The sequence below is a fragment of the Hathewaya massiliensis genome (assembly GCF_902143515.1).
Lineage (GTDB): Bacteria > Bacillota > Clostridia > Clostridiales > Clostridiaceae > Hathewaya > Hathewaya massiliensis.
In genome coordinates this window covers 807,400-922,742 of record NZ_CABFVD010000001.1, presented here as the reverse complement: position 1 = coordinate 922,742, position 115,343 = coordinate 807,400, and the positions used below count along the sequence as shown (strand labels likewise).

Here is a 115,343-nt window from a genome sequence, read left to right as displayed (position 1 = left end):
TTGTCAATAGGATTTTCAATCCATTAATTAAACACTAGTGAATGAAAACTTTATGCTATACCCTATTTTTTTATGCTTATTTTGCTTAATTATATATTTAATTTACAAATTTTGTAAGCGTCAAAGTTTTAGCACCTTTAATAATTCCAAGAATAGTATTAAAATATCCTAGTAAGGCATATTAGCGTTACTAGGATTAATTTTATTTCTTTTCTTTAATTTTCATATTTTCAGGGATCTTATGAGACCAAGGCATGAGATTCTCTATACTTTCGTTATCTTTTATATCTATTTTTGATAGATTATCAAATAGATAAACCAAGTATCTTTCTACAACTAAATTATTAGCCTTGGCAGTTTCAACAATACTATAAATATTGCTACTTGCAGTTGCACCCTTAGCAGTATTTGCAAAAAGGAAGTTTTTTCTACCTATTACAAAAGGTTTGATAGCTCTTTCAGCAGCATTATTATCAACTTCTAAAGAACCATCTAATAATACATTTTTTAATCCCGGTAAATGCTTTTTAGCATACTCAAGTGCCTTACCTAACGGACTTCTTGGAAGAGCATCTTTTATTTCTCTTTCAACATAATCAATAAAGTTATCTATAATTGGGGCTAGTTTCTCAGCTCTTATTTTAAATCTAATATCACAATAATTTTCATCACTTGAATAAGATTCTCTAAGTTCTTTTTCAAGCTTATAAATTTGCTCACAATAATTAAACCCTATTACTCCTCTAGAATTTTTTAGGGCTTCTTTATCTAAATCTACTATTATATTATGAAAGTATCTTCTTATGTGAGCCAAGCAGTATACTCTTGTAGCTTCGCTAACGGAATTGTATCCATTATATCCATCCGTTTGAAGAAAACCTTTAAAATCTCCTAAGAAATTCTTAGGGCAAGAGCTTGATCTAGTGCTCTGATAATCATATAAGATCACAGGCTTAGAGTTGGTATTACTCATATATAACCACATGTACTTTTTAGCTTTAGAAGCCTTGCCATTATCATTAATTACCTTTAAGGTTGTTTCATCAGCATTAATATAATTACGGCTAAGCAATTCTTTTTTCATATGGTTATATATTGGCTCCAAAGCATCTGCTGCAGACATAGTCCAATTGCATAGAGTCTGCCTTGAAAGAGTAGCACCCATCATATTAAAGTAAGTTTCTTGCCTATATAGTGGCATTGCATGTTGATATTTAAGTATTAGGGTATGTGCAATTAACTCATTTGAGGCCATGCTATTATAAAAAATAGTTTTAGGTGTTTCTGGTGAAACTATTTTACTTTCACCAGTGGCTCTTTCGCATGTTTTACAAGCATAGCTATAAACAACATGCTCCTCAATTATTAATTTAGCAGGAATGTATTTAACAACTTCTTTTCTAGATTTAACTCCGATAGGAGTAAGTTCTTCACCACATTCCTTGCAGTTAAGATCCTCACCTTCTAATTTATGTTCAACAACAACTCTTTCTAAATTAGCTAAATTGTCTTTCTTTCCAGTATAATTGCTTTTCTTGGCTCTTTTATATGTAATTTCCTCTAAAGTAGGTTCTTCTACCTTTGAATCACTATGTTTTTCAGCTTCGTTAAAAAAAGATAATTGGTTAGCATCTACTTGTTCACTGGATGCTCCGAATATCTTTCTATTTCTATTAGATATAACACCCTTTAAAAATGCTATCTCATTTTTAAGTTGTTGGATTTCTTTATCCTTTTCACTTAATTCTTCTTTGTTATTATTAATCTCTTCTTCCATTGATTCAACTTTGCTAATTAATAATTTAGTAGCTTCATCAAGTTCATTGTTTAAAATTTTGTGACTCATAGTTACCCCTTTAGCTTTATTTGATATTTCTATTATACCATAAAACCCTTGAAATTACTAGGTTTCAAGGGTTAAAAGTTGATATTTTTTTAATAATAGTTACTTGCTTTTACAGGTTTAAATTTAGATTTTGTTCTTACTTCATAGCCTTTTAAAAGCCAACGTAATTCATCAACATTAATCTTTAATGCATCATCAGCTGTCGCTGGCCATTTGAAGCGATTAGCTTCTAAACGATGATAATATAGCCAAAAGCCTTCATCAAAGTGAAGAATTTTTAATTTATCCATTTGCTTGTTACAAAAAACAAATAATGCTTTATCAAAAGGATCTAACTTAAATTGATTTTGCACTATCATAACTAATCCATCAATACTTTTTCTTAAATCTGTGTAGCCGCAGGCAAGATAGACTTTTTCTACCTTATCTATATTTAACATCTTAGAATTAACTCCTTAATTATTGCTGTTATTAAAGTAGCTTCGCTAACAGGAATAAGTATATTAGCATTGCCTACATTAATTTTCACTTCTTTTAATGTGGATTTATCTTCTTTAATATTATCAATTTTACTATTCAAAGAAATAGCCTGAAAAATAGTTTCTTTACTTTCATTACTTTCATTTACTTTTTCTACCCTTTTTTTATGGTAATAAAATTGACTCTTATTAAGGTTATTTTCAGCACAGAAATCTTTCACTGTTATTGTATCTTTAACAGAGTTAAATTTATTTAAATATTCCTCCCAGGTATCATTATCTAATTTTCTATACATAAGTAAACCTCCCATTGATAATCTTTTACTTAAGTTTATCAATGAGAGGATATGTTTTCTAGATACTTAATTTTTTACGCTTACCAAATTTTATGTATACAATTCATTTTATAAATCTCTTAAAGAAATAAAAACAAGTCCTTCTTATAACTTGGATAAGTATAGTGATTTTGAAGAAGTGTTTGATGAGATTAGAGAGATACATAACGATTATATCTCAAAGATATATTCTTTAGAGAATAACTATGAAGAAAAGGAAAGATTACTTATACAATGGATTCATAACATGAAAACCTCTGTGGCAGTAATTAATTTGGCTGTGGATAAGCTACCAAATGAAGATGCAGCTAAGGATATAAGGAATGAAAATAGTTTGTTGCAAAAGAATTTAGAAGGGGTATTAAATATATTTAGGTTAGGAGAGTTTTCTAAAGATTACGTTCCAGAAGTACTAAATTTAAAAGAGCTGGTGAAGGAAAGCATAAATTCACAAAAAAGAAATTTTATATATTCTAATATATTTCCTGAGGCAAATATACCTGAGGACTATTTTATTTTGTCAGATAAAAAATGGAGTAAATATGTTATTGGACAGGTTATAAGTAACGCAATAAAGTATTCATTTTCAGGAGGAAAGGTATGCTTTTATGCAGAAGAGGATGATTATGAGATTAATCTTTATATACAGGACTTTGGTGTAGGGATAAAGAAAGAAGAGCTTTCCAGAGTTTTTGAAGCCTTTTTTACAGGAAGAAATGGAAGAAAAGAAGAAAAATCCACAGGTATAGGCCTTTATATGAGCAAAAACATTTGTGATAATTTAAATAATAAAATAGAAATAAATTCAGAGATTTCAAAAGGCACAAGGGTAAGCATTACATATTTAAAGCAAGAGAAACCTTTCATGGATGTAAGGTTAGGTAAGTAAAATAGATTTGAGAATATAAGAACAGGTAATATACTTTAGATAAAGTTTAAAAAGAAATGAGGTATATTTACATGAAAGTTTTAGAATGTAAAAAGGTAGTAAAGGTTTATGACGCTTTTAAAGGTGTACAGGCGGTAAAAGCACTTAATGACATATCCTTTAAGGTAGAGCATGGAGAGTTTTTGGGAGTAATGGGGCCCAGTGGCAGCGGCAAAACAACCTTATTAAATATTTTAGCTGGAATTGATAAGGCCACTGCAGGCGAAGTTTTTATTGACGGAAAAAATATTCTAACCATGAAAAAAGATGATATGGCTATTTTCAGAAGAAACAATATTGGCTTTATATTTCAGGAGTTTAATCTTTTGGATAGTCTAACTGTAAAAGAAAATATAGGATTTCCCTTAACCTTAGACAAGATAAAGCCAAAGGTTATTGAAGACAAGGTTAATGAATTAATGGAATGTTTTGAATTAAAAGATGTTGAAAATAGTTATCCCTATAATATTTCAGGAGGTCAGAAGCAAAGAACAGCAGAAGCTAGAGCATTAATAAAGGAACCAAAAATAATATTAGGAGATGAACCTACAGGAAATTTAGATTCGAAATCATCCATGAATATAATGGAAAACTTTAAAAAGATAAACGAAGAAAAAAAGGCTACTATTGTCATGGTAACGCATGATCCCTTTGCAGCATCCTTTTGCAGGAGAATTATATTTATAAAGGATGGATCTATCAAGCTTGAGATAAACTCTAATGGAAACAGAAAAGAGTTTTTTGATAAGGTAATAGAAGCACAATTGGTTATAGGGGGGGAGGAATAGTGGATTTTTCTTCAATGATTATAAAAAATATCAAGCATAATATTAAGAATTATATGGCATATCTTCTTGGTAATAGTATAATTCAGTGTATATTGTTTATGTTTTTTACTTTAGTTTTTAGTCCTAAGTTTATGGAAAACAAAGAATTCCTGGCCTTAAAGGGAGATTTAAATACTATAGTGATTCTTATGATAGCTTTTTCAGCAGCATTTATAATCTTTACCACAGTTTCATTTACAAAATACAGAGGGAGAGAATTTGGAGTATATTTTACAATGGGATTAACTTCAAAGGAAATAATAAAAATACTTTGCTATGAAAATATTATAATTTCTTTAGCATCATTTCTATTTTCCTCTCTCTCAGGAAGCATATTTTCAAAACTTTTTCATATGGCTATAGGAAAAATACTGAAGATTGACAATATAAGCATTTCTTTAAGCCTTAAGGCTTATGGAGCAGTATTATTAATCTCATTTATAATATTTTTATTTACTACAATGTATCAGATGATATTTTTAAACAGATATTCAGTTATAAATATACTAAAGTCAAAGTCAAAGAAAGATATAGGAAGTACAAACACTATTTTAGGCGTAATAGGAATAATAATATTTATAGGCTCTTTTGTAATTGTTAAGATGATAGCTGACAGGAAAATAAATAGCAGAGGGAGTACATTCTCTTTAGCTCCTGTAGTGGGCACAATAGTGTCGGTTTACTTATTGATAGGATTTTCAATGACAGTAGTAGTAAAGGTTATGAAAAAATTTAAGAAAGCCTACAATAATAATATTTTATTTATTAATTCTCTTTCACACAGGTTTATATCTTATAGAATAGTTTTATATGTGGTTACCTTAATGGTTTCTGGAGGAATAATATTTATTTCTTTTGCTTACAGCATGTATAAATCAACCGAGAAGCAAGTAGATGCACTGTTTCCGTATAATATGAGTTTTATAGTTGATAAAAGTGCCATTAAAGATAGGAATATTAAAGATTTTGTCACTAAGAATTTAGTAGAGGTAAAAAGGTACAGTGAAGTAGAAGGACTAAATATTCCTAATATTAGAGTAAATGATGGCGCTTGCTTATGGCGTAGACCTAATATGCTAGTTATAAGTGAAGATAGCTATAAAGATTTAGGAAATAATGAGTTAAATTTAAAAAAAGGAGAAATCTTTTATTGCCATGCTGAAAAGACAGGCAGCTTTTATGATGGAGGCTTTATGCTGGATTTATCTAAAAAAGTAATGAATAATAATGCAATTTCTCTAGGTGAATATAAAGCTCAACGCAATACTGATGAGTACATATATGTACCTAAAGAGAAAAAAGAGGAGAAAGTAGCTGCTATAGTAAATTCATCTTACAATAAGGATTATTTTAGAGGCGATGTTGTGGTTGTTAATAATGAGGATTACAAAGCCATGAAGCAAAAGCTAGGGGATGAAGCCATTACTTATGATGTGCTTATTGATTTAAAAGAAGAGGGCAAATATGACAGGCTAAGTAATGAATTAGAAGCCAATTTTGGGAAAAAGGTTAGTGATACCTTAATTACTAGGACAAAAATATTTGATGAAGCTATAAAAGAAAATAGTTTTATGCTATTTATAAGCAGTTTTATGGGAATGATGTTTTTAGTAGGAAGTGCAGCAGTTATATATTTTAAAACAATAACTTCTATTGAAGAGGATAGAGAAAGAAGTAAGCAATTAGTGAAAATAGGTTTAAGCAGAAAGGAAATTAAGGCTTTGATTATGAAAGAATTAGGTGCAGTGTTCCTTGTACCACCAATCATATCTTTAGTATGTATAGGGTTCTATTTATCTGCAGTCTTTAATAAGATTAATGATGGTGAATACATGTTGAAAAATAGCTTGTTTGTTTTTGGAGTATACTTTGTTATTCAAATTATATTCTATTTTCTAACCTCAAATAGATATAAAAAACAAGTTGTATTATAAGATGTATTATGGTTTACACTCAATGAATGTAGGACTATATTTATTTCTTATGTTTTATGAAAAAAAATTTTTAAAAGTAGATGAAGAGTATAAAAACACATTTTATTGTTGGAGAAACACTAGGCTATTAAAATGATAAATTTTAAAATAGCACAAACTTTGTATAAGATTCTTACAAGGTTTGTGCTTGACTTATATTTTTATAGTTTAAACTTTTTATTCCATCCAATTTATTTTAGTGGCTTGTGTTAATATCCTTTAAAATTTTCTCTAACTTTTCAATAGACACAATTCGCTCATTACACTTCTCGCTATCTAAACATATACTAAAGCCTATAGACTTATAAGTACCTTCTTTAGCATTAGGGGTCTTACAGGTAGAGGAAACAAAAGCTATTTCATTTTGACTACCTATATGATTGCAAAGGGCACACATATTAGTATTGTTGGAATTGTAATTTTGAATTCTGCATACCATACCTATAGGTTTATCATTCATATTGTAGATTATAAATAATTTTCTAGCTGATTCATCAATCCAACTTAAATACACCTTTTTTGAATCTTCCACTTTTAGATTTTGAAGTTTAAGATTCTTTTCTTTTTTAAACAATTTAATAATTTGTTCCTTTGTAATATTTGGCATTCCATATACATATTCATTTAAATCCTCTAAATACTTATCAATGTGTAGGGGATCAGTTATTTTACTAATATCAAGTATCTCTTTTTCTTCTTCAGATAAATTTGTAAAAATACATAGTATTTTATTATGGATATATGATTTAGTTGCTTCAATAACATTAATATCTATACAATCCCTAAAAGCATTGTTTAAGTCATGTAAGCATTTTTTTATATAATTATACTCATGTTTTTTTATAAAAGCTTTCATAAGCTTTAGCCCTCTTTTCTAAAATTTTATTTTTTACATAGTAATAGATAAAAGATGATTATTATTACTCCAACTGAAAGTAATAATAATCATCTTAATTTTAAATATAATATATACCTACAATTATTGTATTTATGATTATTTTAAATTGAAAATTATAACTTTCATTGAATATTACAATGAAATCATAACATGTTTTAAAATAAGTATTCAATCTAATAAATAATTCTGTATTGATTATGAGCATCGACCTTTTTCTTGAGCTATTATTCTTCTTATACTCTTTTCTGATAGGTAATATTCTTGAGTTAGTACATTAATAGTAGTTCCATTAATGTATTTTTTATAAATTTCACTATTTCTCGCCTTAAGGTTATTCTTTATACCACTTTTTTCTCCCCAGGACTTATGATTTTCATTTTTTCTGGGTATATAAAGATATTGCCCATCTACATATTTTTGTATTATTTCAAGGATTTCCTCTGGTAACACATCTTGTGCTTTTACATACTTCATTTTCTTACTCCTTTACTTTTATCATATTACTTAAAGCAAAGAATACTAAAAGCTATGTGTTACAGAACCTAAAACGTATAATGCATCTCAGCTAATTCAATCGTTTAGGCTCCAAACAAAGCATAGCTGACTTTTGTAGTCTCTGCAAGGAGCAAGTTGATTTACAGCTGAATGTATCATATATATTCATAAAAACACCTCCAATACGTCACCTTTAATTATACCACTTTTTAAGTGAGTGGTATTATTTTTGAAGTATACCATTTACAATAGCCAGTGGTATAGGTATAATAGTACTATATTTTGTAAAGACTAATATTGATAATTGTGTTGAAAGAGAAGAGTATATAGATATTGATTTAAAGCGAGTTAGGGAGGGTGCAAGCCTAGTATTTGATTCTATAGAAAGAAGCTCTGGAGCATAAACTGAAAGCTTTATTGTGTAGTAGGTTTAGGGGATTCTCCCCATATAGAGATAATAAGTGGATTAAGTTTACTTAATCAATTTAGGTGGTAACGCGGAAATAACTTTCGTCCTATGGTTTTGGGACGAAAGTTTTTTATATTTATACAGTTTTAGGAGGTAGGAAAATGAGTTTAGAAAAATTAGCTAATATAATATTTCCTAATGTTGATAAGACACCGAAGTATTATATTGAAAAATATCCAAAGAGAAATTTAAAAGAAGGTGCAAAGGTTACTAGATATGCGCCATCACCAACAGGGTTTCAACATATCGGAGGAGTATTTGCAGCTTTAATAAATGAAAGATTAGCAAGCCAAAGTGAAGGTGTTTTCTATTTAAGAATAGAGGATACAGACCAAAAAAGGGAAGTTCAAGGAGCAATTGAAGATACAATTCAAACAATGCATAACTTTGGAATGGATTTTAATGAAGGTATGACAGGGCAAGAAACTTTTAAGGGGGAATATGGTCCATATAGACAAAGTCAAAGAGCGGAAATATATAAGGCTTTTGCTAAAGATTTGCTTGCTAAGGGATTGGCCTACCCATGTTTCTGTACTCCTGAGGAATTAACAGCTTTAAGGGAAAAGCAAATAGCTGAAAAAATAACTCCAGGATATTATGGTGAATATGCAAAGTATAGAAATTTAACTCCAGAAGAAGCTATAGCTAAAATAGAAGCAGGCGAAGAGTATATTTTAAGATTAAAGTCACTAGGAAATATAGAAAATAGAGTTGAGTTTCATGATTTAATAAAAGGAGATATATCATTTCCAGAAAATAATCAAGATATTGTTATAATAAAAGGTGATGGATTACCAACATACCATTTTGCACATGCTGTAGATGATGCTTTAATGGGAACTACGCATGTTATAAGAGGAGAGGAATGGTTATCATCATTACCTATACATGTTCAACTATTTGAAACATTAGGTTTAGAAAGACCACAATATGCACATATTCCAACAATAATGAAAAATGATAATGGTTCAAAGAGAAAATTATCAAAGAGAAAAGATGCTGAAGCTGCTGTTTCTTATTATAAAGAAGTTGGATATCCGACGGTTTCAGTTATTGAATATTTATTAAATATCATAAACTCAACTTTTGAAGAGTGGAGAGAAGAAAACCCTACAACTGATTATCATGAATTCCCAGTAGATTTAGATAAAATGAGTAAATCAGGAGCTTTATTTGATATAGTAAAATTAAATGATGTAAGTAAAAATGTTATTTGCAAAATGAAAGCTGATGTAGTTTACGATAACTATGTAGCTTGGGCAAAAGAATTCGATGCAGAAATGTATGAATTAGTTACAAGTAATGAAAAAATCTCTAAAGAAATATTTAATATAGATAAAGAAGGACCAAAACCAAGAAAAGACTATGCTAAGTGGGATGAAGTAAAAGAAAAAATATTTTATTTCTTTGATGAATTATTCTACAGAGAAACTACTGAACAAGTTGAATTACCAAAGACATTAACATTAGAGGCAGCAAAAGAAATAATAAAAGTATACATGAATAAATACAATGTTAATGCTACTAGCCAAGAGGAATGGTTTGAAGATTTAAAAGCAATTGGCTTAGAGTTAGGATACTGTGCAAATAGAAAAGACTATAAAGCAAATCCAGACCAATATAAAGGTATGATTTCAGATGTTGCAGGTGCAGTAAGAGCAGCTTTATCACATAGAAGCAATACACCTGATATTTACACTATTATGAGTATATTAGGTCAAGATAAAGTAAAAGAAAGATTTGAAAAGTTCTTAGATATATAAGCTATAAAAGTAAAGGTGTCGAGTTTTTCTCGGCACTTTTTATAATATAAAAAACTCACTTAAAGTGGATATAATATAATGGTATAGTAGATTTGAAAGTTACATATCTAATTGGTATATAAATAAAAATTGATTAAAAGTATTGTATATAAACAATTTTCTTATAGAAAGGAGGGAATATCAATGAAATTTTTAAATAAATATATTAAAAAGTATTGGAAACCTTTTTGTCTTGCAGTGGTTTGTTTAACCATAGAAGCAATTTGCGACCTTATGCAACCAACTATAATGTCTAAGATAGTTGATATAGGGGTTCGGGGTAAAAACATGGACTTTGTATTACATATGGGAGCTATAATGCTTGGGATTACTGCATTGGGGGCTTTGGCTGCTGTAAGCCGTAATATTATATCAAGTAATGTATCACAAAGATTTGGTACAGAACTTAGGGTTGATCTTTTTAAGAAGATACAAAGGCTTTCTTTTGAGGATATAGATAAATATGATAAGGCATCTTTGGTAACTAGGCTAACTAATGATGTAACACAGGTACAAAACTTTGTTAATGGTCTTATGAGGATTTTTGTTAAGGCACCTATTTTATGCATAGGAAGCTTGATTATGGCTATAAGACTTAACTCTAAAATGTCCTTGATTTTTGTGGTGGTTATTCCTATAGTAGGTGTACTAATATTTATGAATATGAAGATTGGATATCCTTTTTTTATAAGGATTCAAAAGGCCATAGATAAAGTAAATGGTGTAATGAAGGAATATTTAGCAGGGGTTAGAGTTGTTAAGGCTTTTAATAGGTTTAATTATGAAACAGAACGTTTTCAAAAATCCAATGAAGAGTTAGCAAGAGTATCCACTAAGGCTATGCAGGTAATGGCTATATTTTCACCAGGTATTACTCTTACTGTTAATTTAGGTATAGTAGCAATTATTTGGATAGGTGGATTTAGAGTAAATAATGGAAGTATGCAAGTAGGGCAGATAATTGCATTTACAAATTATATGACTCAGATATTATTTTCATTAATGATGATATCCTTTGTCTTTACCATGCTTGTTAGAGCAAGAGCCTCTGCTGAGCGTATAGGGGAGATATTTTCAGAGGAGGATAATCTAAATCCTATGGAAAATGGATCTTATAATGATGATGTAAAAGGAAAAATAGATTTTGAAAATGTAAGTTTTTCTTATTCAGGTAACTTCGGGAGACCTGTTCTTAAGGATGTATCTTTTTCTTGCATATCAGGGGAGACTATTGGAATTATAGGCTCTACAGGTTCAGGCAAAAGTACTGTTGTCAATTTAATCACAGGTTTTTATCATGCTAATTCTGGAAATATAAAAATAAATAACATTGATGTTAAAAATATAAATACAAAAAACCTTAGAGATAAAATATCCATAGTTCCTCAAAAAATAGTTCTTTTTTCTGGAACAGTGGCAGATAATATAAGATGGGGTAGTGAAAATGCTACTTATGAAGAAATTGAAAAAGCATCTGAAGCTTCACAGGCACATGAATTTATTAAATCCTTACCTGAAGGATATGATACTGTTCTAGGGCAAGGAGGGGTAAATTTATCTGGTGGACAAAAGCAACGTATTTCTATTGCTAGGGCATTAGTTAAAAAACCAGAAATTCTTATATTAGATGATTGTACCAGTGCAATAGATGTAATCACTGAAGAAAAAATAAAAGAAGGGCTTAAAAAGTATTCTCATAATCTTACATGTATAATAATTGCTCAACGTATTACTTCCGTTATGCATGCTGATAAAATAATAGTATTTGATAATGGAGAAGTAGTTGGCATTGGCAAACATAGAGAACTTATGGAGAAGTGTAATGTTTATAAAGATATATTCCGGTCTCAAGTGGGAAAGGAGGTAAGATAGTATGGCAAATAAAAATCATAAGGAGATTCCAATGGCAATGCAAAGGGGTCCTGGTAGAATGGGAGGCTTTGGGGGACGTAGGTCTATGGGGCCAGTTGTAAAACCCAAGAATTTTAAAGACACTCTTTTAAGACTTTGGAAGTACTTTAAAGAAGAACAAAAGCTACTAATTATAATATTTATTTTTATTATAATTAGTTCTGGAATAGGTTTAGCAGTTCCCTATTTAATAGGGCGTTCAATAGATGCTATGTCATTAAAACAGGGTAAAGTAAATTTTACAATGCTAGGAATAATATCAGTAACCCTAATAGTTGCATACCTGGTTGATGGAATTATAAGCTTTTTTCAAGGGCGGATTATGGCTGGGGTTGCTCAGAGAATTGTTAAGAAGCTAAGAGATACTCTTTTTCAAAAGCTTCAAAGCCTTCCAATATCCTTTTTTGATCTTCGGGCAAATGGAGATATAATGAGTAGGCTTACTAATGATATTGAAAATGTAAGTAGTACGATTTCTCAATCTACAACTCAATTAATGTCAGGGATAATTGCTATAATAGGTTCTTTAATAATGATGCTTTCCTTAAGTTTACCTCTTACATTAGCTAGTATTGTAACTATACCTTTAGTATTTTTACTTACTAGGATTATAGCTAAAAAAACAAAGGTATTATTTAAGTCCCAACAAGAAGAGCTTGGCAGGCTAAATGGTCATATTGAAGAGACTATCTCGGGAATTTTTGTAGTTAAAGCCTTTAATCATGAAGATAAAGTTATTGAACAATTTAATGAGGTTAATAATAGACTTTGTAAAGTTGGGATAAAGGCTCAGATCTATTCAGGATTTCTTATGCCCCTTATGAATGTAATTAATAATATTGGATTTGCTGTAGTTGCAATTGTTGGTGGTACTCTTGCAGTAAAGGATATGATTACTATAGGCATAATAGCAAGTTTCTTAAGTTATTCTAGGCAATTTTCAAGACCACTTAATGACCTTGCAAATATTTTTAATACTTTGCAGTCTGCTGTAGCTGGAGCAGAAAGAGTCTTTGAAATTCTTGACGAGCCTGAAGAGGCGGAGAATAGTTTGAAAGCATTAGAATTAACTAATCCTAGAGGGGATGTAGCTTTTGAAAATGTATCTTTTGGTTATCGTGAGGATGTTCAAATACTTAAAAATATAAATTTTCACGCTAAAGCTGGCACAAATGTTGCCTTAGTTGGACCTACTGGAGCGGGGAAGACCACCATTGTAAATTTATTAGCAAGATTTTATGATGTATCTAGTGGAAGAATTTTAATAGATGGTATTGATATAAGAGAATATACAAGGGATAGTTTAAGGAAATGTTTTGGAATTGTACTTCAGGATACCTATCTTTTTTCTGGCACTATAAGGGAGAATATAAGATATGGTAGATTAGATGCCACGGACAAAGAAGTAGAGGAAGCAGCAATCATGGCAAATGCGGATATTTTTATTAGAAGAATGCCAGAAGGTTATGAAACAGTTCTTTCAGAAAGCGGCAATAATTTAAGTCAGGGGCAAAAACAACTTTTAGCTATAGCGAGGGCTATATTATCCAATCCATCCATATTGATTTTAGATGAAGCCACAAGTAGTGTGGATACCCGTACTGAACTTAACATACAAGAAGCAATGCTAAACCTAATGAAAGGGAGAACAAGTTTTATTATTGCTCATAGACTTAGCACTATTCGTGATGCAGATATAATAATGGTAATAGATAAGGGTGAAATAATTGAAAAAGGAAGTCATAGCAGTCTTATTGATAAAAAAGGAGTATATTGTAATATGTACTCCAATCAGTTAAAGCAATCTTATGATTTAGAAAATTAGAAGAAGTAAAGTTTATTTAGAAAAAGAAGTTAATAGAATCTTAAAAAGGATATTTGGAGATTATGTAACCATAAGAAAAGCTTTAATAGAATATAGATTCCTTGAAAGGAAAGATGGTTATAACAATTATTGGGCAAAAGAATAGTCATAATAAACAATATAGTAAGACAAAAGCATGGTGATGTATTTTATAAATTACTATGCTTTTTTATTTGTATTTAAAATTTAAAAGTGATTGTACTATGAATAATTTACTGAAATTAATTTTAGAGAAAACATATTTTTAACAGATTATATATGAAAACAAAAAAACTATTTGTATATTAACATGAAAATTAAATAATTATTAATTATATATAATATAATTTACAGCAATGTATTATTATGCTAGTATTTTAATAAAAGAAATTTGTTCTACAAATAAAAGATATTGTTAATTGTATTTTTAAAAATACTTAATAAAGAAATTTATCTATATTTGGATAAGTATTTAATTTGTATAGGAGGTAAAAATGAAAAAATTAATTTGCTTAATATTAGTAACAATAGTTTTATTCTTAGGAGGATGTGGAAAAGAGGAAGTTAAACAGAGCAATCTTGGTAAAGAGGAAAATCCTTTTAATATACAAGAAAATGAGAAGGTTGATTATAGCTTTGGCCATGGAGTTATAAATCCGGATCCAGAAAAAAGGGTTTTAACTTATAATGATAAGGATATTTCACTTATATATGAATTAAGCAATGAACAAAAGGAATGTTCTTTAGGAATTATGATTTTCCTTAATGGGGTTCTTCACCCATATAAGGCTGAAGGGGATAAAGAAACCACTGATATGAAGGTTTTTAAACTTGGAAAAAATGAAACGAAGCAAATTCCATTATCATTTAAACCAGTAGTAGGAAAGAAGGGAGACAAGCTTCCTGTTAATTTTGTGGTAATGCTAAATCCTGAAATCCAAAAATATAATAAAAATTTTAAGAATTTTGCACATAATCAAAATATTACTCAATTAATACCTTGGAAAATAGAATTTTTATCTGATACAAATAATAACTTGGAAGTTTCAGATATAAAAGATAATAAAGTAAAGATGGATAATGAGTTTAAGAGTAAGTTTATACAAAAAGATAGGAATGGGCAAGAAAGAAATAGGCTAGATAATATGAGTTTTTTATCTATTCTAGTAGAGGGTAAGAAATATAATAAGAGTACATTGGAAATTGAAAAAAGTTTAGATAAATTAAGTGTACAACTTTATGGAGGGAAGCCAGGAAAATATAGATTAATGGTATTTTTAGATAATGAGCCTATTCGTGTTAATGGAAAAAATCAACTTTTTGATGTAGATTTAGAAAAAGATAATATAACAAGTGTACCCTTAAGCCTTAATAAAGAACTTATTAAGGGAAAAAGTAACCTCTATGTTATGGCTGTACCAATAGGTGAACAAAATATTGAATACAGAGATTTATTAAAAACAGACAGTTTAGTAATCTATTAAATATAATGATGTAGGTGATGTAATGAAGAAAAAGTTAAGTATACTAGTAATCATTTTAAGTGTTTCGCTAATTATAATTATGGCTAAAATTTATTCTAATAAAAGTCATATTACAAATGTTCAAAACAATGCTAAGTCCAATGAAGAACGTAAAAATAATAGTGAGGATATAAACAGTTTCCAAGATTATATAAAAGTAAATTCAATTATTATAGATTATATTAATTTTAATAGAGGAATTAATAGTACAGAGGGTTATGTAGCATACAGCAAAGGAAAAGAAAGAACTCCTTATATTATGATATACGATTTTAAAACTAATAAAGTAATAAAAGAAATAAAGATAAATAAGGTGGAAGGTCAAAGATTTTATGCTACGGAAGATGGTATATGTAGAATAATTACAGGTGCTGACAATAAGAGTAAGGTATATGATAATAAGTTAAACTTTATTAAAAATGTAGATTTATCAAAAATAACAAATATAGACGGCTTTAGAGAAGGTATTATATCAAATGACTTTAAAACCATAGGGTTTATTGAAAATGATATTAAATATAGCTATTTATATACAAGCGATGCTGATTATTCTAACAAAAATTGTATTTTAAAGATTAAAAATAGTGTAGATAAGCCGTACGATTTAGGGGGTATTACTGATTTAGGTTTTAATGATTCAAAGGATAAAATTGTGTTTTTAGGGTATACATATCCACAAACAGGTTATGATGTTGAAAGTGTACAATGTTTTGGATCAATAGATTTAAATACAAAAAAAATAATAAAGTATACTGGAAATAAAGTTGAAATTCAATTATCAACGAAAAATATGTTAGTATCCGATATGGATGTAGAATATAAAAAACTATCTAGTGGAAAAGTTAACATAGTAGATTTTAAGGGAAAAAAGACAGAGTATACACTAAAGGACAATAATGAAAGCGAAAATGCTTTTATATCTAGGGGTGGTAAATATATAGTTACCTTTTATCAAGTAGATAAAAGTAAGACTAAAGACTATCCTGTTATTATCAGAGTTTATGATGTTGAAACTAAAAAAATGATTAAAGAAATAAACACTACATTTAATGGAAATTATATAAATAATAGTTTAAATAATAAGGATTCAATTGCTATAAATGAAAACTTAAAAAAGATTTATATAAATTATTGGGATGAGAAGAAACAAAGTATTTACGACTATAGTTTTAACTAGAAAGCTTAGTGGAGGAGCAATTCATGAATTTAAGCATAAATAATCTTCAAAAAAGTTTTAAAAGCAAAAAAGCATTAAATAATTTTACGAGTTATTTAAGTAGCGGTGTTTATGGGCTTTTAGGTCCCAATGGCTCTGGTAAAACCACGTTTATAAGTATTTTGGTGGGAATATTAAAAGAAGATTCAGGTTCTATTTTATATGATGGAAAAAATGTAAAAGAATTAGGACTAAATTATATTGAGAAGATAGGATATTTGCCACAGTATCCTATCTTTTATAAAAACTTTAAGGCATATGAATTTTTAGAGTATATGTGTGAATTAAAGGATGTACCTGTAAATAAAAGAAAAGAAAGAATAGAATCATTACTAAAAACTGTAAATCTATGGGAAGATAAAAACAACAAGATTAGCTCATTTTCAGGAGGGATGAGACAACGTTTGGGGATTGCCCAAGCTATGTTAAATAATCCTGAAATATTGATTCTTGATGAACCTACAGCAGGATTGGATCCTAAGGAAAGAATTAGATTTAGAAATCTTATTTCTAAATTTTCAAAGGATCGAATAGTTATATTATCTACACATATAGTATCTGATGTTGAATATATAGCAAAAGAAGTGATTTTACTAAAAGATGGACATATGATTAAGCAAAAAACTCCTATGGGATTAATTAAAGAGTTAGAAAATCATGTTTGGCTAGTTACTATAGATGAAGATAGAATGGAAGAATATATAGAAAGGTACAGTATATCCAATGTAGTAAGAGAAAATGATTTATATAAATTAAGGATTATTAGCTCTGATAAGCCTTCAAAAAATGCAGAAAGCACAAAACCAAATCTAGAAGATGTTTTTATGTATTATTTTGAAGGGGGCGGGGAGTTTTGAATTTAATAAAGTATGAACTAAAAAAGATTATATTTAAAAAGTATATAGTTATAGCTTTAATTCTTTTTATAATATCAAATATCATTAAAATAAATGTGGACTATAGGAAAATTAATATGCCTAATGATAACTTTAATAAGGCATACTGGAAGGTACACGAAAAAGTACAAGGAGAGTTAAATAATGAGAAAATAAGTTTTGTTATAAATAATTATAAGAAAGCCTTAAAAATTGTGGAAAGTGGTAATTTTGAAACTAAGAAGGAAGATCCAAATACTTATACAGGATATATTTATGGGGATATGAATTTGTTTAAAAAAGTATATGATTCTATGGACTATTGCTATAATTATAATAAAAATATGGAGGATTATATAAAATTTGCTGAAGGAAATATAGAGTTTTTTAAAGAAAAATCTAATACATATGAGGCTTTAAAAAATAAAAATATAAAAGCCACTTATTCTAATAGGAAAATAAGCAGTTTTTATGATACGGATGGCTTTTATAATTATTTTACCTATGATTTTTCTTCATTATTAATTTTAATGCTCATTATATTGGGGATTTCTCCGGTGTTTTCAAAGGAAAAAGAGTGTGAAATGGATCTTTTAATTAAAACTAGCAAGAAGGGCAAATTTAAAATTATTAATGCAAAAGTAGTAGCAAGTTTTATATATGTTATTCTAATTAATTTAATATTTTTTTTAACAGATATAATAACTTTTTCTGCTACTTTTAAGTTATTTGGGTTTTCAAATAAGTTATACAGTATAAAAGAGTTTATTTTCACACCATTAAATATAAGTATATTAAACTACTTTATATTATATATGATTTTAAAAATCGTAGGTTTTCTTACTATAACTATGCTGATATTAGTTCTTTCCAGTTTATCTTCCAAGTCATATCTAACTTTCATTTTTTCAGCTACTAGTATTATAGTGCTTATATTCTCTAGTTATAATTATAATAATACATTTTTAAATAGTTTAAATCCAATTTTTATGCTAGTAAATAGAAATTTGTTTTTAAACTATGAGGTTATAAGAATATTTAATCATCCTATATTAACAGGAATGGCTTATACAGTTGTAAATATAGCTTTAATATTAATATCTATATTAGTAGTAAATAATATTTATAGTAATAATATATGGATAAATGTAAACTTTTCAAGACTTAATAGGAAAGAGGTAATAGAAAGTGAGATTATTTAAGTTTGAAATAAATAAATTATTAATAAAACAAAAGGCACTTCCTATTATAATTTTTTTTCTTTTAATTAAGATAATGTTTTTGTATTTAAGTCCCTTAAAAAAAGATTTAATGATTGAAAGAAATAAACAAAATTATATCTATTATATTAATATATTAAGTGGTAACCTAACAGAAAAAAAAGAGAGCTATATAAAAGAAGAAGAAAAAAGAATAGAGGATGCAAAAAATTCTATAAATATTTTAAACTCTAATTTAGAGAAGTCAAAAATTAATGAAGAAGAGTATATAGCAAAAAGCAAAGAATATACAAAAGTTTTAGATAGAGAAAAAGCTTTTAAGATAATATTAAGTGAACTTAAGTATGTAGGAAACCATAAAGAAAATAGGTGCTTTTTATATAAAACAGGATGGAATGAACTTATAGCTAAAGAAAATATAGATATAATTGCTATAGTACTGCTCCTAACTATGGTTGTTCCTTTTTTTGCTAATGAATATGAGAAAGAGATGAATCTTATAATAATTCCATCCAAAAAGGGTAGTAGAGAAGCAGTAATAATTAAAATAATAATTTCTATACTAATGGTTATAGCAATAAGTTCTTTGTTTGCATTTACGGAATATACTTTCTATAACATAAAGTACGGGCTACAAGGAGCAAATTATCCATTGCAAAGTCTTGAGTTTTTTCAAAATTCCACTAGAGATATATCCATATTAGAGACTTTTATTTTAATTAATATAATAAAGACTATAGGGTATATTTTATTAGTTTTAATTTCTATATTATTGTCTATTGAAGTAAAAAACAGTTTGCCAGCTATTTTTTTTAGTGCTTGCACTGTATGTATACCGTATTTTATTTTTAAAACTGGGGAATTAAAATATAAATTGCCTGGTCCTTTAGGGGAAATTATAGCTACTGGATTTTTTATGGGAGATATTATGAGTGAGAATAAATTAATTTTTAAAAGCCTAACCTTGATACAATGCATGACCATATTGGGAGGAGCTATATTATTGATAATTATAATATTTGTACTAATTTTAAGAGCTTATTCAAATTTAAAAGTTATTAATAAAAGGCATAATAGAGGTGCAAGTATATGAAAAAATGGACTTGTATAGTTTGTATGATATTTACCTTTGTTTTGGTTGGATTTTTAAAGCTAAATAGCTTTCAATTGCAAGGAGAAATAATGCAAATTTATAATGGGGTATTAGAAACGTTTTATGTAGACTGTGGGCAATACGTTTTATCAAGGAAGGATACTCCACAAGTTATTTCAAAGAAAGATAATAAAGCTAGTAGATTAATAAGGAATCCATTTTTAAAATTTGATACAAATCATAACAATAATAATATTAGGTATTCTAGTGCGTATTTTGATAAGGGAAATATCTATGTTTTAGAGGAGAACAATTCAAGCCTTAGTATAAAAGAAGTAAATTTAAAATCACTTTCTGAAAGTGTAGTATATAAAGAAGGTATATCCAATGATATAAAAGGGTTTTTAGACTTAAATAATGCTCAAGAAAAACCTTTAGATATTGAACAACAAGGTTTAAATAATATAAAAGAATTTTTTATTATTGATAATAATATATTTTTAGTTAAAGAAAATAAAATCACAGTATATAATATAAAAAACAAAAAATCAAAAGAAATTTTAAAAGATGAAGAGATAATGGACAACAATATTTCTTGTGATGGTAAGGATATTTATTTTATAAATAAAGATTATTATATTATAAAGTATTCATTAAAAGATAAAAATTTTAAAAAGATATCAGAACAAAGAGCTAAGAAGTTATTGCTAACAAGTGATGGGATACTTTATACATCTTTAAATAAAAATCATTTGTATTATATAGATAGAAAAGGTGGAAATAAAAAAGAAATTACTAACAAAGGTGTTTTTACATTCAATTATGATAAGGAATATATTTATTATAGTAATAGCGAGGATAATAAGGCATTATATAGGGTTAAATATGATGGAAGTGATAATAAAAAGCTTACTAAGAATCCAGCATATTTCATATATACATTTTCTAATTATAATGAAATCTACTTTATGTCTGATGAGGATGATAAATCCACTGGGGAATATGTTAGTTTTTATTCTATAGATAAAGATGGACGTGATTTTAAAAAACTTAATTATGATTAATAACAATAAAATAGTGAATTTATACAAAGAAAGTTCTTAGCTTTAGGGGCATCTTTAAATATAGAGTAATTATTAACTATATTTAAGGACTTTCTCTTTTATCCGATGAGCTTATATACTCTAATACTCCCATCGCGCACTCTGTGGAAATTATTCTTACCAAATCGAAGATTGGACTATCTGCTTTTCTTCAAGGTGAGAAAAGGTGGCTACAGCTTTTGATAACAATTTTCCATAAAGGATAACGACTTCTAAGTAGTAAAACTCCTAAGAATTTTGTTAATAAGCTTAAGAGGAAGTAAAAACTTCCTCTTAAGCCAAGAATTCTGTTTATGCCATAATTAATAAAAATATAAGATTAATTACATATTGCCCATAAGCATAAATTATAATATAGTATAGAATGAACACTATATTATAACAAAATAAATTAAATTTATTTTGTTATAAGTGTTAATAATCTTTAAAAATTTACTATAATATATAGAGAGAGTAAAGTTCCATAATGAAAAGAGAAAATATTAATTTAATAATATAGAATGGGAGATTAGTTATGGTGAAAACACAAAAAAAAGCACATAAAAATCTTGTTAAGGGAACAGGTATTTCTTTTTTTATTTTACTTCTTGTATATTTAGGAATGTCAGTTTATTTTAGAAATCATTTTTATTTTGGTACTGTAATTAACAATACCAATGTTTCTGGAAAAACTGTTGATGAGGTGAATAAAAAAATAGGAGCTGATATTACTTCTTATGTTTTAGAACTAGAAGGAAGAAGTAATATAAAAGAAAAAATTGCTGCATCTGATATTGACCTCAAGTACAATCCAAAAGGCAAGATTAAGGAATTAAAAGATAGTCAAAATCCATTTAAATGGGTATTTGGGCCATTTAATAAAAAAAATTATACTGTATCTGAAATAGTTTCTTATAATGAAGAGAAACTAAAAAAGAGCATGGATAAATTAGCTTACTTTAACAACAAAAATGTAGTTCAGCCAAAAGATGCGACCTTAAAATATAAAAGCAATGGCTATGAAATTGTAAATGAGATTTATGGAAGCAAAGTAAATAAGGATAAGTTGTACAGCAAGGTTAAAAATGCAATTATAAGTAGAGAAAAAACAGTAAATTTAGAATCTAGTGATTGTTATGAAAATCCTAAGTATACCTCAAAGTCAAAGGAAGTTATGGAGGCTAAGAAAGTACTTGATAAATATGTATCCTCAAAAATTACTTATGATGCTGAAGGTAAGGTAAAAGTCTTAGATGGATCTACCATAAATAATTGGCTTGAAGTTGACAAGGATTTAAAGGTAAAAATTAATGAAGAGAAAGTTAGGAACTATGTAGTTACGACACTAGGACCAACCTACAACACTATTGGAAGAAGCAGAAATTTTAACACATCTACAGGGAAAACTGTAAGGGTTAATGGTGGTAATTATGGTTGGATAATCAATAGGGCTGAAGAAGTTAAGGACATAATATCAAGCATACAAAATGGACAAACTATATCTAAGCAGCCTAAATATATACAAACAGCAGTTTCTCATGATGATAACAATATTGGTAATACCTATGTTGAAATTAATTTAACAAAGCAACATATGTGGTTTTATAAAAATGGAGCTCTTGTAGTTGAAGGGGATATTGTTACTGGTAATGTAAGCAATAATAATGATACACCAGAAGGAACTTATATATTAAATTATAAAGAAAGAAATGCCACATTAAAGGGAGAAAACTATAGTACAAAGGTTAGCTTTTGGATGCCTTTTAATGGTGGTATCGGTATTCATGATGCAACTTGGAGAAAGAAATTTGGTGAAAATATCTATAGAAATGATGGTTCCCATGGTTGTGTAAATTCACCACCTTATTTGGCAGAAGCAATATTTAATAATATTAAACCTGGAACTCCTATTGTTTGCTATTTTGAGTAATCTAACAATAGGGTATTGGGAATAACCTGAAAAAATTCCTCACAAAACAATGTATTATTTGTGAGGAATTTTTATTAATTAATTTTTAATTGAAAATGATAATAATTCTCTTTTATTTTTTTATAAAGTTGGTGTATAATATAATCATAAAATAAATTTGTGATAATTATAGAAATAAACATTGGAGGGATTATAGAATGAATAAAATATCAAACGTTATAGATCAAAGCTACAAACTTCTTATTAATGGACAATGGGTAGAGGGTTCAGAAGGTAAAAAATTGAATAGTTATAATCCTAGTAATGGAGAAAAATTAACTGAGTTTATAGATGCTAGCAATGAGGATGTAGATGCAGCTGTAGAAGCAGCTTCAGAAGCATTTAAGACATGGAAGAATATTTCAGTTCAAGAACGTAGTAATTTGTTACTTAAGATTGCTGACTTAATAGATGAAAATAGAGAACGTTTAGCTATGGCGGAAACATTGGATAATGGAAAACCTTTAAGAGAGACATTAAATATAGATGTACCTTTAAGTGCAGATCATTTCCGTTATTTTGCAGGAGTTATTCGCTCAGAAGAGGGAACTTCTAAGATGTTTGATGAAAACACATTATCAATTGTATTAAAAGAACCAATTGGAGTTGTTGGACAAGTTGTACCATGGAACTTCCCATTACTAATGGCAGCATGGAAACTAGCACCAGCTCTTGCAGCAGGAAATACAATTGTTATTCACCCATCATCTTCAACTTCTATCAGCTTATTAGAATTTGGAAAGCTTTTAAATAAAGTTTTACCTGCTGGTGTAGTTAACATTATTACTGGTAAGGGATCTAAATCTGGAGATTACATGTTAAAACATGAAGGATTTAGTAAGTTAGCATTTACTGGTTCAACTGAAATAGGATATGAAGTTGCAAGAGAAGCTGCAAATAGATTGATACCAGCTACTTTAGAGCTTGGTGGTAAATCTGCTAACATAGTATTTAATGACGCACCATGGGATAGAGCTATTGAAGGTGCGCAACTTGGAATTTTATTTAATCAAGGACAAGTATGTTGTGCAGGATCAAGATTATTTGTACAAGAAGGAATTTATGATAAATTTGTTGCTGAATTAAAAGAAGCTTTTGAAAAGGTTAAAGTTGGACTTCCTTGGGAAGAGGGAGTACAAATGGGTTCACAAATTAATGAGAGACAAATGGAGAAAATACTTGAATATGTATCAATCGGTGAGGCTGATGGTGCTAAATTAGTAACTGGTGGTAAGAGATTAGAAACAGGAGATTTAAAAGCAGGAGCTTTCGTAGCACCTACAATTTTAGCAGATGCAACTAATGATATGCGTATTGCACAAGAAGAAATTTTTGGACCTGTTGTAACAGTTATTAAGTTTAAGGATGAGGAAGAGGTTATTAAATTAGCTAATGACTCTGAGTATGGTCTTGGTGGGGCTGTATGGTCTAGAGATATAAATACTGCTCTTCGTGTAGCTTCTAAAATTGAAACAGGACGTATGTGGATTAACACATATAATCAATTACCAGCTGGAGCACCATTTGGTGGTTATAAGAAATCTGGTATTGGACGTGAAACTTATAAGAGCATATTAGATGCTTACTCACAAACAAAAAATATATTTATTAGTATAAAAGAACAAACAGAAGGATTATACTAGAAGATAATATATTATAATAAGGTGCTATGGCATAAGGCGTAGGAACCTTAACTAATGCAAAAAGTAGTATTGATTAATATAAAAATTGTGTAAAAATATAAACCATGTATAAATGGAAGATGAAATACCATTTTATACATGGTTTTAACTATGCTAATTTTTCTTTTTGGTATATAATTATGGTAATAATTGATTTATCCGATAACTACATTTTTAATACTTCATATTTTAAAATTATGAGTAGAAAGTAGTTATATTATTTATATAAATTTTATTTATAACTTAGATTGGGAGTGATAATCATGGAATTAAATGAACCAGTAATTGAGATTAAAGATTTAAAAATGAATTTTGGGTCAAAAGAAGTATTAAAAGGTGTTAACTTAAAAGTTCATAAAGGGGAGATAATAGGATATATTGGGCCTAATGGAGCAGGTAAGAGTACAACTGTTAAAATTATGCTAGGCATTTTTGGTGGATATGAAGGAAGTATAAAGATATTTGGTGAGGATATTTTAAAAGATGATGGAACATATAAGAAACGAATAGGATATGTCCCTGAAATTGCAGAGCTTTATGATAGCTTAACTGCTAAAGAGTATCTAAATTTTGTAGGGCAGTTATATGGTATGGAGCCTAGTGATGTAGAGTGTAAGTCAAAAAAACTTATGGATATATTAGGAATAGGACATGCCTATGGTTCAAGAATTTCTTCTTATTCTAAGGGAATGAAGCAAAAGGTACTTATAATCTCAAGTTTACTTCATAACCCTGATATATTATTTTTAGACGAGCCTTTAAGTGGTTTAGATGCTAATAGTGTTATGATAATTAAAGAGATTTTATCTATGCTTTCAGCAAAGGGAAAAACTATATTTTATTCTTCTCATATAATGGATGTTGTTGAAAAAATAAGTAGTAGGATAGTTCTTTTAAATAATGGTAATGTAGTTGCAGATGGAAGTTTTAATGACCTTAAAGATAAATGTAGTGAAGGAACCTTAGAAGAAATATTTAATCAATTAACAGGGTTTAAGGAGCATAAAAGTCTTGCTGAAAATTTCACCTCTATTATTGAGGGGGTGGAGTAACAATGAAAGAACCTAGGAGTTTAAAGTTTTTAGATAAATTTAAAAAGATTTATAGTAGGTTTGGTGTGGATTATGAAGTTATGAGGCTTATTTTAAAGGTTAAGTTAACTATGGATGGAAGAAAAGTTGCAACCATATTTAATAATAGCAAAAATGATAAAAAGGATAAAAATCAATTTTATAGATCTCTAATGATGTATGGATTTATGGGTTTTTTCTTAATGTTTTTTATGCTTTTAGATACTAATATTATGTGGCAGATGTCTATTTATTTTTCTACATTTATGTTTATAATTTTGACTATATTTATATCAGATTTTTCTACAGTTCTATTGGATGTTAAGGATAAGATTTTAATAGGAACAAAAGGTGTGGATTCTCGAACTTTAAACGCAGCTAAACTAACTCATATACTTATATATATGATTTCGTTAACTCTAGCTTTAGGTGGTTTTTCTGTCTTAGCATCTTTTAAATATGGTATAGGATTTTTTCTTATTTTTTTTATAGAACTTATAATTATAGATTTATTTATGATAATAATAACTACTCTTTTATATTTATTAATTTTAAAGTTTTTTGATGGTGAAAAGCTTAAAGATGTTATAAATATAGTGCAAATAATTTTGACCATATTTATGACAATTGTTTATCAGTTACCAGGTAGATTTGGAAACTTTTTAGATATTAAAGGAAGCTTTAATATTAAACCATGGCATTATGCTTTCCCACCCATATGGTTTGCGGCACCATTAAAGAGTATAAAAGATAGGGAAATAAATTCAACTTTATTAATTTTAATAGTGTTATCAATAATCATTCCTTTAATTTCTATGATTGTTTATTATAAACTTATACCTAGCTTTGAAAGGTATTTAGAAAAATTAAATAATAATAGCTATGCAAATGAAGGAGAAAAAGAGCCTAGATACATTAAAATAGGGGAGATCCTTTGTAAGGACAAACAGGAGAGAAGTTTTTTTAATTTTACTTGTGGATTAATAAAACATGAAAGAGAATTTAAATTAAAGGTTTATCCTGCTTTGGCTATGGCTTTTATATTTCCATTTCTATTTATGTTTATTGGAATTGAACACAATGAGTTTAAAAGTTTTGCTAATTGGAAAAATTTTATGGAAAACTCAACTAGATTTTTAAATATATATTTTTGTGGAGTTATGTTAAGCACAGTTATACCTACAATGAAGTTTTCTGAAAGATATAAAGGAGCTTGGATTTATAGGGTTTCACCTTTAAAAGATACGTCACCTATATTTAAAGGCTGCTTTAAAGGAATTTTATATAAACTTGTATTACCTATAATTTTACTTGAAAGTGTAGTATATGTTTTTATATTTAACATTAAGGTTTTACCACATCTTATAATAGCATTCTTAGCAATTGTTTTTTTATGTATGATAACATTTATAGTTATGGATAAGGCACTACCTTTTTCTAAAGAATTTAAAGCTTCAGAATCAGGTGGAGATATAGGATCATTTTTTTTATGTATGTTTCTAGGGGTATTTTTGGCTGGAGGACACTTTGCTGCGATTAAGTTATCAAGTTATGGAATTTATTTATATGCAGTAGTCTTAATTTCCTCCATTTTATTTACATGGAAAACTGCTTTTAAAGTTTCATGGAAGTCCATTATGAAATAATTCACATATGCTAGTCTTTCTTTTTGATATATAATATACTAGGAATTAGTTCATTGTATTGGGGGAAATTATGAAAACAAGAAGAATTGTAATAGGACTAGTTATAATAGCATTTTGTTTAGGAATAAATAAGTTTATAAAGGTTAAATTTACTTATAAAAATAACCTGGGAAATATAGTTCAAGCTAAAAGTAATGTAGGTAAAGAAATAAAAAGTTATTCTAAAGAGGATAAACAACATATAGAATATATACGTAAAGAACCTAAAGATGTGAATATACCAATTCTAATGTATCATTCAATTTCTAGTGGGAATAGTGTAAATAATCTTTTAGTACCACCAGAGCAATTTGAAGAACAAATTCAGTGGCTTAAGGAAAATGGATTTACACCACTTTTTATGGATGAGGTTATAGAGTCCTTTAAAACTGGAAAGGTGCCAAAACGTCCGGTTGCCATAACCTTTGATGATGGATATGTAGATAATTATACTGATGCATATAGGATATTAAAAAAATATAATATGAAGGGAACTTTCTTCGTTATAGGGGATTGTATTGGTCAGGCTAATATTTATCTAACAATGGACATGCTTAAGGAAATGAAAGAGAATGGTATGGCAATAGAAAGTCATACATTAAACCATTTAGTATTAAAAGGACTCTCAAAGGAAGAAAAGATAAAATCTATTAAGGGTGGACAGGAATTTCTTAAAAAACATTTTGGTATAGAAAGTAAGTATCTTTGCTATCCTGTTGGAAGATATGATGAGGAAACCATTGAGATTGCAAAAGAATTAGGTATAGAAGCGGCAGTTACCACTACAAAAGGGTTTGCAAATGTAGATAATGGATTATATTCTTTAAAAAGAGTAAGAATGGCTCCTATGGACATGAGAACTTTTAAGGAAATATTTAAGAGTTATATGAAATAGGTCTTACAAGGTTATAAAATAAAAATTAATTTACTAAAATAAACCATGCATAAAAGAGATTTAATTTCTCATTTAAGCATGGTTTTTCTGTTATTTTAATCTATTATTAATTATACAATGGTGTTTTTTAGAAATTACACAATAATTACTTAATATGAGTTATAAATTACTTAATATCACTTAAAGGTTTAACTTCATAACCTTTATTTTTCCATTCAGTAATTACGTCATCTAATATTTCTGCATTAGTTTTTGAAACAGCATGTAGAAGTACGATGCCTCCATTGTGGGTTTTATCTAATATTTTCTTTTTAGCAAAGCTATGAGAAGGTTGTTTTTTAGGATCCCAATCTGCATAAGCAAAACTCCAGAAAATAGTCTTATATCCATAATCCTTTGTGTATGCTAGGGATCTTTCACTATATTTTCCCATAGGTGGTCTAAAGTATTTAGGCATTTTTTTACCTGTTAATTTTTCAAAGGCTTCTTCTACATCTGAAAGTTCTTTATTAAACTTATCCTTATCATGTAAGGAAGCCATAGAAGGATGATGATTACTATGGTTACATACCAAGTGACCTTCATTAACCATTCTTTTTATTAAATCAGGATTTGAATCAATATATGGTTTTACAACAAAAAATGCAGCTTTTACATTATGCTTTTTTAACACATCTAAAATTGGTGCAGTATAACCATTTTCATAGCCTTCATCAAAGGTTAGATATATAACTTTTTTTGAAGTATCCCCTAAAAAGTGAGTATCATACTTTGAAATAAAATCTGCAGTTTCAGGTTGAGTTAATGGAGGTTTCCCATTTTCAACATGTTTAAAATACCAGTCATATTCTTTTGTGCTTAGGTTGGAAGAATTAACTGGACGTGTAGAAGAACTCTTATCTTCCATAGTTAAAGTAGCTTTTGATTTATATTTTTTAGTATAAGTTAGTGTAGGAACTGTTATAACGCTAACTATAAGTAAACATGATAAAACTTTTTTTGAAAAATTGGACATATTATAATGTACTCCTTTCATTATATAATAAGTATTTTAAGTTTAGATAGTTTTTAGCTAAATCCTATATTTGGATTTCTAAATAACCTTGCAGTTAGATTTCTTATAGTGAGATATATTTATCTTTTATAATGTATAAAGAACAATACTAAAACATAGTATTTGTCATAAGTTAATACTTATCCATGTTTTGAAAAACTTTTATTTAGAATTTTTTAGAAAGGTTAGTTATGGTGAATGTAAAATTTTATTAATTATACTTATAATTATTTAAGCAAATATAGTTATGTAAAATTTAGAATTTGTGATAAGATATTAGTAATAAATAATAGTCTAAAAATTCAGAAAAACTAAATTTTATTATATTATAAGGAGGAATACAGGGATGATAACAGAGAAAAAAGGTCTATCAAAGGATGCATATGGTGGAATTAAAGGGGAAGATTATGTTCCTTATATATCTGTAGATAGTGCTCTCCCCGAACTTACAGCTGTTTCAGTTATTTTAGGCTGCGTCCTAGCAATAGTTTTTGGTGTAGCTAATACCTATTTAGGACTTAAGGTTGGAATGACTATAGCAGCTGGAATACCTGCTGCCATACTATCTACTTCTATATTAAAATCTCTTTTTAAAAGAAACAATATTTTAGAAACTAATATTATACAAGCTATGGCTTCTATGGGAGAATCCTTAGCTGGAGGACTTATTTTTATAATACCTGCTGTTATAGTTTTAGGTAATAAATTGACTATAACTATGACAATACTTGTTTCATTATTTGGTGGGGCACTTGGAATATTATTTGTTTTACCTTTAAGAAAATATTTAACTGTAGAAGAACACGGTAAACTAGTTTACCCAGAAGGAATGGCAGCTGCAGAAGTTCTTGTTAACAGTAGTGCAGGTGGAGAAGGTTTTAAAAATATGATGACAGGACTACTGGGTGGAGGATTGTATAAGTTCTTATCTGGAGCTTTAGGTTTATGGGTAGAATCACCAGTGTGGACTATAAAGTCGTTTCATGGAACTGTTTTTGGTATTGATGCTATGGCATCTTTAATTGGTGTAGGATATATTGTTGGAATAAAAATAGCTATGTATATGTTTTCAGGAGCTATAGTTGCAAACTATGTTTTAGTTCCACTTATAAAATACTTTGGAGCAGGAAACACCATGGCATTATATCCAGCTGCAGATTTAATATCTAAGATGAGTGCACCACAAATATCCTCTTCTTATGTTAAATATATAGGAGCTGGAGCTGTTGCAGCTGGAGGATTTATAAGTATAGCAAAGGCATTGCCTGTAATATTTAGTTCTTTTAAATCAGCTTTAGGGGGATTAAAATCAAAGACTAATAAATCTACAGGAAGAACAGATAAAGATCTTCCAATTACATGGGTTATAGGAGCTGCTATTTTAGTATTTGTACTAAGTATTGTACTACCAATGATAAATACTGGAGTAGTAGGATCATTATTAGCAATAGTATTTTCTTTTTTCTTTGCTGTAGTTTCAGCTAGAATAGTTGGACTTATAGGAAGCTCAAACAATCCTATATCAGGTATGACTATAGCATCTCTACTATTTATAGCAGCAGCATTAAAAGCTATGGGGAAAGTGGACAACACAGCAATGCTTGCAGCTATATTAGCAGGATCTATTGTTTGCGTGGCAGTTGCTGTTGCAGGTGGTAGTGCACAGGCATCTAAAACATCTTATGTATTAGGGGGTACACCTAAAAATCTACAGATAGCTATGTATATAGCTATAGTAGCTTCTTGTGCAGTTATAGGGGGAGTTATTCTTATGCTTGATAAAGCTTATGGCTTAGGCTCACCACAAGTACCAGCACCTCAGGCTAATTTAATGGCTATGATAGTTAAGGGTGTTATGAGTGGACAACTACCTTGGACATTAGTTATAACAGGTATGATGCTTGCTATAATGTGTGAACTTATGAATATACCTGTACTTCCGTTTGCTCTAGGACTTTATCTTCCAATAAATCTTAGTGCTGGAGTTTTAGTAGGGGCTATTATAAGAGTTGTAATAGAAAAGAAATTCAAGAAAGATCCTAAAAAGTTAGAAACATCTGTAGAAAAAGGTGTACTTACAGCTTCTGGTATGGTTGCTGGAGATGCCTTAATGGGAATATTAATTGCTATATTCGCTTATGCTGGATTAACAGATAAAATAGCAATTGGAACTAAAATTTCTGAATCCATTGCAACAAGTCCTTGGACTGCTGCTATAGTAATGGTATTAGGATGTATTGCATTTTTTAAGTATACTTCTAAGGTTGAAGGCTAATATTAATAATATATTAAGGGATACTTTCAACATTTTCACTTTGAAATTTTTTAGTTGAAAGCCATATTAAGAGTATATTAAGTCTTAGGATAATGCTTAAAGGAGGAACTATGAAAAAAAGGGAACAGAAGGAGCATAATTTTCTTTTATGTATACCTTCCATAAAACACAGAGAATATGAAGTTAAAAACAACAAAGTATATTTAATCTTTAATCATAACAGTCCACTACAAAAGGTAACTAGATGGTTTGCAAAAACACCTAATAAAAGTGATCTAGAACTAGATGATATAGGAAGCTTTATTTGGCTTAATATAGACGATACAAGGACTGTATATGAATTAGGGAAAAAACTTAAAGAGGAATTTGGGGAAAAGTCTGAACCTCTTTATGAAAGGTTAACTTTGTATTTAAGATATCTATATAAAAGGGGATGGATTTCCATTAGAAAACCTGAAGAATCAGATATAGCAAAGACTTCATAATTAATGAAACCATGCATAGAAGGGGAGTTTGTTTCTCCTTTATGCATGGTTTTTGTATTATAAAAGACTTTAAATAAAAAAATATAGATTTAAATTAAAGTCTTTTTATAAATGAGACGAAGTTAATAATATAATAACGTAAGGAGGGAGAATTGTATGAGTATTAATAATATTAATAGAATGTATGGATATTCCAATGATATTAAAGATAGTAATATAATAAATGATAATTTAAAAGGTAGAAGTAATATATATAAAGATATGAAAGAGGAAAAAGCAGTTTCCAGTAAAGATAAAATAGAAATTTCTAAAGAAAGTAAAAAAGTTGGCTCATCAAGATTAATGGGGAGCGGATTAATTGATAAAGGAACAGCAGCACATACTACAATCTATGTTGATAAGGCAACAATTAATCAAATTTTAAGTTATACTACTAACAATCCAGAATGCCAGTGGGAGGAAATGGGGTCTGATGAAGACAAAGAATGGGTTGTTGTAAATGGTCAACGTTTTGAGCGTCCTCGTACTAAAGAAGAAAAAGAAGCTATTAGGAAACTTAGACGTACCTTAGCAGATATACTTTTAGAAGAAGAAAAGAAACAAGATTAAATTAGAAAAAATACTGATAAGCCACAAAGGGGTAAATTAAATTTTAATAATAAAAACAAATTTGAATTTACTGGAGATAAGGATTTCTTATCTAATGAGAAGATAAAAAATCTACAAAATAACGAAAAGGTAATGAATATGTTATCAAATGTTTCATCTATGATGGGTGGACAAGGAATACAGTTTAGTTTAAGGGGTTTATAGAATATACAAAACAAGAGTAATAAGTAAGTTTTACAAGAATAATTTTTTTAATATAATAATTAAACCATATGAAGCATAGGATATTATGTAAGCATTATCTATTTACTAGGATAGTGCTTTTTATTTTCAATGAATTTAGCTAAGGGCTATCCTATTCTTAAGGAGATGATTATATGAAAAAAACAAATTCTTTAAAAGGAAAATTAATATTAATTATTTCTCTTATAACTATAATACCTCTTGTTTTAAATAGCCTTTTAGAGGTTAATAGCTTTAGAAAAAGTATATTATTACAAACAGAAGAAGAACAAAAAAATACAGTAAGTATGAAATCAGAAAATATAAATGAGTGGTTAAGTAATAAGATTAATACCTTAGAAGCCATATATAAAAATCATCCGGAATTTTTAAAAAATGATAAAGATATAACAATGAAGAGTTTAGACAAAATAAAAAATATGTATCATGACATAAAAGCATTTTCTTATATAGATAAGGAAGGCAATTTATGGGATACTAATGGAGCTAATGTAAATATAAGTGAGCAAGAACACTTCAAGGAAGCATCAAAAGGGAAATCTATAGTTGTCAGTGATGTATTTGTTGATAAAATAGACGGTGGTAAAATAGTAGTATTTGATAAACCAGTTTTAAATGAAAGTGGAGAGTTTAGTGGTATAGTTCAAGTAGTTGCAAATGCTTCATACTTAGATAAGTTAATAACAGAAATAAAAATAGAAGATACAGGATACGGATATTTAATGAATGAAAGTGGTCTTTGTTTAATACACAAGGAGAAGGACTATATAGGTAAGAATATTAAGAGTATAAACAATACTGCTTTTAACATTATTAAAACTTCTAAGGAGGAGAATAAGAGTAATTTTGTATCTTATAAAAGTGATATAAATAATATTGAATATTTAAGTGCTTATAACAAAATTAAAGATACAAATTGGATATTAGTTACCCTAGCACCAAAAAAAGAAGCCATGAAAGGACTAAATAGATCAATTAGCATCTCTATATCAATAATAATAACTTCAATTATAATAGTTGTATTAATATCCTTTATGTTGATTAGAGCAATATCTAAATTACTTGATAATACAAGTGAAATAATTATAAAAACAAGTCAATTTAATCTAAAAGATGAAGCTAAATTTGATAAATATTTAAGTAGGGAAGATGAGATAGGTTATATTTTTAAGGCATTAGATAATATGCGTAAGTCTTTAAGAAATATGGTATATAGTATAAAGGATAATTCCATTAAAATAAATAACAATACAGATGGTCTTTCAAAAGTTATGAATGAAACATCTAAATCTTTAGAGGAAATATCCAAGGCTTCAGAAAACCTTGCTTTTTCCTCCACTGATTTAGCTAAGAGTGTAGAACAAGGGGTTAATAAATTGGATGACCTGGCATTGGAAATAAATGATGTAAACTCTTTATCTGATAAGGTTAAGGAGTATATGATTCATACTGAGGATAAGAATAATGATGGTATTAAACATATAAAGGTTCTTGAAGATTCCGTTAAATCAAATAATGAAAGTGCTAATAGGTTATTTATGCAGATAGAGGATTTAAGTAAAAAATCTAACAATATAAATATGATTACAGATACCATAAAAGGAATTACAGAACAGATAAATTTACTTTCTTTAAATGCAGCAATAGAGGCTGCTAGGGCTGGTGACAATGGTAAGGGGTTTGCCGTAGTTGCTGAAGAAATAAGAAAGTTAGCTAATGAGACAAATATTTCTACTAAAAAAATAGAGAATATGGTTAGAGATATGGAAAATGCAGTTTTTCTAATAAGAAAGGAGATAAACACCACAAATGCTTTTATGGATAATATGAATAAGGCAACTTTTGATACTAAAGTTATATTTAATATTATAAGTGAAACTGTACTAAGTATAACAGAGCAAATAAATATTTTAATAGGAAAAATTAATAATATCGATGATAATAAGAATCATGTTTTGGAGTATATGGAAAATATGAGTGCCATTTCTGAGGAGTCTGCATCTACTACGGAAGAAGTTTCCGCATCTGTACAACAACAGACATCTAACATGGGGTATGTGGTTAATAATACTAATCAGTTAAAAGAAGTTACTATAGAGTTAAAAGAATTAATATCTAAGTTTGAAATATAAATTTGCTATAAGTGAAAGTGGCTATTGCAATATGAACAAAACCATGCATAAAAGGAGATTTAATTTTCCATTTATGCATGGTTTTCATATTATTTAGTTCTATTATGCATTTGCCATAGATTCTTTATATTTAAATTAAACTTGTTCAGATACCTTAAATTTAGATACTGTAGCTATTAATTTTTCAGAACCTTCTTTTGCATGCATAGCTTTTTCTAGTACATCATTTGCACTTTGTAATATGGTTGAGGTTTTTTGTGCTATGGTAGTTGAACCCTCTGCGCCTTCATTAGAAGCTATAGCAATACTGTTGATGGCTTCCATCATATTGTGTATTGAAGCTAAAAGTTCTTCAGTTACAGCACTTAAGTTTTCAGCTATTTCACTGTAATAATCAGCATCAGAACTATACATTTCCCCTATATTAACTAGGGCATCATAGTCTTTTAAAACTTTACTATCAATAAATTGTAGTACATCATTTGAACTAGTAGATAAGTTTTCAACTGAAAATATAACTTTCTTTGTTATATCTTGAATTTTATTTGCTGTACTACTGGATTCCTCTGCTAATTTTCTAACCTCTTCTGCAACCACTGCAAAGCCGCGCCCAGCTTCTCCTGCTCTTGCAGCCTCGATAGCTGCATTTAATGCTAATAAGTTTGTCTGACTTGTTATTTGTAGAATTGCTTCTGAAAGTACATTTATTTCATGAACTTCATTGGACTTTTCAATGGCATCTGTTAATTTAGATTGATTTTGCTTATAAACATTAATTGCCTCATTTCTTGCTTCCTCGCCGTGTTTCTTTAATTCATTAGCTTTTTCACTAATTTCTAGAGATTTGCTTGCTGTTTCTTGTATTCTTTCAGATATATTATTTATTCCATTTTCTATTTCCTGTGAGGTAGCAGTCATTTCTTCAGTGGAAGCAGCAGTTTCCTCCATGCCTGCAGATAGTTCTTCAGTAGTTGAAGATACATCTTCTATATCAGCATTTAAACTATTCATAGCTATGTTAGACTCACTTATAGTAGCAACAGTTTCCTTAGATTCTTCTAATACAGTTATTAAAGCATTCCTAATGGAAATATTCATTAAAGAAAGTGCATTAGCAACTTGACCTAATTCATCTTTTCTACTTAGGTTTTTCTCAGAAACTTCTCTTGAAAAGTCTCCAGAAGCTAAATTGTTTAAATATTTAACTATTGATTTCAGTGGTTTATCTATGTTATTTGAAATAAATAAAGTGGTTAAAGCACCAATTAATAGAGAGATTATAGAAAGACCTATAAAAATTGAAGTTGTTCTTTTGTATTGCATATTAGTATTATTTTTCATTTTTTCAGCATCTTTTACGTTATAGTCAGATAGGCTTACTAAATTAGCTTGTAAATTTTCAAAGGAAGTAACCGCATCTTGTAATTTTGCTAAAGCTTCATCATGCTTACCAGACATAGCTAGAGGAAGAATTACATCTATAATTTTATTATAATCATCAAAATTAGTTTTGAATTTTTGTAGTATATCTTTTTCATCATCATCTAACTGTTTTTTTTCATATATACTTGTATTATTTAACAAGGATTTCTTAGTATCATTAAAAGCTTGAAAGTTATCTTTTTGAAGTTTAGGATTATCTTTAAAAACCATAATCCTTAATACATACATTGCCATTTTTCTTGAAAGAGCTCTATTTTCATTCAATAGTTGTACGCATTTTAAGTTTTCTTCATATAGTTCATTCATGCTGGCATTTGCATTTCTTATAGAAATAAACCCCTCCACACCAATTAGAAGTAGAAATATTGTTGTAATAATCCAAACTAGAGTTATTTTTGTCTTAACCTTTAAGTTATTAATCATATTTTATGTTACTAGAAATAAAACCTTCTAATTCAGAAGAAATTTTTATTTTTGTAACAGTTCACCTCCTATTAAAATGTTTATAATTTATAATCGTAAAATCTACTATAATATTAATGGGTATAAGAAAATAAAGTAGAAAATTAAGATATATTAGCAGATGTGGACAAATATTGTAAGAAGATATTTGCCTACCACGTATTTGAATTTTCAGAAAAATATAAAAATTCGTTGAAGATTTTAAGTAAAGGTATTATAATATTTAATAAAGATACCTAAAAAAGGTATGAATATAAAAATAGGGGGGAATTATAATGGATAAAAACAAAAAGAAAAAGAAGCGAAGTTTCCCAACAGCATTTACGGTATTATTTATTGTATTAATTATTGCTGCTATACTTACTTATATAGTTCCAGCAGGGGCTTATTCAAAGTTAAGTTATGACAGTGAGAAAAAGGTTTTCGTTGTAACTAAATCAGATGAATCAACAAATGAAATGCCAAGTACACAAGAAACTTTAGATAAGCTTAAAATCAAAGTAAACGTAGAAAAGTTTACAGATGGAAGTATTAATAAACCTGTAGCTATACCAGATACCTATGAAAAGCTAGAACAAAAACCACAAGGATTTTATGATGTGATCCAAGCACCTATTAAAGGGGTTTATGATACTATTGATATTATAATGTTTGTATTTATTATAGGTGGAGTTATTGGAGTATTAAATAGTAGTGGAGCTTTTGATGCTGGAATTGCAAGTCTTTCAAGGGCTACAAAGGGTAAGGAATATTTACTTATAGTTATCATTACCTTATTAATTGCCTTAGGTGGAACTACTTTTGGTCTTGCAGAAGAGACTATTGCACTATATCCAATACTTGTGCCAGTATTTGTGGTGGCGGGATATGATGCTCTAGTTTGTATTGCAGCACTTTATATGGGATCTTCTATAGGAACCATGTTCTCTACAGTAAATCCATTTTCAGCAGTTATAGCATCTAATACTTCAGGAATTTCTTTTACCTCAGGACTTATATTTAGAGTTGTAGGGCTTATTATAGCAGTAATTATAACTGTTGCTTATATTGTAAAATACGGCAAGAAAGTAAAGAAGGATCCAACTAAGTCTTTGATATATGAGCAAAAAGAAGAAATCGAAGAAAAGTTCTTAAAGAACTACGACTCAAAGAACGTACCTGAATTTACTTTAAGTCGTAAACTTATGTTAATAGTATTTACCCTAACCTTTGGAGTTATGATCTGGGGTGTATCCAGCCAAGGTTGGTGGTTTACTGAAATGACAGCTTTGTTCCTTGTAGTAGCAATTATTTTAGGTGTACTTTCAGGCATGGGTGAAAAAATGTTTGTGGAGAAGTTTGTAGCAGGTGCAGCTGATTTAGTAGGAGTTGCATTGGTAATTGGGGTTGCAAGAGCTATCAATCTTGTAATGGAAAGTGGTATGATTTCTGATACAATTTTATATCATGCATCAAGTGCAGTAACAGGCATGAATTCAAGTGTATTTATAATATTTATGTTAATTATATTTATAGGACTTGGATTCTTTATACCATCATCTTCTGGACTTGCAGTACTTTCAATGCCTATTATGGCACCACTTGCAGATAGTGTAGGATTACCAAGAGAATCTATAGTAAGTGCTTATTTATTTGGACAAGGCTTAATAGCATTTATAACTCCAACTGGACTTATACTTGCAACCTTAGCCATGGTAGATGTAACTTATGATAAGTGGCTTAAATTTATAATGCCTCTTATGGGATATATAGCAGCTTTTTCAGCTGTAATGCTTTTAATACAATCTTTTCTTAGTTAAACCTAAGTAATTATATTTAAATAACTTTCTTTAAAGTAGCAGTTTTAGTGCAAGACTTTAAGGAAAGTTATTTTTATTAGTAGAAGTTTTATGTAGATAAATATTATAATAATATTGTAATAAACATATTAGTATTAGCTTATAATATTAAGACATTTTTATGGAATTTAAAGTATGCTAAATGGAGGATATTTTAAAAATGTGGTAAGATAATTGTATAGACAAAACGAGAAAGGAATTAAACTATGGGTAAATCATTAGTATTAGCAGAAAAACCATCTGTTGCTAGAGAACTTGCAAGAGTTTTAAAATGCAATAAAAAAGGAAATGGATGTTTAGAAGGAAATAAATATATAGTAACTTGGGCTTTGGGACATTTAGTTACCTTAGCTGACCCTGAAGCTTATGATGATAGATATAAATCATGGAAAATGGAAGACTTACCTATGCTCCCTGAGAAATTAAAGCTTGTTGTGATTAAGAACAGTGGAAAGCAGTTTTATGCAGTTAAGGAGCAAATGAATAGAAAAGATGTGGATGAGATTATAATAGCCACAGATGCTGGCCGTGAGGGGGAGCTTGTAGCTAGATGGATTATAGAAAAAGCACATATTAGAAAGCCCCTAAAGCGTCTTTGGATATCCTCTCAAACAGACAAAGCTATTATGGAAGGCTTTAAGAATTTAAAGCCAGGAAATCACTATGATAACCTTTATAAAGCTGCTGTAGCTAGGTCAGAGGCAGATTGGTATGTGGGGATAAATGCTACAAGAGCACTTACCTGTAAACACAATGCTCAACTTTCAGCAGGACGTGTTCAATCTCCAACTTTAGCTATGATAGTTCAAAGGGAGGAGGAGATAAAAAACTTCCAACCTAAGAATTATTATAATATCAAGGCTAACTCTAGAGGATTTAGTCTTAAGTGGAGAGGAAAAGATAAAAATAGCAATATATTCAAGGAAGAAAATGCTAAAAAGATTCTAGAAGATGTAAAAGGTAAAGAGTGTAGAGTTCAGGATGTAAAAGAAAATTATAAAAAGAGTTTTCCACCTCTTCTATATGATTTAACTGAACTTCAAAGAGATGCAAATAGAATATTTAACTATTCAGCAAAGCAAACACTTTCTATTATGCAAAGACTTTATGAAAATCATAAGATTTTAACTTATCCTAGAACAGACTCAAGATATATAAGCTCAGATATTGTGGATACACTTCCGGAACGTTTAAAGACCATAGCAATACCACAATATAAGAATATTGCAAATGAAATTTTAAGGAGCACCATAAGAGCAAACAAAGGCTTTGTAGATAATAGCAAGGTTTCAGATCACCATGCTATAATCCCAACTGAAGAGAGGGTTAATTTATCTAGATTAAGCTCTGAAGAGAGAAGCATATATGAACTAGTAGTAAAAAGGTTTTTAGCTGTTATGCTACCACCTTATGAGTATATGCAAACTACAATTTTAGCTAGTATAAATGGAGAAGAATTTGTGGCTAAGGGTAATGTAGTTAAAGCTCTAGGATGGAAAAAAATATATAGCAGAGATGAGGATTTAAATGAAGAAGATGGTGAAGATTTAAAGGAGCATGCAAATCTTCCTGAACTTAAAAAAGATGATATTATAAACATATCTTCTGTAGACTTAGAAAAGCTTAAAACAAAGGCACCACCAAGGTTTAATGAGGGAACCCTATTGTCAGCCATGGAGAATCCTCAAAAGTATGTTTCCTTAGATAAGATTTATGCAAAAACACTAGGAGAAACAGGGGGAATAGGTACTGTAGCTACTAGAGCAGATATAATAGAGAAGCTTTTTAATATGTTTTATATAGAGAAGAATGGTAAAGACATAGTTCCAACTTCAAAGGGGAAACAACTTATAGAACTTGTACCAATTGATTTAAAATCGCCACTTTTAACAGCTAAGTGGGAAAAGGAACTAGAGAGCATAAGTAAGGGAGAAAAGCCACCTAAATCTTTTATACAGGGTATGAAAAATTATACAATGGATATAATAAAAGAAGTAAAGGAAAGTGAAGACAAGTTTGTGCATGATAACCTTATAAGAAAGAAATGTCCTGATTGTGGAAAATATATGCTTGAGGTTAAGGGAAAACATGGACTTATGAATGTATGTCAGGATAGAGCATGTGGCCATAGGGAAACCGTAAGTAAGTTTACCAACGTAAGATGTCCTCAGTGCCATAAGAGATTAGAGCTAAGAGGAGAAGGAGAAGGACAGATATATGTATGCAATACATGCTCCTTTAGAGAAAAGCTATCTTCTTACAATAAAAAATATAGAAATAGTAATGAGAAGGTCAATAAAAGAGAGGTTTCTAAGTACTTAAACAAGATGAAAAAGGAAAGCGAAGAGCCTATAAATTCAGCTTTAGCTGATGCCCTATCTAAGTTAAAATTTTAAGAAAAGTGACAAATATTTATAAATATTTATTGCATATTAAAATCTATAGTGATATAATACACTTAATAGATTATGTCTATGAAATCAAGATTTAACACGGTCAATAACATTCCTCTTTTTAGGAACGGTATGTGAATCAGTTTAAATCTTAATATTATTTATTAAACAGGAGGAATGTTAAAATGGCAGATAAGACTTTAGCATGTAAAGATTGTGGAAAAGATTTCGTATTCACAGAAGGCGAGCAAGCTTTCTACAAAGAAAAAGGTTTCGAAAATGAGCCTCAAAGATGTGTAGATTGTAGAAAAGCTAGAAAACAACAAAGAAACAACAACAGAGGATTCAGAAAATAGTTTAATGTTGTAATCTCAAACCCTATGAGAACTTTCTTGTAGGGTTTTTTTATGCCACTACATTATTTTAAAAATAATAGGGCATAATACAAAAGAAATTATATTAATTGAAAGAGGGAAATAGTTTGGAAAAAAATAAATTTTACAATTTGGGTCTTAAGGATGAAGTTCTTAAGGCTATAGATAACATGGGCTTTACAGAACCATCTAAGATTCAAGAGGAAGTTATCCCTGTATTATTAAGAGGGGAAGACGTTATAGGGCAAGCTCAAACAGGAACAGGAAAAACTCTTGCTTTTGGAGCACCAATTTTAAGTAGTTTAGTGAAAACTAAAGGACAAATAAAGAGTATAATCTTAGCTCCAACGAGAGAGCTTGCAATTCAAGTAAAAGAGGAGCTAGGTCGTATAGCTAAGTTTACAGATATTAACCTTCTTGCAGTATATGGAGGAGACAGTATTGAAAGACAAATTAGAAGTATAAGAAAAGGTGTAGATGTAGTTGTAGGAACCCCTGGAAGAGTCTTAGACCTTATAAGAAGAAAGGTTATAGATTTAAGTGGAGTTAACTTTCTTGTCCTTGATGAAGCAGATGAAATGCTTAATATGGGATTTATAGACGATATAGAAGAGATAATAAAAAATTGTAGTAGTGAAAGACAAACTTTATTATTCTCAGCTACTATGCCAAAAGCTATAAAAGATTTATCTAAAAATTATATGAAAAAAGATGCAAAACATATAGCAATAGTTCAAAAGAGTATGACTGTATCAACAGTTGAACAGTACTATTACGAAGTAAAAGCTAAACACAGATTTGAAGCATTTTGTAGAATACTTGATGTAGATAATCCAGATGCAGCTATAATATTCTGTAGAACTAAAAGAGGTGTTGATGAGTTAGTTGAAGGTATGCAAAACAGAAACTACAGTGTAGAAGGTATGCATGGAGATATGACACAAACTCATAGATTAAATACCTTAAGAAAGTTTAAAGAAGGAAAACTTCAATTTTTAGTTGCAACAGATGTAGCAGCAAGAGGGATTGACGTTGAGAATGTAACACACGTTATAAACTACGACCTTCCACAAGATACTGAGTCTTATGTTCACAGAATAGGAAGAACAGGAAGAGCAAGAAGAGAAGGAACTGCTTATACTATAATCACAGGAAGAGAGCTTAGCATTATAAAGCAAATAGAAAGAGCTACTAAGGGTAAAATCCAAAGAAAAGAACTTCCTAAGATTGAAGACATTTTTACTGCTAAATCTCAATCTATATTAGACAGGGTAAAAGCAGAGTTAGATAAAAAGGAATACAAAAAATTTCTTCCAGTAGTTTCAAAGCTACAAGAAGAAATTACCCCAGAAGAGCTTGCAGCAGCCTTAATGAGTTTAACTTATAGTAAGGAAGTAAGTTTCGACTATAAAGAAGACAATATAGAGACTAAGTCTAATCATGTAAGGTTATTTATAACCTTAGGTCGTATGGATAAATTAACTCCTAAGAAGCTTCTAGAATTTTTAGATGAAACCTCAGGTGTGGGAAAAGAGCATATAGGAACTATAGATATTTTAGATAAATTTTCTTTTGTAAATGTAGAAGAAGATGTAGTTACTACATTAGTTAAAAAATGCTCAGGTGCAAAATTCTTAGGCAGAAAAGTTAAGATGGAAGTATCCACTAAGTCTAAAAGAAAATAATAATGGCATACAAAAAAGCAGTCTAAGAATATAGGTTGCTTTTTTTATTTTTGCTATGAAAGGTGTATAGTAAAGACATATAAAGCAAGGTATGTATTTATAAACAGACTCCTAAGTTTCACAGAAACTTTCATTTCTACTGAAACTTAGAAATAGTTATGAATATTTTAATTACAATTTAATTTAATAAGTTCTTCTTTGAAGAGTTTACAATATTTCAAGCAATTAGGATATCCTTTTTTTTGGCTTTCTGGAATATTGCTAAAATGATTAATCATCTTTTCAACAAAATTTAAATAAGAAAAACCATCAGTACAATTTGGATTTAAAAAATTATTATCTTTTATTCCTAGACTAAAAGAGTTAAATGCTCGTATCATTTCATATCTTTCAGGTGGTGATAATGAATTTAATACATTATGGAAAGCTTCCAATCCCTTTCGATATTGTATTTCTTTTTCATCCATTTTAGTAACTTGTATATTATCGTAGTATTTATTTTCCATTTTATCATCAATATTTTTTAAATTAGCATTTTCTTTTGATTGAACACTTTCTACTGAAGAATTATAAATTTTAGACTTAACTGATAAATCATTTTTATACTCAGAAGATATATTTATCATAGAATCACTCCCATTATTAAATGTAATTATAAATACTATTTCGGTTATTGTTAAGAAAAGTTTATATGTTTTTCTTCATATTTACAAAAAAGATATAGTATTATATAATTTAAAATATATGTTTAAAATAAAATTTAATTAAAGGGGAATTTACTATGAAAAAGATATTTAAAAAAGGGATTTTCACTTTACTTGTACTTAGTATAATTTTATGTGGAATGGGCTTAGAGAAAACCGCACTAGCATATGGAAACTTTCAAATAATGGGATGCTCTGAATTTAAAGGTAAAAATTATCAAAAGAACGCAGGTGGTAGGACTATAACATTAAATGGATCAACCATTGAAGTATATACTGCGGATTATGGAAGTTCTAGTGTTGTAAACGTATATCTAGATGACATGCATATTGGACGTGCTTATGATGGTAGCTCACCTAGAATGTATTTTGCAGATATTCATAAAGAGGGAACTACACTTTTTAGAGCTTTTGGAATAAGAAACATGAGCACAGGAACTCATACTATTAAATTGATTGCAGATACGCCTTCTGGAGGTAATTATACTGATATAGTAAGAGTTAATGTTCAATAATTAAGATAAGCAAGATAGAAATCATATAAACTTTTAAAAAGCATTTTTATATTGGAAAGGTCCAATATAAAAATGCTTTTATTATATAAAAAACAATTAACATATTGTATTATAAATCTAGGATATGATATATTTTAGGGTGTGTCTTTTAATAGAAAAGAAGTTTTACTATAACATAGATTAGATTTTGAGGAGAGAATTATATGAGTATTTTAAATGTTGAAAATGTAAGTCATGGCTTTGGTGGGAGACAAATTTTAGAAGATGTTTCTTTTAGGTTATTAAGAGGGGAACACGTAGGTTTAGTTGGGGCTAATGGAGAAGGTAAGAGTACTTTTATAAATATTATCACTGGTAAATTAATGCCTGATGCAGGGAAGGTGCAGTGGTGTAATCACATAACATACGGATACTTAGATCAGCATAGTAATTTAAGCAATGGTAAGACCATAAGAGAGGGTTTAAGGGAAGCATTTCAAGGCATGTTTGACTTAGAAGCAGAGATGATGTCTATGTACGAGAAAATGGCAGAAGCTTCAGAGGAAGAAGTAAACAAAATGATGGAAGATGTGGGCGAAATACAAACTATACTAGAGGAAAGTGGATTTTATTCTATAGATGCTAAAATACAAGAAGTTGCTGCAGGGCTTGGGCTTATGGATATAGGACTTGAAAGAAAAGTAGATGAACTAAGTGGCGGACAAAGAACAAAGGTACTTTTAACTAAGCTTTTACTACAAAAACCTATGATATTAATACTAGACGAGCCTACTAACTATTTAGATGTAGAACATATAGAATGGCTTAAAAGGTTTTTACAAGAATATGAGAATGCATTTATATTAGTTTCTCATGATGAGTCCTTTATGAATTCCGTTGTAAATGTAATTTATCATGTAGAGAATTGTGAAATAACAAGATACAAGGGAACTTATGAATATTTCCTTCAGATGAAAGACATTAAAAATAAACAGGAAAAACAAGCCTATGAAAGACAACAAAAAGAAATAGAGAAGATGGAAGACTTTATAGCTAGAAACAAGGCTAGGTTCTCTACTAAGGGAAGAGCAAAGTCTAGAGAAAAACAATTAGAAAAAATGGAAATCTTAGAAAAACCAAAAGAAAGAATTAAACCAACATTCAAGTTTAAAGAATCTAGAGCCTCTGGAAAACTTATATTTAAAACAAAGGGTATTGTTTTAGGATATGATGAACCCTTAACAAAACCTGTAGATATAAGCTTAGAAAGAGGGCAAAAAGTTGCTATAAGAGGGGTAAATGGTTTAGGTAAAACTACCTTGCTTAAAACCTTACTTGGAATTATTAAGCCAATATCAGGGGAAGTACAACTTGGTGATTATCTATATACAGGGTATTTTGAACAAGAAAGCAGTAGAGAAAATAAGAATACAGCCTTAGAAGAGGTATGGAATGAGTTCCCTAATCTAGGAAATGGCGAAGTGAGAGCAGCACTTGCAAAATGTGGACTTACTACAGAACATATAGAAAGTAAAATGATGGTCTTAAGTGGGGGAGAGAATGCTAAAGTTAGACTTTGTAAGCTTATGCTTAAAGAAGCAAACTTTTTAGTTCTAGACGAGCCTACTAACCACCTAGATGTAGATGCAAAAGAAGAGCTTAAAAAGGCATTAAAAGAGTTTAAAGGAACGGTTTTAATTGTGTGCCACGAACCAGAATTTTATGAAGGTTGGGTTACAGATGTTTGGAATGTAGAAGGATGGACAACTAAAATATGCTAGGTTAATTCAGCTTAAAGAACTACCATGTACTAGAATGGTACATGGAGGGGCGATAATTCCTTATATCCCATTACCATTACATATATTTTTCATATTTATATTGTTCATTTGGGCTTATCAAAACTTTGGATTAGGATATAATATAAGTAAGAAGAATATATCTACAAAACACAAATAGTTAATTTAGATTATATTAGTTATCATATATTAAGGAGGGAGTGGGGTATTTGGATAAAGCTATTTTTATAAAAGAGCTAAGCAAAATTGGAGGGATTGTTGCAGTATGCAAATTTGGAAGTCACGGAACAGAATTTTGGATTAAAGATAGAAGTGATATTGACTTAGCTATTATAGTTTCTCCTAATATAAACTTTACAGATACATTAAATATGGAAGATAAAATAGAGGCTTTAAGTAAAGAACTTTACAAATATGATAATATACATTTAACTTTTATTTTGTTTAAAGAATTTCACACTAAGTTTGCAAGGTTTGCGGTGGATAGTGAAGAGCAATTTATAGTTGATGAAGATAGATGGTATGATTTTCAACATTATGTCTTAAAATATGCAAGGCAAAATAGAAACTTTGAAAGAATGCTTAAAATTGATGAGCAGTACACATATTTTGGGGGGATAATAGATGAGTCCTTATTATAAGTATAAGAAAGAAAAGTTTTTAGACAAGTATAAAAGTGCTTATGATAATTTAGAAGATTTAAAACAAGCTATAGAGCAGTATAGAAATACAAATAGTAGAATCATAAAAAGGGCTATGTTTGCTTTTTTTCAAGATTTTTCGGAGTATATAATAGACATGTGTGAAAGTTATATTATAATAAATGGTGGTAAGATAAGTAGCGGTATTACGGGATTAACCCTTATTGAAAAGGCATCAGAAATGGGTTTTTTTGATCAAGACTTAAAAAGCTATTTGTATACGGCGGTTAAGCTTAGAAATAGATATACACATGATTACTACAAAAGAGATGCTTCGGAAAAAGAAATTGAAGAGTTTTGCTTTAAAAAGCTTATTAATTTAGATATATTTTTAGAAAGTAGTAAAGATAAAGTTATACTAAAATATAAGATTAACTAAAGGAAAAACATTAAAAATGTTTTGTTCAATAACATAATGAACAAAACATTTTTTATAATAATTACCATATTACTTTTGTAGAGTTTAATAGATTGTTTTACACACTCTATTAAAAATTATTTGCTTCATTTACTTCTCTAAGTTCACTAATTAATTCATCCATTAAGGTTTTAACAGGGACTATCTTATCTATTTTATAGGCATTAGAACCACAAAATATAAGCCCATTATCGATATCACCTTCTACAGCATTAATTAAGGCTTCTGTTATACAATAAGGTGTTGTAGCTGGATTGCAGTGAGAAAGACATTTAAAGCATTTCTTAACCTTTATAGGACCTTTTTCAGATAACTTTACAAAGGGATTTAAAATTGCCCTTCCAGGCATACCTACGGGGCTTTTTACTATGCTTATATCTTCTTTTTTAGCATTAACATATGCCATTTTGTATTTTATATCTGCGTCACATTCGTCAGTTGCAACAAATCTAGTGCCTATTTGTACTCCGGAAGCACCAAGGGATAATACTTTTCCAATATCCTTTCCATCATAAATTCCTCCGCCTACTATAAGGGGAATTTCTTTTTTATATTTTTCTTCAAAGGGTTTTATAGTGTTTAAAACTTCCTTTATCTCATCATAAAAGCCTTCCTTTTCTTTTTCTATTTCATCTGTCTTAAAGCCTAAATGTCCTCCAGCTTCTGGTCCTTCTAAGACTAAGGCATCAGGTACAATGTTGTATCTTTTATCCCACATTCTAAGAATTACAGAGGCAGCTTTTTTAGAAGAAATTATAGGAATCATTTTTACATCAGAACCTTTACAAAGTTCTGGTAAATTTGTAGGAAGACCAGCTCCTGAAACAATTAATTTAGCACCAGCCTCTATAGAGCCTTTAACCAATTCTGCATAGTCTTTAGCGGCGCACATTATATTAACACCAATAATTCCGTCTTCAGATTTTTTTAAAGCTGTTTTTATGTGATATTTTAATGCTCTTAAATTTGCAGCAAGAGTATTTTCTCTAAAATCTTTTTCCTTAAAACCTATTTGTGCAGCGGATATTATGCCAATACCACCACAGGATGCAACGGCAGAGGCTAAATTACATAGTGAAACACCTATTCCCATACCACCTTGCATTATAGGTAGTTTTGCTTCTAAGTTTCCTATTTTTAATGACTTAAAATTCATTTACATTACCTCACTTAATAAAAAAATAGTTTGATAATCAAAGTATTTTCACTATAATATTATACCATACTAATCTAAAATAAATCCAGTAGCAAGCAACAAAATCAGAGATTTAGCACCTAAATTCCAGTGAAATTTTTATTTTTACTGGAATTATATTTTTTTACAATTACTTAAAGGGCTGGTAAGCCCGCAGACCGATAGGTCGCAAAAATAGATATACTTACCCCTACCCCACGANTACAGAGATTTAGCACCTAAATTCCAGTGAAATTTTTATTTTTACTGGAATTATATTTTTTTACAATTACTTAAAGGGCTGGTAAGCCCGCAGACCGATAGGTCGCAAAAATAGATATACTTACCCCTACCCCACGAAATCTTAATAAATAATTTCCAATTTTATTTTAAAGTTAAGTTTTTACAAATAGTGGATTGATCCAGTCATCTTCTATAGTAAATCTCTCATCTCTTATATCCTCAACAATATCTATTTGAAGCATTCGTTTTTTTCTGAAGGATCTTATACACCTAAAAAAGTACAATTGCATCAAATTAAATGCTAGTATTAAAAACATTACCACTGTTTCTACGCCCGTAGGGCTATGAAGAAAACAATGATCTAAATGCCACTCAGTTTTTAACTGATGAAAAACATTGTTTTCAATGTCCCATCTTTTATGCATTATTTTCCATAGAGTTTCTACTGACGTAAATTTGTCTGTTGTTATAATCCATGCCTCTTTAAATTGTACCTTATCTCCAGTATGAACTTCTTCTATAAATTTTATAAATCTTACTTTTACTTCTGAATCAGCCATTTCAAAATTACCTTCATCCCAAGCTTTTATCTGTACATACTTTTTGCTTCCCTTATGAACTATCCATTCTTTATTTGCCTCACGGCATTTAAATAAAGCTAATGCATCTTTTACAATGTGCAGTCGGTCATCTTTAACTCGTACTACTGCATTCATTCCTAATGAAAGTACTTCTTTTATCCAAGTAGATTTACAATATAAAGCATCAGCTACTATAATATCTGCAAAATGATGATACTCTTTATAAAGCCTTCTAATTAGTCTTTTACCTCCTGTGATTTCACCTTCATCTTTATCCGATCCGTCTTGTTTTGGTTCAAGCATTTCTTGACCTAAAATAAGATGATGGTCAGAACCTACAGTTGCACAAATCACTGATCTGTGGAAATAATGAGTTAAGCCATTTTTATCAACTCTTGTAAGACATTTATCACAGCATTTTTTAGTACTTTCAAATAGTTCTACACCGTCTATAGCAACTACTTTTAAGCTATCTATTGTACCATTTCTAAATACCTTATTTTTTACAGTAGTTTTTATTATATGTTTAAGGATTTCTTTTAATCCATCTAAATCAAAATCACTTAAACAACGCCTAACGGCATCAATACGTGGCATTTTAGTTTTTTTAGGTAGTACTTTTTTAAATTTATCTTTTTTAAGCCAATGTTCTAATCTGTTGAAACTCCTTATCTGAAGCATAAATCCAAATAATACCACAAAGGTAATTGTTGAAACTTTTACTGGAGATTTTACTTTTTTATCTTTTAGGGTATTGATTTTTTCTCCAAGATGGTATACCTTAGAAAAGTAAGTGAGCATTTGTTTTAAATAACTTTTGTTCATTTTATCAGCATCCTTTTTATCTGTTGTTTTCGCAAAACTTATTATAAAAGGGATGCTTTTATTATGCAAATTTTTTCTATATAATTTCCAGTAAAAATCGGAATTAACACATTTATTAATACTCACTCATAAAACATTATAAATCAACGGACTATCGTCCTAAAAATTTTTTAAGTGCTAAACTTCTGCAACAAAATACTTACTACTGGATTTCATTTAACTAAAGGGAACTTGCAGCAGCCTTATCTATAATTAATGTTACATTTTTATGAAGCTGAAGTATGGAGGCTTGAACTAGTGGATCGATTTTGCCATTAACAGTTTTATTTATAGCATCTGCTTTTGAAATTCCGCTAGCAAGTAAGATAATTTTTTTAGAGTTCATTATAGTTTTAATACCCATGCTTATAGCTTTAGTAGGAACTTCTTCTCGTGAGTTAAAAAATCTAGAGTTGGAATCTATGGTTTTACTATCTAAATTAACTAGGTGAGTATTTGGTTCAAAAATATTAGAAGGTTCATTAAATCCTATATGACCATTAACACCAATACCTAAAACTTGTATATCAATACCACCACAATTTTTAATATTTTCTTCGTATTCAATACATTCTTTTTCGATATCAGAAACTTGTCCACTTAATATATTAGTGTTTTCTAATTTTATATTTATATGTTTAAATAAGTTATTTAACATATAATAATGATAGCTTTGAGTATTCTCTTTGCTTAATCCGTAATATTCGTCTAAATTAAAAGTTTTTACTTTAGAAAAATCTAAATTAGAATCTTCATATTGTTTGATTATAGATTTATACATACCTAAAGGAGTATCTCCAGTGGCAAGACCTAGTACGCTTTCGGGTTTTGATATTACTTGATTTATTATAATATTAGATGCTTTTTCGCTCATTTCTTCATAATTATCAACGATCATTATTTCCATTTAAAACCCTCCGTTTTTCTTAAATGCTAAATTTCCTTTTATAAAAGTATATTTTACATTTATATCTTTATTTGAATTCTTCTATGTCCACAACAAGTATATCTCAATCTGATTTTTTCAACAAGCAATATAAAAGCTTTACCATGAATAGGTTATCTCTTACTAAAAATTTTTTTATCATGCAGCCTATGGGATATGCTAGCTAATTTATAATTTTAAATTAAATTCAGCAAGAAAGTTCTAATAGAATCATTCTTGCTGAATTTTTAATTTATCTACTATTTTTTAGATTACATATTTAAATACACATAAAAAGTGGCTTAAGGTTCCAAGCATAATAAAAATATGAAATATCTCATGGAAACCTAAAGATTTAAATTCTAAGAATTTAGGCTTTGTAGCATATATAACTCCACCTAAAGTATATAAGACTCCACCTAGAACCAACCAGAACACACCAACACTAGAAATTTTAGTGTATAGAGGGTATATGACAAAGGCAGAGATCCAACCCATAGAAATATATATTGAAGTTGAAAGCCAACGTGGACATTTAAACCAAATCATTTTGAATAATATGCCACATACTGCTATAAACATTATTATAGAAAAAAGTACCCAACCAGTAACTCCTCTTAGGGCAATAAGGCAAAATGGAGTGTAAGATCCAGCTATTAATATGAAAATCATAGAGTGATCTAGTCTTCTTAGGAATTTAATAACTCTCTCTGAAGCAACAACCATGTGGTATGTAGCAGAAGCTGAGTATAAAAGCATCATACTAATTCCAAAGATGATTACAGCTGCAATGCCTATAGGCTCAGGATTATATATAGAAGTTTTAATTATCATTGCAATTAATGCAATGAAAGACAAAATAGCTCCAATTAAATGAGTTATACCATTAATAGGTTCTCTAATATGTGAATTATTCATACAAACAACCTCCATGTGTTATGATATAGTTTTTAAAACTATGTGTAATATAATATTACCATATTTCTCTTAATATATGCAATGTTTTATTCTTTGGTTTTTAAAATTATTTATATTAAATTATTTTAGACATATCCCTTTATTTTTTTTATAAATTATGATATTGATATTATAGTATATAGTTTTAAAATCTACGTAGGATGGTGTTCACATGAAAAATGATGAAATAAGAGAATATATAGAGAGGTTAAATCTTAAGGAAAATATAAGTTTAGAAGACATACCTGAAATAGATTTATATATGGATCAAGTAATTCAATTATTTGAAAAAAAATTTAGTGATACTTTAAGAAATGAAGAAGATAAGGTTTTAACTAAGACAATGATAAATAATTATTCAAAGGGAAAATTATTTATGCCGGTGAATAATAAAAAGTATACTAAAGATCACTTAATACTTATAAGCCTTATATATCAACTTAAGGGGGTACTTTCCATAAAGGATATAAAAATTTCCTTAGATCCTATGGTTACCAAGATAAATCAGGGAGATAACTGTGATTTAAGAGGAATTTATTCTAAGTATTTAAAGCTTTATGATAAAAATGTAGATGATTTTTATGAGTATGTAGAAAAAAACATAGAAGATATAGGATCTATAAAAAAAGAGAAGGATGATAAGGGAGACATGGATAACAAGGAGGAGTATATAAGTGATTTTTTACTTTTAACTTCTTTAGTGACCATGAGTAATTTGTATAAAAGAGCAGCGGAAAGTATTTTGGATAATATTGCAAAAGATAATAAATAGGTCTTTTAAGAGAATATAAAATGGCTGCACGGTATAGTTGCTATACTAAAATATATTTTTTAAGTTTTAAAAATTAAAGTATTAAGGTGTTATATAATAGCTTTGTATGCCCTTCTAAAAATAAAAGAGGGCATACTTTTATGCAAATATATAATTATAAGAATTATATATTTTAGGTATTATTTCATCTAATTTTAAGCCTGAGAGAAGATGATTCATAACTAGTTCCTTTGATTTATCATAATACCTAAATATATTTTCTGCCATTTCTTCATTTTTATACACTTTCCAGTAACGGCACATTAAGCATTTTTCTTCAGAACACTCCATAAATGCTTTAACATCATAAAGGGGAATTCCAAGAAACACTCCTAATTCATGGGGGCAGTGAATAGTGTTATATCTAACTTTTAAAGTTTTTAAGAATTCCTCTAAGTTTACATTTTTGCTATACCCTATTTTGTGTAGAAATTCTTGATTCTCTTCTTTTAATAAAACTCTTTTAAGATTTGCTCTATTATATACAAGCACTGTTTTGCAGTGAGGGTATTCCTTTAAAACAATATATTCTAAGCCTAAAGTATTTAAATAATCTTCTTTATTTTCTTCCCAAATTTCAAATATATCTTTCATTTCCTTTTTTAAAGTAATAGTTGATGATGGCTTGATTCCAGTAATAACTGGTGATAAAAGGTAAGTTAAAAAACAATACATATAATTTTGCCCATCTAGATTATTTAATAGAGTAATAAAATCTTTTTTCATTATATATCCAACCTTTCGTTTAAATATTTCATCTAATTGTGGCAAAGAAGCCATTTTTTATTTTCTTACTAGAAATCAATATGTACTGGTCGGTTTTATTTTTAATTAAATATATAAATTTATATAAAACCAATGATTGCAAGGGTTGTAATCTAATATAGTTTAAAAACCCCATATAAGTATAACGATAATCATTTTCAATAATGAAATATATTATATTAATATTCGAACAAAGTCAATAGATGAAAACATAAGGATGTATTTATAACTAAGAAAAACCATGTATAAATAGGAGAATAATAAAGTGTACCCTTTGTAAGGGACATTTTAATCACCTTTTATACATGGCTTTATTTATTTTGGGGAAGAGATACTTAACTTATTTTAGTCATATTTCTAGATTTTTTTGTAGGCATAAAAAAACCTAATAGGGAGGCTAAAATACTTGGTACAAGCCATCCTATACCTAATTCATATAAAGGTATGGCTTTTGCAAAGTTACTTATATAAGGTAATATAAGATCTAGATTATCTAAAACCTGTATTAAGCTTACTATAAAACCAGCGGTAATTCCAAAATAATAAACAAATTTTTTAGAGCCTATTATTTTATCTAAAAATGATAAAAATATAAGAATAATTGTTACAGGATATAGCACTAGAAGAACAGGTATAGTTAATTTAAGTATAGTGCTTAAGCCCAAATTAGAAATTATAAAACTAAATATACATACAATTGCTATAGTGTTTTTATACTTGAACCTAGGCGAAATTTTTTTAAAATACTCTGCAAAAGCAGCTACAAGTCCAATAGAAGTTGTAAGACATGCAAAGGTTACCACACCACCTAATAAAATTATTCCCCATTTGCCGAACAAGTGTATTACTATATTTGCAAGAAGTTGTCCACCATCTTTAGCTTGTCCAAGGGGTGCACTAGTTGCTCCTAAATATCCTAATGAAAAATAAACTATCATTAAGCCTATACATGCTATCACTCCACAAATTAATGTGTATTTTATAATTCCTTTGGAATCTGTGATTCCACATTGCTTTATAGCATTTAAAACTATAGTACAGATAACTATAGCACCTAAGACATCTAAGGTTAAATAACCATTTATAAATCCTTTAAAGAAAGCATGATTAGCATAGTCCTGCACTGGTGTAGAAGGTACACCTATAGGGGTTATAAAAGATTTTACTACTATTACGCCTATAAGAAACAATAAAATAGGGGTAAGAAACTTTCCAATAAAATCTACTAATTTTGAAGGATTTAGAGCTAGAAAATAAGTTAAAAGAAAAAATATAGAGGTAAATGCAATGCTTATTATCCACTTATGTGTAAATGAAGGAGGGATTAGTGGAAGAGCACTGATTTCATAAGAAACTGCACCGGTTCTAGGGATAACGCAAAGTGGTCCTATGGTAAGATAGATAATAATAGAAATTAATCTAGCAAATTTAGGATTCACTTTATTAGCTAGATCGTCAAAACTCCCACCGGAACGAGTAATTGCTATAATGGTGACTAAGGATAAACCTACGTCAGCCACTATAAATCCAGTTACAGCTGACCATACATTACTTCCTGCTTCCTGACCTAAAAGTGGAGGAAAAATTACATTTCCAGCACCAAAAAAAACGGCAAAAAGCATTAAACCAATAGATAAAACTTCAGAAAACTTTAATGTTTTTTTCATGATTTTCTCCTTATAAAATATTAGTTACTATATTTATAACTATGCTAATCTTATTTTAAATAAGAACTTTCCTAAAAGCAACAATAAGTTACTGAAATATTCAAAAAATAATAAATATTGAATATCTTATAAGAAGAATAACTTAAAGTGCTTTATTAATAATTATAATATAAAAGCAATGATTTTCATCATTGCTTTTAGAACAATATATATTTAACATAAACATAGTTCTTGGGTTTAGGGGGGATATTAGGGCGGATAGTCATCGGATAAAATAGAGAAAAAATTCTCATGTAAAACACTTAAATTTAGAAAATTATATGTGCTATTAAAGCTATAATTGGAAGTGTTATTAGGGTACGTTCTAAAAATATTATTAAAAGATCTTTAATAGATACAGGAATTTTAGAACCTAATAATAGTCCTCCAACCTCGGACATATAAATAAGTTGAGTTACAGAAACAGCAGCTATTACAAAACGAGTTAAATCACTTTTAATAGTAGCGCCTATAACTGTAGGTAAAAACATATCTGCAAAGCCAACTACAAGTGTACTAGAAGCTTGTGTTGCTTCAGGAATTTGAAGTAAGTTTAATAAAGGGATAAACGGAAGTCCAAGCCACTGGAATATAGGAGTATATTCAGCTAATATTAGAGCTAAAGTTCCGATAGCTAAAACTATAGGGGATACACCTACCCACATATCTAGTACATTTTTAATACCTTCTGTTAGTATAGAAGATAATTTATTAGCTTCTGCTCTTTCAACGGCTTTGGTAACTCCCCAAGTTAAAGAAGTATACCCTTCTGGAATAAGTTCATTATTTTTATCGCATTTCTCTCCATTATAATATGTATCTTCTTTTCTAGAAAGAGGTGGTATTCTAGGGATTATAATGGCTGCTGCTATTCCAGATATGATTATGGTTAAGTAAAACACACCAAACATATGAGCTAAGTTTACTTGTGATATAACTACTAAGCTAAAGGTTATTGATACAAAAGAGAAGGTTGTACCAATTACTGCAGCCTCACGTTTTGTATAGAATCCTTCTTCATATTGTTTACTAGTTAAAAGAACACCTATAGTTCCATCCCCAAGCCAAGAAGCAATACAGTCAACTGAAGATCTACCTGGTAAATTAAAAATTGGGCGCATGACCTTAGTAAGTAATGAACCTGCAAATTCCAACAACCCAAAGTTTAAAAGTATTGGGAGAAATAATCCTGCAAATAAAAATACAGAAAATAGTACAGGGAGCAAGTCATATAAAAGTAAGGCACCTGTATTTTCAGACCATATAAATTCAGGACCTACTTTAAAAAATACACATATTGCAAATATAGCACTTAAAATTCTAGCCACGAACCAAACTGGTGAAACATTAAAAAGTGAGGTTAAAAAATTATTTTCAGTAATAAACTTTGGTTTCAATATCTTAGCTATCAATGTGAAGCCTAGTGAAGCACATATAAGTATGGTCATAATCAATGGTAAATAGTTAGATAAATAATTATGCAACATTTTAGATAGTAGTGCAACGGGGATTATTAAGTCACCATTAACTTTAATAGGGATCATAAAAAATATAATACCGAATAATGAAGGAATGAAAAACTTGAAAAAACCTATGTTATTAGGGGATTTATTTTCAATATTTAACATTTTAGTTCACCTGCCTTTTATTTGTTGTTTAATCTTATAGTATATTATTGTAACTGTTTTTCAGAAAAAATCAATATAAATATGCAAAAAATATAAATAAATATGCAAAAAATATTATTTACACTGTTAAAAATGGAAAACCCCTTTAAAATCTTAAGATCTTAAAGGGGTTTACTCTATACAAATTTTACAGCTGTACCTGTAGCTAAGATAACAAAGGCAGTTCCTTGACTCATATTAGTAACTGAATAAGTTACATTTAGTACACCATCTGCTCCCATAGCCATAGCTTCTTTCACTAACTTATCTTTAGCCCTATTTTTGCCGTCTTCAATCATTTCAGTATATGATCCTAATTCTCCACCAACTATGTTTTTAAGACCGGCCATTAAATCTTTTCCAAAATGTTTTGAATATACACAAGCACCCTCACATACTCCAAGTATTTCATAATTTTTACCTGGAATACTTGGTAAATTAACTAATAACATATAAAGCCCTCCTCAATTAGGTTAGTTACGTAAAGTATAACTTTATTTTATTAAGTTTGTAAAATTCTTTTTTAGCTTATTTTCATTAATTTTTCTTATACTTTTACCACATGGTAAATCTATCTAATTATTGTGCAGTATTAAAAAAATTTTTTCATACTATAATATATTTTTATAACTACTTCATTTAAAATCCAGTTTTTGTGTTAATATTATATATTATAAGGAAGTTAATCTTATTATAAGAAAGTGAATCTTAGAAAGGATAATTAAAATGGCTTTAACTAACTTGGGTAATATAAAAGAATATTGTGATATTTTTACATATAAAAAAGGCGAAGAATATTATGATGAGGATTATGTCTTAGACCTTGATGTAGAGGCTGTTGAGCATAGCATGAACCGTATAAACACTAGGGTTGTTTCTTCTGATGGATATAATGAATATAGTGTAAGTTTTTATGTTAATGAAAAAGGTGAAATACTAGAAGAGTATAATTGCACATGCCCTCATTTTGAAAAAAAGGGTGTAATTTGCAAGCACATAGTTGCTGCATATTTAAAGGCTATAAATGAATATAATTTTGCTAAAGAAGATAATTTAAATCTTCTTCTAGATATATATAAGAAACCTCTAAGTATACATAAAAGCCGAAAAGAAGTTTTAAATTTAGAAATAACTATGAAAAATTCCTCTCATAGAGAGGCACAAAATTCTCTTTCTTTAAGGGTTGGCTTAGAGAAATATTATGTGGTGAAAAATATTAAGGATTTTCTTAAAGCATATTATTTTAATCAGAATTTAGGGTTTGGGAAGAACTTCACCCTGGATTTTGAAAGACATGAATTTTCAAAGGAAGATAAGTGGATATTAGACTTTTTAGTAGAGGTCTTAGAAGTGGAAGAATCCATATCATCTAGCTATAATTTATTTTCTGTAAATAAAAGTCTTTTTAGTGGGAAAAATCTTTATCTTTTAGATCCTCAATTTAAAAGGTTTTTAAGTTTATTAAGGGATAAAACTATTTTATTAGAGCTTCCCATGGGAAGTTATGAAAATGTAGGCTTTAAAGAAGATGAAGATATAGAATTTTCTCTTCAAAAAGAAGAGGGGGAAATACATCTCTATCATAAGAATAATCTTGTGCCATTTCCTCTTACTAGAGACATGGAGTATTTCTTTTACAAGGGGAATATATGTACATTAAAGGATGAAAAGAAAAAGCTCTATATACCTTTATATAAGGTTATGATAGAAAATAAGGGGTGTAGACTAGAGATAAATGAGGGGCAGAAAAGTGATTTTGCTTCTTTTATATTACCAAAGGTAAAAATACTAGGAAAACTAGAAGTAAAGGATGATATTAGAGAAGAATTTTATGTAGAGGATTTAAGAGTAAAGTTATATTTGGATAAGGAAAGTGATTGTATAATCCTAAGAGTAAAATTTAACTATGGAGAAATAGAAATAGATCCTTTTTCAAAAGAAGAAGTTAGAGATGAAAAAGGCATATTAATGCGTAATATAAAAGAAGAATCGGAAGTTATAGAAAAGATATATTCTCTTAATTTTAAGGAGGATGTTGGAAGATTTATTCTAGATAATGAAGATGAAATTGTAGAGTTTTTAGTTAATGGCATTGAGGCTTTACCTGATATGTGGGACGTTTATTATTCAGATAGCTTTAAAAGTACTAAAATATACAATTCAACTCAATATAAATGTAGTTTAAGATTAAATAAAGAAGATATGTTAGAGTTTTCTTTTGAAATAAAAGGAGTAGATAAAAAGGAGCTTATACAGATATTTATGGCTTTAAGAGAAAAGAAAAAATATTATAAGCTAGATAAGGGTGATATTGTATTACTTAATGAAAATATGTTAAAGAGTGTATCGGATATATTAGAGTATTTGGATGTACCACCTGAAGATTATAGTAAGGACCTTATTAAGTTACCTAGATTTGATGCCTTTTATATAGAACAAAAGTTAAATGATTCAGCTGCTTATGTAAATAAAAATAAGGAGTTTATAGAGCTGGTATCCAATTTAAAAGAGGTTAGAGATATAGATTATAAAATACCAAATAATATGGAAAATATACTTAGATCCTATCAAGTTATTGGATTTAAATGGTTTAAGACCTTATCAAGTTATGGCTTTGGTGGAATTTTAGCAGATGAAATGGGACTTGGAAAGACCCTTCAAACCATTGCATTTTTAACTTCTGAAAAGGAGAGTGGTACAGCTTTGATAGTTTGTCCAACCTCTCTTGTATATAACTGGTATGAGGAAATAAAAAGGTTTTCAAAGGAGCTTAAGGTTTTAATATTAGATGGAAGTAAAAAAGAGAGAGAAGATAAAATTAAGGAGCTAAAAAATTATAATATAGTCTTAACTTCCTATGGATTAGTTAGAAGAGATATAGAGAATTATAAGGACTTTGCATTTTCTTATTGTATTTTAGATGAGGCTCAATATATAAAAAATCTATCTTCACAAAATGCTATAACAGTAAAAGAAATAAAAGCAAAGGGAAGGTTTGCACTAACAGGAACCCCAATAGAGAATAATTTATCAGAGTTATGGTCTATTTTTGATTTTATAATGCCATCTTATCTTTTAACTCATAATAAATTTTATGCAAAATATGAAGTGCCTATAGCTAAGGATGGAAATGAAGAGGCTCAAAAGGAGCTTAAAAATAAAATTAAGCCATTTATAATGAGAAGATTAAAAAAGGATGTTATAAAAGAACTTCCTCCTAAGATATATAATAATGTTCTAATTTCTATGAATGAGGAACAGAAGAAGTTGTATACCTCATATGTGGAAGCTTTAAAAAGTGAGATAGAAGAAGAAGTTAAATTAAAAGGTATTGAAGAGAGTAGGTTTAAAATCTTAGGGGCACTAACTAGGCTTAGACAGATATGCTGCGATCCTTCTGTTTTTTTAGAAAATTATAAGGGCGAGAGTAGTAAAATTCAATACTTAGGAGAACTTTTAGAGGAAAGTACTAAGGAAGGGCATCGTGTTTTATTATTTTCTCAATTTACCTCTGTATTAAAAAATATATCAAAAGGCTTAAAAGAGTTAAATATAGAGTATTTTTATTTAGATGGAACAATAAAGTCAGAGGAGAGAATGGAGCTTGTCAAAAGGTTTAATAAAGGAGAGGCAGAAGTATTCTTAATCTCTTTAAAAGCAGGAGGAGCAGGACTAAACCTTACTGGAGCCGATATAGTTATACATTTTGATCCATGGTGGAACCCTGCAGTTGAAGAACAAGCAACGGATAGAGCTCATAGAATAGGACAAAAAAACACAGTTCAAGTAATTAAATTAATTTCAAAGGGAACAATAGAAGAAAAAATTCAAAAACTTCAAGAAAAGAAAAAAGCCATAGTAAATGAAATTATGGAGGATAATAATCTTTCAGAGAATCTATTAAGTACAATGACATCAAGAGAGTTATTAGAATTATTTATTTAGAAAATGCAAATATAGTTCTAAGCTTTATAGGGAGTTTTTACACCTATTGAAGTTTAGAACTTTTTATTTAGGGGCTGAATCATCTTAGATACAATCTTTGAAGGAGATGATTGTATTAGAGCAGAAAGTTATTGGATAAAAATTCTTTATTAATTCCGAGTAAAATGGTTGACTTTTTAAAATAAAAAATGTATATTATATATAAGATAATGATTATCAGTGGAAAACTATAATCATTATAAAATTAGCCAATATAAAATTACCAAATAAAATTAACCAATAAAGTGTTGAATTAAGTGCAATTAGTTTTAAGAAAAATTTAGGTCATTATTTATCCCAACATAAAGAGACTCTAGCTTTAGCTAGGGTTATCTTTTGAAAATAATCCCGACTAATTTACTCGGAATTAAAGGGCGAATTTATTTTCCAGTAAGGAGAGAATATTATGGAAAAGTTATTAGAAATAAAAAATCTTTATGCAAATATAGAAGATAAACAGATTTTAAAAGGTCTAAATTTAAATATAAATAAAGGTGAAATACATGTTATTATGGGACCCAATGGTGCTGGAAAGTCAACTCTTGCAAATGTTTTAATGGGGCATCCTAAGTATCATGTTGAAAGTGGAGAAATATTATTAGAAGATGAAGAAATAAAAGAGCTTAAGCCTAATGAAAGAGCTAAAAAAGGATTGTTTTTATCTTTTCAATATCCAGAAGAAGTTCCTGGTATAACTGTTGAAAATTTTTTAAGAACAGCTAAGGGAGCAGTAACAGGAAAGTTTATAAGGGTTATGCAATTTAAAAAAGAGTTACAAGAAAAGATGAAACTATTAAAAATGAAAGAAGAGTATGCAGATAGATATTTAAACCTTGGATTCTCTGGAGGAGAAAAAAAGAAGAACGAAATACTTCAAATGGCTATATTAGAGCCAAAACTTGCAATATTAGATGAAACAGATTCAGGTCTTGATGTGGATGCTGTTAGAGATGTAGCTGAAGGAGTTAAGTTATTTAAGAAAGAAGAAAACTCAATATTAATAATTACACACCACAATAAAATTCTTGAATATTTAGAACCGGATTATGTCCATGTATTAATGGATGGAAAAATAGTTAAGACAGGAGATTATTCTTTAGCAAAAGACATAGAGTCTAATGGGTATGAGGGGATCAAGGAAGAAGTTCAATATTCCAGAGGTGAGTAAAATGGTGAATAAAGGAATGGATTTATTAAATCTAAAAGTAGATAAAGTAGATAAAGAAGATAAAAGAAAAAGGACTTATGTAGAAGACCTTGAAAGAGGTATATACGATATAAAAAATCAAGAGAGATATAGTTATAAGTCAGAAAAAGGTCTAACAGAAGATATTATAAGAGAAATTTCTAAAGAAAAAGATGAACCACAGTGGATGAGAGATTTTAGATTAAAATCTTTAAAAATATATAATGAAATTGATGTTCCAACTTGGGGTCCTGATATTACAGATTTAGATATAGATAATATAGTAACCTATGTAAGACCAGATACTGATATGAAGGGTTCTTGGGATGAAGTGCCAGAGGATATTAAACAAACCTTTGACCTTTTAGGAATTCCAAAGGCAGAGAGAGAGTCTCTAGCTGGGGTAGGAGCACAGTATGATTCAGAGGTTGTATACCATAGTGTAAGAGAAGACCTTACAAAGCAAGGTGTAATATATACAGATATAGAGACAGCTATGAGAGAGCATGAGGACTTAGTTAAAGAATACTTTATGAAGTGTGTTCCTCCAAGCGATCATAAATTTGCAGCTCTACATGGAGCAGTTTGGTCTGGCGGGTCCTTTGTATATGTTCCAGAAGGAGTAGAGGTTGATATTCCAATTCAGTCTTATTTTAGACTAAATGCTAAAGGAGCAGGACAATTTGAGCATACCCTAATAATATTGGAAAAAGGGGCAAAACTCCATTTTATTGAAGGGTGTTCAGCACCTAAGTATTCAGTTAATAATCTTCATGCAGGCTGTGTTGAATTGTTTGTTAAAGAGGGTGCAAACCTTCGTTACAGTACCATAGAAAATTGGTCAAAGAATATGTATAACTTAAATACAAAAAGGGCCATAGTTGAAAAAAATGGTTCTATAGAATGGGTTTCTGGTTCTTTTGGATCTAAGGTATCTATGTTATATCCTATGAGTGTTCTAAAAGGAGAAGGGGCTAGGGCAGAATTTACAGGCATTACTTTTGCAGGTAAAGGGCAGCACTTAGATACAGGAACAAAGGTTGTTCATGCAGCACCTCATACATCTTCAACTATAAACTCAAAGTCTATTTCTAAGGATGGCGGAGTTGCATTATATAGAGGATTAGTTAAAATCACTCCCAATGCTCATCACTCAAAATCTACAGTTTCCTGCGAATCACTTATGTTAGATAATATATCAAAATCAGATACCATACCAGTAATTGATATAGCAAATGATGAAGTAGATTTAGGGCATGAAGCTAAAATAGGAAGAATAAGCGATGAGGCTATATTCTATCTTATGAGTAGAGGAATTAGTGAAGAAGAGGCTAAGGCAATGATAGTTAGAGGCTTTGTGGAGCCAATTTCAAAAGAATTACCTCTTGAATATGCAGTTGAGATGAATAATTTAATTAATCTAGAACTTGAAGGAACCATAGGATAGAGAGGTGAGTAAAGGTGAAAGAAATTTTATTAAATAACTCTCCAGTTTTAACTTGGAGATGGCTTAAAGTTAATAATGTACCTTTGGAAAATTATAATTTCCCGGAAATAAAATATAATATAGATATAGTAAAAGAAAATTCATTTATAAAAAATAGAAGCGCTTATAATGAGGAAGAAATAGAAAAACTATTAAATAAGAGTTTTAATTTAAAATACAAAGATGTATATCATGGAAGAAACGATTTAGCCTATGGAGTAAGTGAAGAATTTGTAGGAAATGCAGAGAAAAATTTCAACTCTGGAATAGTAGTTCATATAAAAAAAGGTGAGAAAATAAAAGAACCCATAGTCCTAGATTATAAGATAAGAGATAGTGAGAATAAACTAATAGATAACAATATAATTGTAGCAGAAGAAAATAGTGAAATAACTATTGTAATTCAATATGGTACAGAGACAGAAAAAGAAGCTTTTCATAATGGACTTACAAAGATTTACGCAAAAAAAGGGGCAGTGGTAAATCTTATAAAAGTTCAGATGATGAACAAGGATTCTGAGAATTTTGATTCAAATGTGTCATATGTAGATTATGGGGCAAAGGTAAACTATGTGAATGTGGAATTAGGAGCAAAAAAGAGCTTTAGTAATATTGTAACGAATTTAGATGAGGATACAGCTGAAAGTAATTTAAAATCTATCTACCTTGTAGATGGTGATAGGTATACAGATTTAAATTATATTATGAACCATAGAGGAAGAAGAACCAACAGTGATATGGAGATAAGAGGAGTATTAAAGGACGAGGGAAATAAAATGTTTAAGGGCACTTTAGACTTTAAAAAAGGTGCATCAAGGTCTAAGGGGTCAGAAGAAGAATATGCTATTTTGTTAGATCCTAGGGTAAAATCCGATGCAATTCCCTTACTCCTATGCGAGGAAGATGATGTAGAAGGACAACACGCTGCAAGTGCAGGGAAAATAGATGGAGATAAGTTATTCTATTTAATGAGCAGAGGATTAAGTGAAAAGGAATCTAAAAAGCTTATAGTAGAAGCTTCCTTTAAACCTATACTAGATTTAATACCTGTAGAGATTATACGTGAAAATATTGAAAATGAAATTCATAAAAAGTTAGTAGAAGCATAGGTTTGGTGATTAAAATGGATAAAAATATAATGGAAATTAGAAATGACTTTCCTATATTAAAAGAAAAGGTAAACGGTAAGCAATTAGTATATTTAGATAATGCTGCAACTACACATAAACCTTTAAAGGTTGTAAAGGCTATAGAAGAGTACTATAACAAATTAAATGCCAATGTTCATAGAGGTGCTCATTATTTAAGTGTAGTTTCTACAGAAGCTTATGATAAGGCTAGGGAAACTATTAGGAAATTTATTAATGCAGAACATTTTGAAGAGATAATATTTACTAAAAATACTACAGAGTCCTTGAATCTTTTAGCTTATTCCTATGGAATGAATTTTCTAAATAAGGATGATGAGATTTTAATATCAATCTCAGAACATCATAGCAATTTAATTCCTTGGCAAAGAGTAGCTAAAGCTAGAGGGGCTAAATTAAAGTATATATATCTAAATTCAGAGGGTAGGATAAACTTAGAAGAAGTTAAGTCTAAGATAAATCATAAGACTAAAATTGTAAGTATAGCTCAAATGTCCAATGCACTAGGAAGTATCCATCCTATAAAAGAAATCTCAAAAATTGCCCATGATAATGGTGCTATTGTTGTTGTAGATGGAGCTCAAAGTGTTCCACATATGAAAGTGGATGTTAGAGATTTAGATGCAGATTTTCTAGTGTTTTCAGGACACAAGTTAATGGCACCTATGGGTATTGGAGTTTTATATGGAAAGAGAGAATTTTTAAATAAAATGCCACCATTTTTATATGGAGGAGACATGATAGAATATGTGGAAGAACAGGAGTCTACCTTTGCAGAACTTCCCTATAAATTTGAGGCTGGAACACAAAATGTAGAGGGTGCCATAGGTCTTATGGCAGCTATAGAATATATAGAAGAAGTAGGGTTTGAATATATTAATAAGAGAGAAGAAGACCTTACAAGTTATGCCCTTGAAAAGTTAAAACATATACCTTATGTAAATATAGTAGGTCCTTTAGACATGAAAAATAGGGGAGCAGTAATATCTTTTAATATAGAAGGGGTTCATCCACATGATATAGCTACTATAATGGATTCTTATGGAGTAGCTCTAAGGGCAGGGCATCATTGTGCTCAACCTCTTATGAAATATTTGAATTTAAATTCTACAGCTAGAGTAAGTTTTTATTTTTACAATACAAAAGAAGAAGTAGACATATTTATAGATAGTTTAAAGAATGTTAGGAAGTGGTTAGGATATGGATCTTAGTACAATATATACAGAACTTATAATGGAACACAATGCTAGTGGACATAATAAGAGACACTTAGATCATATGGATTGTAGTGAAAGAGGACATAATCCAAGTTGTGGTGATGATATAACACTGGAGTTAAAATTTAAAGAAGATATTATTGAAGATGCAGCTTTCAATGGTGTAGGTTGTGCAATATCTCAAGCCTCAACTTCTATGATGATAGATTTAATTAAGGGAAGAGACAAAAAAGAAGCATTGGAATTAGTAGAGACCTTTGTAGGGATGATTAAAAGAGAAATTACTGATGATAAAGAGTTAGAAAAACTAGAAGATGCTATGGTTTTAAAGAATATCTCAAATATGCCAGCTAGGGTTAAATGTGCCGTACTTGCTTGGCACACTTTAAAACAATGTATAGATAAAGCTTAACAAGCTTAGAACTATTTATACAATTTCAAAATAAAACTTATAGCTTTTATTCAGAGGTGGCTGGCCGTTCTTAGCTTCTACTTAAAAAAGAGAGGAGTGTGGGACGGCTTAATTATAGTATAAAGACTATATGCAATAAGATTTACCTTGGTTAATAAGGCAAAATATAATATAATAAGGTAATAATTATTAATGCAAGTGATGATTGACTAACTACAACCTAGGAGGAAAATTTAATGAAACATCTAATAATTTTTGCACATCCAAACCCAAAAAGTTTTTCTAAAGGAATTGTTGATACCCTTGTAGAAGCTTCTAAAGAAAAAAATTATGAAGTAGAGGTTAGAGATTTATACAAAATAAAATTTCAACCAATTCTTCTACCTTCAGATTTTGAATCTTTTGCTAAGGGTATAACACCAAAAGATATAGAAGAAGAGCAGAAGTTTATAAAAGAAGCAGATTTTATAAGTCTAGTATATCCTATATGGTGGGGAAGTGAACCAGCTATTTTAAAAGGATACTTAGATAGAGTATTATCCTATGGATTTGCATATGTAAATAAAGAAAATGGACCAATAGGACTTCTACAGGGTAAAAAAGTTGCTATATTTACCCCTATGGGCAACTCTAATGAAGCATATAAGAAAAATGGAATGGATGAAGCTATGAAAACTATAAAGGATGCTGGAACCTTTGAATTTTGTGGCATAAAAACTGTAAGTCATATGCTTTTTGGGGAAGTGCCAGCTTCAGATGAAGATATACTAAAGAGTTATTTAAGAGATATTAGAACTAATATTTCAGGATTACTATAATAAAATTCCCATTTATTGAACATAGGTAAAATTAAACCTATTATTTAATTTAGATAGAAGCAAATTAAATTATTTGTTGCATAATGCAGAGTATATCTAATAATACAAAAACCATGTATAAATGGGAGACAAAGTACCCTTTCATACATGGTTTTACTTATAGTGAATTAATAAACATTACTTTTGCAATAGCCTCTTTTTGAAGACAATATAAAGTTTACTTGTCTTCAAAAATTTTATATTTAAAATCAAAGGGAGTAGGTTTAGATTTATCTTCATCATTAGGCAAAAGAATAGTACTTTCATATTGATATAAACCTAGGCCTTCTTTATAAGTTTTTATTTCTTTATAGGTATCATTAGGGTAGTTAGGCATATCTTCAACAATATGTTGTATCTTAATAAGGGATTTTCCATTCATATCTTTTGATACATCTAATATTACACTTTTGCATTTATGATTTTCACCATTAATAGTCACTTCTTCCTCCCAGGAGTTACCAGACTTTATAGGAGTTTTAAGAGCAATATGAGAATCGATTATGGACTGAGAAAATTCTCTATTAGGATTTTGGGTAGTTACTTTTACATAATCTTTATATATTTCATAGGCATATTCTAAATTTTTACTAGGTTTATTACTTGAATCTTCAAGGTTAATAATCTGACCTTTTAAAATTATAGTTTTTTTATTCTGTTCATTTATTATTTTACTGACAGTTAGGTTTTCACCATATTCAGCCACTCCAGAGTAATTAAGAACTTTGCCTTCAACTAAAGGAAAGAAATTTTCTATGTTAACAGTAGGTTCCTTAGAAAGGTCCTTATTTGTATTTGAATCAGCTTTACCCTCTAATTTAGTGATATTTGATTTAGGGTTTTCTAAAGATATAAAAACTATAGAACTTAGTATTATAATTATGATTGAAAATACTATGGGAAATTTTAATGTAGTATTTTTCATTTCAAAACCTCTTTCATATTATTATGTTTATCATTAGCTATATAAAGATTATATTTTATATGGATAATGTTTTTGTTACAAATTAGTTAAAATATTAAAGGCTAAAATTATGGTAGTTCCAATATGTTCTTCACTTTCTATATGAAGTTCTGCATTATGAAGGGTTAAAATTTCCTTGCAAATAGCAAGACCAATACCACTTCCAGAATATTTAGAGTTCCCTTTATAGAATTTTTCTGTAACCTTAGGAAGGTCTTTTTCTGAAATTCCTATACCTTCATCCTTAATAGAAATTAAAGCCTTTGAGTTTTCTATAATTTTTAATGAAATGTATATGTTTTTGCCTTCTTCTGTAAATTTTATAGCATTATGTAATAAATTTATGAAAACTTGTTTTAATCGATTTTTATCTCCTAATACTATGATATCCTCTTTACATAAGTTTAATTTTAAGGATAGGTCTTTTTCTTCAATGGTATTTTTAAAATAATAAGATATATCTTTTATTAGTTCTTTTAAATTTACACTTTCCATATTCATTTTTATTTTTCCAGATTCTAATTTTGAAAAATCTAATAGATCTTCCACTAAGATTGTAAGTCTATCTGTTTCATTAGAAATTATAGACATACCTTCCTTTATGTCATTTAAATCTTCTACATCACCGGTTAGAATTAGTTCACTCCAACCTTTTATAGCAGTTAAAGGAGTTCTTAATTCATGGGATATTGAAGATATAAATTCATTTTTTAGTTTGTTACTTTTCATTATTTCTTTAGACATATAATTAAGAGTTTCACCAAGTATGCCTATTTCATCTTTATTTTTTATAACAATATCTTGAGAAAAATCACCGTTAGCCATCTTTTTTGAAGCGTTAATTAAAGTTTCTATTGGATCTAGTATTTTATTTGCTAATATAGAGCTTAAAAAAAATGTTATTATTATAACTAAACTAATAATTATTATTGAAAGTTGAATAATATTGTTTAAAGTCCTTTTTACCTTATCAATACAGGTAGAATATCTAAGATATCCCCATACCTTACTATCTTTATCATAAAGTGGCATAGTCATAGCAATTATAGTTTCATTTCCTTCATATTTAACTATGTCAGGGGAAGCCTTAGAAGCTAATATAAGATCCTTATATTTAAATGTATTAGCTTTATTATTAAAGCCATTGGAATCTATTAGTAAGTTAAAGTCATTGTCAATTAATTCTACATAAAAAGCTTCGTTTTTAGACTCACTTTCAAGAATATAACTGATTCTTTCCTCCATACTTTCCCTTACTAAGTATTTATTATATAAAGTAGCGGAAAGGGTTAATTTACTTTGAAGTTCTCTTTTCACCCCTTCATTATAGTAGTTATTTAAGAACAATATAAAAATAAACTCTAATATCATTACAAGAGAGATTATTATAATCACATTTTGAAGGTAAATCCTATTTTTTAAGCTAATCATTTTTTACACTCCAAATGTATCCAAAGCCCCATGCAGTTTTTAAGAACTGAGGATCTGAGGAATCAGTTTCTATTTTTTGTCTAATTCTTCTTATATTCACGTCTACAGTTTTAGTATCTCCAACATAGGTTTTTCCCCAAACATAGTCTAATATACTATCTCTATCAAGAGCCTTATTAGGGTTATTCATAAGATATTCCATAATTGAAAACTCTGTAGGTGTTAAAGGAATATCTACCCCATTTTTTTGAAAGATCTTCTTGTCATTATCCAGTATAAAGGGAGGATTTTTTATTACATTTGAAGAAGGCTCTTGCCTATGTAACCTTCTAAGTAGAGCTTCTATTCTAGCGGATAATTCTGAAGGACTAAAAGGCTTTACCATATAGTCATCAGCGCCAGTTTTAAGTCCAATAATTTTGTCTGATTCTTGCCCCTTTGCAGTAAGCATTATTATTCCAAGATTAGGAAATCTTTCGCGTAGTATTTTGCAAACCTCTATTCCATCTATATCTGGTAACATAATATCAAGTAAGGCTATTTTAAATGAAGAGTCTACAACTTCAATAGCTTCAGTGCCTTTACCTACATCTATAACTTCATAACCTAAGTTTTTTAATTTTATTTTAATAAAACTTCTAATAGACAACTCATCTTCTAGAACTAAAATTTTATCAGCCATTTTATCTTCCTCACTTAAATTTATTATTCTAAAGGTCTAAATATATTCTTAATAGCATCTAAGTTTATAGAATCTTCTTTTAACTTATTTGCATTTATTACACCTATATAAATTTTATCATTATCTTCTTTTAAGATAGCATATTTAGTATGAGAATTAAATTTTTCTTTAGAAAACCAACTTGCTTTTGAATAAACTTTAATAGAGAAGAGGAGATTATTACTATCTTTATAATCATCCATAAAGAAGTCTACTCTATTTAATACACCTTCTTCTTTAACATTTTGAAGTATATTAAACTTCATACCAAAGGATAGTGGTATAGAAATTTTATATTTATATTCAGCATTAGTATACTCTCTATAGGAGAGCTTAAGATTTTTATTACCATTCCATTGATACCAATAATTAAAATTTGAAGGAGTGTAGACTTTTAAATTATTTTCAAAAGGTCTTAAAATATCTATCTCCAATATGCCGTCATTATTTATGTCTTTAACTGTATTTTTAAAAACTTCATTTACATTTAGATTTTTTTCAAGTGTATGAAACTCTTGAAAGGTTTTAATATCTTTAATTGACTTTTTTTCTTCATTTTGAAGAACTTCATTTAGTTTACCATTTTCAAGTGTAAATAAGTCAGTATAAAAGTATTTGTTATCTAAATTTATGTTTACAAATATTCCATTAACATCTTTAGAAGCTTTACCAACATTTAAGTGTGTACTAACAAGAGGTTTTTCAAAGTCAAAAGAATCAATGACCTCAGCTTTAAGGTTTTTAAAGGTATATACCTTTAATGAAGGGAAAGACTTATCTTTAATTGTTGATGTTTCTTCTAAAGAAATTAGTTCATCTAGATTGTCATTATTAATATCATATGATTTTAAGTTTGTATAAGGTATACTACCTAGAGTTTCATAAAAGCCTCTGTGATAAGAATATATAAATAAAGTATTATTACTTTTTTCAGAAGGTGTAACACCTACTAAAATTTCAGGTTTGCCATCACCTGTTAAGTCTTTATATTCAACAATATCAATATTTTTACATGAAAAGGTTATGTTGTTTATAGTTTCCCATGTTTCATTATTTTGTTTTAATATCATAATTCCATAGTTATTATAAAAGTTATCATCTTTTTTATAAAGTACAATCAATTCATTTTTACCATCTTTATCTAGGTCTATCTCTCTTATAGCTTTTTTTTCACTATCTCTTAGAGCTATTGTTAGGGTTTTACCTTCTTTTAGTAGTAGAGATATGACAGTATCTAGCTTTTGTTTACTTATATACGAAGAAGGTTTACTTATTAAATTAGTAGGTAATTCTATAAAAGAGCATCCACTTAATATTATAGAAAGTATTAACAATGTTAATGATAATATTCGCTTATTCATACTTCACCTCACCCTTATTTTAAATTATAATTTTGCTGAAATATTTATTTTACATAGCCTTATATAAATATTATATCAAAAAATTAAGATAATCAAAATAAAGAGCATAGTAAACAGTAATAATTATTAAACTAAAATAGGTATTGATATTGAAAATAAAACTATACTATGATAAAATTTAGTTATGATAGGAATTGATTTTACAATAACCACTATAAATTGAATTACAGAATTATAATCCCAATAGTTGAATTAAATGGTGAGAAAGACATGTATTTTTATTCATTGTCCGATGTTGATACATTTAAATCATAATAAATATTTTAAATGCATCAAATAATATACACTCAATTGTATTTAAATATAAGGGGGCATGGTTATGGAAAATCTTAAAAGAACTGCTCTATATGAAGAGCATAAAAGTCTTAAGGGTAAAATAGTTGACTTTGCTGGATGGGAGTTACCGGTACAATATGAGGGAATAATTCCAGAGCATGAAGCAGTTAGAAATGCTGCAGGTATTTTTGATGTGTCTCATATGGGAGAAGTTGAAGTAAAAGGAAAGGATGCTTTTGACTATATTCAAAAGTTAATCACCAATGACCTAGGGATTATAGATGATAACGGCATTATTTACACTATGTTATGTTATGAACATGGTGGGGTTGTAGATGATTTATTAGTATATAGGTATTCAAAAGATCATTATCTATTAGTAGTTAATGCTAGTAATGCAGATAAAGATTACAAATGGATGGTAGACAATAAAGGTAATTTTGATGTAGACATAATAAACAATTCTGATAAAATTTCTGAGATTGCAATTCAAGGGCCAAAGGCTGAAAGTATTCTTCAAAAGATATGTGATAAAGACTTATCTAAAATTAAATTCTTTAGATTTGATGCAGAAGTTAAGGTTGCTGGAGCTAAATGTTTAGTTTCAAGAACGGGTTATACAGGAGAAGATGGATTCGAAGTTTACACTGAAAATGAGAACATAGTTAAAATATGGAGAGGGCTTTTAGAGGCAGGTAAAGAAGAGGGAATAAAACCTGTAGGACTAGGAGCAAGGGATACATTAAGATTCGAAGCTGGTTTACCACTATATGGTAATGAGATATCAAAAGATATTTCACCATTGGAAGCAGGACTTGGATTTGCGGTAAAGGTTGATAAAGAAGCAGATTTTATAGGAAAGTCAGCCCTAAAGAAACAAAAAGAAGAAGGGGTAAAGAGAAAAGTAGTTGGTTTTGAGCTCTTAGATAAGGGAATAGCAAGACATGGCTATGAGGTTCTAAAAGATGGGGAAGTCATAGGGGTTGTAACTACTGGATACGCATCTCCAACCTTAGGGAAAACCATTGGATTTGCTTTAATAGATGTAACTCATGCAACTCTAGGTACAGAACTTCAAATAAAGGTTAGAAATAGAGTTTTAAGAGCTATTACAATTAAGAAGAAATTTTTAAAGAATAAATAGATGATATTAATCAATATAATATAAATGCTTAATTAATAAATATAAATTATTTGAAAATAAGGGGGAAAAATTATGAAAGTATTAGAAAATTTAATGTACACTAAGGATCACGAATGGGTAAAAGTAGATGGAGACAAAGCTTATATAGGTATTACAGATTATGCACAAGATGCATTGGGAGATATAGTTTATGTAGAACTACCAGAAGTTGATGATGAACTTACAAAGGATGAAACTTTTGGAACAATAGAATCTGTTAAAGCAGCATCAGATTCATTTGCACCAGTAAGTGGAACAGTAATAGAAGTAAATGAAGAATTAGAAGATACACCAGATGCTTTAAATGCAGATCCATATGAAAACTGGATACTATGTGTAAAGCTTTCTGAAAAGTCAGAATTAGAAGAATTGATGAATGCAGAGGATTACAAAAAATTTGTTAGCGAGGAGGCATAGATATGTTTCCATATATACCATTAACAAAACAAGATGAAGAGAAAATGCTAAAGACCATAGGGGTTTCCTCAGTAGCAGAATTATTTAGTGATGTTCCAGAGGACGTAAAATTAAATAGAAGATTAGATTTAGAAGCTCCAAAGTCAGAGTTAGAGGTCTCTTCATTAATAAAAGAAATCTCTAACCAAAACATAGGAAGTGATGAATTAGTTTCTTTCCTAGGAGCAGGTTCATATGATAGATATATTCCCTCTGTAATAAAACACATTTTATCAAGAGCAGAGTTTTATACTTCATATACACCATACCAACCTGAAATAAGTCAAGGAACTCTTCAAGCTATATTTGAATTTCAAAGCATGATAACAAGATTAACCGGCATGGAAGTTTCAAATGCTTCAATGTATGATGGACAAACAGCATGTGCAGAAGCAGCAATGCTAGCTTGTGCATCAACAAAGAAAAAAAATATAGTGGTTTCTAAGACAGTTCATCCTGAAACAAGAAAGCTTCTTAAAACTTACGGAAGATTTAACGGATTTAATGTAGAAGAAGTTGACATGTTAGATGGAGTAACAGATATTGAGAAACTTAAATCCAAGGTCAATAAAGAGACTGCTGGGGTTATAGTTCAAAATCCTAACTTCTTTGGAATTATAGAACCTGTGGAAGAAGTTGAAAAGATTACTCATGAGACTAAGGCGCTTTTAATTATGAGTGTGGAACCTATTTCCTTAGGAGTACTAAAGACACCGGCAGAATATGGTGCAGATATAGCAGTAGGTGATGCTCAAGGTCTAGGAGGAGCACTAAACTTTGGAGGGCCATACCTTGGCTTTATGAACGTAACTAAAAAGTTAACAAGAAAGATGCCAGGCAGAATAGTTGGACAAACACAGGATGTAGATGGGAAAAGAGCTTTTGTTCTAACACTTCAAGCTAGAGAACAGCATATAAGAAGGGAAAAAGCAACTTCAAATATATGTTCAGACCAAGGATTAATGGCAGTTGGAGCAGCTGTTTATTGTAGCATTTTGGGAAAAGAAGGAATAAAAGAAGTGGCTATGCAAAGTCTTAAGAAAGCTCACTATGCACATAATGAACTTATAAAGAGCGGGAAATATAAACCTTTATTCAATCAACCTTTCTTTAATGAATTTGCATTAGTTGGTAATAAAAATGCAGAGGATTTAAATAAAGAACTTTTAAACAAAGGAATTTTAGGTGGATTTAACTTAGAGAAAGAATATCCAGAACTTAAAAACTCCTTCTTATTGTGTGTAACTGAGAAGAGAACTAGGGAAGAAATAGATAATCTAGTTAAAAGTATGGAGGTGATATAAATGAATAGCTATGATAAAGTAATATTTGAACTTTCAAGTAAAGGAAGAAAGGCTTATTCACTACCTTCATGTGATATAGACTTAGACATTAAGGACTTACTACCAGAGAACTCTTGTAGACAAGAAGATGCTGACTTACCGGAGTTAAGTGAGTTAGATGTTGTAAGACACTATACTTTATTGTCAAGAAAGAATTATGGTGTTGATATTGGATTTTATCCATTGGGATCTTGTACAATGAAATATAATCCTAAGATAAATGAAGATATGGCTTCATTACCGAAGTTTGCAACAGTACACCCTTATCAACCAAAGGAAACAACTCAAGGGTCTTTAAGATTAATGCATGAGCTTTCTGAAATGTTATCAGAAATAACTGGTATGGATGCAGTTACATTACAACCAGCTGCCGGTGCTCATGGAGAGTTAACAGGACTTATGTTAATTAAGGCTTATCATGATAGTAGAGGTGAGTCTAATAGAAATAAGATTATAGTTCCAGATTCAGCCCACGGTACAAATCCAGCCAGTGCTTCTGTTGCAGGTTTTGAGGTAGTTGAGATAAAATCAAATAAAGATGGTTCTGTTAATATAGATAGTTTAAAAGAAGCCCTAGATAAGGATGTTGCAGGATTAATGCTTACAAACCCAAGTACACTAGGTTTATTTGAAGAACACATAAAAGAAATTGCTGATCTTGTTCATGAGGCTGGTGGATTGGTTTATTACGATGGAGCTAATATGAATGCCATTATGGGTATAACAAGACCAGGAGATATGGGATTTGATGTAGTTCATTTAAATTTACACAAGACCTTCACAACTCCACACGGAGGAGGGGGACCTGGAAGTGGACCTGTAGGTGTAAAAAAAGAGTTAATTAAATTTTTACCTGTTCCTATAGTAGAAAAGTGTGAAAATGGTTATACTTTAAACTATGATAAACCTGAATCCATAGGTAAAGTAAAAGGTTTTTACGGCAACTTCGGAATGCTTGTAAGAGCATTCACATACATTAAAACTATGGGTGCTGAAGGTATAAAGAGAGTTAGTGAAGTAGCTGTTTTAAATGCTAACTATATGAAAGAAAGATTAAAAGAAAACTACTATCTACCAATAGACAAAGTTTGTAAACATGAATTTGTCTTAGGTGGACTCGGCAAAGATTCAGAAATAAGTACTTTAGATATTGCAAAGAGACTTTTAGATTATGGATATCATCCACCAACAATCTATTTCCCATTAATAATAGATAATGCAATGATGATAGAACCAACGGAAACTGAAAGTCTAGATACTATGGAAGAATTTATAGATATACTAATTAAGATTAGTGAGGAAGCTAAAAATACACCAGAAATATTGAAAGAGGCACCACATAATACACCGGTTAGAAGGTTAGATGAAGCTACTGCTGCAAGGAATCCAATATTAACTTGGAGTGAGTAGGTTAATTTAGGTATTTGAGGGTAGCTTTCTAAACCGTGATTATATAGTAGTATTTTATAATCACGGTTTGCTTTTATACAACTGATACCAGTTTTTACTATTATATTTTAAAAGTCGAAATAAAATCACTAGGCTTATAAATAAGAAAGGGGTTTTTAAAATGTTACTTGAAAATGTAAAAAATTTTGATAAAGAAATCTATGACTCAATTCAAGCTGAGATTAGAAGACAGGAGGAAGGCATAGAATTAATAGCTTCTGAAAACTTTACAAGTAAAGCTGTTATGGAAGCTATGGGATCTCCATTAACAAATAAATATGCTGAAGGATATCCAGCTAAGAGATACTATGGCGGTTGTGAATGTGTAGACGTTGCAGAAAATCTAGCTAGAGAAAGATTAAAAGAGTTATTTGGAGCAGAGCATGCTAATGTTCAACCCCACTCTGGGTCTCAAGCTAATATGGCAGTTTATTTTAGTATTTTAGAGCCTGGAGACAAGGTTTTAGGAATGGATCTATCTCATGGTGGGCACTTAACCCATGGAAGTCCAGTTAATTTTTCTGGAAAGCTTTATAATTTTATAGCTTATGGTGTTGATGAAAATGGATATATAGATTATGAGGCTTTTGAGGAAATAGCAATGAAAGAAAGGCCAAAGCTAATAGTTGCAGGTGCTAGTGCTTATAGTAGAATTATTGATTTTAAAAGAATTAGGGAGATTTGTGATAAAGTAGAAGCTTACTTTATGGTAGATATGGCTCATATTGCAGGACTTGTTGCAGCAGGAGTTCATCCAAGTCCGGTACCATATGCTGATTTTGTAACATCTACAACTCATAAAACTTTAAGAGGGCCTAGGGGAGGAATAATTCTTTGCAAAGAAAAATTTGCTAAAGCAATAGATAAATCTATTTTCCCAGGAATCCAAGGTGGACCATTAATGCATACAATAGCAGCAAAAGCTATTTGTTTTAAAGAAGCTATGTCTGAAGATTTTAAAGTTTATATGAAAAAAGTTGTTGAAAATGCAAAAGAACTTTCAAATGCCCTTATAGAAAGAGGATTTAAAATTGTATCAGGCGGCACAGATAACCATCTAATATTGATAGATTTAAGGAATAAGAACATAACTGGAAAAGAAATGGAGGCACTTTTAGGGAAAGTTGGGATAACTGTAAATAAGAATACAGTACCAGGTGAAACTGAGAGTCCATTTGTTACAAGCGGTATAAGAGTAGGAACTCCAGCTGTAACAACTAGAGGATTTGGAAAAGAAGAAATGGTTGAAATAGCAGAGATACTTGACTATGTAATTAAAAATAAAGAAGGGGATTTAGAACCTGCAAAAGAAAAAGTTCATAACATATGTAAAAGAATTCCTTTATACAAATAATAAAAAAGTATAAAAATTAAAAAATAATTATATATGATAAAAGTTTCCTAAATAATTATATATGTTAAGTTAACCCTTGTAAAAGTTTACGGGGGTTGACTAACTGCTAAAAAGTGAGTATATTCATAATGTTTATGGTATTTACTCACTTTATTAAATTTTATTATATTAAAATAATTTGCAATAAATATGGTATAATTTTATGGGACTAATTTAATTATATAAAAGGTGAAGTTATGATAAACATATACAATAAAGGCAGAGAATTAAGTAACTCCAAAAAAATAATTTTAATTTCAATTTGTGTTGCGCTAGCATCTCAAATGCATCTTTATTTTCTTCTTCCTAATTTTAGGGTTTCTGTTGCTATAATTTTATTTCCTTTATTTTTATATTACTTTAATGATGTTAGTACTGTTAAAACAGCGTTCTCAACTTCCTTTGCAGTTTACATATGGAGGCTTATAATATACTTTTTTACTAAAGGTGATGTTTCAAGCGTTGCTTTAGCATATTTCCCGGAAATTTTCTTTTATCTTTTCTATGGTATCTTTTTTTGGATTTTTAATAAAAAAAATAAGACTTTTGATTTAAATCAATTATTTTTAAATCTAGTTCTAACGGATTATTTAGCAAATATAGTTGAAGTTATATTTAGACAACCTTCTACTTTGTTAAATTTTAAAGTACATATAGGATTGGTAGCCGTAGCTTTATTAAGATCTTTTCTTATTTGGTTTATTTTAAAAGTTATTAAGCTGTATACAATGCTTTTAGTAAAGGAACAACATGAAGAAAGATATAGGAAATTGTTAATTTTAAGTTCTCAACTAAAGTCAGAAGTTTTTTGGATGGAAAAAAACATGCATCATATAGAGAGAACTATGACTGAGGCATATAAACTTTTCGAAAATATTAATTTAGAGAAAGAAAGAGAGACTTGGGCTGATTCAGCACTAACCATTGCTAAAGATATTCATGAAATAAAAAAGGAATATGCGCTAGTAGTTAGGGGTGTTAGGGAAATAACCTTTGATAAGTTTAAAAATGAAGGTATGTACTTTAAAGATATGATATACATATTAGAGAAAAGTATGAATGATGAAATAAGCAGAAGAGGAAAAGACATAAAATTAGAAATATCATATGAAGATAATTTTTACACAAAAAAACATTATTATCTCATGTCGGTTTTTAGAAATTTAATAACTAATTCAGTGGATGCTTATGGAAAAGATTTAAAGGAAAATAAAATAATTTTTAAACAAGAAATTAAGGATAACAAACATTTGTTTACTATTAAAGACAATGCATGTGGTATCAATGAGGAGGACTTAGAGTTTATATTCTCCCCAGGATATTCTACTAAAATAAACTATAATACTGGTGAAGTTAATAGAGGTATAGGTTTGAGCTTAGTTAAAGAAATAATCGAAGATGTTTTGGGTGGTAAAATATATGTTTATTCTAAGAAGGGAGAAGGAACTGAGTTTCAGATTTATTTAGACAAGGAGGATTTTGAAGATAAAAATGAAGATTTTCATAGTTGAAGATGATATAAATGTGGTAAGAATTTTAAAAATAATTATTGAGAATAAAGAATTAGGTGAAGTTGTAGGAAGTAGTTTAAATGGGATAGATGGATTAAAGCAGATTTCTATATTAAAGCCTGATATAGTAATTGTGGACTTGCTTATGCCAGGCAAAGATGGCATTACTCTTGTATCAGAGGCTAAAAAGATACTTCCGAACATTCAATTTATTATGTTGTCTCAAGTTACTAACAAAGAGATGGTAACAAAAGCTTATGAAAGTGGTATAGAATTTTATATAAATAAGCCTGTAAATGCCATAGAGGTTGAGAGGGTATTAAGAAATTTAATACAGTCAATTGAAATGAACAGAACTTTAAGTAAAATTCAAAGTATGTTTAATAGTAATGATACTGTAGTAGAATCTAATCCTATGCCTAAGGAAAAAGAACATATAGGCAAACTTAAATTGTTAATGCAGAGAGTAGGTATAATGGGGGAAATAGGAAGCGATGATATTATTAATATAGTTGATTTTTTAATTTCTAATAATAAGAGTATGTCAGATTATACAATGAAAGAACTATGCTCTATGTTTTCGGATAACCCTAAGTCTGTGGAACAAAGAATAAGAAGAACTGCTAATGTAGGAATGATAAATCTTGCTAATCTAGGTTTAGAAGACTATATGAATGAGATATTTGTTGAATACTCTAATGGTTTATATAATTTTCAACAGATAAAAAAAGAAATGGATTATATAAGAGGCAAAAGCAAGATAAGGGGTAAAATAAGTATTAAGAAATTTATGAATGGCTTAGTTTTTTATTGTGAAAAGTAACAAAATGAAACAAATTAAAGTTTTCAAAAAATTTTTTCAAAATAAAATGAAACTTCATGTAATTTAGTGAAGTACATATTTTATACTCTATTTAATTAAAAAAATTGTGATTATGCATTAATCACAATTTTTTTATAAGAAACATCAATAATAAAAATTAAATTTTTAATCTTTAATGTTTTTAGGAAAATTCTATAAAGTTATAATGGATTAATTAATATTATTGTATTTAGATGTGTTGCAGCACAGCTAAATACTACTATTTGAATTTTTCCACATATATCATATCATATCAAAGTAAAGAAGTAAAGATAAAGTTAAATGTGAATTGTCGGAAAATTTGAATAAGTAACGGGCGCTGAGATAGAAGTTTCCTAAGGCAATAAAGAGATGAATAAACTGGAGGGATAGTAATATGTTTACTATTATTAAAGGTATAGGTTTATTAATCTTTACACTTGCTTTGTTTTCTGTATTTAGCTTGAAAATGCCTAAAGGGCAGAAAGCTATGTCAGGACTTGCTAATGCAGCTGTAGCAACTTTCCTTGTAGAAGCAATTCATAAGTATATTAGTGGTAATTTACTTCATGTTGATTTTCTAGGAACCGTTGGTGCAACTTCAGGGGGACTTGGAGGAGTAGCAGCAGTAATATTAGTGTCTATAAATATGGGTGTTAGCCCTGTATATGCAGTAGCTGCAGGTGTAGCTTTAGGTAATTATGGTATATTACCAGGATTTATTGCAGGTTATGTGGTAGGACTAATAGGACCAATTTTAGAGAAAAAGTTACCAGAAGGGTTAGATGTTATATTAGGAGCATTACTTTTAGCACCACTTGCTAGACTTATTGCTGTAGGAGTAAATCCTATTGTAAATGCAACTTTAATAAATATTGGACAAATGATTTCAGTTGCAGCTGAACAATCTCCTTTTGTTATGGGATTCCTACTTGGAGGAATAATGAAGATGATTTGTACTTCACCTTTAAGTTCAATGGCATTAACAGCAATGCTTGGACTTCAAGGACTTGCTATGGGTATATCGGCTATTGCATGTGTAGGTGGGTCTTTCACTAATGGTTTGATATTTCACAAACTAAAGCTTGGTGAAAGGAGTAATACTATAGCTGTTATGCTAGAACCTTTAACTCAAGCAGATATAGTAACTACCAATGCAATTCCAATATACTGTTCAAACTTCTTTGGAGGAGGACTTGCTGGTCTTGCAGCAGCTTATTTTAAGATTATAAACAATGCACCAGGAACAGCATCACCAATACCAGGTTTATTAGCACCTTTTGGGTTTAATAGTCCTAAAAATGTTATTATGGCTTTAATTTTTGCTATTATAGGTGGTTCCATAGCTGGTCTTGTTGGTGGTACTATATTTAAAGGTTTAAGAAATAAAGGAAAATTAGAAAATAAAACTAATGAGAATGTTGCTTAATATTTAACTAATTAAAGTTCCTATTATAAATAGGGACTTTTAATTTTGGTATTAGTTAGACATGGAAATGGTTTTTTGTTATGATAGAATAGATTAAATTTATATATTAAAGGAGAACATTTATGGAAAAAAAAGTTTTAGCAAGAGTTAATGGTGCAGAGATAACTGATATGGATATAAACTTATTAATAAGAAGCTTGGACCCTCAAGTTGCTATGCAATTTTATTCACCAGAAGGACAAGAGAGATTATTAGAAGAGTTGATAAACCAAGAGTTATTTTATACTGAAGCAGTAGAAAATAAGTTTTCTGAAGAAGAAGAATTTAAAGCAGAATTAGAGAAAATGAAAAAATCAGCTTTAAAACAATATGCTCTAAGAAAAGTTTTAGCAGAAGCTGTAGTTACACCAGAAGAGGTAGAGAACTTCTATAACTCTCATAAAGATGACTACAATAAACCAGAAGAAGTTAGAGCAAGCCACATCCTAGTACAAACTGAAGAAGAAGCTAAAGATATTATAAATAAAATAAATGCAGGTACATCTTTTGAAGATGCAGCAAAAGAACATTCAAGTTGTCCATCTAGTAGTGCAGGAGGAGATTTAGGTGCATTTACAAGAGGAAGAATGGTTCCTGAATTTGAAGAAGCTGCGTTTAAAATGGAAATCGGAGAAATAAGTGAACCTGTTCAAACTCAATTTGGATATCACATAATAAAGGTAACAGAAAAAACTCCATCAGGAGTTATGAGTTTTGAAGAAGTTAAACCACAAGTAGAAAGCACAGTATTATCTATAAAACAACAAGATAAGTATTTAGAAAAAGCTAAAGAACTTAAAGGTAAATATACAGTTGAAATAATTAAATAGTAGTATTATAATCATATAAAAATAGCACTTAATTTTAAATTAGGTGCTATTTTTATATAATAAACAAAGTATAAGCTTTAGGAGCACTCTTTATTCCTACGAAGTTTATAAATCCTTATCTAGGAACTTAGTTACTCTTTTCTATGCTTTTGAAGAGAAAGGAAGTATTAGAGCGAATAGTTATTGGATAAATTATATTTACAGGAGAGTTTTATGAAAAAATACTTATTATTGAAGATGAAAAAAAGTTAGCTGACATAATGAAGTTGTATCTTGAAAGAGAAAATTATGAAGTATGTGAAGCTTTTGACGGAGAAGAAGCACTAGATTTAATTCAGGATAAAACATATGACTTAATTATATTAGATGTTATGATGCCCAAGATTGATGGCTGGTCATTGCTCAGAAAAATAAAAAAAACTCATAAAAACACTCCCGTAATAATGACTACAGCTAGAGGTGAAGAAGAGGATAGAATTTTTGGCTTAGAACTTGGGGCAGATGATTATATGGTAAAACCTTTAAGTATGAAAGAACTTATTTTAAGGGTAAAACTTAGGATGAGACATTATATTGCTAGTGGAGACGAAGACAAAATATCTCTAGGTAATCTTCATATAGATAAGAAGAAAAGAGAGGTAATTGAAAACAAAAACATAATAAGTTTAACTCCTAAGGAATTTGATTTACTAATTTTTCTTATTGAAAATGCAAATATAGTATTTAAAAGAGATAATTTATTGAATAAAGTATGGGAATATGATTTTGAAGGTGATACAAGAACCGTAGATACTCATGTTAAAAACTTAAGAGAAAAACTAGGATTTTGTATAGAAAATTTAAAAACTATTTGGGGAGTAGGATATAAATTTGAAATAGAGAAAGAAGATAATTATGAAAAAGATTAAATTTAAATTATTAAGATATTTTTTGTTTATTATAGTTTTAACTGTTTTAATAGGGTTTTTATTAAGTAGTGCCTTCTTAAGTAAATATTATATTATGAATCAGTATAAAGAATTAAAGGATGCTTCTGAAGAAGTTTATACTATGCTTAAAAGTGGAGAAGAACAAAATATAGCATATAGGTCTTTTATAATCACAAAGGATGGAGAAATTATATATTTAAATAAAAAAGCACATAAAAACTTAATGGAAGGTGGAAATTTTAAAGGAAAAATACCTTATATATTAAATTATAAACAAGGAGAGTTTAAAGATAAAAATAATAATGCCGTACTTTTTTATAATAAGACATCGGAATTAGGAAATATAGTAGTTTTAAAGGATAAAGCTCCTGTTAATGATTATATTAAAATTTTAAATTTAGTTTTAGCTATAGTCTTATTTATGGGGGTACTTATAAGTTTTCCTATAGCCTATTATTTAGGTAAAAAATTCACAAAGCCTATAGTTGTTTTAAAAGATTATGCAGAAGAGGTTAGTAATGAAAATTTTGATTCTTTAAAAGTTAATAAAGATGTTGAATTAGAAGATAATGAAATAGGTGAACTTTGGAAGAGCTTAAATAAGATGATGAAAAAGTTAGAGTATAAAAATAGGATGCAAAAAGAATTTATAGCAAATGTATCCCATGATTTTAAAACACCATTAAGCATAATTCGAAATTATAGTGAAGGTATAGAGGATGGGATTTTTAGTAATGAGGATACAAAAAAATATTCTAGATATATTATTGGGGAAGTAGATAGGTTAAATCTACTGGTTAAAGATGTACTTCAGCTTTCTAAATATCAAGCTGGCGAGGTAGAAATAAGTAAGGAAAATATAAATTTAAAGGACTTGCTGAGTGAAGTTTTTAAAAGGTGTAAGCCAATTATAGAAAAAGAAGGACTAAGATTTATATTGAATGTTGAAGTATGGAATAAAGAAGTATATATAAAAGGAGATAAGAGTGCTTTAACTAGGGTTTTAGAAAACTTCATAACTAATAGTATAAAGTTTTCTAACGAGGGAGGAGCAATAGTTTTGGGAGCTTCTTTTATAAAAGACACCTTAAATGATAAGGTTAAAGTTTATGTAAAAGATAAAGGTATAGGAATAAATGAAGAAATGCTAAAGGATATATGGAATAGATATTATAAGCATTCTAAAAAAGGAGGTATGGGATTAGGATTACCTATTAGTGCTGAAATTTTAAAATTGCATGGATTCGAATATGGAGTAGAGAGTAAAGTGAATGAAGGATCAGAATTTTATTTTATAGCATGTAGTGAAGTTTTCACAAATTCATCACAATTATAACAAAACTTCATCAAAAATTTTATTTAATATATAACTACAATATAAATAAAGGCTATGTTAGAGAAAAACAAAAATGAAGAAATTCTAAAAACTTGTCCATATATGATTATGTAAATATCATATGGACAAAAGTATCTAACAAAGCTTAAATAAAAATAAATTTGGAGGGATATATTATGATGAATAAGAAAATAAAATTATTAGTTGGTGCTTTAGCTATAACAGTTATGACAGGAATAGGGGCAAATGTTTATGCAGATACCAATTCAAAAGATTCTAATAAAACTAACAATGCAGTAGTTAATAATGTTAATAAGAATAAAGAAAATGGTAATGGATTTAGAAAAGTTATAGGGAAACGCGGTTTTGATTTTGCAAAGGATATTTTAATTAAAGAGTATAAGGTAAGTGAGGCTGAGATTACTAAAACTTTAAATGAAGGCAAAAATTTAAAAGATTTAATGAAGGGAAAAAATATATCTGAAGAAGATTTTAGAAAAAAAGTATTAGCTGCTAAAGAGAAAGCTATAGATGAAGCAGTAAAGGCTGGGAAACTAGACAGTGAAAAAGCTAAGGAGATAAAAGAAAGGATGAAGGAAAACTTCAATAATGGAGGCAATAAAGGAGAAAACAAAGGAAAAGGACACTTTAAAGGTAATGGTGAACATAGGGGAACAGGAAAAGGAAATAAATCCTGTACTATGTAATTTATTAATACAATTATCTAATAGATACGAGGTAAATAATTACTGAGGTAAATATTATAGGGTTACTTCCCTTGAATAAAGTGTATGTAGGGTATATAATTTCTTTATATAATATACTTCACAAGGGTAAAAGTGTAATCACAATCAAAGGGGGAAGTAACCAATGTTAAAAACTATAAAGAAAAATTTAGATGCTATAGAAGCAATGAACTTTTTCTGGCAAGCAGCTAGTGAGAAAGAGAATGTAGCAGAACAGTTTTTTCACGATGTAGGTCAAATGCCAGCTATGACTTGTATATATGATGAAGAGTTTAATGAAGAATCTGTTAGAAGAACTTTAAGTGCAATAAAAAATAGAGAACCACTTACAGGAAATAAGAAGGAAAAAAGATTTTGGAACTATAACATGTGGATAATGGAAGACATGGAATACAAAGATGCCATGATAAAACCTGTTAAGAAATTAAACTTAGACTGTTTAGTTGAAAAGTTACAAAACTGTGAGGGTGCAGAAAAATATGAAGAATTAGAAGTTATTTTCTCACCAATGCATATGGATGAATATGTTATAAAAGAAAACAGACTATTAATAAACTTTTTTATGGTTAAACCAAGCCTAATAGATGATAGTGTAACAATACAAGATAAAGAAATAAACCAGTATGTAGAAGAAAAATTAAAAGAACTTTTAAGTAAATAAATATTAATAGCTATTGTATAAAAATAAAAGCTCTAGGGTTGTCCTAGAGCTTTTAACTAATTTTCTTCACTTTTAGTTTCTTCTATTTCGCTATCTATATTTTCAGTATTACAAAATTCTTCATCGCAAGGAGAGTACTCTTCTTCTTTTGGTTGTTCAGCTCCACACTTTGAACAAAATTTAGTGTCTTCTGAAATTTCAATTCCACAAGTCGCACAGGTTCTTACATTTCTAAGTTCAGAAATTTTTTCTTTCATTTCTGAAATATTATTATGGTGTCCTTTTATGTTCTCACAAACAGGTACTAAATCAGGATCTATATAAACATTATTATCAAATTTTTCAAATATAGATTTACCGATTTCCCTATATAATTCTTCTATCTTTCCTTCTTCTGAAGATATGGACATATTTAATTTTGAAACTTGAACTAATTCATTAGATTTTTTAGCTACTGTGTTTGCACCTTCTTTTGTAGCTTTTAATACAGTTTCAGCAGCATCTTTAGCAGATACTGAAATTTTAGAAAAAGCATCTTTTAATTCCTCTTTTTTAAATAGTGCCATGATATCTCACTCCTCTAAAAATTTATATTAAATTTATATTATTAACATATTATAGCATAAACAATTAGGGAATTTATATAACTATCTTTAAATAATTAAAATTTATTTTAAAATAATTAAATTTTGTTTTAAATTTAAGTTTCCTTAGACATTTTTCTTTATATAGTGGTTATGTAATCACATATAATCAAGTTTTAGAAGTTCATTATTCACTAACATAGATAATTAAAAAAACAAAACTTTGTTAAAGAAATACTACAAAATTATTTATACTGTATTATAATTAATATGTATGTATAATTTAAATATGTGAAAAATATATTTTATGAAGTAATAATTATATTGAGCAGTATATTCTTGAATTTATGGTGGTGTAGAAGTTGGAAGAAAGAGATAAGAGTATAGGATTTTTTGATTCTGGGCTAGGGGGACTTAGTGTCCTTATGGAAGCTTTAAAAATAATGCCCAAAGAAAATTATATATATTTTGGAGACTCTAAAAATGCGCCGTATGGAACAAAGTCTGTTGAGGAAGTAAAAGAATTAACTTTTAAAGCTGTTGAATTTCTTAGAAGCAAGGAAGTAAAGGCCATAGTTATAGCTTGTAATACAGCTACTAGTTCTGCTATTTCTGATTTAAGAAAGGTATACATAGATATGCCTATAGTTGGCATAGAACCAGCAGTAAAACCAGCAGTAAAACTAGAGAGAAATGGTAAGATAATTATAATGGCAACTCCTATAACCCTGGCTCAAAAGAAATTTAAAGATTTATATGAGCAATATAAATCGGATACAGATATAGTTCCTCTACCTTGTCCTGAATTAGTTCAGTTTATTGAAAAAGGAGAAACTGAAAGCGAGGGAGTCTTAAAATATATAAGAGAAAAACTAGGTAAGTACGATAAAACAGAAATTGGAGCAGTAGTATTAGGTTGTACCCACTTTCCTTTTGTGGAGAATACAATAAAGAAAGTCCTTGGGGAAGAGGTTCCTGTAATTCATGGAGGTTATGGTACAGCAATGCAATTACAAAGAGTTCTACACTCTAAAGGGATTGAAAGAGTTTCAGAAAAGGGTGGCAAGGTGGAGATTTATAATTCTATAGAAGGAAACCTACCTATAGAACTAAGTAGAAAGCTTTTAAATTTAAAGTAACCAAAGTTAAAAGTGAATAAGTTAACACATCTTTATGCTTTTGAATAAATTACAGTAGACTAACTTTTAGAAATAAGGTGATTAAGCATGAAGGTGTTTTTATTTGGAAAAGATTTTAAGCCTAAAAAGGAAGAAACATTTGATAAAATTGAATTAAGAGAAAAATACAGAATAGAAGAGTTAATAATAAACAATCCAGGTAATAGTAATGAAATATATATAATTCATAATATGAAGATAATCAATAATGATTATAGAATAAACACTGAATTAAAAAAAGTTATATTTTTTTCTAGCAAGGATTTAAAAGAAAAACCTTATATAAGAGAAAAAAAGTTAAATGTTTATTTTAACTCTAAGGAGAATAACAAAGATATAATGGAATTAAAAGAATTGGATCTCCTAACATCTAAACATGATAATGCAGTAGAGATTTTAAAGGATGATTTTGTCATAATACTTCCAGGTGGAAGTTTTGGGATTACTTTTTTCAAACCATTAGAGGAAGTGAATTGTATAATAAAATTTGAAGTGCATTCAATAAAGGATAGCTAATTTAGCTATCCTTTATTTTAATCTCACTAAAACTATGGAGTAAAGATGATTCCTTATAGAGTTTATACTCTCTTTTAAAATGGTATATTTTGTGTTTTAGGTTGTTGTGTTATAATTATATTTGGGTATAATTATAATTATGAAATAAAGTTTAAAACAAGTGTTTAAAATTTTATTAAATAAAAGATATATTAATTAAAACATATATAAAATATAGTGTGAAAAACTTTACACTAACGAAATTTATTAGGGAGTGGATAATATGAAAAATCCTATAGTAACAATAAAGATGGAAAATGGAAAAACAATGAAAGTTGAATTATATCCAGAGGTAGCACCAAATACAGTTAAAAACTTCGTAAGCTTAGTTCAAAAAGGTTTTTATAATGGGTTAATATTTCACAGGGTTATCCCAGGATTTATGATTCAAGGTGGTTGTCCAGAAAAGACAGGTATGGGTGGCCCAGGACACTCTATAAAAGGTGAATTTACATCTAATGGATTTAAAAATGACCTTAAACATACAGAAGGCGTGATTTCTATGGCAAGAACTATGGATCCTAATTCTGCAGGAAGTCAATTCTTCATTATGGTAGCTAATTCACCTCATCTAGATAATAATTATGCAGCTTTTGGTAAGGTTACAGAAGGACTAGAAGTAGCTAAAGAAATAGTTTCAGTAAAGAGAGATAGAAGTGATAGACCATATGAGGATCAAGTAATGCAAGAAGTTACTGTGGAGACTTTTGGTGAGGAGTATGGAGAACCAGAAAAAATTTCTTAAAGGAGAAATGATTTATATGAATATGGAGAAAGAGATTATTGTCTTTGGCTTTAATGAAGCTCAAAAGGATAAGCTTTCTAAGATATGTAGTGATTATGATGCTATTATTAAAATAGTGGAGAAGGATAATGTAGGAAATAAAATAGATGATATTATAAATGGAAATATAGCAAGTGCTCCAGTTAATGAGGAAGAATTCAATGCTTTTAAAGATGAAAAGCTTATATTGTTCCACAACTTTGGAGATGAAGAGTTAAATAAAATAATAAAGGATATAAGAATTAATAAGGAGCTTAGCTGTATATTAGCAGTAGTTACTCCAACTTCTATAGAGTGGGAGTTTAAGTATCTATTAGAGCACCTTGTAGAAGAAAGAGAATGGTTTAAGAAAAACAACAAGTAGTTAACATATATTCGAGGTGATAATATATGCAAAACAGAGTAGGAAGTAAGATATTATCTATAAGAGAAAAAAATAAACTAAGTCAAAAGCAACTTGCAAAGAAATTGGGAGTTTCAGAGAGCTTTATAAAAGATGTAGAACTAGGTAAAAAAATATTAAATGAAGCCTTAATAAATAAACTAACTAAACTCTTCAAAGAGGATATGCAAGAAGACTACATTAATGTTGAAGCAGGATTTGAAGATAATGAGCCTATAAAAGAATCTCCTACAGAAGCTTTAAAAAAGGTCAATGAAGTTTGGTCAGATGCTTTTAGTTCAGTTATAAAGAAGGTGCCTATCTATGATTATTCTATGAAAAAACCTTTAGGGTCTATTGATATGCCAGTAATGTCTAATAAAATAGAAGGTTTTAGCGTAGATAAGGTAATGTTCTTAAAGATAGAAGAAGATGAAATGCTTAGTATGAGGATTCATAGTGGTGACTTAGCATTTTCCTTTGTAACTTCAGAGATACAAAACAACGGAATTTATCTAGTGGAGTATGGAAATGAAAGAGCGGTTAGACAAATTAGAAATCTAGACCATGAAAAACTTTTATTAATAAGTCACAGAGGAAAATTGACGACAGATTCTGTTAACAAAAAAGAAGTAAAGGTTTTAGCTAAATTAATATGGCTTAAAGTTCAATTATAAAAAAGAGAGAAGTACTAAGTAAAAGAGTACTTCTCTCTTTTTGTATGCTCTAGAATTAGTGTAATCTCAAAGATTAAATCCTAATCTGAGTTAAAAATGTACGCCATTTTTAAAATCAGTAAACTTGAGGGCAATGTAGACATAGTATAAATATAATATTAATTTTAAGGGTGATTTATATAGAAAATTCAGGTGCATTTTTAAATTTGCTAAATAGAATTCCAGAAGGAATAAGAAATAAACTTCTTCAATATGAAAAGGAGGGTATTAGTAATTTAGAGTTAGTTGTTTTAATAAATGGAGATAACAAAGTTGTAGCAGATAAAATTCAAAAACTTAATGGAACTTTTAAATACTTAGGTTATGGTTTTGGGATTATAAATATTTCTATTAAAAATTTAGATGATATAAGCAAGATAAATGAAATTATATATGTAGAACTACCTAAAACTTTATATACTAGTTTTTCTATAAGTAATAAGGCTTCTTGTGTAGATGAAGTTTGGAATTCTTATAATCTTTCAGGAAAAGGTGTTTTGGTTGGCTTTATAGATTCAGGCATAGACTATACCCACCCTGCCTTTAGAGATTTAGAGGGAAAGACTAGAATAAAATATATATATGATGTTAATGGAAGTAAAGTTTGGAATGAAGCTGATATCAACAGGGCATTAGAAAGTAGCAATCCTTATAGTATTGTTACTCAAAGAGATGATATTGGGCACGGAACCCATGTAGCTGGCATTGCTTGTGGAGGAGGGAAAATTGATAAAAGGTATTATGGACCTGCGTATGAGAGCTCTATTGCTATGGTTAAAATGACTAGGGAAGGAAAGGTGAATTACTCTAAGAGTACTCAGCTTATGGAGGGCATAAAATTTTTAATTGATAGGAGTAAAGAGCTTAATATGCCTCTTGTATTAAATTTAAGCTTTAGCACTAATGATGGAGCACATGACGGGAATAGTCTTTTAGAACTTTATATAAGAACCATAAATAGTTTAGAGAGAATAAGTTTTGTAATTGCGGCTGGAAATGAGGGAGATGCGGGACATCATGTTGGAGGGGATTTAGGAAATAATAAAATACAGTTTAATATTGATGCAGAAGAGCCCCTGATAAAGTTACAGTTATATAAAGATTTTACTAATGATATAAGTATAGAAATTAAAAACCCTGCAGGACTTAGTAGTGGGATTATAGATATAAGTAAGGGTGATTATTTTACGGGAAGATTAGGAGAGGACAACTATTATATATATAATTCAGGACCTACTTCCTTTAATATTAATGGAGAAATATTAATTATACTAGAAAATAATAGGAGATTTGTAACTTCAGGCACTTGGGAAATGAATTTAAATAATCTAAGTGATATTAAGGGAAATTATGATATTTGGCTTCCGATTTCTGAGGGCTTAGGGAGGAATACTAAGTTTTTAAACCCAGACCCTTATAATACTTTAGGTATACCAGGTACTGTTTCTAATGCAATTACTGTTGGAAGTTATAATAGTGTAACTAATAATATATCTACATTTTCGGGTAGGGGAAAGAGAAATGGCTTAAACCCAGTAAAACCTGATATAGTTGCCCCAGGAGAAAACATAGAGTCTTCTATACCAGGGGGAAGATTCGATAGTCTTTCAGGAACTTCCATGGCAACACCAGAGGTGACAGGAAGTGTTGCTTTGCTTACTGAATGGGGACTTGTAAAAGGTAATGATTCTAGTTTATATGGTGAAAGATTAAAATATTATGTTTTAAAAGGTGCTAAAAGAGATAGAAAGGATATTAATTATCCTAATTCACTATGGGGGTATGGAAATCTATGTCTTTATAATGCCTTTCAAATTTGGATTGGAGAGGGGAATTTAAGAATGAAAAGGGAAGTATTAAATAGGCAATCTTGTGGAAAAGAATATATAGATGAAAATTTTAATAGTTATATTGTGGAATATGATGGGGATATAGTAAAAGCATTAGCTAATAAGGATTATGGCTGTGCTTTTATTTTAGATGAAAATTATGCTGTAGTTTCTGTAAAAAGTGGAGAGGAGGGAAGGTTACAAAGGGAGGTACCTGAAATAATATATATGGAGAGGAATACCATATACACCTTAAATGATATTTCACCTTTAGAAAGCGCAAATATATCTAAATTTCATGAAAACCCTTTTTTAAACCTAACAGGTAGGGGGGTATTAATAGGTATGGTTGATACAGGAATAGATTATTTAAATTCTGATTTTATATATGAGGATGGCACATCTAAGATATTTAGCATATGGGATCAAACCATAAACACTGAAGGTGGGGAGAGAAATTTTGGTACCGAGTATAAAAGGGAGAAGATTAATGAGGCTATTAATGCTAAAAAGGCAGGTAAGGATCCCTATGCAATTGTTCCAAGTAAAGATGATATAGGTCATGGTACCAATATGGCAAGCTTAATTGCAGGTAGAACTAGTTTTATTGGAGCAGCACCGGATAGTGAAATTGTATGTGTAAAGTTAAAAAGAGCTAAAAAAATCACCTTAGAAAATCAAGGAATTTCTTCACAATTAAACTTTCAGGTGTATAGTAGTACAGATTTAATTTTAGGAATACGTTATCTTATATCAGTAGCTAAATCTCTTAATCAGCCTATGGTAATTTATATTCCATTAGGCACTAATATGGGTGCTCATGATGGGAGTTCTATTTTGGAGAGATATATAGATGAAATTTCTAAAACAAGAGGAGTTGTTGTAGTAACTTCTACAGGAAATGAAGGGGATAATAGTACCCATGCATCTGGTCAAATAAAGTATACAGGAGAAACTAGAACAGTAGAATTAAAAGTAGATGATGAGGAAAAGAATTTAACCTTTGAAGTATGGGTTAACAAACCAGATAAAGTTTCCCTAGGATTAGTATCTCCAAGTGGAGAGGTTATTGAGAAGATTCCTGCGAAACTTAAGGAAACTGAGGAGATTCAATTTGTATTTGAAGGAAGCCGTGTAAGTGTAACATACTATTTTCCAGAAGAGGCTACAGGGGATGAGCTTATTTTAGTTAATATACAAAATATTAGAGGAGGAATATGGTTAATTAGACTTACAGGGGATTCTATAGTTGATGGTACTTATAATATATGGCTTCCACAAAAGTCTTTAATAAAGCAAGAGACAAGGTTTATAAAGCCAGATAGTGATATTACTTTAACTATACCAAGTACAAGTAAAAATATAATAGCTACTTCTGTGTATAATCAAAATAACAATACCATGGTAGCTTTTTCAGGAAGAGGTTTTACAAGAGATGGCAGGATAAAGCCTGATTTAGCTACAGGAGGAGTTAGCGTTGCTACCTTAGGGAAAGGAAATAACTTAACAACAGTTACAGGAGGAAGCGTTGCTAGTGCTGTATTGGCAGGTGCAGTTGCTCTTTTACTACAATGGGGTATTGTAGATGGACGAGATAAAACTATGTATTCTACTAAAATAAGAACTTATTTAATAAGAGGTACAAGCAAAAGACCAGGTGATATATATCCAAATAAAGAATGGGGATATGGAAAGTTAGATTTAGAAGGAGTATTTCAAAATATGAGAAGCTTGGATATGGAATATAGTAAAGAAAATAGTGAAAGTATGTTTATAAATATACCACAGGAATTGTATAATCGTATATTAAATAATATAGAAACTATTTAATACTATATTAAACTAGAATTATTTTAATGATGGTTATTATAATATAGAAAAATCTATTTAGTAAATTTTAAATACTGAACTATTATTTATCTTATTCATATAATATTAATGAAATCATTTTTTTAAAGGAGATAAATATATGCCTTCAGGAAGATTAAAGGTAGGGGTTTTAAAGGGAAGTAGCTTTTCACCGGTTCAAGAAGCTAAAGTTACTATAAGAAAAGTACCAGAGCCGGGAGAAGTAACAAAAGAAATGGTGGTTAATACTAATATATCTGGACAAACTCCAGAAGTAGAACTGCCAGCACCACCCCTAGAATATTCTATGAATCCATCTACAAAGTTACCTTATAGTTTGTATAATGTTCAAATTGAAAGAGAGGGATATAATCCTCTTTTAGTTGAAGGTGTTCAGGTGTTTCCAGAAGAACTTGCTATTCAAAATAGCAACCTTACACAAAAGGGTACTGGAGTTACAAGGCAGGAAGAAGTAATAACCATAGGTCCTAATAGGTTGGTGGGAAATTATCCCCCTAAAATACCAGAAAATCCAGAAAAGCCACTTCCACCACCACCAAGTGGTTTTGTAGTATTACCAGAACCAGTTATACCTGAGTTTGTAGTTGTACATCAAGGAGTTCCAGATGATCCAACGGCACCTAATTACACAGTGAGATTTAATGATTATATAAAGAATGTAGCTTCTTGTGAAATATTTTCTACATGGTCAGAAAATACAATTAGAGCCAATGTATATTGTATTTTATCTTTTACTCTTAATAGAATTTACACTGAGTGGTATAGAGGAAAAGGCAAAAATTTTGATGTTACTAGTTCTACAGCTTATGATCATGCTTTTATGTATGGAAGAAATATATATGATAATATAAGTCGGGTAGTAGATCAGATATTTTCAACCTACGTAAAGAGGTTTGGTGCAAAGCAACCATTACTTACGCAATATTGTGATGGAGTAAAAGTTAAGTGCCCTGGTTGGCTTACTCAATGGGGAAGTAAATATTTAGGAGATGAAGGAAAGGCCCCTTATGACATTTTAACTAGTTTCTATGGAAGTGATATTGAGCTTACAACAGCTAAGAAGGTTTCAGGAATACCTACGTCTTATCCAGGATATACATTAGGTATAGGAAGTTCAGGTATTCCAGTGAGAACAGTTCAAACTTACTTAAATAGGATATCAGATAATTTCCCAGCTATACCAAAGGTTAGGGTGGATGGAGTTTATGGAGAATCTACAGCAAACTCTGTAAAAGCATTTCAAAGTATATTTGGGTTACCACAAACGGGTACAGTAGGATATGATACTTGGTATAAGATATCAGATATTTATGTGGCAGTAACGAAAATAGCAGAACTTAGGGATTGTAAAGGAGATAAAAAAATATTTATGCCGCATAGACCTTACTCCAATGTAAATGATTTCCCAAAAGTGGAGTATTTCGATGATATAGAATAGTAGTAAGTTATAGATAATAAGTAATAAGTAAGGAGCTATCCCTTAGTTGGGATAGCTCCTTATATTAATAGTATTTTTTGCAGTTTTTATTTTCTTGTACGTCAACTAAAGCTTCTCCAAATCTTTGGAAATGAACGACCTCTCTTTGTCTTAAAAACCTAAGGACTTCTTTTACCTCTACATCATCAGTTAGATGTATTAAATGCTCATATGTTGCCCTAGCCTTTTCTTCTGCTGCCATATCTTCATGAAGGTCTGTAACTGGATCTGCATGAGCTTGTATATATGCAGCAGTCCAAGGTACTCCATTGGCATCTGATGGATATAAAGCTTTTCCGTGTTGAGCATAATGAGCTCCGAGTCCAGCTGCTTCTAACTCACGTGGAGTGGCATCCTTAGTTAATTGGTATATCATGGTAGCTATCATCTCAACGTGTGCTAATTCTTCTGTACCTATGTCTGTTAAAAGGGCTTTTGCCTTTCCAGTTGGCATAGTGTATCTTTGATTTAAGTATCTAATAGCCGCACTTAGTTCCCCATCAGGTCCACCATATTGAGTTACAAGGTATTTTGCCATTCTTAAATCTTTACATTTTATATTAATGGGATGTTGAATCTTTTTTTCGTAAAGCCACATAAATAATTCCTCCTAGTATATTATTCAGTATAGTAATTTATCTTTATTCCCAAGGCCAAGGTTCATCAATCCATTGCCAAGGATATTTACTAGGTGCAAAACCAAAGTTTACTAAAGGTCCATGTTTTCTTTCGTATGCATTTCTTACTTTCATTAATTCTACAGAATACATATTATATTGCATTAAAGCTTTTTCATTTTTAGGAAAGTTATCTAAATATAAATTAAGATCTACAAGAACAAAAGAGAGTTCTTGTATTTTTCTCATCATATCTTTCTTGCTCATATGATCATCCATCATACATTTATCCATCATACACTTATCCATATAGTTTCCTCCTTTTATTTATAAGGGTCATAAAGATTAGTAAAGAGAGTTCCTCTTTTTAGAGCCTCACATGGTGAATATAATTTTGCATAAGGTTGCTTAATTACATAAGCTTGTGCCAGTCTGTATTTTCCACAATGCATAGGACTACACATGTGGTCTTCTTCTTTTTTAGGCATACATTCTTTGTAATACTGAAATTGTAATTTATCCATTACTATACCTCCTTATTGGTTCATAGTAGTATATTATGAATAGCATAAAAAATGGTGAATATAATATTATTTAAGATTAATTAAATCCATAATAAGATAAAAAATTTTACTTTACATTTATGGATTAAAAGGGTAAAAAATAATAAAACTATATAGTTAAGATAAAAAATAAAAGTACGATAATATAAAGTAATAGAAAATTGGAGGTGTTACAATGAAGGGCACAGTAGTGGCAACTTGGATGAATACTTGCAAGAGGCTTTATGGGGAAGAATTGATTTCTGATGCCATGGAGAAAGGTGGTTGGACTAGGGATAAAATCTTTTCTCCAATAGAAAATGTTGATGATTCAAAGGTTAAAATAGTAGTAAATTATATAGCGAAAGAAAAGGGTATGAATACTGGTGAGCTTTGGAGAATTATTGGTGTTGACAATGTAAATTCCTTTTACTCAGACTTCCCAGCATTTTTTCAACATGAGAATTTATACTCATTTTTAAAGTCTATGTTTAATGTTCATGTAGTAATGACTAAAAAATTTAAAGGAGCTAAACCACCTTTACTTAATATAACTCCTATATCAAAGAGAGAAGCATATTTTAGTTATAGCTCATCAAGGGGAATGTTTGACTATTTTATGGGACTTTTAGAAGGTACAGCAAAACATTTTAAAGAAGATATCAAGACAGAAGAGGTAGAGAGAACATCTGATTTTTTAAAATTAAAAATAACCTTTAATAAGGATATATACTACAGAAAAAAATATACAATAAATAAAATCCTTTCACTAGGAGGGCTTATAAAAAATACTGGAATAAAAGCTGGTATACCTACGTTTATCTTCACTTTTTTGAGTAGTTTTCTTTTAAAAGTAGGAATAGTAAGTAGTATTATAATTTCTTTAACTAGTTTAATTTTAACTGTTCTAACAGGCTATTTAGTAAATAGACCTATTAATGATATTAAGGAAGTAATAGAAAAATTAAAGACTAATAACTATGTAGATGATTCGGAAATCTCTACAGGGGATGTTTATGAAGAAATATATAGTGAGCTTAAGGAATATAAAGGTGTTGTACAAGCTGATTTTGTTGGATTTAAAGGAATTACAGATGAGATGAATACCTTTGCAGATGGACTTCAAGGTATATCCAATTCTATGAATCATACCTCTGGAGAAATTTCAGGAGTAGTAGAACAGATGGCAGATTGTGCTGTAACACAAGCTGAAAGTACTGAAAATACAGCTTTAGTTCTAAATGGAAACATTAATAACCTTAAGAACATCGTAGATAATGAAAAAAGTAATAAGGCTGAATTAGAAGGGGCTTTAAATAAAATAAACACAAGCTATAATAGTTTAGAAAGTGTAAGTATAAAAATAAATGATACCTTAGGAGACTTCCAGGTACTCAGAAATCAAGGTATTAATTTAGAGGGTAAGGCAAAAGATATAACTAGTATTGTGTCTATAGTATCTCAAATATCTGAACAGACTAATCTTTTAGCATTAAATGCATCTATAGAAGCTGCAAGGGCAGGAGAACAAGGAAGAGGATTTGCTGTGGTAGCAGAAGAGGTTAGAAAACTAGCAGAACAAACAAAAACTGCAGTTGAAGAAATAAATTCAAACTTAGTTCAATTTGTTGAAGATATAAATGGATTAGTAGATAAAATAGGTGATCAATTCAATGTACTTAAAAAAGAAACAGAGGGCTTACAAATTGTGAAAGATAGTAGTTATGAGGCAACTATATCTATTGGAGAGGTTGCAGAAACTATGATAAACACAATAAATGAGTTAGATAAAGAGGCAGAATCCATAGCCACTATCTATGAAAGTATAGAGTCACTAGCAGCTATTGCAGAGGAGAACTCAGCTTCCTCAGAAGAGGTAAGTGCTAATGTCACTAGTTATACAAACGAAATTAAAAAATTAACAAATAACGTAGTAGAATTTAAAAAGATTACGGAAGATTTTAAGAAAGACTTAAGTAAATATAAAATTTAGCTTAATTTGACCTTAAATACCTATACAAAAGAAACCCTATAAAGTACAATAATTATAGGGTTTCTTTTATTATAAAATTTAGACAAATGAATATATGGAAATAAGGAATATATTATAACTTTTAGTTTTTAATAAAAAAATTTGGATAAAGGGTTAGATGTAGATGAAGGCAGCGTTAAAAGAAATGAAAACTATTGTGAGAAGTGAATGGAATAGTGTAATAAAAAGAATGGCTATATTAGTAAGTGTACCAATTATAAATATAATATATTTAATATTAAACAGAGAGCAAGAAAATACCTTAATAATTAAGATGAAAATAGATGATATTATTCAGTTTAATAAAATTTTTATAATTCCATATGTAGCTTGGTATGTGTACGTTGTATTATTCTTATTTTTATTATGTATATGGGATAAAAAAAGGTATTTTAGGGCAGTATTAAGTTTAAATGTAGGTATGCTAATAAGCTATGTAATCTTTTTTTTATTGCCAACCCATGTTCCAAGGCCTGAAGTGGTTGGGACAGATATTTTAAGCAAGATGGTGTTGTGGATATATTCTAATGATAATCCCTATAATTGTTTTCCCAGCATACATGTTATTAATACCATAATAATTAATTTTTTTGTATGTGCATCAGAGCAGTTTGGAAAGTGGACTAAAATCATTTGTACTTTAATAGGTATAAGTATAATAATGTCAACTTTATATATAAAACAACATTATTTTGCTGATGTTATATCAGGAGCTGTATTAGCCTTTGGAATATGTTATATATTTTCAAAAACTAATTTTCATAAACATATATAACTAGAATATTTATGTAAAAAGGAAATTTTATTTCAATATATTTTTAATTAGAACATATTATTTAAAGTGGTTTATCAGAAAGTTTTCATGTGAATTAATAAGACTTTCTAAGTTTCATAGGGATAGAAACTTAGAAAGTCTTATATATTTTTGTAAATAGCTATTTGTTTTTGTGACTTAAATTTAAACTCCTCTTAAATCAAATTCAGGTACAAAATCCTCTGTATTTGTTCCAGAATCTTGAATAAAAGCATTTTTAATTCCTAAGGATGAACAATAGTCAATTAAAGAGTCATAGAGCTTAGGGTTTAATACTTTATTTATCTCTTTAAATTGAGAAGCCTTATACATAGGTGTGTATTGATTCATAAGACTAATATAAACATTATGTCCAAAATTTTGGAAGATAAAATCTATTATCTTTTTAGAATCAAATAAAAGCCCAGGTAACATTAAATGCCTTATTATCATACCTTTTTTAATCATTCCATTTTCATCAAACTGAACAGATCCTACTTGACAATACATAAGTTTTATAGCTTCTGATGCTATTTTAAAATAATTAGGAGCATTAGAATATTTAATAGCATACTTATCATTGTAGTATTTAAGATCAGGTAAATAAACATCTATATATCCATCCAGTGCCTTTAAAGTATTTAAACTTTCATATCCATTTGAGTTGTACAAAATAGGTATATGTAAACCTCTTTCTTTCGCTATTTTAAGTGCTTCCTTAATTTGTAGCGCATAATGAGTAGGGGTAACAAGATTTATATTGTGAGCGCCTCTTTCTTGTTGTTCTAAGAAAATACCACTTAATCTCTGTATGGAGACTTCTTTACCTTTACCATTTTGGCTTATATGGTGATTTTGACAAAACACACATTTTAAATTGCAATTAGAAAAAAACACTGTTCCAGAACCATTTACGCCTGATACAGGAGGCTCTTCCCAAGGATGGAGCGAAACCCTTGCTAGCTTAATTTCATTACCTGCATTACATACACCAAGAGAAGTTTTATTTCTATTTACATTACAATCTCTAGGGCACATATGACATTGCTCTAAATATATCTTATTATTCATAAAATGTCCTTCTTTCGACTTAAGTTAAAATATCTTAGAATAATTTTATCAAGAGCATGGAGTTCTTGTCAAAGTTTAAGATTTATTTTTAATGTAAAACCATATACATCTAACCATAAATATAACACTAACAGCTCCAAATCCAGGATATAGGACCTTAATCAAGTTTTTAAATCCTATTTGAGACATGGGAACTGCAATTGCCATTACTATAAAAACAGCCTTTTTATAACTTGTTTTATACTTTTGCTCCATGGTTTTAGCTACACTATATATGTCAGAAACCTCTGTTGAAAACATTTCACACCATATAACACAAAGAAGCATGCCTTGAATTATTTTGCCAAAAGGTGCTGCTATGTGAAGTAATGGAATGTCATATTTAAAAATAGAAGGAATGTTAAGTCCTAGCATAATATTTATAATAATTGAAAGCACTGTAAGAACAATAGAACCTAAAATAATTCCTTTTATCATAGCACTTTTAGACTTTACTTCACGACTTAAAGGCACTAAAACTCCACTACAACAAAGTATGTTAAATCCTGCATATAGTAATGAGGATATAAACCATTGATAGGGCAATATTTCTACCTTATGTGGTTTCATACTTACTATCTTATCTATAGTTATATACTCACCGAAAAAGCTTAGGTATAAGAAAAATACAAATAACAATACAAATATTAGAGACGGCACTATAAAAGAATTTATCACAACCAATCCATTAGTATCTTTCATTAATGTGTACAATGATATTACGCACATAAGTAAAATACCTACGTATTTTGGAATATTAAAATATTGATGAAGCAATGCACCACTTCCAGCTAAAATAATAGCAGAGCTACTAATTAAGAAAAAGCCTGTAACTAAATCTGTGGCTTTTCCAAAATAGCCTGGGCTTACAGTAGTTATTAATTGGTCATAGGAATTTAAATTATACTTAATACTTATACTAGATATTATAGAACACATAATAATATAGATTATAAGACAAACAAAAATGCCTATAAAACTTTTAGCACCGTATGTAGTAAAAAATTGTGTTATTTCTTGACCAGAAGCTAAACCAGCACCTACTACGGTACCAATAAATACTGCTGAAATTTGTAATACTTTTTTAAAGGTTTCTTTCAAGTGAATCCCTCCAGAAAATTAGTAGAACATAACTAGTTCTATATATACATATTATGTGTTTTATAAAATAATGAATTTATTAATTAAATTTTGTTTTATGGAAAAAATATAGTTACAACTAATTAAAGAGATAGAAGTTGGAGGCAAAATTAAATTTATAAAATAAAAGATGATAAATAACAAAAGAAAGGGAGGTTAATGCCACAGCTTGCAAAGAGCTATAGGTTTCAGAAAGAACCTGCTGAAGCTAGTAACTCTGTTAAGAGGTATATGGTTATTCATATTTTTAGTGGCATAGATAAATGTGAGAAAAAAAAGAATAATATTATGCATTATTTTAATATTTATGAGTTTATTCTTTATAAGTTGTAGTAAATCTAAGAAAGAAGAAAATTCAGATGAAAATAAGTTCCAAATGAAATCTGCTGTAAATATAGTTGAAAATTATATGGGGTATCTTTCTAATGAAGATTATAAAAATGCTAAAAAATTATATACAAAAGAGTTAGAAGAAAAAAGCAAGGATATGGGGGAAAATAAGCTTAAGATTAAAGGATATAATATGGAAAATATAAGTGAAGTGGGGAGAAGTGCATTAATAGAGATGAAAGTAACAAGATCAAGTGAAACTTCTTCAGAAGCTTTTTTAGATAATTATGCTATAAAAGTTATAAAAGAAAAGTCAGAATATAAAATATCTGAAATCAAATATAACCCAGAAAAAGAGGGGTTTAATGAAAAAAAGCAAATAAGGCAAAGAAGCAAGAAAAACGTAAAAACTGATCTTGTTACAGAGATGGGGAGTTTACCAAACTATTTTTTCCCTAAGGATGATGGAGGTAACATATACAAAGTGCCAGTTACTAAAGATGAATTTGGCCCAATACAATTCTCTTATAGTGGTGATAAAATAGCTGTAAGCACTAAAGGAGAAAATCCTTATATAGGAGTTATAGCTATAGATGACACTCTAGCAGTTCAAGGAAGTGGAGCAGGAGGTGGAGGTGGTGGTGATAAAAGTGAAGGTCAACAAGGGGACCAAGAAGGTAAGTCAACGGGAATGAAAGAAAAACCTGTAGGAAAAGAGATAGTCTCCTTAGATATACTAAAAGGTAGTAGTATAGAGTTTTTAGTCTTTTCCCAAGATGAGGAACTTTTACTTTGTCAGTATAAAAGCAGTGGAGGAAAAATATTTAGAATATATAAAGCAGGATCTGGTGAAATGGTGCCTATAGATTTTAAAAGTATTTTCCCAGTAGATAAAGTTGATTTAGTATATGATTCTTTTAATAAGGATATATTGAACTTTGAAGTTAAAAAAAGAGATGGTATAAATAGTTCAGATACATCTATTTTAGGAAAGTACAAATTAGACTTAAAGGAGTTTAATATAACTAAGTTATAAGACATTAGTGCAATTTAAAACATAAATATAAAAATTTTATAGGTTTGATATAATTAAGTTGTAGGGATTTATATTTAGTGGAGAAAAATTTCTCTAGGATTAAATTTTATTTTAATCCTAGAGAATACTCCACTATATTACTTTTTTGATTATGTAGAGATGAAAATTTAGAATTAGAAAAGTCCTAAGTACTTCACTATATTATCTTTTGACTTATAAAGATTTGAAGTTTTTTTATAATAAGCATAAAATATAGTTATATTTAACTGAAAGGAAGAAGAAAATGCAAAAATTTTGGCAGGATAAAAGATATCACAGTTTGAACTATTTTTTAAGAGAAAAATTTGGAGAAAAGGTCTTTAAAATATCCTTAGATGCTGGATTTTCTTGTCCCAATAGAGATGGAAAGATTAGTTCAGGGGGATGTATTTTTTGTAGTTCTAGGGGGTCAGGAGATTTCGCTGGGGATAGGAGATTTTCTATAGATAAGCAATTTGAAGATATAAAAAATATGATGAAGAAAAAATGGAATACAGGGAAATATATATCATATTTTCAGGCATATACCAATACTTATGCACCTATAGAGGTTTTAGATAAAAAGTATAAAGAAGCTACAGATAAAGAAGGGGTAGTGGCCTTAGCTATAGCTACAAGACCAGATTGCCTTGGAGAAGATGTATTAGAGCTTTTAGAGTCTTATAATAAAAAGGTTTATACTTGGGTAGAACTAGGACTTCAGACCTCAAAAGAAAGCACAGCTAAATTAATAAATAGAGGATATGAATTAGAGGTTTTTGAAAAGGCAGTTAGAGAACTAAGGAAAAGAAATATTGATGTAGTGGTACATATTATCTTTGGGCTTCCTGGGGAAGATAGGGAGGATATGTTAGATACCATAAAATATATTTCTCATATGGATATACAAGGGGTAAAGATTCATCTTCTTCATTTAATGGAGAATACTCCTCTAGTAAAGTTTTATGACAGTGGGCAGTTAAAGTTTATGGAAATGGAAGAGTATGTAGATTTAATTTGTGAAGCTATATCTCTGTTACCGCATTCTACGGTGGTTCATAGACTTACAGGAGATGCTCCACGAAACTTACTTATAGGTCCTATGTGGAGTCTTAAAAAATGGGAAGTTTTAAATGCTATAGATAAAAAGTTAGAAACTGAGGATATATATCAAGGGAAAAATTATAAGGAGCTTTAAAAGAGGTGAAGTGTTATGAAAATAGATTTAATGATATCTGCAGACCACATAGATAGGAAAAAGATAAAAGGGAAAACTGTGGTAATAATTGATGTTCTAAGGGCAACTTCTGTAATTGTAACAGCTATAAATAACGGATGTTCAAAAGTTGTGCCTGTACTTTCTATGGAAGAAGCCTTTGAATATGCTAAGGAAAATCTAGATCAATGTATATTGGGTGGAGAGAGAAATGCACTTAAAATAGAAGGATTTAATTGTTCTAATTCTCCATTAGAGTACACAAAGGAAGTTATAAGTGGCAAGACTTTAGTTATGACTACAAGCAATGGGACGAGGGCTATAAAGGCTAGTGAAGATGCTAAAAATATATTAATTGGTTCTATGATAAATGGGGAAGCAGTGGCAGAGAAAGTCTTAGATTTTGGAGAAGATTTAGTTATAGTAAATTCAGGAACCAATGGGGAGTTCTCTATGGATGACTTTATTTGTGCAGGATATCTTATATATAAGATTAGAGAAAATGAAGAGGAATTAGAGCTTACTGATATAGCTCGTACTGCCTTAATGTCTTATGATAATCATAAGGATATAATTAGTTTTATAAAAGATGCAGTTCATTATAAAAGATTAAAGTCATTAGGTTTAGAAGAAGATTTAGAATACTGCTTCAAAAAGGATACTGTGCATATTGTGCCTCAGTATAAAAATTGTGAGATTAAATAAATTTTATACTTAATTAAGCTTAACATAAAAATTAATTTTTATGTTATACTGGCAAAAATCTTATTATAAACATTAGAGGGATTATAAGCTTAAATTTAACAGGCTTATAATCCCTCTCTAACTAATTCTTTATAATTATAAAGTTATATTTATAGGTTCTTCATAGCTTTTTATAATTATTAAATTATATTAATAAGTTCTTCATAGTTATATATATACTTGTGAGCTATGGATTTAATCTCTTCTTCTTGCAGTTTTGAAAAATCATCATAAACACCAACAACTCTCATCCCCGCAGACTTAGCACCCTTTATAGCTGGGAGTATGTCCTCAAAAACCACGCAATTTTTAGGGGCCACATCTAACCTTTCAGCAGCTAAAAGATATACATCAGGAAAGTTCTTTCCGCGGGTGACTTCACTTGTAGTTGTGATGCTATGAAAATATTCTTCAATGCCATGAGCTTTTAAGCAAGCATTTATTAGAGGCTTGCAGTTACTTGTAGCTAGAGCTATTTTTATGTTTGCTGCTTTTAATATTTTTAAAAAGTTTTTTACTCCTGCTTTTAATGGTACATTAGTGGAGTACTCTTTTATTGCCATTTCAAACCATTGGTTTTGAATTTCTTCTTCTGTATAGGGCAGATTAAATCTTTGTTTAAAGTAAGAAGAGGTTTCTTCAAAGCTAAGATGTTCAATATGGCATCTTAGGTCTTTGGGCAGAGGTTTATTGTGAGCTTTTAAATAATCTATATCGATTTTTTCCCATATCCACATAGAATCTACTAAAGTTCCGTCTAAATCAAATATAACACCCTTTATTTCTCTTAACATATAATTTCCCCCTATTTTAAGTTTTTTTATTTCATAAACAGGTTTATAAGCTTAGGAGGAAATGCGTATTCCTTTAAAGCTCATAAATTCTTATATAGGGGCATATTCCCCCTTTTTTTCTCTAAGTCTTAAAAAGATGAGAGTATTAGAGTGAGTCATAGTATAAAATAGTATGTGGCATAAGAACAAAGAGTTCCTATGATCATTCCCATTATAACATCAGTAGGATAATGTACTCCAATATACATTCTTGAAATACCCACAGCTAAAGATAATAAAATAAAAATATAATCTAAATGTGGAAGGCATAGAGATAGCATGATTCCTATGGAAAAGGCCATAGTAGTATGTCCAGAAGGAAAGGAATATGCATCTATGTGAATTTTTTTTATGTTTAAGTTTTTTAATATCAAAAAAGGTCTTTCTCTATTTATGGTCTTTTTTATTATTATAGCTACAATGCTAGATATAACAAGAGAAATACTACATTTTAAACCTATGTTTCTAGTAGTTTTATTAGGGATACATAGTAATGCAGCGCAAAATATATATGAAAAAGGAATTGAGCCTAAGTAAGTTATTTTTGGCATTAAAAAATCTAATTCATTACATTTAATATAATCATTAAAAAACCTAAGTACACGTTCATCTCTCTTCTTTAATGAGTTTAATATGGAATTCAAAAGCACTCCTCCTTTCAAAAACCTTCTTTTAAAAAATCTTACTATTATATTTTAACATAATAGTTTTAAATACAAGATATATTGTAATTAACTTTTAGTAAAATTTAATCATAATATATTAAGCATTTTTTTCATTATATAATAAAGAGAGTTCCTTGAGAAGAGAGAGTTACTTAAACAAAGAAAGTTCTAGCCTTGAGAGGGAGTTTTACTCCTACTAAAGCTAGAAGTTTTTATCTAGAATGTAGCTATCTTTTCATCGGCTTTTAAGGGGATAGAGTATTGGAGCAAATAGTCATAGGTTGAAAACTAAAAGTCTCTGTGAAAAATACTGGTTTTATTCTTATCATAGAAGTCTTCAGTTTTCTCTATGCCTAATTGTTTAAGAATTTCTTTCATATATTCATTATCTATAGCAACTGTTACATGGGAGTTTTCGGCGTATCTAGTTACATTCTCCTTACCATTTTCCTTTTCAATTAAAGACTTAGGGCCACCAATACATCCACCAACACATCCCATACCTTCTATAAAATTAGCCTTTAAATTACCTTCTTGAGCTTTAGATAATATGTCTTTACATTCTCTAACTCCATTGCCTTGGATTGCAACTAATAGCTCGTGTTTTTCAGGAAAAAGCCTTTTTATAGCATCAGATATTGCAATTGAAACTCCACCTGTTCTTGCATAAAGTCTTCCACCCTTAGAAGCGTATTCAGAAGTAAAATCCTCAGGCAATTTAGAAGGAAAAATATTTAAAGCTTCAAAGATTTCTTTTAATTCCTCGAAGGTAAGAACAAAATCAATATCACCTAACAAATCTTTTTCCTTTGCTTCAGCTTTTTTAGCTATGCAAGGGCCTATAAACACTACCTTACATTCAGGATTTAACTTTTTAATAATTCTTCCTGAAGCTATCATAGGAGATATAGAAGGAGATACGTGTTTAACTAAATCAGCATAAACTCTTTTTAGCATACCCACCCACATTGGGCAACAACAAGAAGTTATCATCAAATCATCTTTTGACTTAACATGTTCGTTAAATTCAAAGGCTTCTTTTAAGGTTAACATATCTGCAAAAAAAGCAACTTCAACCATATCTAAAAAGCCAAGTTTTTTAAAGGCTGATCTTAATTGATTCATAGTGACTTCTTCTCCAAATTGACCACATATTGCAGGGGCAACAGTTGCGATTACTGGTTTATCCGATTTTAAAAGATTAAATAGAGGGAGAAATTGAACTCTGTCCACAATGTTACCATCTATACAGGCATCTACACAAAAGCCACAATCTGTGCATTTAAATGGATCTATATAAGTTGAAGTCCCTTCTTTGTTAAGTAATATAGCATCGAAGGGACAGCTTTTTTCACAGGCAGTTTTGCCGGTCTTATCAGCACAAGACATGGAACAATCCTTTATTTTAAAAACTAATTTTTCTTTAGAATTATAATTAGAAATAGCTTTTTTTATATCATCTATAAAAGTATCTGAATAATTTATTTTAACTCCACAAAGAGAAGAAATTAAACCTGCTAATTCCTCTTTATTGGAGTCAGTTCCTTTTAACATATTAGATATATCTTTCTTTAAAGTTCCCTTATTAAATGAGTTAATTAAGGATTTAAATAATTCATCATGATTTTTTTGCATATTAGTACCTCACATATATTATAATATTATAATTATGTTCTAAATATGGTGTATTTAATCATTTTATTATGAAACAGAGGTTTAGATTTAGGGGAAATGCTTATACAGAGACATAGTAGGTCTTTCCTAATAGGTTAAAGAAGATGAGAGTATTAGAGAAGATAGTTATGGGTAAAATTGGAAAAAATAAAAAGAACCACAAATAAATGTGATTCTTTTATGGTCGGGGTGACAGGGATTGAACCTGCGACCTCATGGTCCCAAACCACGCGCGCTCCCATCTGCGCCACACCCCGAAAGACAAGTACAATTATACTAAATCAATTGCAGCTTGTCAACTAGAGGAATTAACTTTTCTTCTCTTCATATCCACGAGTAGGAACTGTAGATACAACAAACCCTACAAATATAGACACTAAGGCAGGAGTCACTACATTTATATACTCGATGTAACGTGTTTTGTAAAGGATTATAGCTGTAATGGACGTGATGGCCACAGTTACTACAAATAAGAAGATTATGAATTTAGCAAAGGAACTCATAAGCTTTTCATATATTTTATGTCTATTAGGACCGCTTATTATGGCTCTAAATATAAAATATGAGATTAAAATTAATATTAAGTCTAGGGTTGCTGAAATAAAAAAGTTTCTCATTAGAACACCACCATTCAAAATTAATATAAATAATTATTTATATTTTTCCCAAAAGGGTGGCTTTTATTATATTAATAAGAAATTTTGATAAAACTATTTTAAATACAACTCTCCAACTGTATTAATATCACCAGCGCCTACTGTTAAGATTAGATCCCCTTCTTTACAATTTTCCTTTAGGAAAGTTACCATTTTATCAAAATCAGGAATATAAGCTGCATTTACTCCCTTTTCTGCTATTTTTTTTGCTAAGTCTTTAGAATTAACAAGTCCCGTATCTTTTTCTCTTGCAGCATATATGTCAGCTATTAAAAGAGAATCTACACCATTAAAACAATCAGAGAACTCTTTAAATAAATTATAAGTTCTAGTATAAGTATGTGGCTGGAATAGACAGTAAATTTTATTATGAGGATATCTTAAAGCGGTTTTTATTGCAGATAAAATTTCTGTAGGATGATGAGCATAATCATCTATTACAGTTACTCCATCTTTAACACCTTTAACTTCAAACCTTCTATGAGTTCCTTTATAATTATATAGACCATCTTTTATAGCATCATAAGAGATGTCTAAACTCAAGGCTGCTGCAATAGTAGATAAGGAATTTAAAATATTATGTTCACCAGGAACACTTAATTTTACTGAGAACAAATCCTCTCCATTTTTACATACGGTGTAAGAGGTGGTTCCATCATCATAAAAAGCAATATCCTTTGCTCTTATATCTCCATTTTTTATACCAAAAGATACTAAATTACAATCTGCGCTGTCTATGATGCTCATAAGGTTAGCATCATCTGCATTGGCTACTAAGTATCCATCTTTCGGAATAATTTTTATGAATTTTGCAAATGCATCTTTAATATGATTTATATCTCTGTAATAATCTAAATGATCAGCATCTACGTTTAATATTATACCTATATATGGATAGAATTTAAGAAAAGATTCCTTATATTCACAGGCTTCAGTTATAAGGTAGTCACTTTCTCCAACTAGAATATTTCCCCCTATAGCATCTAGTTCACCACCAACTAGAATTGTAGGGTCTACTTCTGCACTTAAAGCTATATGAGACATCATAGAAGTTGTTGTAGTTTTACCATGAGTTCCTGAAACAGCTATGTTGTACTTATGACCCTGCATTATTTTCCCTAAGAATTCTGCCCTATCATACATTGTAAGACCAAGTTCCTTAGCCTTTAGTAATTCTGGATTATCAGAGGCAATTGCTGCTGTATACACTACAATATCTTTACCCTCTACATTTTCGCTTTTATGTTCTGCATATATTAAGGCACCTAGATGTTCTAATTTACTTGTTATATGACTTTGCTTTCTATCAGAACCAGAAACTTTGAAACCATTTTTAAGCATGATTTCTGCAAGGCCGCTCATACTTATTCCACCAATACCTATAAAGTGTATTTTTTTATTTTTATCATTTATAAAATCTAAAGACACATTATCACTCCCTAATATTTTTAAGTTTCCTATATATTTTACAATAAACAACATTGAATTTCAGCTTAAAGTTTAAGTCTTTGCATAAGATACAATGCAAGATTATAAGCTAGAAACACCCTCATCAGCCCCTTAAAATTTAAGCACCTATATAAGAAAGCTTCTCTTAATTATACACCACTAATTACCAGAAATTGCAATTTGCTCATGTATATAATAATACCTTAAAATGAATAAATTAATATATATATTAATTTTAAAATTAAATTATTACACTATAATTATATACAAATGTCATGAAAATCAACACAAAAAATATGCAATATGAAAAAAATAATTAAAACTTAAGTTATTTTATGGTTAAAAAACTTTAAATGATGTAAAATATAAGATAAAACATGAATGATTTTATAATATTACGAGAAATAATTCGTTGAAAAATTAAAGGTGATGTATATGGAAAATAAATTTACTAGAAATCAAAGGGTTGCTGCAATTACAAAAGTTTTAGTTGAAAATCCCAATAGAATAATAAATTTAAATACTTTTACCAGTTCTTTAAATGCTGCTAAATCTACTATAAGTGAAGATGTGGTTATAGTTAGAGAATCTCTAAGCAAATTATCTATGGGAAGGATAGAAACTGTTGCTGGTGCATCAGGAGGAATAAAATATATACCAGATATAAATAACAAAGATAAGAATGATTTTATAGAGGAACTCTGTAATATTTTAATGGATGAGGACAGGGTAATTCCAGGAAACTTTATTTATATGACGGATTTACTTTATGACCCTAGAATCATAACTAAAGCAGGTTCTATTTTAGCTTGTAAGTTTAATAATTTAGAAGTAGATTGTGTAATAACTGTAGAAACTAAGGGAATTCCACTTGCCTATGAAGTAGCTAAATGTCTAGGGGTTAAACTTGTAATAGTAAGACATGATACTAAAGTTACAGAAGGAACTACTGTTAGTATTAATTATGTATCTGGTTCTACTAAAAGAATTCAAACCATGACGTTATCAAGAAAAGCTATAGGTAAAGGGAATAAGTGTATTTTTATAGATGACTTTATGAAGGGTGGAGGAACTGCTATCGGAATAGTAAACCTTCTTAAGGAATTTGAATGTGATCTTTTAGGTATGGGATTTTTAATAGAAGATATGCATACAGAAGAAAAGTTAATTAAAGATTATGTGTCTTTGATTCAATTTAAGGGTATAGGTGAAGATTCTAAGGCAATTTTAATCCCTTCTGAAAAACTATAGAATACTATTTTTAAACTTCTAATGTTAAAAGTTGAAAAATATTTAGAATTTTTTAAACAATTAAGAAGGAAAAATGTAGTTTATAGAGAATAATTATATAAAGTAACTGTTTTGGAGGTGGACCTATGCAAATCACAGATGTTAGAATTAGAAAAATTTCTGCTGATAGTAAGATGAAGGCTATTGTATCAGTGACCTTCGATGGAGAATTTGTTGTACATGATATTAAGGTTATAGAGGGAAAAAATGGCCTTTTTATAGCTATGCCAAGCAGGAAAACACCTAATGGAGAGTTTAAAGATATAACTCATCCAATAAATACCGATACAAGACAAAAGATTCAAGATGCTATATTATCTGAATATGAAAAGGTTAAAAACCAAGTTGGAACAGAGGAAACTGATTGTGAATGTAGTTCTGAATGTTCGCAGAATGAAGAATAAATTTAAAAGGGGTTTAAAGACTCCTTTTTATTTTTTTTATTTAAATCAATTAATTTTGTAAAAGTGGCTTTATTAGGTTGAAAATATATGTTTTATAAAATATAATATAAAGGGATTTTTATATTAAAAAAATGTATAAATGAGGTGTTCAATTTGTGTAATTGTGCTATTGTATTAGCAGCAGGTGCAGGAACAAGGATGAAATCTAATTTACCTAAGGTCTTACATAAAGTTTGTGGAAAAGAAATGGTTAATCATGTTATAGATACTATAAAATTAGCTGGAGTAGAACATATAAGTTTAGTTATTGGTAAAGAGGCTGAGAAAGTTAAGGCCGGGACTCAACTTAGAAGAGTAACCTATTCATTTCAAGAGGAACAATTAGGAACAGGGCATGCGGTAATGTGTGCAAGAGAATTTCTGCAAAATAAGAAGGGCACAGTAGCTATATTTGTTGGTGATGGTCCACTTATCACAAAAGAAATGGTAGAAAAACTTTTTAAATTTCATGAAGCTGGAAAATACAAGGCTACCATTATCACCTCTATTTTAGAAGATCCAGCAAAGTACGGTAGGATTATTAGAAATTCACAAGGTGAAGTAGAAAAGATTGTAGAATTTAAAGATTGTAATGAAGAACAGGTTAAGGTTAAGGAAATAAACTCAGGAATGTATTGCTTTGATATAGAAGTTTTATTAGAGAATTTATCTAAGTTAAATAATAACAATGCACAAAATGAATATTACCTAACAGATGTAATAGAAATATTAAAAGAACAAGGGCTTAAGGTTGGGGCTTTTGCAGTTCCTGTAGAGGAAATAACAGCCGTAAATTCTAGGGTTGAACTTTCAAATGCAGAAATTATAATGAGAAGAAGAATAAATAAGAGGCATATGGAAAATGGCGTTACTATAATTGATCCTGAAAATACATATATAGGTTGTGAGGTAAAAATAGGGATCGATACCATAGTATACCCTGGAAATGTTATAGAAGGTAGTACTATAATAAAAGAAGGATGTACACTTTATCCTAATTCAAGAATAGAAAATAGCATTATAGATAGTGGGGTTATTATTCAAAATTCAGTTATATTGGATAGTGAAATTGGGAAAAATACTACAGTAGGTCCTTTTGCATATATAAGACCAAATAGTAACATTGGTAAAAATGCTAGAATAGGAGATTTTGTAGAGATTAAAAAGTCAACAATTGGTGATAACACTAAGGTATCACATCTAACATACATAGGCGATGCTGAAGTAGGCACAGGTTGCAACTTTGGCTGTGGAACAGTAGTTGTCAATTACGATGGAAAAGAAAAACACAAAACTATAATAGGGGATGATGTTTTTATAGGATGTAACACCAATTTGATATCACCTGTTGAAGTTAAAAGTAATTCATATGTGGCTGCTGGTTCAACAATTACCAAAGAAGTTCCTAAGGGAGCTTTGGCAATTGCAAGAGCTAGACAGACTAATATTGAAAACTGGGTAGAGAAAAAGGGGCTTAAGAAATAATTTTTAGGAGGTCTACACATGGAATTTAATGGCAAAAACATTAAGATTTTTTCAGGTAATGCCAACAGAAGATTATCAGAAGATATTGCTGATAGACTTGGCATCTCTTTAGGGCATGCAGAGGTATCAACATTTAGTGATGGGGAAATTTCTGTTAATATCAATGAAACAGTTAGGGGAACTGACGTATTTGTAGTACAATCTACAAATGCACCAGTAAATCATAACCTAATGGAACTATTAATAATGATTGATGCATTTAAAAGAGCGTCTGCAGGTAGAATTACAGCAGTAATACCATACTATGGGTATGCAAGACAAGATAGAAAGGCTAAGGCAAGAGATCCAATCACTGCAAAATTAGTAGCTGATATTATAACAGCAGCAGGAGCAGATAGAGTTTTAACTATGGATTTACATGCGGCTCAAATACAAGGATATTTCAATATTCCAGTAGACAATTTAATGGGCTGTCCAATCCTTGCAAACTATTTTGTTGAAAAAGGATACAAAGATAGAGATGACATTGTTGTTGTTTCACCAGACTTAGGAAGTGTTGCTAGATCTAGAATTTTTGCAGATAGATTACATGCACCAATAGCTATAATTGATAAGAGAAGACCTAGAGCTAACGTATCAGAAGTTATGAATATAATAGGAGACGTTAAAGATAAGGTTTGTATAATGATTGATGATATGATTGATACAGCTGGAACTATAACTAATGGTGCTGCTGCATTAAAAGAAAAAGGGGCTAAAGAAGTATATGCTTGTTGTAGCCATGGAGTTTTATCAGGTCCTGCAATAGAAAGATTAGAGAAGTCAGTTTTAAAAGAAGTTGTTATGTTACATAGTATAGATTTAGCAGAAGAAAAGAAATTAAGTAAGTTTAAAATATTACCAGTAGCTCCTATTTTTGCAGAAGCTATAAAAAGAATTCATGATGACGTATCAGTAAGTAAATTATTCGAAGACTAATATTTTTATTTAAAAGACATGTTGTGTATAACAGCATGTCTTTTTTAAAATATAAATTTACATAGTAGCTTTATAGGTAAATAATTTGTAACATTTTCAGAAAAACTAAGGATAATAGAATAAAATATGATAGATTAATATTATAATCTTATTGAGGAGGATTTTAAGGTGGAAGGATCAATTGCGAGAATACTAATAGTAGATGATGATGAGAATATATGCGAAGTAATAAAGATGTATTTAGAAAGCTCAGGGTATGAAACAGAAGTGGTTTATAATGGAAGAGACGCTATAGAAAAATTTAATACTTATAAACCAGATTTAATGGTTCTTGATATAATGTTACCTTATGTAGATGGAATAGATGTTTTAAAAGCTATTAGGAAAGAGTCTGAAACACCAGTTATTCTTTTAACAGCTAAAGGGGAAACTTTTGATAAGGTTCTAGGTTTAGAACTTGGTGCAGATGACTATATAGTAAAACCTTTTGAACCTAAAGAACTTATTGCAAGAGTTAAAGCAGTTTTAAGAAGATATAATGTGGAGAGTATTAATAAAGAAGTTTTAAGTTTTGAAAATTTAGTTGTAGATATAAACTCCTATAATGTTACATATAGAGGAGAAGAAATAAAAATGCCACCAAAAGAATTTGAGCTTTTATATTTCTTGGCTTTAAATAAAAATAAAGTTTTTACAAGGGAACAATTATTATGTGAAGTTTGGGGTTATGATTATCCAGGAGATTCTAGAA

Annotated in this window: 98 protein-coding genes, 1 tRNA gene, 1 pseudogene and 1 other annotated feature (1 of these 101 running past the window's edge); of the genes and pseudogenes, 68 read left to right on the top strand and 32 right to left on the bottom strand. The window is 29.4% G+C overall.

Features of this window, described 5'->3' with window-relative positions:
* Positions 1–202: 202 nt before the first annotated feature.
* From tnpC to tnpA, 3 genes are all read right to left on the bottom strand, one after another.
* On the bottom strand, positions 203–1,846 hold the full coding sequence (tnpC, locus tag FNZ64_RS04245) for an IS66 family transposase (protein WP_138205554.1): 1,644 nt from the start codon (positions 1,844–1,846) through the stop codon (positions 203–205).
* Positions 1,847–1,935: 89 nt separating this feature from the next.
* On the bottom strand, positions 1,936–2,286 hold the full coding sequence (gene tnpB, locus FNZ64_RS04240) for an IS66 family insertion sequence element accessory protein TnpB (RefSeq protein ID WP_138205552.1): 351 nt from the start codon (positions 2,284–2,286) through the stop codon (positions 1,936–1,938).
* Complete coding sequence (gene tnpA / locus FNZ64_RS04235; protein WP_142413604.1) at positions 2,280–2,621, bottom strand: IS66 family insertion sequence element accessory protein TnpA; 342 nt, start codon at positions 2,619–2,621, stop codon at positions 2,280–2,282. The genes tnpB and tnpA overlap by 7 nt, the downstream gene beginning before the upstream one ends.
* Positions 2,622–2,772: 151 nt before the next feature.
* Here tnpA and FNZ64_RS04230 point away from each other — a divergent pair, with 151 nt between their 5' ends.
* From FNZ64_RS04230 to FNZ64_RS04220, 3 genes are all read left to right on the top strand, one after another.
* The gene (locus FNZ64_RS04230; protein ID WP_243129185.1) at positions 2,773–3,549 is read left to right on the top strand and encodes a sensor histidine kinase; all 777 of its coding nucleotides are present in this window, start codon (positions 2,773–2,775) and stop codon (positions 3,547–3,549) included.
* 71 nt (positions 3,550–3,620) lie between these two features.
* Positions 3,621–4,376 (top strand): ABC transporter ATP-binding protein, encoded by a 756-nt coding sequence (locus FNZ64_RS04225; protein ID WP_142413602.1) that lies wholly within the window; start codon positions 3,621–3,623, stop codon positions 4,374–4,376.
* A complete protein-coding gene (locus FNZ64_RS04220; protein WP_142413601.1) occupies positions 4,376–6,349 on the top strand; it encodes an FtsX-like permease family protein in 1,974 nt (657 codons plus the stop codon). Before FNZ64_RS04225 ends, FNZ64_RS04220 begins: the two co-directional genes overlap by 1 nt.
* Positions 6,350–6,584: 235 nt before the next feature.
* On the opposite strand, the gene FNZ64_RS04215 is transcribed toward FNZ64_RS04220, so the two are convergent.
* Both FNZ64_RS04215 and FNZ64_RS04210 read right to left on the bottom strand, forming a co-directional pair.
* Complete coding sequence (locus tag FNZ64_RS04215) at positions 6,585–7,244, bottom strand: FusB/FusC family EF-G-binding protein (RefSeq protein WP_142413600.1); 660 nt, start codon at positions 7,242–7,244, stop codon at positions 6,585–6,587.
* A 237-nt stretch (positions 7,245–7,481) separates the two neighbouring features.
* Positions 7,482–7,760 carry a CD3324 family protein gene (locus tag FNZ64_RS04210; protein WP_142413599.1) on the bottom strand — a complete coding sequence of 93 codons (279 nt, stop codon included), beginning with the start codon at positions 7,758–7,760 and terminating at the stop codon, positions 7,482–7,484.
* 321 nt (positions 7,761–8,081) lie between these two features.
* Positions 8,082–8,302, top strand: a binding site (T-box leader).
* 49 nt (positions 8,303–8,351) lie between these two features.
* Here FNZ64_RS04210 and gltX point away from each other — a divergent pair.
* The 15 genes and pseudogenes from gltX (at position 8,352) to FNZ64_RS04135 (ending at position 28,116) form a co-directional block, all read left to right on the top strand.
* Positions 8,352–10,013, top strand: coding sequence for a glutamate--tRNA ligase (gene gltX / locus FNZ64_RS04205; protein WP_142413598.1), 1,662 nt, complete (start codon positions 8,352–8,354; stop codon positions 10,011–10,013).
* Between the two features lie 183 nt (positions 10,014–10,196).
* Positions 10,197–11,924: an ABC transporter ATP-binding protein gene (locus FNZ64_RS04200; protein WP_142413597.1), complete on the top strand. Its 1,728-nt coding sequence runs from the start codon at positions 10,197–10,199 to the stop codon at positions 11,922–11,924.
* Position 11,925: 1 nt separating this feature from the next.
* Complete coding sequence (locus FNZ64_RS04195) at positions 11,926–13,788, top strand: ABC transporter ATP-binding protein (protein WP_207705505.1); 1,863 nt, start codon at positions 11,926–11,928, stop codon at positions 13,786–13,788.
* 1 nt (position 13,789) lies between these two features.
* Positions 13,790–13,933, top strand: a pseudogene (locus tag FNZ64_RS04190) (DUF2087 domain-containing protein); the annotation flags it as partial.
* Positions 13,934–14,300: 367 nt separating this feature from the next.
* Positions 14,301–15,290, top strand: a complete 990-nt coding sequence (locus FNZ64_RS04185; RefSeq protein ID WP_142413596.1) for a hypothetical protein — start codon at positions 14,301–14,303, stop codon at positions 15,288–15,290.
* 79 nt (positions 15,291–15,369) lie between these two features.
* On the top strand, positions 15,370–16,506 hold the full coding sequence (locus FNZ64_RS04180) for a hypothetical protein (protein WP_142413595.1): 1,137 nt from the start codon (positions 15,370–15,372) through the stop codon (positions 16,504–16,506).
* 23 nt (positions 16,507–16,529) lie between these two features.
* Entirely contained in the window at positions 16,530–17,402 is an 873-nt protein-coding gene (locus FNZ64_RS04175; RefSeq protein ID WP_142413594.1) for an ABC transporter ATP-binding protein, read from the top strand.
* On the top strand, positions 17,399–18,622 hold the full coding sequence (locus tag FNZ64_RS04170; RefSeq protein WP_142413593.1) for an ABC transporter permease: 1,224 nt from the start codon (positions 17,399–17,401) through the stop codon (positions 18,620–18,622). The genes FNZ64_RS04175 and FNZ64_RS04170 overlap by 4 nt, the downstream gene beginning before the upstream one ends.
* On the top strand, positions 18,609–19,733 hold the full coding sequence (locus FNZ64_RS04165; protein ID WP_142413592.1) for a hypothetical protein: 1,125 nt from the start codon (positions 18,609–18,611) through the stop codon (positions 19,731–19,733). The genes FNZ64_RS04170 and FNZ64_RS04165 overlap by 14 nt, the downstream gene beginning before the upstream one ends.
* Complete coding sequence (locus FNZ64_RS04160) at positions 19,730–20,797, top strand: DUF5050 domain-containing protein (protein WP_142413591.1); 1,068 nt, start codon at positions 19,730–19,732, stop codon at positions 20,795–20,797. The genes FNZ64_RS04165 and FNZ64_RS04160 overlap by 4 nt, the downstream gene beginning before the upstream one ends.
* Positions 20,798–21,350: 553 nt before the next feature.
* On the top strand, positions 21,351–22,745 hold the full coding sequence (locus FNZ64_RS04155) for a L,D-transpeptidase family protein (RefSeq protein ID WP_142413590.1): 1,395 nt from the start codon (positions 21,351–21,353) through the stop codon (positions 22,743–22,745).
* A gap of 197 nt (positions 22,746–22,942) precedes the next feature.
* The gene (locus FNZ64_RS04150; RefSeq protein WP_142413589.1) at positions 22,943–24,427 is read left to right on the top strand and encodes an aldehyde dehydrogenase family protein; all 1,485 of its coding nucleotides are present in this window, start codon (positions 22,943–22,945) and stop codon (positions 24,425–24,427) included.
* A gap of 302 nt (positions 24,428–24,729) precedes the next feature.
* Entirely contained in the window at positions 24,730–25,518 is a 789-nt protein-coding gene (locus FNZ64_RS04145) for an ABC transporter ATP-binding protein (RefSeq protein WP_142413588.1), read from the top strand.
* A gap of 2 nt (positions 25,519–25,520) precedes the next feature.
* Positions 25,521–27,182, top strand: a complete 1,662-nt coding sequence (locus FNZ64_RS04140; protein WP_142413587.1) for an ABC transporter permease — start codon at positions 25,521–25,523, stop codon at positions 27,180–27,182.
* Positions 27,183–27,252: 70 nt separating this feature from the next.
* Positions 27,253–28,116, top strand: coding sequence for a polysaccharide deacetylase family protein (locus FNZ64_RS04135; protein WP_243129184.1), 864 nt, complete (start codon positions 27,253–27,255; stop codon positions 28,114–28,116).
* Between the two features lie 166 nt (positions 28,117–28,282).
* Here the strand turns inward: FNZ64_RS04135 and pdaA are convergent, their stop codons facing one another.
* Complete coding sequence (gene pdaA / locus FNZ64_RS04130; protein WP_142413585.1) at positions 28,283–29,131, bottom strand: delta-lactam-biosynthetic de-N-acetylase; 849 nt, start codon at positions 29,129–29,131, stop codon at positions 28,283–28,285.
* Positions 29,132–29,516: 385 nt separating this feature from the next.
* Here pdaA and FNZ64_RS04125 point away from each other — a divergent pair, with 385 nt between their 5' ends.
* From FNZ64_RS04125 to FNZ64_RS04110, 4 genes are all read left to right on the top strand, one after another.
* Positions 29,517–31,445: an OPT family oligopeptide transporter gene (locus FNZ64_RS04125; RefSeq protein ID WP_142413584.1), complete on the top strand. Its 1,929-nt coding sequence runs from the start codon at positions 29,517–29,519 to the stop codon at positions 31,443–31,445.
* Positions 31,446–31,555: 110 nt separating this feature from the next.
* The gene (locus FNZ64_RS04120; RefSeq protein WP_142413583.1) at positions 31,556–31,930 is read left to right on the top strand and encodes a PqqD family protein; all 375 of its coding nucleotides are present in this window, start codon (positions 31,556–31,558) and stop codon (positions 31,928–31,930) included.
* Positions 31,931–32,086: 156 nt separating this feature from the next.
* A complete protein-coding gene (locus FNZ64_RS04115) occupies positions 32,087–32,539 on the top strand; it encodes a hypothetical protein (protein ID WP_142413582.1) in 453 nt (150 codons plus the stop codon).
* Between the two features lie 377 nt (positions 32,540–32,916).
* A complete protein-coding gene (locus tag FNZ64_RS04110) occupies positions 32,917–34,914 on the top strand; it encodes a methyl-accepting chemotaxis protein (protein ID WP_142413581.1) in 1,998 nt (665 codons plus the stop codon).
* A gap of 135 nt (positions 34,915–35,049) precedes the next feature.
* Here the strand turns inward: FNZ64_RS04110 and FNZ64_RS04105 are convergent, their stop codons facing one another.
* Positions 35,050–36,780, bottom strand: a complete 1,731-nt coding sequence (locus tag FNZ64_RS04105) for a methyl-accepting chemotaxis protein (protein ID WP_142413580.1) — start codon at positions 36,778–36,780, stop codon at positions 35,050–35,052.
* 314 nt (positions 36,781–37,094) lie between these two features.
* Here FNZ64_RS04105 and FNZ64_RS04100 point away from each other — a divergent pair, with 314 nt between their 5' ends.
* The 4 genes from FNZ64_RS04100 to FNZ64_RS04085 all read left to right on the top strand — a co-directional run bounded on the left by FNZ64_RS04100 (position 37,095) and on the right by FNZ64_RS04085 (position 43,109).
* Positions 37,095–38,618 carry a YfcC family protein gene (locus FNZ64_RS04100; RefSeq protein ID WP_142413579.1) on the top strand — a complete coding sequence of 508 codons (1,524 nt, stop codon included), beginning with the start codon at positions 37,095–37,097 and terminating at the stop codon, positions 38,616–38,618.
* A gap of 245 nt (positions 38,619–38,863) precedes the next feature.
* Positions 38,864–41,053: a DNA topoisomerase III gene (locus FNZ64_RS04095; RefSeq protein WP_142413578.1), complete on the top strand. Its 2,190-nt coding sequence runs from the start codon at positions 38,864–38,866 to the stop codon at positions 41,051–41,053.
* Between the two features lie 182 nt (positions 41,054–41,235).
* Entirely contained in the window at positions 41,236–41,406 is a 171-nt protein-coding gene (locus FNZ64_RS04090) for a zinc-ribbon domain-containing protein (protein ID WP_142413577.1), read from the top strand.
* Between the two features lie 125 nt (positions 41,407–41,531).
* Positions 41,532–43,109, top strand: a complete 1,578-nt coding sequence (locus FNZ64_RS04085) for a DEAD/DEAH box helicase (RefSeq protein WP_207705504.1) — start codon at positions 41,532–41,534, stop codon at positions 43,107–43,109.
* 167 nt (positions 43,110–43,276) lie between these two features.
* Here the strand turns inward: FNZ64_RS04085 and FNZ64_RS04080 are convergent, their stop codons facing one another.
* Positions 43,277–43,735 (bottom strand): hypothetical protein, encoded by a 459-nt coding sequence (locus FNZ64_RS04080; RefSeq protein ID WP_142413576.1) that lies wholly within the window; start codon positions 43,733–43,735, stop codon positions 43,277–43,279.
* Between the two features lie 155 nt (positions 43,736–43,890).
* Between FNZ64_RS04080 and FNZ64_RS04075 the strand changes: the two genes are divergently transcribed.
* The 4 genes from FNZ64_RS04075 to FNZ64_RS04060 all read left to right on the top strand — a co-directional run bounded on the left by FNZ64_RS04075 (position 43,891) and on the right by FNZ64_RS04060 (position 47,186).
* Positions 43,891–44,328 (top strand): hypothetical protein, encoded by a 438-nt coding sequence (locus FNZ64_RS04075; RefSeq protein WP_142413575.1) that lies wholly within the window; start codon positions 43,891–43,893, stop codon positions 44,326–44,328.
* Positions 44,329–44,531: 203 nt separating this feature from the next.
* Complete coding sequence (locus tag FNZ64_RS04070; protein ID WP_142413574.1) at positions 44,532–46,088, top strand: ABC-F family ATP-binding cassette domain-containing protein; 1,557 nt, start codon at positions 44,532–44,534, stop codon at positions 46,086–46,088.
* Positions 46,089–46,315: 227 nt separating this feature from the next.
* On the top strand, positions 46,316–46,747 hold the full coding sequence (locus FNZ64_RS04065; protein ID WP_142413573.1) for a nucleotidyltransferase domain-containing protein: 432 nt from the start codon (positions 46,316–46,318) through the stop codon (positions 46,745–46,747).
* Positions 46,731–47,186, top strand: a complete 456-nt coding sequence (locus FNZ64_RS04060) for a HepT-like ribonuclease domain-containing protein (RefSeq protein WP_142413572.1) — start codon at positions 46,731–46,733, stop codon at positions 47,184–47,186. Before FNZ64_RS04065 ends, FNZ64_RS04060 begins: the two co-directional genes overlap by 17 nt.
* A 109-nt stretch (positions 47,187–47,295) precedes the next feature.
* Here FNZ64_RS04060 and FNZ64_RS04055 read toward each other — a convergent pair whose 3' ends face one another.
* From FNZ64_RS04055 to trhA, 4 genes are all read right to left on the bottom strand, one after another.
* Positions 47,296–48,381, bottom strand: coding sequence for an NAD(P)H-dependent flavin oxidoreductase (locus FNZ64_RS04055; protein ID WP_142413571.1), 1,086 nt, complete (start codon positions 48,379–48,381; stop codon positions 47,296–47,298).
* A gap of 413 nt (positions 48,382–48,794) precedes the next feature.
* Positions 48,795–50,048, bottom strand: a complete 1,254-nt coding sequence (locus tag FNZ64_RS14870; protein ID WP_142413796.1) for a transposase — start codon at positions 50,046–50,048, stop codon at positions 48,795–48,797.
* Positions 50,049–50,268: 220 nt separating this feature from the next.
* Positions 50,269–50,994, bottom strand: coding sequence for a glucosamine-6-phosphate deaminase (nagB, locus tag FNZ64_RS04045; RefSeq protein WP_142413570.1), 726 nt, complete (start codon positions 50,992–50,994; stop codon positions 50,269–50,271).
* Positions 50,995–51,279: 285 nt separating this feature from the next.
* On the bottom strand, positions 51,280–51,930 hold the full coding sequence (trhA, locus tag FNZ64_RS04040) for a PAQR family membrane homeostasis protein TrhA (protein ID WP_142413569.1): 651 nt from the start codon (positions 51,928–51,930) through the stop codon (positions 51,280–51,282).
* A 211-nt stretch (positions 51,931–52,141) separates the two neighbouring features.
* Between trhA and FNZ64_RS04035 the strand changes: the two genes are divergently transcribed.
* Positions 52,142–52,741 carry a DUF1836 domain-containing protein gene (locus FNZ64_RS04035; RefSeq protein ID WP_142413568.1) on the top strand — a complete coding sequence of 200 codons (600 nt, stop codon included), beginning with the start codon at positions 52,142–52,144 and terminating at the stop codon, positions 52,739–52,741.
* Positions 52,742–52,879: 138 nt separating this feature from the next.
* Here the strand turns inward: FNZ64_RS04035 and FNZ64_RS04030 are convergent, their stop codons facing one another.
* From FNZ64_RS04030 to FNZ64_RS04015, 4 genes are all read right to left on the bottom strand, one after another.
* Positions 52,880–53,560, bottom strand: a complete 681-nt coding sequence (locus FNZ64_RS04030) for a DUF3793 family protein (RefSeq protein ID WP_142413567.1) — start codon at positions 53,558–53,560, stop codon at positions 52,880–52,882.
* 320 nt (positions 53,561–53,880) lie between these two features.
* A complete protein-coding gene (gene brnQ / locus FNZ64_RS04025) occupies positions 53,881–55,212 on the bottom strand; it encodes a branched-chain amino acid transport system II carrier protein (RefSeq protein WP_142413566.1) in 1,332 nt (443 codons plus the stop codon).
* A gap of 308 nt (positions 55,213–55,520) precedes the next feature.
* Positions 55,521–56,870, bottom strand: a complete 1,350-nt coding sequence (locus FNZ64_RS04020; protein WP_423244932.1) for a YjiH family protein — start codon at positions 56,868–56,870, stop codon at positions 55,521–55,523.
* Between the two features lie 185 nt (positions 56,871–57,055).
* Entirely contained in the window at positions 57,056–57,370 is a 315-nt protein-coding gene (locus FNZ64_RS04015; protein WP_142413565.1) for a YbjQ family protein, read from the bottom strand.
* 274 nt (positions 57,371–57,644) lie between these two features.
* Here FNZ64_RS04015 and FNZ64_RS04010 point away from each other — a divergent pair, with 274 nt between their 5' ends.
* From FNZ64_RS04010 to FNZ64_RS03980, 7 genes are all read left to right on the top strand, one after another.
* The gene (locus FNZ64_RS04010; protein ID WP_142413564.1) at positions 57,645–60,863 is read left to right on the top strand and encodes a DEAD/DEAH box helicase; all 3,219 of its coding nucleotides are present in this window, start codon (positions 57,645–57,647) and stop codon (positions 60,861–60,863) included.
* A 442-nt stretch (positions 60,864–61,305) separates the two neighbouring features.
* Entirely contained in the window at positions 61,306–62,070 is a 765-nt protein-coding gene (gene sufC / locus FNZ64_RS04005) for a Fe-S cluster assembly ATPase SufC (RefSeq protein ID WP_142413563.1), read from the top strand.
* A 16-nt stretch (positions 62,071–62,086) separates the two neighbouring features.
* Positions 62,087–63,535, top strand: a complete 1,449-nt coding sequence (gene sufB / locus FNZ64_RS04000) for a Fe-S cluster assembly protein SufB (protein WP_142413794.1) — start codon at positions 62,087–62,089, stop codon at positions 63,533–63,535.
* Positions 63,536–63,549: 14 nt separating this feature from the next.
* Positions 63,550–64,683 (top strand): Fe-S cluster assembly protein SufD, encoded by a 1,134-nt coding sequence (sufD, locus tag FNZ64_RS03995; RefSeq protein ID WP_142413562.1) that lies wholly within the window; start codon positions 63,550–63,552, stop codon positions 64,681–64,683.
* A gap of 14 nt (positions 64,684–64,697) precedes the next feature.
* On the top strand, positions 64,698–65,933 hold the full coding sequence (locus FNZ64_RS03990; RefSeq protein WP_142413561.1) for a cysteine desulfurase: 1,236 nt from the start codon (positions 64,698–64,700) through the stop codon (positions 65,931–65,933).
* Positions 65,923–66,351, top strand: coding sequence for a Fe-S cluster assembly sulfur transfer protein SufU (gene sufU / locus FNZ64_RS03985; protein ID WP_142413560.1), 429 nt, complete (start codon positions 65,923–65,925; stop codon positions 66,349–66,351). The genes FNZ64_RS03990 and sufU overlap by 11 nt, the downstream gene beginning before the upstream one ends.
* A gap of 236 nt (positions 66,352–66,587) precedes the next feature.
* Positions 66,588–67,169, top strand: a complete 582-nt coding sequence (locus tag FNZ64_RS03980) for an NAD(P)H-dependent oxidoreductase (RefSeq protein ID WP_142413559.1) — start codon at positions 66,588–66,590, stop codon at positions 67,167–67,169.
* A gap of 217 nt (positions 67,170–67,386) precedes the next feature.
* Here FNZ64_RS03980 and FNZ64_RS03975 read toward each other — a convergent pair whose 3' ends face one another.
* The 4 genes from FNZ64_RS03975 to FNZ64_RS03960 form a co-directional block, all read right to left on the bottom strand.
* On the bottom strand, positions 67,387–68,133 hold the full coding sequence (locus tag FNZ64_RS03975) for a hypothetical protein (protein WP_142413558.1): 747 nt from the start codon (positions 68,131–68,133) through the stop codon (positions 67,387–67,389).
* Between the two features lie 75 nt (positions 68,134–68,208).
* Positions 68,209–69,603 (bottom strand): sensor histidine kinase, encoded by a 1,395-nt coding sequence (locus tag FNZ64_RS03970; protein ID WP_142413557.1) that lies wholly within the window; start codon positions 69,601–69,603, stop codon positions 68,209–68,211.
* Complete coding sequence (locus FNZ64_RS03965; RefSeq protein WP_142413556.1) at positions 69,596–70,285, bottom strand: response regulator transcription factor; 690 nt, start codon at positions 70,283–70,285, stop codon at positions 69,596–69,598. The genes FNZ64_RS03970 and FNZ64_RS03965 overlap by 8 nt, the downstream gene beginning before the upstream one ends.
* A gap of 23 nt (positions 70,286–70,308) precedes the next feature.
* Positions 70,309–71,685 carry an FG-GAP repeat domain-containing protein gene (locus FNZ64_RS03960; protein WP_142413555.1) on the bottom strand — a complete coding sequence of 459 codons (1,377 nt, stop codon included), beginning with the start codon at positions 71,683–71,685 and terminating at the stop codon, positions 70,309–70,311.
* Between the two features lie 379 nt (positions 71,686–72,064).
* Between FNZ64_RS03960 and gcvT the strand changes: the two genes are divergently transcribed.
* From gcvT to FNZ64_RS03895, 13 genes are all read left to right on the top strand, one after another.
* A complete protein-coding gene (gene gcvT / locus FNZ64_RS03955) occupies positions 72,065–73,165 on the top strand; it encodes a glycine cleavage system aminomethyltransferase GcvT (RefSeq protein WP_142413554.1) in 1,101 nt (366 codons plus the stop codon).
* 72 nt (positions 73,166–73,237) lie between these two features.
* On the top strand, positions 73,238–73,621 hold the full coding sequence (gcvH, locus tag FNZ64_RS03950; protein WP_142413553.1) for a glycine cleavage system protein GcvH: 384 nt from the start codon (positions 73,238–73,240) through the stop codon (positions 73,619–73,621).
* 2 nt (positions 73,622–73,623) lie between these two features.
* Positions 73,624–74,964 carry an aminomethyl-transferring glycine dehydrogenase subunit GcvPA gene (gene gcvPA / locus FNZ64_RS03945; RefSeq protein WP_142413552.1) on the top strand — a complete coding sequence of 447 codons (1,341 nt, stop codon included), beginning with the start codon at positions 73,624–73,626 and terminating at the stop codon, positions 74,962–74,964.
* Positions 74,965–76,413 (top strand): aminomethyl-transferring glycine dehydrogenase subunit GcvPB, encoded by a 1,449-nt coding sequence (gcvPB, locus tag FNZ64_RS03940; protein ID WP_142413551.1) that lies wholly within the window; start codon positions 74,965–74,967, stop codon positions 76,411–76,413. It abuts the gene before it with no gap.
* A gap of 160 nt (positions 76,414–76,573) precedes the next feature.
* On the top strand, positions 76,574–77,806 hold the full coding sequence (locus tag FNZ64_RS03935) for a serine hydroxymethyltransferase (protein WP_142413550.1): 1,233 nt from the start codon (positions 76,574–76,576) through the stop codon (positions 77,804–77,806).
* Between the two features lie 236 nt (positions 77,807–78,042).
* The gene (locus FNZ64_RS03930) at positions 78,043–79,356 is read left to right on the top strand and encodes an ATP-binding protein (protein WP_142413549.1); all 1,314 of its coding nucleotides are present in this window, start codon (positions 78,043–78,045) and stop codon (positions 79,354–79,356) included.
* Positions 79,337–80,179 carry a response regulator gene (locus FNZ64_RS03925; RefSeq protein ID WP_142413548.1) on the top strand — a complete coding sequence of 281 codons (843 nt, stop codon included), beginning with the start codon at positions 79,337–79,339 and terminating at the stop codon, positions 80,177–80,179. Before FNZ64_RS03930 ends, FNZ64_RS03925 begins: the two co-directional genes overlap by 20 nt.
* A 415-nt stretch (positions 80,180–80,594) precedes the next feature.
* Positions 80,595–81,626, top strand: a complete 1,032-nt coding sequence (locus tag FNZ64_RS03920) for a PTS sugar transporter subunit IIC (RefSeq protein WP_142413547.1) — start codon at positions 80,595–80,597, stop codon at positions 81,624–81,626.
* Positions 81,627–81,748: 122 nt separating this feature from the next.
* Positions 81,749–82,495 (top strand): peptidyl-prolyl cis-trans isomerase, encoded by a 747-nt coding sequence (locus FNZ64_RS03915; protein ID WP_142413546.1) that lies wholly within the window; start codon positions 81,749–81,751, stop codon positions 82,493–82,495.
* Positions 82,496–82,686: 191 nt separating this feature from the next.
* Positions 82,687–83,403, top strand: coding sequence for a response regulator transcription factor (locus tag FNZ64_RS03910; RefSeq protein ID WP_341472623.1), 717 nt, complete (start codon positions 82,687–82,689; stop codon positions 83,401–83,403).
* Positions 83,390–84,760 carry a sensor histidine kinase gene (locus tag FNZ64_RS03905; protein ID WP_142413544.1) on the top strand — a complete coding sequence of 457 codons (1,371 nt, stop codon included), beginning with the start codon at positions 83,390–83,392 and terminating at the stop codon, positions 84,758–84,760. Before FNZ64_RS03910 ends, FNZ64_RS03905 begins: the two co-directional genes overlap by 14 nt.
* A gap of 176 nt (positions 84,761–84,936) precedes the next feature.
* On the top strand, positions 84,937–85,467 hold the full coding sequence (locus tag FNZ64_RS03900; protein ID WP_142413543.1) for a hypothetical protein: 531 nt from the start codon (positions 84,937–84,939) through the stop codon (positions 85,465–85,467).
* Between the two features lie 163 nt (positions 85,468–85,630).
* Positions 85,631–86,167, top strand: coding sequence for a TDE2712 family protein (locus FNZ64_RS03895; protein ID WP_142413542.1), 537 nt, complete (start codon positions 85,631–85,633; stop codon positions 86,165–86,167).
* Between the two features lie 56 nt (positions 86,168–86,223).
* Here the strand turns inward: FNZ64_RS03895 and FNZ64_RS03890 are convergent, their stop codons facing one another.
* Positions 86,224–86,733, bottom strand: coding sequence for a zinc ribbon domain-containing protein (locus tag FNZ64_RS03890; protein WP_142413541.1), 510 nt, complete (start codon positions 86,731–86,733; stop codon positions 86,224–86,226).
* 380 nt (positions 86,734–87,113) lie between these two features.
* Here FNZ64_RS03890 and murI point away from each other — a divergent pair, with 380 nt between their 5' ends.
* From murI to FNZ64_RS03855, 7 genes are all read left to right on the top strand, one after another.
* On the top strand, positions 87,114–87,890 hold the full coding sequence (gene murI / locus FNZ64_RS03885; protein ID WP_142413540.1) for a glutamate racemase: 777 nt from the start codon (positions 87,114–87,116) through the stop codon (positions 87,888–87,890).
* A gap of 87 nt (positions 87,891–87,977) precedes the next feature.
* On the top strand, positions 87,978–88,445 hold the full coding sequence (locus FNZ64_RS03880; protein ID WP_142413539.1) for a hypothetical protein: 468 nt from the start codon (positions 87,978–87,980) through the stop codon (positions 88,443–88,445).
* Between the two features lie 262 nt (positions 88,446–88,707).
* Complete coding sequence (locus FNZ64_RS03875) at positions 88,708–89,229, top strand: peptidylprolyl isomerase (RefSeq protein ID WP_142413538.1); 522 nt, start codon at positions 88,708–88,710, stop codon at positions 89,227–89,229.
* Positions 89,204–89,632 carry a DUF3783 domain-containing protein gene (locus tag FNZ64_RS03870; RefSeq protein ID WP_142413537.1) on the top strand — a complete coding sequence of 143 codons (429 nt, stop codon included), beginning with the start codon at positions 89,204–89,206 and terminating at the stop codon, positions 89,630–89,632. Before FNZ64_RS03875 ends, FNZ64_RS03870 begins: the two co-directional genes overlap by 26 nt.
* A gap of 26 nt (positions 89,633–89,658) precedes the next feature.
* The gene (locus FNZ64_RS03865) at positions 89,659–90,327 is read left to right on the top strand and encodes a helix-turn-helix domain-containing protein (RefSeq protein WP_142413536.1); all 669 of its coding nucleotides are present in this window, start codon (positions 89,659–89,661) and stop codon (positions 90,325–90,327) included.
* A 170-nt stretch (positions 90,328–90,497) separates the two neighbouring features.
* A complete protein-coding gene (locus tag FNZ64_RS03860; RefSeq protein ID WP_479723883.1) occupies positions 90,498–94,025 on the top strand; it encodes a S8 family serine peptidase in 3,528 nt (1,175 codons plus the stop codon).
* Between the two features lie 139 nt (positions 94,026–94,164).
* Entirely contained in the window at positions 94,165–95,502 is a 1,338-nt protein-coding gene (locus FNZ64_RS03855) for a peptidoglycan-binding domain-containing protein (protein WP_142413535.1), read from the top strand.
* Positions 95,503–95,566: 64 nt separating this feature from the next.
* Here FNZ64_RS03855 and FNZ64_RS03850 read toward each other — a convergent pair whose 3' ends face one another.
* Genes FNZ64_RS03850 through FNZ64_RS03840 form a run of 3 tightly spaced genes read right to left on the bottom strand, consistent with a single transcriptional unit; the run spans position 95,567 to position 96,682 of the window.
* Entirely contained in the window at positions 95,567–96,139 is a 573-nt protein-coding gene (locus tag FNZ64_RS03850; protein ID WP_142413534.1) for a manganese catalase family protein, read from the bottom strand.
* A 43-nt stretch (positions 96,140–96,182) separates the two neighbouring features.
* Positions 96,183–96,467 (bottom strand): spore coat protein CotJB, encoded by a 285-nt coding sequence (locus FNZ64_RS03845; RefSeq protein WP_423244924.1) that lies wholly within the window; start codon positions 96,465–96,467, stop codon positions 96,183–96,185.
* Between the two features lie 14 nt (positions 96,468–96,481).
* Entirely contained in the window at positions 96,482–96,682 is a 201-nt protein-coding gene (locus FNZ64_RS03840; RefSeq protein WP_243129182.1) for a spore coat associated protein CotJA, read from the bottom strand.
* Positions 96,683–96,896: 214 nt separating this feature from the next.
* Here FNZ64_RS03840 and FNZ64_RS03835 point away from each other — a divergent pair, with 214 nt between their 5' ends.
* Both FNZ64_RS03835 and FNZ64_RS03830 read left to right on the top strand, forming a co-directional pair.
* Positions 96,897–98,693: a heme NO-binding domain-containing protein gene (locus FNZ64_RS03835; RefSeq protein WP_142413533.1), complete on the top strand. Its 1,797-nt coding sequence runs from the start codon at positions 96,897–96,899 to the stop codon at positions 98,691–98,693.
* Positions 98,694–98,856: 163 nt separating this feature from the next.
* Positions 98,857–99,507, top strand: coding sequence for a phosphatase PAP2 family protein (locus FNZ64_RS03830; protein ID WP_142413532.1), 651 nt, complete (start codon positions 98,857–98,859; stop codon positions 99,505–99,507).
* Between the two features lie 183 nt (positions 99,508–99,690).
* Here FNZ64_RS03830 and FNZ64_RS03825 read toward each other — a convergent pair whose 3' ends face one another.
* Together FNZ64_RS03825 and FNZ64_RS03820 are read right to left on the bottom strand one after the other, a co-directional pair.
* The gene (locus FNZ64_RS03825; RefSeq protein ID WP_142413531.1) at positions 99,691–100,596 is read right to left on the bottom strand and encodes a radical SAM protein; all 906 of its coding nucleotides are present in this window, start codon (positions 100,594–100,596) and stop codon (positions 99,691–99,693) included.
* Between the two features lie 75 nt (positions 100,597–100,671).
* Entirely contained in the window at positions 100,672–101,736 is a 1,065-nt protein-coding gene (locus FNZ64_RS03820; protein ID WP_142413530.1) for a YkvI family membrane protein, read from the bottom strand.
* Between the two features lie 346 nt (positions 101,737–102,082).
* Here FNZ64_RS03820 and FNZ64_RS03815 point away from each other — a divergent pair, with 346 nt between their 5' ends.
* The 3 genes from FNZ64_RS03815 (at position 102,083) to FNZ64_RS03805 (ending at position 105,080) form a co-directional block, all read left to right on the top strand.
* On the top strand, positions 102,083–103,141 hold the full coding sequence (locus FNZ64_RS03815) for a hypothetical protein (RefSeq protein ID WP_142413529.1): 1,059 nt from the start codon (positions 102,083–102,085) through the stop codon (positions 103,139–103,141).
* A 283-nt stretch (positions 103,142–103,424) separates the two neighbouring features.
* On the top strand, positions 103,425–104,357 hold the full coding sequence (gene mnmL / locus FNZ64_RS03810) for a tRNA modification radical SAM protein MnmL/YtqA (protein WP_142413528.1): 933 nt from the start codon (positions 103,425–103,427) through the stop codon (positions 104,355–104,357).
* Positions 104,358–104,372: 15 nt separating this feature from the next.
* Entirely contained in the window at positions 104,373–105,080 is a 708-nt protein-coding gene (locus FNZ64_RS03805) for a 2-phosphosulfolactate phosphatase family protein (protein ID WP_142413527.1), read from the top strand.
* A gap of 179 nt (positions 105,081–105,259) precedes the next feature.
* On the opposite strand, the gene FNZ64_RS03800 is transcribed toward FNZ64_RS03805, so the two are convergent.
* The 6 genes from FNZ64_RS03800 to murC all read right to left on the bottom strand — a co-directional run bounded on the left by FNZ64_RS03800 (position 105,260) and on the right by murC (position 110,375).
* Positions 105,260–105,913 (bottom strand): HAD family hydrolase, encoded by a 654-nt coding sequence (locus FNZ64_RS03800; protein ID WP_142413526.1) that lies wholly within the window; start codon positions 105,911–105,913, stop codon positions 105,260–105,262.
* 155 nt (positions 105,914–106,068) lie between these two features.
* A complete protein-coding gene (locus FNZ64_RS03795; RefSeq protein ID WP_243129181.1) occupies positions 106,069–106,596 on the bottom strand; it encodes a phosphatase PAP2 family protein in 528 nt (175 codons plus the stop codon).
* A gap of 309 nt (positions 106,597–106,905) precedes the next feature.
* Positions 106,906–108,252, bottom strand: a complete 1,347-nt coding sequence (locus tag FNZ64_RS03790; RefSeq protein ID WP_142413525.1) for a [Fe-Fe] hydrogenase large subunit C-terminal domain-containing protein — start codon at positions 108,250–108,252, stop codon at positions 106,906–106,908.
* A 220-nt stretch (positions 108,253–108,472) separates the two neighbouring features.
* Positions 108,473–108,548 (bottom strand) — tRNA-Pro (locus tag FNZ64_RS03785).
* 51 nt (positions 108,549–108,599) lie between these two features.
* Complete coding sequence (locus FNZ64_RS03780) at positions 108,600–108,908, bottom strand: hypothetical protein (RefSeq protein ID WP_142413524.1); 309 nt, start codon at positions 108,906–108,908, stop codon at positions 108,600–108,602.
* 93 nt (positions 108,909–109,001) lie between these two features.
* The gene (gene murC, locus FNZ64_RS03775; RefSeq protein ID WP_142413523.1) at positions 109,002–110,375 is read right to left on the bottom strand and encodes a UDP-N-acetylmuramate--L-alanine ligase; all 1,374 of its coding nucleotides are present in this window, start codon (positions 110,373–110,375) and stop codon (positions 109,002–109,004) included.
* 456 nt (positions 110,376–110,831) lie between these two features.
* On the opposite strand from murC, the gene purR reads away from it, so the two are divergent.
* The 5 genes from purR to FNZ64_RS03750 all read left to right on the top strand — a co-directional run.
* Positions 110,832–111,647: a pur operon repressor gene (gene purR / locus FNZ64_RS03770; protein WP_142413522.1), complete on the top strand. Its 816-nt coding sequence runs from the start codon at positions 110,832–110,834 to the stop codon at positions 111,645–111,647.
* 125 nt (positions 111,648–111,772) lie between these two features.
* A complete protein-coding gene (gene spoVG / locus FNZ64_RS03765; RefSeq protein ID WP_142413521.1) occupies positions 111,773–112,090 on the top strand; it encodes a septation regulator SpoVG in 318 nt (105 codons plus the stop codon).
* A gap of 153 nt (positions 112,091–112,243) precedes the next feature.
* Complete coding sequence (glmU, locus tag FNZ64_RS03760; protein WP_142413520.1) at positions 112,244–113,614, top strand: bifunctional UDP-N-acetylglucosamine diphosphorylase/glucosamine-1-phosphate N-acetyltransferase GlmU; 1,371 nt, start codon at positions 112,244–112,246, stop codon at positions 113,612–113,614.
* Positions 113,615–113,632: 18 nt separating this feature from the next.
* Positions 113,633–114,592 carry a ribose-phosphate pyrophosphokinase gene (locus tag FNZ64_RS03755; RefSeq protein WP_142413519.1) on the top strand — a complete coding sequence of 320 codons (960 nt, stop codon included), beginning with the start codon at positions 113,633–113,635 and terminating at the stop codon, positions 114,590–114,592.
* A 168-nt stretch (positions 114,593–114,760) separates the two neighbouring features.
* Positions 114,761–115,343, top strand: partial view of a response regulator transcription factor gene (locus FNZ64_RS03750; RefSeq protein WP_142413518.1) — the 5' portion only. It continues 104 nt past the right edge of the window; the window shows 583 of its 687 coding nt (coding positions 1–583); the start codon lies at positions 114,761–114,763; its stop codon lies beyond the right edge, outside the window.

What these genes read in the sequence shown, in the direction of transcription:
- tnpC (WP_138205554.1), bottom strand. Translation starts at nt 1,846, where the DNA reads ATGAGTCACAAAATTTTAAACAATGAACTTGATGAAGCTACTAAATTA.
- tnpB (WP_138205552.1), bottom strand. Translation starts at nt 2,286, where the DNA reads ATGTTAAATATAGATAAGGTAGAAAAAGTCTATCTTGCCTGCGGCTAC.
- tnpA (WP_142413604.1), bottom strand. Translation starts at nt 2,621, where the DNA reads ATGTATAGAAAATTAGATAATGATACCTGGGAGGAATATTTAAATAAA.
- FNZ64_RS04225 (WP_142413602.1), top strand. Translation starts at nt 3,621, where the DNA reads ATGAAAGTTTTAGAATGTAAAAAGGTAGTAAAGGTTTATGACGCTTTT.
- FNZ64_RS04215 (WP_142413600.1), bottom strand. Translation starts at nt 7,244, where the DNA reads ATGAAAGCTTTTATAAAAAAACATGAGTATAATTATATAAAAAAATGC.
- FNZ64_RS04210 (WP_142413599.1), bottom strand. Translation starts at nt 7,760, where the DNA reads ATGAAGTATGTAAAAGCACAAGATGTGTTACCAGAGGAAATCCTTGAA.
- gltX (WP_142413598.1), top strand. Translation starts at nt 8,352, where the DNA reads ATGAGTTTAGAAAAATTAGCTAATATAATATTTCCTAATGTTGATAAG.
- FNZ64_RS04200 (WP_142413597.1), top strand. Translation starts at nt 10,197, where the DNA reads ATGAAATTTTTAAATAAATATATTAAAAAGTATTGGAAACCTTTTTGT.
- FNZ64_RS04195 (WP_207705505.1), top strand. Translation starts at nt 11,926, where the DNA reads ATGGCAAATAAAAATCATAAGGAGATTCCAATGGCAATGCAAAGGGGT.
- FNZ64_RS04185 (WP_142413596.1), top strand. Translation starts at nt 14,301, where the DNA reads ATGAAAAAATTAATTTGCTTAATATTAGTAACAATAGTTTTATTCTTA.
- FNZ64_RS04180 (WP_142413595.1), top strand. Translation starts at nt 15,370, where the DNA reads ATGGCTAAAATTTATTCTAATAAAAGTCATATTACAAATGTTCAAAAC.
- FNZ64_RS04175 (WP_142413594.1), top strand. Translation starts at nt 16,530, where the DNA reads ATGAATTTAAGCATAAATAATCTTCAAAAAAGTTTTAAAAGCAAAAAA.
- FNZ64_RS04160 (WP_142413591.1), top strand. Translation starts at nt 19,730, where the DNA reads ATGAAAAAATGGACTTGTATAGTTTGTATGATATTTACCTTTGTTTTG.
- FNZ64_RS04155 (WP_142413590.1), top strand. Translation starts at nt 21,351, where the DNA reads ATGGTGAAAACACAAAAAAAAGCACATAAAAATCTTGTTAAGGGAACA.
- FNZ64_RS04150 (WP_142413589.1), top strand. Translation starts at nt 22,943, where the DNA reads ATGAATAAAATATCAAACGTTATAGATCAAAGCTACAAACTTCTTATT.
- FNZ64_RS04145 (WP_142413588.1), top strand. Translation starts at nt 24,730, where the DNA reads ATGGAATTAAATGAACCAGTAATTGAGATTAAAGATTTAAAAATGAAT.
- FNZ64_RS04140 (WP_142413587.1), top strand. Translation starts at nt 25,521, where the DNA reads ATGAAAGAACCTAGGAGTTTAAAGTTTTTAGATAAATTTAAAAAGATT.
- FNZ64_RS04135 (WP_243129184.1), top strand. Translation starts at nt 27,253, where the DNA reads ATGAAAACAAGAAGAATTGTAATAGGACTAGTTATAATAGCATTTTGT.
- pdaA (WP_142413585.1), bottom strand. Translation starts at nt 29,131, where the DNA reads ATGTCCAATTTTTCAAAAAAAGTTTTATCATGTTTACTTATAGTTAGC.
- FNZ64_RS04125 (WP_142413584.1), top strand. Translation starts at nt 29,517, where the DNA reads ATGATAACAGAGAAAAAAGGTCTATCAAAGGATGCATATGGTGGAATT.
- FNZ64_RS04120 (WP_142413583.1), top strand. Translation starts at nt 31,556, where the DNA reads ATGAAAAAAAGGGAACAGAAGGAGCATAATTTTCTTTTATGTATACCT.
- FNZ64_RS04115 (WP_142413582.1), top strand. Translation starts at nt 32,087, where the DNA reads ATGAGTATTAATAATATTAATAGAATGTATGGATATTCCAATGATATT.
- FNZ64_RS04110 (WP_142413581.1), top strand. Translation starts at nt 32,917, where the DNA reads ATGAAAAAAACAAATTCTTTAAAAGGAAAATTAATATTAATTATTTCT.
- FNZ64_RS04105 (WP_142413580.1), bottom strand. Translation starts at nt 36,780, where the DNA reads ATGATTAATAACTTAAAGGTTAAGACAAAAATAACTCTAGTTTGGATT.
- FNZ64_RS04100 (WP_142413579.1), top strand. Translation starts at nt 37,095, where the DNA reads ATGGATAAAAACAAAAAGAAAAAGAAGCGAAGTTTCCCAACAGCATTT.
- FNZ64_RS04095 (WP_142413578.1), top strand. Translation starts at nt 38,864, where the DNA reads ATGGGTAAATCATTAGTATTAGCAGAAAAACCATCTGTTGCTAGAGAA.
- FNZ64_RS04090 (WP_142413577.1), top strand. Translation starts at nt 41,236, where the DNA reads ATGGCAGATAAGACTTTAGCATGTAAAGATTGTGGAAAAGATTTCGTA.
- FNZ64_RS04080 (WP_142413576.1), bottom strand. Translation starts at nt 43,735, where the DNA reads ATGATAAATATATCTTCTGAGTATAAAAATGATTTATCAGTTAAGTCT.
- FNZ64_RS04075 (WP_142413575.1), top strand. Translation starts at nt 43,891, where the DNA reads ATGAAAAAGATATTTAAAAAAGGGATTTTCACTTTACTTGTACTTAGT.
- FNZ64_RS04070 (WP_142413574.1), top strand. Translation starts at nt 44,532, where the DNA reads ATGAGTATTTTAAATGTTGAAAATGTAAGTCATGGCTTTGGTGGGAGA.
- FNZ64_RS04060 (WP_142413572.1), top strand. Translation starts at nt 46,731, where the DNA reads ATGAGTCCTTATTATAAGTATAAGAAAGAAAAGTTTTTAGACAAGTAT.
- FNZ64_RS04055 (WP_142413571.1), bottom strand. Translation starts at nt 48,381, where the DNA reads ATGAATTTTAAGTCATTAAAAATAGGAAACTTAGAAGCAAAACTACCT.
- FNZ64_RS14870 (WP_142413796.1), bottom strand. Translation starts at nt 50,048, where the DNA reads ATGAACAAAAGTTATTTAAAACAAATGCTCACTTACTTTTCTAAGGTA.
- nagB (WP_142413570.1), bottom strand. Translation starts at nt 50,994, where the DNA reads ATGGAAATAATGATCGTTGATAATTATGAAGAAATGAGCGAAAAAGCA.
- trhA (WP_142413569.1), bottom strand. Translation starts at nt 51,930, where the DNA reads ATGAATAATTCACATATTAGAGAACCTATTAATGGTATAACTCATTTA.
- FNZ64_RS04035 (WP_142413568.1), top strand. Translation starts at nt 52,142, where the DNA reads ATGAAAAATGATGAAATAAGAGAATATATAGAGAGGTTAAATCTTAAG.
- FNZ64_RS04030 (WP_142413567.1), bottom strand. Translation starts at nt 53,560, where the DNA reads ATGGCTTCTTTGCCACAATTAGATGAAATATTTAAACGAAAGGTTGGA.
- brnQ (WP_142413566.1), bottom strand. Translation starts at nt 55,212, where the DNA reads ATGAAAAAAACATTAAAGTTTTCTGAAGTTTTATCTATTGGTTTAATG.
- FNZ64_RS04015 (WP_142413565.1), bottom strand. Translation starts at nt 57,370, where the DNA reads ATGTTATTAGTTAATTTACCAAGTATTCCAGGTAAAAATTATGAAATA.
- FNZ64_RS04010 (WP_142413564.1), top strand. Translation starts at nt 57,645, where the DNA reads ATGGCTTTAACTAACTTGGGTAATATAAAAGAATATTGTGATATTTTT.
- sufB (WP_142413794.1), top strand. Translation starts at nt 62,087, where the DNA reads ATGGATTTATTAAATCTAAAAGTAGATAAAGTAGATAAAGAAGATAAA.
- FNZ64_RS03990 (WP_142413561.1), top strand. Translation starts at nt 64,698, where the DNA reads ATGGATAAAAATATAATGGAAATTAGAAATGACTTTCCTATATTAAAA.
- sufU (WP_142413560.1), top strand. Translation starts at nt 65,923, where the DNA reads ATGGATCTTAGTACAATATATACAGAACTTATAATGGAACACAATGCT.
- FNZ64_RS03980 (WP_142413559.1), top strand. Translation starts at nt 66,588, where the DNA reads ATGAAACATCTAATAATTTTTGCACATCCAAACCCAAAAAGTTTTTCT.
- FNZ64_RS03975 (WP_142413558.1), bottom strand. Translation starts at nt 68,133, where the DNA reads ATGAAAAATACTACATTAAAATTTCCCATAGTATTTTCAATCATAATT.
- FNZ64_RS03970 (WP_142413557.1), bottom strand. Translation starts at nt 69,603, where the DNA reads ATGATTAGCTTAAAAAATAGGATTTACCTTCAAAATGTGATTATAATA.
- FNZ64_RS03965 (WP_142413556.1), bottom strand. Translation starts at nt 70,285, where the DNA reads ATGGCTGATAAAATTTTAGTTCTAGAAGATGAGTTGTCTATTAGAAGT.
- FNZ64_RS03960 (WP_142413555.1), bottom strand. Translation starts at nt 71,685, where the DNA reads ATGAATAAGCGAATATTATCATTAACATTGTTAATACTTTCTATAATA.
- gcvT (WP_142413554.1), top strand. Translation starts at nt 72,065, where the DNA reads ATGGAAAATCTTAAAAGAACTGCTCTATATGAAGAGCATAAAAGTCTT.
- gcvH (WP_142413553.1), top strand. Translation starts at nt 73,238, where the DNA reads ATGAAAGTATTAGAAAATTTAATGTACACTAAGGATCACGAATGGGTA.
- gcvPA (WP_142413552.1), top strand. Translation starts at nt 73,624, where the DNA reads ATGTTTCCATATATACCATTAACAAAACAAGATGAAGAGAAAATGCTA.
- gcvPB (WP_142413551.1), top strand. Translation starts at nt 74,965, where the DNA reads ATGAATAGCTATGATAAAGTAATATTTGAACTTTCAAGTAAAGGAAGA.
- FNZ64_RS03935 (WP_142413550.1), top strand. Translation starts at nt 76,574, where the DNA reads ATGTTACTTGAAAATGTAAAAAATTTTGATAAAGAAATCTATGACTCA.
- FNZ64_RS03930 (WP_142413549.1), top strand. Translation starts at nt 78,043, where the DNA reads ATGATAAACATATACAATAAAGGCAGAGAATTAAGTAACTCCAAAAAA.
- FNZ64_RS03925 (WP_142413548.1), top strand. Translation starts at nt 79,337, where the DNA reads ATGAAGATTTTCATAGTTGAAGATGATATAAATGTGGTAAGAATTTTA.
- FNZ64_RS03920 (WP_142413547.1), top strand. Translation starts at nt 80,595, where the DNA reads ATGTTTACTATTATTAAAGGTATAGGTTTATTAATCTTTACACTTGCT.
- FNZ64_RS03915 (WP_142413546.1), top strand. Translation starts at nt 81,749, where the DNA reads ATGGAAAAAAAAGTTTTAGCAAGAGTTAATGGTGCAGAGATAACTGAT.
- FNZ64_RS03905 (WP_142413544.1), top strand. Translation starts at nt 83,390, where the DNA reads ATGAAAAAGATTAAATTTAAATTATTAAGATATTTTTTGTTTATTATA.
- FNZ64_RS03900 (WP_142413543.1), top strand. Translation starts at nt 84,937, where the DNA reads ATGATGAATAAGAAAATAAAATTATTAGTTGGTGCTTTAGCTATAACA.
- FNZ64_RS03895 (WP_142413542.1), top strand. Translation starts at nt 85,631, where the DNA reads ATGTTAAAAACTATAAAGAAAAATTTAGATGCTATAGAAGCAATGAAC.
- FNZ64_RS03890 (WP_142413541.1), bottom strand. Translation starts at nt 86,733, where the DNA reads ATGGCACTATTTAAAAAAGAGGAATTAAAAGATGCTTTTTCTAAAATT.
- FNZ64_RS03880 (WP_142413539.1), top strand. Translation starts at nt 87,978, where the DNA reads ATGAAGGTGTTTTTATTTGGAAAAGATTTTAAGCCTAAAAAGGAAGAA.
- FNZ64_RS03875 (WP_142413538.1), top strand. Translation starts at nt 88,708, where the DNA reads ATGAAAAATCCTATAGTAACAATAAAGATGGAAAATGGAAAAACAATG.
- FNZ64_RS03870 (WP_142413537.1), top strand. Translation starts at nt 89,204, where the DNA reads ATGGAGAACCAGAAAAAATTTCTTAAAGGAGAAATGATTTATATGAAT.
- FNZ64_RS03865 (WP_142413536.1), top strand. Translation starts at nt 89,659, where the DNA reads ATGCAAAACAGAGTAGGAAGTAAGATATTATCTATAAGAGAAAAAAAT.
- FNZ64_RS03855 (WP_142413535.1), top strand. Translation starts at nt 94,165, where the DNA reads ATGCCTTCAGGAAGATTAAAGGTAGGGGTTTTAAAGGGAAGTAGCTTT.
- FNZ64_RS03850 (WP_142413534.1), bottom strand. Translation starts at nt 96,139, where the DNA reads ATGTGGCTTTACGAAAAAAAGATTCAACATCCCATTAATATAAAATGT.
- FNZ64_RS03845 (WP_423244924.1), bottom strand. Translation starts at nt 96,467, where the DNA reads ATGGATAAGTGTATGATGGATAAATGTATGATGGATGATCATATGAGC.
- FNZ64_RS03840 (WP_243129182.1), bottom strand. Translation starts at nt 96,682, where the DNA reads ATGGATAAATTACAATTTCAGTATTACAAAGAATGTATGCCTAAAAAA.
- FNZ64_RS03835 (WP_142413533.1), top strand. Translation starts at nt 96,897, where the DNA reads ATGAAGGGCACAGTAGTGGCAACTTGGATGAATACTTGCAAGAGGCTT.
- FNZ64_RS03830 (WP_142413532.1), top strand. Translation starts at nt 98,857, where the DNA reads ATGAAGGCAGCGTTAAAAGAAATGAAAACTATTGTGAGAAGTGAATGG.
- FNZ64_RS03825 (WP_142413531.1), bottom strand. Translation starts at nt 100,596, where the DNA reads ATGAATAATAAGATATATTTAGAGCAATGTCATATGTGCCCTAGAGAT.
- FNZ64_RS03815 (WP_142413529.1), top strand. Translation starts at nt 102,083, where the DNA reads ATGAGTTTATTCTTTATAAGTTGTAGTAAATCTAAGAAAGAAGAAAAT.
- mnmL (WP_142413528.1), top strand. Translation starts at nt 103,425, where the DNA reads ATGCAAAAATTTTGGCAGGATAAAAGATATCACAGTTTGAACTATTTT.
- FNZ64_RS03805 (WP_142413527.1), top strand. Translation starts at nt 104,373, where the DNA reads ATGAAAATAGATTTAATGATATCTGCAGACCACATAGATAGGAAAAAG.
- FNZ64_RS03800 (WP_142413526.1), bottom strand. Translation starts at nt 105,913, where the DNA reads ATGTTAAGAGAAATAAAGGGTGTTATATTTGATTTAGACGGAACTTTA.
- FNZ64_RS03790 (WP_142413525.1), bottom strand. Translation starts at nt 108,252, where the DNA reads ATGCAAAAAAATCATGATGAATTATTTAAATCCTTAATTAACTCATTT.
- FNZ64_RS03780 (WP_142413524.1), bottom strand. Translation starts at nt 108,908, where the DNA reads ATGAGAAACTTTTTTATTTCAGCAACCCTAGACTTAATATTAATTTTA.
- purR (WP_142413522.1), top strand. Translation starts at nt 110,832, where the DNA reads ATGGAAAATAAATTTACTAGAAATCAAAGGGTTGCTGCAATTACAAAA.
- spoVG (WP_142413521.1), top strand. Translation starts at nt 111,773, where the DNA reads ATGCAAATCACAGATGTTAGAATTAGAAAAATTTCTGCTGATAGTAAG.
- FNZ64_RS03755 (WP_142413519.1), top strand. Translation starts at nt 113,633, where the DNA reads ATGGAATTTAATGGCAAAAACATTAAGATTTTTTCAGGTAATGCCAAC.